The 115,026-nt window shown below is 65.4% G+C and carries 108 protein-coding genes and 1 pseudogene (1 of these 109 cut by a window edge); 57 read left to right on the top strand and 52 right to left on the bottom strand.

What is annotated here, in order from left to right:
- The 9 genes from ACTDXD_RS14575 to ACTDXD_RS14535 all read right to left on the bottom strand — a co-directional run.
- On the bottom strand, nt 1-219 hold the 5' portion of the coding sequence (locus ACTDXD_RS14575; protein ID WP_440123049.1) for an MCE family protein. 993 nt of this gene lie to the left of the window's left edge; 219 of the gene's 1,212 nt are visible here — the first part of the coding sequence; it begins with the start codon at nt 217-219; the stop codon falls past the left edge of the window.
- 2 nt (nt 220-221) lie between these two features.
- Nucleotides 222-1,550 (bottom strand): MCE family protein, encoded by a 1,329-nt coding sequence (locus ACTDXD_RS14570; RefSeq protein WP_440123048.1) that lies wholly within the window; start codon nt 1,548-1,550, stop codon nt 222-224.
- Nucleotides 1,547-2,605, bottom strand: coding sequence for an MCE family protein (locus ACTDXD_RS14565; RefSeq protein WP_440123047.1), 1,059 nt, complete (start codon nt 2,603-2,605; stop codon nt 1,547-1,549). The genes ACTDXD_RS14570 and ACTDXD_RS14565 overlap by 4 nt, the downstream gene beginning before the upstream one ends.
- Entirely contained in the window at nt 2,602-3,621 is a 1,020-nt protein-coding gene (locus ACTDXD_RS14560; protein ID WP_440123046.1) for an MCE family protein, read from the bottom strand. Before ACTDXD_RS14560 ends, ACTDXD_RS14565 begins: the two co-directional genes overlap by 4 nt.
- Before the next feature lie 2 nt (nt 3,622-3,623).
- The gene (locus ACTDXD_RS14555; RefSeq protein ID WP_440123045.1) at nt 3,624-4,802 is read right to left on the bottom strand and encodes an MCE family protein; all 1,179 of its coding nucleotides are present in this window, start codon (nt 4,800-4,802) and stop codon (nt 3,624-3,626) included.
- A gap of 7 nt (nt 4,803-4,809) precedes the next feature.
- A complete protein-coding gene (locus ACTDXD_RS14550) occupies nt 4,810-5,658 on the bottom strand; it encodes an MlaE family ABC transporter permease (RefSeq protein WP_440123044.1) in 849 nt (282 codons plus the stop codon).
- Nucleotides 5,659-5,670: 12 nt separating this feature from the next.
- Entirely contained in the window at nt 5,671-6,435 is a 765-nt protein-coding gene (locus tag ACTDXD_RS14545; RefSeq protein ID WP_440123043.1) for an MlaE family ABC transporter permease, read from the bottom strand.
- A gap of 464 nt (nt 6,436-6,899) precedes the next feature.
- Complete coding sequence (locus ACTDXD_RS14540; RefSeq protein ID WP_440123042.1) at nt 6,900-7,817, bottom strand: 3-oxoacyl-ACP reductase; 918 nt, start codon at nt 7,815-7,817, stop codon at nt 6,900-6,902.
- Between the two features lie 133 nt (nt 7,818-7,950).
- The gene (locus ACTDXD_RS14535; RefSeq protein WP_054714149.1) at nt 7,951-8,139 is read right to left on the bottom strand and encodes a ferredoxin; all 189 of its coding nucleotides are present in this window, start codon (nt 8,137-8,139) and stop codon (nt 7,951-7,953) included.
- A gap of 107 nt (nt 8,140-8,246) precedes the next feature.
- Here ACTDXD_RS14535 and ACTDXD_RS14530 point away from each other — a divergent pair, with 107 nt between their 5' ends.
- The 8 genes from ACTDXD_RS14530 to ACTDXD_RS14495 all read left to right on the top strand — a co-directional run bounded on the left by ACTDXD_RS14530 (nt 8,247) and on the right by ACTDXD_RS14495 (nt 17,511).
- Nucleotides 8,247-9,425, top strand: coding sequence for an acyl-CoA dehydrogenase family protein (locus ACTDXD_RS14530; protein WP_440123041.1), 1,179 nt, complete (start codon nt 8,247-8,249; stop codon nt 9,423-9,425).
- A gap of 14 nt (nt 9,426-9,439) precedes the next feature.
- Nucleotides 9,440-10,579 carry an acyl-CoA dehydrogenase family protein gene (locus ACTDXD_RS14525; RefSeq protein WP_440123040.1) on the top strand — a complete coding sequence of 380 codons (1,140 nt, stop codon included), beginning with the start codon at nt 9,440-9,442 and terminating at the stop codon, nt 10,577-10,579.
- A gap of 18 nt (nt 10,580-10,597) precedes the next feature.
- The gene (locus tag ACTDXD_RS14520) at nt 10,598-12,223 is read left to right on the top strand and encodes a long-chain-fatty-acid--CoA ligase (RefSeq protein WP_440123039.1); all 1,626 of its coding nucleotides are present in this window, start codon (nt 10,598-10,600) and stop codon (nt 12,221-12,223) included.
- Between the two features lie 237 nt (nt 12,224-12,460).
- Nucleotides 12,461-12,967, top strand: a complete 507-nt coding sequence (locus ACTDXD_RS14515) for an MCE family protein (protein ID WP_440123038.1) — start codon at nt 12,461-12,463, stop codon at nt 12,965-12,967.
- Nucleotides 12,964-13,983 (top strand): MCE family protein, encoded by a 1,020-nt coding sequence (locus tag ACTDXD_RS14510; protein WP_440123037.1) that lies wholly within the window; start codon nt 12,964-12,966, stop codon nt 13,981-13,983. Before ACTDXD_RS14515 ends, ACTDXD_RS14510 begins: the two co-directional genes overlap by 4 nt.
- A complete protein-coding gene (locus tag ACTDXD_RS14505; RefSeq protein ID WP_440123036.1) occupies nt 13,980-15,212 on the top strand; it encodes an MCE family protein in 1,233 nt (410 codons plus the stop codon). The genes ACTDXD_RS14510 and ACTDXD_RS14505 overlap by 4 nt, the downstream gene beginning before the upstream one ends.
- Entirely contained in the window at nt 15,209-16,303 is a 1,095-nt protein-coding gene (locus ACTDXD_RS14500; protein WP_440123035.1) for an MCE family protein, read from the top strand. Before ACTDXD_RS14505 ends, ACTDXD_RS14500 begins: the two co-directional genes overlap by 4 nt.
- The gene (locus tag ACTDXD_RS14495; protein WP_440123034.1) at nt 16,300-17,511 is read left to right on the top strand and encodes an MCE family protein; all 1,212 of its coding nucleotides are present in this window, start codon (nt 16,300-16,302) and stop codon (nt 17,509-17,511) included. Before ACTDXD_RS14500 ends, ACTDXD_RS14495 begins: the two co-directional genes overlap by 4 nt.
- 56 nt (nt 17,512-17,567) lie before the next feature.
- On the opposite strand, the gene ACTDXD_RS14490 is transcribed toward ACTDXD_RS14495, so the two are convergent.
- Nucleotides 17,568-18,701, bottom strand: a complete 1,134-nt coding sequence (locus ACTDXD_RS14490; RefSeq protein WP_440123033.1) for a nitronate monooxygenase — start codon at nt 18,699-18,701, stop codon at nt 17,568-17,570.
- 159 nt (nt 18,702-18,860) lie between these two features.
- On the opposite strand from ACTDXD_RS14490, the gene ACTDXD_RS14485 reads away from it, so the two are divergent.
- Both ACTDXD_RS14485 and ACTDXD_RS14480 read left to right on the top strand, forming a co-directional pair.
- Entirely contained in the window at nt 18,861-20,093 is a 1,233-nt protein-coding gene (locus tag ACTDXD_RS14485; protein ID WP_440123032.1) for a DUF222 domain-containing protein, read from the top strand.
- 183 nt (nt 20,094-20,276) lie between these two features.
- Entirely contained in the window at nt 20,277-21,761 is a 1,485-nt protein-coding gene (locus ACTDXD_RS14480) for an aldehyde dehydrogenase family protein (protein ID WP_440123031.1), read from the top strand.
- Nucleotides 21,762-21,778: 17 nt separating this feature from the next.
- Here ACTDXD_RS14480 and ACTDXD_RS14475 read toward each other — a convergent pair whose 3' ends face one another.
- Genes ACTDXD_RS14475 through ACTDXD_RS14445 form a run of 7 tightly spaced genes read right to left on the bottom strand, consistent with a single transcriptional unit; the run spans nt 21,779 to nt 31,153 of the window.
- Nucleotides 21,779-23,026 (bottom strand): CaiB/BaiF CoA transferase family protein, encoded by a 1,248-nt coding sequence (locus ACTDXD_RS14475; protein WP_440123030.1) that lies wholly within the window; start codon nt 23,024-23,026, stop codon nt 21,779-21,781.
- 21 nt (nt 23,027-23,047) lie between these two features.
- The gene (locus ACTDXD_RS14470) at nt 23,048-24,532 is read right to left on the bottom strand and encodes an aldehyde dehydrogenase family protein (RefSeq protein WP_440123029.1); all 1,485 of its coding nucleotides are present in this window, start codon (nt 24,530-24,532) and stop codon (nt 23,048-23,050) included.
- A gap of 10 nt (nt 24,533-24,542) precedes the next feature.
- Nucleotides 24,543-25,844 carry a homogentisate 1,2-dioxygenase gene (hmgA, locus tag ACTDXD_RS14465; protein WP_440123028.1) on the bottom strand — a complete coding sequence of 434 codons (1,302 nt, stop codon included), beginning with the start codon at nt 25,842-25,844 and terminating at the stop codon, nt 24,543-24,545.
- Nucleotides 25,841-26,896 carry a lipocalin-like domain-containing protein gene (locus ACTDXD_RS14460; RefSeq protein ID WP_440123027.1) on the bottom strand — a complete coding sequence of 352 codons (1,056 nt, stop codon included), beginning with the start codon at nt 26,894-26,896 and terminating at the stop codon, nt 25,841-25,843. Before ACTDXD_RS14460 ends, hmgA begins: the two co-directional genes overlap by 4 nt.
- Before the next feature lie 23 nt (nt 26,897-26,919).
- Complete coding sequence (locus tag ACTDXD_RS14455) at nt 26,920-28,197, bottom strand: oxygenase MpaB family protein (RefSeq protein ID WP_440123026.1); 1,278 nt, start codon at nt 28,195-28,197, stop codon at nt 26,920-26,922.
- Nucleotides 28,194-29,354, bottom strand: coding sequence for an alpha/beta hydrolase (locus ACTDXD_RS14450; protein WP_440123025.1), 1,161 nt, complete (start codon nt 29,352-29,354; stop codon nt 28,194-28,196). Before ACTDXD_RS14450 ends, ACTDXD_RS14455 begins: the two co-directional genes overlap by 4 nt.
- On the bottom strand, nt 29,351-31,153 hold the full coding sequence (locus tag ACTDXD_RS14445; protein ID WP_440123024.1) for a multicopper oxidase family protein: 1,803 nt from the start codon (nt 31,151-31,153) through the stop codon (nt 29,351-29,353). The genes ACTDXD_RS14450 and ACTDXD_RS14445 overlap by 4 nt, the downstream gene beginning before the upstream one ends.
- A gap of 342 nt (nt 31,154-31,495) precedes the next feature.
- Here ACTDXD_RS14445 and ACTDXD_RS14440 point away from each other — a divergent pair, with 342 nt between their 5' ends.
- Nucleotides 31,496-32,083 carry a TetR/AcrR family transcriptional regulator gene (locus ACTDXD_RS14440; RefSeq protein WP_440123023.1) on the top strand — a complete coding sequence of 196 codons (588 nt, stop codon included), beginning with the start codon at nt 31,496-31,498 and terminating at the stop codon, nt 32,081-32,083.
- Here ACTDXD_RS14440 and ACTDXD_RS14435 read toward each other — a convergent pair.
- Entirely contained in the window at nt 32,070-32,699 is a 630-nt protein-coding gene (locus ACTDXD_RS14435; protein WP_440123022.1) for a hemerythrin domain-containing protein, read from the bottom strand. The two genes, ACTDXD_RS14440 and ACTDXD_RS14435, sit on opposite strands and share 14 nt — an antisense overlap.
- Nucleotides 32,700-32,776: 77 nt before the next feature.
- Here ACTDXD_RS14435 and ACTDXD_RS14430 point away from each other — a divergent pair, with 77 nt between their 5' ends.
- Together ACTDXD_RS14430 and ACTDXD_RS14425 are read left to right on the top strand one after the other, a co-directional pair.
- Complete coding sequence (locus ACTDXD_RS14430; RefSeq protein ID WP_440123021.1) at nt 32,777-33,505, top strand: helix-turn-helix transcriptional regulator; 729 nt, start codon at nt 32,777-32,779, stop codon at nt 33,503-33,505.
- Nucleotides 33,506-33,617: 112 nt separating this feature from the next.
- Nucleotides 33,618-36,185 (top strand): multicopper oxidase domain-containing protein, encoded by a 2,568-nt coding sequence (locus ACTDXD_RS14425; protein ID WP_440123020.1) that lies wholly within the window; start codon nt 33,618-33,620, stop codon nt 36,183-36,185.
- Between the two features lie 7 nt (nt 36,186-36,192).
- Here ACTDXD_RS14425 and ACTDXD_RS14420 read toward each other — a convergent pair whose 3' ends face one another.
- On the bottom strand, nt 36,193-37,305 hold the full coding sequence (locus ACTDXD_RS14420) for an NAD(P)H-dependent flavin oxidoreductase (protein ID WP_440123019.1): 1,113 nt from the start codon (nt 37,303-37,305) through the stop codon (nt 36,193-36,195).
- A 10-nt stretch (nt 37,306-37,315) separates the two neighbouring features.
- Nucleotides 37,316-38,974 carry an acyl-CoA synthetase gene (locus ACTDXD_RS14415; protein ID WP_440123018.1) on the bottom strand — a complete coding sequence of 553 codons (1,659 nt, stop codon included), beginning with the start codon at nt 38,972-38,974 and terminating at the stop codon, nt 37,316-37,318.
- A 77-nt stretch (nt 38,975-39,051) separates the two neighbouring features.
- Here ACTDXD_RS14415 and ACTDXD_RS14410 point away from each other — a divergent pair, with 77 nt between their 5' ends.
- Nucleotides 39,052-39,918 carry a crotonase/enoyl-CoA hydratase family protein gene (locus ACTDXD_RS14410; protein WP_440123017.1) on the top strand — a complete coding sequence of 289 codons (867 nt, stop codon included), beginning with the start codon at nt 39,052-39,054 and terminating at the stop codon, nt 39,916-39,918.
- 7 nt (nt 39,919-39,925) lie between these two features.
- On the opposite strand, the gene ACTDXD_RS14405 is transcribed toward ACTDXD_RS14410, so the two are convergent.
- Complete coding sequence (locus tag ACTDXD_RS14405) at nt 39,926-40,795, bottom strand: class II glutamine amidotransferase (RefSeq protein ID WP_440123016.1); 870 nt, start codon at nt 40,793-40,795, stop codon at nt 39,926-39,928.
- Between the two features lie 84 nt (nt 40,796-40,879).
- On the bottom strand, nt 40,880-41,917 hold the full coding sequence (locus ACTDXD_RS14400; RefSeq protein ID WP_440123015.1) for an LLM class F420-dependent oxidoreductase: 1,038 nt from the start codon (nt 41,915-41,917) through the stop codon (nt 40,880-40,882).
- A 90-nt stretch (nt 41,918-42,007) separates the two neighbouring features.
- On the opposite strand from ACTDXD_RS14400, the gene ACTDXD_RS14395 reads away from it, so the two are divergent.
- The 8 genes from ACTDXD_RS14395 to ACTDXD_RS14360 all read left to right on the top strand — a co-directional run bounded on the left by ACTDXD_RS14395 (nt 42,008) and on the right by ACTDXD_RS14360 (nt 48,535).
- Complete coding sequence (locus ACTDXD_RS14395; RefSeq protein WP_440123014.1) at nt 42,008-42,982, top strand: Zn-ribbon domain-containing OB-fold protein; 975 nt, start codon at nt 42,008-42,010, stop codon at nt 42,980-42,982.
- Between the two features lie 13 nt (nt 42,983-42,995).
- On the top strand, nt 42,996-44,057 hold the full coding sequence (locus ACTDXD_RS14390) for a thiolase domain-containing protein (RefSeq protein ID WP_440123013.1): 1,062 nt from the start codon (nt 42,996-42,998) through the stop codon (nt 44,055-44,057).
- Nucleotides 44,057-45,232: a thiolase domain-containing protein gene (locus ACTDXD_RS14385; RefSeq protein WP_440123012.1), complete on the top strand. Its 1,176-nt coding sequence runs from the start codon at nt 44,057-44,059 to the stop codon at nt 45,230-45,232. The genes ACTDXD_RS14390 and ACTDXD_RS14385 overlap by 1 nt, the downstream gene beginning before the upstream one ends.
- A 12-nt stretch (nt 45,233-45,244) precedes the next feature.
- A complete protein-coding gene (locus ACTDXD_RS14380) occupies nt 45,245-46,141 on the top strand; it encodes a TIGR03619 family F420-dependent LLM class oxidoreductase (RefSeq protein ID WP_440127651.1) in 897 nt (298 codons plus the stop codon).
- A complete protein-coding gene (locus ACTDXD_RS14375; protein ID WP_440123011.1) occupies nt 46,138-46,551 on the top strand; it encodes a nuclear transport factor 2 family protein in 414 nt (137 codons plus the stop codon). Before ACTDXD_RS14380 ends, ACTDXD_RS14375 begins: the two co-directional genes overlap by 4 nt.
- 9 nt (nt 46,552-46,560) lie before the next feature.
- The gene (locus tag ACTDXD_RS14370) at nt 46,561-47,133 is read left to right on the top strand and encodes a nucleotidyltransferase family protein (protein WP_440123010.1); all 573 of its coding nucleotides are present in this window, start codon (nt 46,561-46,563) and stop codon (nt 47,131-47,133) included.
- A 78-nt stretch (nt 47,134-47,211) separates the two neighbouring features.
- Nucleotides 47,212-47,823 carry a TetR/AcrR family transcriptional regulator gene (locus ACTDXD_RS14365; RefSeq protein ID WP_440123009.1) on the top strand — a complete coding sequence of 204 codons (612 nt, stop codon included), beginning with the start codon at nt 47,212-47,214 and terminating at the stop codon, nt 47,821-47,823.
- Nucleotides 47,807-48,535: a YqeB family protein gene (locus ACTDXD_RS14360; protein WP_440123008.1), complete on the top strand. Its 729-nt coding sequence runs from the start codon at nt 47,807-47,809 to the stop codon at nt 48,533-48,535. The genes ACTDXD_RS14365 and ACTDXD_RS14360 overlap by 17 nt, the downstream gene beginning before the upstream one ends.
- A gap of 228 nt (nt 48,536-48,763) precedes the next feature.
- Here the strand turns inward: ACTDXD_RS14360 and ACTDXD_RS14355 are convergent, their stop codons facing one another.
- Nucleotides 48,764-49,234: an NUDIX domain-containing protein gene (locus ACTDXD_RS14355; RefSeq protein WP_440123007.1), complete on the bottom strand. Its 471-nt coding sequence runs from the start codon at nt 49,232-49,234 to the stop codon at nt 48,764-48,766.
- 195 nt (nt 49,235-49,429) lie between these two features.
- On the opposite strand from ACTDXD_RS14355, the gene ACTDXD_RS14350 reads away from it, so the two are divergent.
- On the top strand, nt 49,430-49,726 hold the full coding sequence (locus ACTDXD_RS14350; protein WP_440123006.1) for a DUF6191 domain-containing protein: 297 nt from the start codon (nt 49,430-49,432) through the stop codon (nt 49,724-49,726).
- A 361-nt stretch (nt 49,727-50,087) separates the two neighbouring features.
- A complete protein-coding gene (locus ACTDXD_RS14345) occupies nt 50,088-50,945 on the top strand; it encodes an LLM class flavin-dependent oxidoreductase (RefSeq protein ID WP_440123005.1) in 858 nt (285 codons plus the stop codon).
- On the opposite strand, the pseudogene ACTDXD_RS14340 reads toward ACTDXD_RS14345, so the two are convergent.
- Nucleotides 50,895-51,154, bottom strand: a pseudogene (locus ACTDXD_RS14340) (hypothetical protein); the annotation flags it as partial. The gene ACTDXD_RS14345 and the pseudogene ACTDXD_RS14340 sit on opposite strands and share 51 nt — an antisense overlap.
- A 744-nt stretch (nt 51,155-51,898) precedes the next feature.
- Here ACTDXD_RS14340 and ACTDXD_RS14335 point away from each other — a divergent pair.
- From ACTDXD_RS14335 to ACTDXD_RS14320, 4 genes are all read left to right on the top strand, one after another.
- Nucleotides 51,899-52,132 (top strand): FitA-like ribbon-helix-helix domain-containing protein, encoded by a 234-nt coding sequence (locus ACTDXD_RS14335; RefSeq protein WP_440123004.1) that lies wholly within the window; start codon nt 51,899-51,901, stop codon nt 52,130-52,132.
- Complete coding sequence (locus ACTDXD_RS14330; protein WP_440123003.1) at nt 52,129-52,548, top strand: type II toxin-antitoxin system VapC family toxin; 420 nt, start codon at nt 52,129-52,131, stop codon at nt 52,546-52,548. The genes ACTDXD_RS14335 and ACTDXD_RS14330 overlap by 4 nt, the downstream gene beginning before the upstream one ends.
- Before the next feature lie 159 nt (nt 52,549-52,707).
- Nucleotides 52,708-52,890, top strand: a complete 183-nt coding sequence (locus ACTDXD_RS14325; protein WP_440123002.1) for a hypothetical protein — start codon at nt 52,708-52,710, stop codon at nt 52,888-52,890.
- Entirely contained in the window at nt 52,875-53,594 is a 720-nt protein-coding gene (locus ACTDXD_RS14320; protein WP_440123001.1) for a hypothetical protein, read from the top strand. The genes ACTDXD_RS14325 and ACTDXD_RS14320 overlap by 16 nt, the downstream gene beginning before the upstream one ends.
- A 143-nt stretch (nt 53,595-53,737) precedes the next feature.
- On the opposite strand, the gene ACTDXD_RS14315 is transcribed toward ACTDXD_RS14320, so the two are convergent.
- Nucleotides 53,738-54,991 carry a cytochrome P450 gene (locus ACTDXD_RS14315; RefSeq protein ID WP_440123000.1) on the bottom strand — a complete coding sequence of 418 codons (1,254 nt, stop codon included), beginning with the start codon at nt 54,989-54,991 and terminating at the stop codon, nt 53,738-53,740.
- Nucleotides 54,992-55,192: 201 nt separating this feature from the next.
- On the opposite strand from ACTDXD_RS14315, the gene ACTDXD_RS14310 reads away from it, so the two are divergent.
- The 4 genes from ACTDXD_RS14310 (at nt 55,193) to ACTDXD_RS14295 (ending at nt 58,831) form a co-directional block, all read left to right on the top strand.
- Nucleotides 55,193-56,356: a steroid 3-ketoacyl-CoA thiolase gene (locus ACTDXD_RS14310; protein ID WP_440122999.1), complete on the top strand. Its 1,164-nt coding sequence runs from the start codon at nt 55,193-55,195 to the stop codon at nt 56,354-56,356.
- Between the two features lie 2 nt (nt 56,357-56,358).
- Nucleotides 56,359-56,832, top strand: a complete 474-nt coding sequence (locus ACTDXD_RS14305; protein ID WP_440122998.1) for a nitroreductase family deazaflavin-dependent oxidoreductase — start codon at nt 56,359-56,361, stop codon at nt 56,830-56,832.
- A gap of 78 nt (nt 56,833-56,910) precedes the next feature.
- Nucleotides 56,911-57,570 carry a GNAT family N-acetyltransferase gene (locus ACTDXD_RS14300; RefSeq protein ID WP_440122997.1) on the top strand — a complete coding sequence of 220 codons (660 nt, stop codon included), beginning with the start codon at nt 56,911-56,913 and terminating at the stop codon, nt 57,568-57,570.
- 67 nt (nt 57,571-57,637) lie between these two features.
- On the top strand, nt 57,638-58,831 hold the full coding sequence (locus ACTDXD_RS14295; RefSeq protein ID WP_440122996.1) for a low temperature requirement protein A: 1,194 nt from the start codon (nt 57,638-57,640) through the stop codon (nt 58,829-58,831).
- A gap of 50 nt (nt 58,832-58,881) precedes the next feature.
- Here ACTDXD_RS14295 and ACTDXD_RS14290 read toward each other — a convergent pair whose 3' ends face one another.
- Both ACTDXD_RS14290 and ACTDXD_RS14285 read right to left on the bottom strand, forming a co-directional pair.
- The gene (locus ACTDXD_RS14290) at nt 58,882-59,796 is read right to left on the bottom strand and encodes an SDR family oxidoreductase (RefSeq protein WP_440122995.1); all 915 of its coding nucleotides are present in this window, start codon (nt 59,794-59,796) and stop codon (nt 58,882-58,884) included.
- Entirely contained in the window at nt 59,793-60,569 is a 777-nt protein-coding gene (locus ACTDXD_RS14285) for an SDR family oxidoreductase (RefSeq protein ID WP_440122994.1), read from the bottom strand. The genes ACTDXD_RS14290 and ACTDXD_RS14285 overlap by 4 nt, the downstream gene beginning before the upstream one ends.
- Before the next feature lie 190 nt (nt 60,570-60,759).
- Between ACTDXD_RS14285 and ACTDXD_RS14280 the strand changes: the two genes are divergently transcribed.
- On the top strand, nt 60,760-62,367 hold the full coding sequence (locus tag ACTDXD_RS14280; protein ID WP_440122993.1) for an FAD-binding protein: 1,608 nt from the start codon (nt 60,760-60,762) through the stop codon (nt 62,365-62,367).
- Between the two features lie 9 nt (nt 62,368-62,376).
- Here ACTDXD_RS14280 and ACTDXD_RS14275 read toward each other — a convergent pair whose 3' ends face one another.
- Nucleotides 62,377-62,988 (bottom strand): TetR family transcriptional regulator, encoded by a 612-nt coding sequence (locus tag ACTDXD_RS14275; protein WP_440122991.1) that lies wholly within the window; start codon nt 62,986-62,988, stop codon nt 62,377-62,379.
- A gap of 238 nt (nt 62,989-63,226) precedes the next feature.
- Here ACTDXD_RS14275 and ACTDXD_RS14270 point away from each other — a divergent pair, with 238 nt between their 5' ends.
- Nucleotides 63,227-63,742 carry a flavin reductase family protein gene (locus ACTDXD_RS14270; RefSeq protein ID WP_440122990.1) on the top strand — a complete coding sequence of 172 codons (516 nt, stop codon included), beginning with the start codon at nt 63,227-63,229 and terminating at the stop codon, nt 63,740-63,742.
- A gap of 47 nt (nt 63,743-63,789) precedes the next feature.
- Here the strand turns inward: ACTDXD_RS14270 and ACTDXD_RS14265 are convergent, their stop codons facing one another.
- The 6 genes from ACTDXD_RS14265 to ACTDXD_RS14240 form a co-directional block, all read right to left on the bottom strand.
- Entirely contained in the window at nt 63,790-65,256 is a 1,467-nt protein-coding gene (locus ACTDXD_RS14265; protein WP_440122989.1) for an FAD-dependent oxidoreductase, read from the bottom strand.
- 38 nt (nt 65,257-65,294) lie between these two features.
- A complete protein-coding gene (gene hsaA, locus ACTDXD_RS14260; RefSeq protein WP_440122988.1) occupies nt 65,295-66,461 on the bottom strand; it encodes a 3-hydroxy-9,10-secoandrosta-1,3,5(10)-triene-9,17-dione monooxygenase oxygenase subunit in 1,167 nt (388 codons plus the stop codon).
- 85 nt (nt 66,462-66,546) lie between these two features.
- Entirely contained in the window at nt 66,547-67,473 is a 927-nt protein-coding gene (bphC, locus tag ACTDXD_RS14255; RefSeq protein ID WP_440122987.1) for a biphenyl-2,3-diol 1,2-dioxygenase, read from the bottom strand.
- Between the two features lie 38 nt (nt 67,474-67,511).
- Nucleotides 67,512-68,690, bottom strand: a complete 1,179-nt coding sequence (locus ACTDXD_RS14250; protein ID WP_440122986.1) for an acyl-CoA dehydrogenase family protein — start codon at nt 68,688-68,690, stop codon at nt 67,512-67,514.
- 167 nt (nt 68,691-68,857) lie between these two features.
- Entirely contained in the window at nt 68,858-69,724 is an 867-nt protein-coding gene (locus ACTDXD_RS14245; protein WP_440122985.1) for an alpha/beta fold hydrolase, read from the bottom strand.
- A gap of 90 nt (nt 69,725-69,814) precedes the next feature.
- Nucleotides 69,815-70,714 (bottom strand): IclR family transcriptional regulator, encoded by a 900-nt coding sequence (locus ACTDXD_RS14240; RefSeq protein ID WP_440127650.1) that lies wholly within the window; start codon nt 70,712-70,714, stop codon nt 69,815-69,817.
- 310 nt (nt 70,715-71,024) lie between these two features.
- On the opposite strand from ACTDXD_RS14240, the gene ACTDXD_RS14235 reads away from it, so the two are divergent.
- The 3 genes from ACTDXD_RS14235 to ACTDXD_RS14225 all read left to right on the top strand — a co-directional run bounded on the left by ACTDXD_RS14235 (nt 71,025) and on the right by ACTDXD_RS14225 (nt 74,262).
- Entirely contained in the window at nt 71,025-71,936 is a 912-nt protein-coding gene (locus ACTDXD_RS14235) for an LLM class F420-dependent oxidoreductase (RefSeq protein WP_440122984.1), read from the top strand.
- Complete coding sequence (locus ACTDXD_RS14230; RefSeq protein ID WP_440122983.1) at nt 71,933-73,078, top strand: NADH:flavin oxidoreductase; 1,146 nt, start codon at nt 71,933-71,935, stop codon at nt 73,076-73,078. Before ACTDXD_RS14235 ends, ACTDXD_RS14230 begins: the two co-directional genes overlap by 4 nt.
- A 134-nt stretch (nt 73,079-73,212) precedes the next feature.
- Nucleotides 73,213-74,262 (top strand): 2Fe-2S iron-sulfur cluster-binding protein, encoded by a 1,050-nt coding sequence (locus tag ACTDXD_RS14225; RefSeq protein WP_440122982.1) that lies wholly within the window; start codon nt 73,213-73,215, stop codon nt 74,260-74,262.
- A 73-nt stretch (nt 74,263-74,335) separates the two neighbouring features.
- On the opposite strand, the gene ACTDXD_RS14220 is transcribed toward ACTDXD_RS14225, so the two are convergent.
- The 5 genes from ACTDXD_RS14220 to ACTDXD_RS14200 all read right to left on the bottom strand — a co-directional run bounded on the left by ACTDXD_RS14220 (nt 74,336) and on the right by ACTDXD_RS14200 (nt 79,330).
- Entirely contained in the window at nt 74,336-75,139 is an 804-nt protein-coding gene (locus tag ACTDXD_RS14220) for an SDR family NAD(P)-dependent oxidoreductase (RefSeq protein WP_440122981.1), read from the bottom strand.
- A gap of 48 nt (nt 75,140-75,187) precedes the next feature.
- A complete protein-coding gene (locus tag ACTDXD_RS14215) occupies nt 75,188-75,418 on the bottom strand; it encodes a hypothetical protein (protein WP_440122980.1) in 231 nt (76 codons plus the stop codon).
- A gap of 7 nt (nt 75,419-75,425) precedes the next feature.
- Nucleotides 75,426-76,622, bottom strand: a complete 1,197-nt coding sequence (locus tag ACTDXD_RS14210) for a Rieske 2Fe-2S domain-containing protein (RefSeq protein WP_440122979.1) — start codon at nt 76,620-76,622, stop codon at nt 75,426-75,428.
- 182 nt (nt 76,623-76,804) lie between these two features.
- Entirely contained in the window at nt 76,805-78,478 is a 1,674-nt protein-coding gene (locus ACTDXD_RS14205) for an AMP-binding protein (RefSeq protein WP_440122978.1), read from the bottom strand.
- Nucleotides 78,479-78,517: 39 nt separating this feature from the next.
- The gene (locus ACTDXD_RS14200; RefSeq protein ID WP_440122977.1) at nt 78,518-79,330 is read right to left on the bottom strand and encodes a MaoC/PaaZ C-terminal domain-containing protein; all 813 of its coding nucleotides are present in this window, start codon (nt 79,328-79,330) and stop codon (nt 78,518-78,520) included.
- A 154-nt stretch (nt 79,331-79,484) separates the two neighbouring features.
- Here ACTDXD_RS14200 and ACTDXD_RS14195 point away from each other — a divergent pair, with 154 nt between their 5' ends.
- From ACTDXD_RS14195 to ACTDXD_RS14175, 5 genes are all read left to right on the top strand, one after another.
- Nucleotides 79,485-81,167 (top strand): class I adenylate-forming enzyme family protein, encoded by a 1,683-nt coding sequence (locus tag ACTDXD_RS14195; RefSeq protein ID WP_440122976.1) that lies wholly within the window; start codon nt 79,485-79,487, stop codon nt 81,165-81,167.
- A 90-nt stretch (nt 81,168-81,257) separates the two neighbouring features.
- Nucleotides 81,258-82,019 carry a (7aS)-7a-methyl-1,5-dioxo-2,3,5,6,7,7a-hexahydro-1H-indene-carboxyl-CoA hydrolase gene (echA20, locus tag ACTDXD_RS14190; RefSeq protein ID WP_440122975.1) on the top strand — a complete coding sequence of 254 codons (762 nt, stop codon included), beginning with the start codon at nt 81,258-81,260 and terminating at the stop codon, nt 82,017-82,019.
- 77 nt (nt 82,020-82,096) lie between these two features.
- On the top strand, nt 82,097-82,978 hold the full coding sequence (ipdA, locus tag ACTDXD_RS14185) for a cholesterol ring-cleaving hydrolase subunit IpdA (protein ID WP_440122974.1): 882 nt from the start codon (nt 82,097-82,099) through the stop codon (nt 82,976-82,978).
- Nucleotides 82,975-83,736 (top strand): CoA-transferase subunit beta, encoded by a 762-nt coding sequence (locus ACTDXD_RS14180; protein WP_440122973.1) that lies wholly within the window; start codon nt 82,975-82,977, stop codon nt 83,734-83,736. Before ipdA ends, ACTDXD_RS14180 begins: the two co-directional genes overlap by 4 nt.
- 20 nt (nt 83,737-83,756) lie before the next feature.
- Nucleotides 83,757-84,824, top strand: coding sequence for an NAD(P)H-dependent flavin oxidoreductase (locus tag ACTDXD_RS14175; protein ID WP_440127649.1), 1,068 nt, complete (start codon nt 83,757-83,759; stop codon nt 84,822-84,824).
- A gap of 78 nt (nt 84,825-84,902) precedes the next feature.
- Here ACTDXD_RS14175 and ACTDXD_RS14170 read toward each other — a convergent pair whose 3' ends face one another.
- Nucleotides 84,903-85,490: a TetR/AcrR family transcriptional regulator gene (locus ACTDXD_RS14170; protein WP_440122972.1), complete on the bottom strand. Its 588-nt coding sequence runs from the start codon at nt 85,488-85,490 to the stop codon at nt 84,903-84,905.
- 113 nt (nt 85,491-85,603) lie between these two features.
- Between ACTDXD_RS14170 and ACTDXD_RS14165 the strand changes: the two genes are divergently transcribed.
- Nucleotides 85,604-87,166: an ABC transporter substrate-binding protein gene (locus ACTDXD_RS14165; RefSeq protein ID WP_440122971.1), complete on the top strand. Its 1,563-nt coding sequence runs from the start codon at nt 85,604-85,606 to the stop codon at nt 87,164-87,166.
- A gap of 41 nt (nt 87,167-87,207) precedes the next feature.
- Complete coding sequence (locus ACTDXD_RS14160) at nt 87,208-88,788, top strand: ABC transporter substrate-binding protein (RefSeq protein WP_440122970.1); 1,581 nt, start codon at nt 87,208-87,210, stop codon at nt 88,786-88,788.
- 93 nt (nt 88,789-88,881) lie between these two features.
- Here the strand turns inward: ACTDXD_RS14160 and ACTDXD_RS14155 are convergent, their stop codons facing one another.
- The gene (locus tag ACTDXD_RS14155) at nt 88,882-89,628 is read right to left on the bottom strand and encodes a class I SAM-dependent methyltransferase (RefSeq protein ID WP_440122969.1); all 747 of its coding nucleotides are present in this window, start codon (nt 89,626-89,628) and stop codon (nt 88,882-88,884) included.
- Nucleotides 89,629-89,762: 134 nt separating this feature from the next.
- On the opposite strand from ACTDXD_RS14155, the gene ACTDXD_RS14150 reads away from it, so the two are divergent.
- A complete protein-coding gene (locus tag ACTDXD_RS14150) occupies nt 89,763-91,739 on the top strand; it encodes a CocE/NonD family hydrolase (RefSeq protein WP_440127648.1) in 1,977 nt (658 codons plus the stop codon).
- A gap of 22 nt (nt 91,740-91,761) precedes the next feature.
- Here ACTDXD_RS14150 and ACTDXD_RS14145 read toward each other — a convergent pair whose 3' ends face one another.
- From ACTDXD_RS14145 to ACTDXD_RS14130, 4 genes are all read right to left on the bottom strand, one after another.
- Entirely contained in the window at nt 91,762-92,532 is a 771-nt protein-coding gene (locus ACTDXD_RS14145; protein ID WP_440122968.1) for a GNAT family N-acetyltransferase, read from the bottom strand.
- A gap of 45 nt (nt 92,533-92,577) precedes the next feature.
- A complete protein-coding gene (locus tag ACTDXD_RS14140) occupies nt 92,578-92,760 on the bottom strand; it encodes a YbdD/YjiX family protein (protein WP_440122967.1) in 183 nt (60 codons plus the stop codon).
- Nucleotides 92,757-95,075, bottom strand: a complete 2,319-nt coding sequence (locus tag ACTDXD_RS14135) for a carbon starvation CstA family protein (RefSeq protein ID WP_440122966.1) — start codon at nt 95,073-95,075, stop codon at nt 92,757-92,759. Before ACTDXD_RS14135 ends, ACTDXD_RS14140 begins: the two co-directional genes overlap by 4 nt.
- Nucleotides 95,076-95,203: 128 nt before the next feature.
- Nucleotides 95,204-95,473, bottom strand: coding sequence for a DUF2277 domain-containing protein (locus ACTDXD_RS14130; protein WP_440127647.1), 270 nt, complete (start codon nt 95,471-95,473; stop codon nt 95,204-95,206).
- Nucleotides 95,474-95,596: 123 nt separating this feature from the next.
- Here ACTDXD_RS14130 and ACTDXD_RS14125 point away from each other — a divergent pair, with 123 nt between their 5' ends.
- Complete coding sequence (locus ACTDXD_RS14125) at nt 95,597-96,001, top strand: hypothetical protein (RefSeq protein WP_440122965.1); 405 nt, start codon at nt 95,597-95,599, stop codon at nt 95,999-96,001.
- 65 nt (nt 96,002-96,066) lie between these two features.
- Here the strand turns inward: ACTDXD_RS14125 and ACTDXD_RS14120 are convergent, their stop codons facing one another.
- The 4 genes from ACTDXD_RS14120 to ACTDXD_RS14105 are packed head-to-tail and all read right to left on the bottom strand — an operon-like array spanning nt 96,067 to nt 99,883.
- Nucleotides 96,067-97,221, bottom strand: coding sequence for an acetyl-CoA C-acetyltransferase (locus ACTDXD_RS14120; RefSeq protein ID WP_440122964.1), 1,155 nt, complete (start codon nt 97,219-97,221; stop codon nt 96,067-96,069).
- Nucleotides 97,222-97,230: 9 nt separating this feature from the next.
- Complete coding sequence (locus ACTDXD_RS14115; RefSeq protein ID WP_440122963.1) at nt 97,231-97,839, bottom strand: TetR/AcrR family transcriptional regulator; 609 nt, start codon at nt 97,837-97,839, stop codon at nt 97,231-97,233.
- 38 nt (nt 97,840-97,877) lie between these two features.
- On the bottom strand, nt 97,878-98,678 hold the full coding sequence (locus tag ACTDXD_RS14110; RefSeq protein ID WP_440122962.1) for an SDR family oxidoreductase: 801 nt from the start codon (nt 98,676-98,678) through the stop codon (nt 97,878-97,880).
- Entirely contained in the window at nt 98,675-99,883 is a 1,209-nt protein-coding gene (locus tag ACTDXD_RS14105; protein ID WP_440122961.1) for an acyl-CoA dehydrogenase family protein, read from the bottom strand. The genes ACTDXD_RS14110 and ACTDXD_RS14105 overlap by 4 nt, the downstream gene beginning before the upstream one ends.
- 44 nt (nt 99,884-99,927) lie before the next feature.
- Between ACTDXD_RS14105 and ACTDXD_RS14100 the strand changes: the two genes are divergently transcribed.
- The 11 genes from ACTDXD_RS14100 to ACTDXD_RS14050 all read left to right on the top strand — a co-directional run bounded on the left by ACTDXD_RS14100 (nt 99,928) and on the right by ACTDXD_RS14050 (nt 112,810).
- On the top strand, nt 99,928-101,475 hold the full coding sequence (locus tag ACTDXD_RS14100) for a FadD3 family acyl-CoA ligase (RefSeq protein ID WP_440122960.1): 1,548 nt from the start codon (nt 99,928-99,930) through the stop codon (nt 101,473-101,475).
- Nucleotides 101,472-102,341 (top strand): enoyl-CoA hydratase, encoded by an 870-nt coding sequence (locus tag ACTDXD_RS14095; RefSeq protein ID WP_440122959.1) that lies wholly within the window; start codon nt 101,472-101,474, stop codon nt 102,339-102,341. The genes ACTDXD_RS14100 and ACTDXD_RS14095 overlap by 4 nt, the downstream gene beginning before the upstream one ends.
- Nucleotides 102,341-103,501 (top strand): acyl-CoA dehydrogenase family protein, encoded by a 1,161-nt coding sequence (locus tag ACTDXD_RS14090; RefSeq protein WP_440122958.1) that lies wholly within the window; start codon nt 102,341-102,343, stop codon nt 103,499-103,501. Before ACTDXD_RS14095 ends, ACTDXD_RS14090 begins: the two co-directional genes overlap by 1 nt.
- Entirely contained in the window at nt 103,498-104,472 is a 975-nt protein-coding gene (locus ACTDXD_RS14085; RefSeq protein WP_440122957.1) for an acyl-CoA dehydrogenase family protein, read from the top strand. The genes ACTDXD_RS14090 and ACTDXD_RS14085 overlap by 4 nt, the downstream gene beginning before the upstream one ends.
- Entirely contained in the window at nt 104,469-105,518 is a 1,050-nt protein-coding gene (locus ACTDXD_RS14080; protein WP_440122956.1) for an acyl-CoA dehydrogenase family protein, read from the top strand. Before ACTDXD_RS14085 ends, ACTDXD_RS14080 begins: the two co-directional genes overlap by 4 nt.
- A 19-nt stretch (nt 105,519-105,537) precedes the next feature.
- A complete protein-coding gene (locus ACTDXD_RS14075; RefSeq protein ID WP_440122955.1) occupies nt 105,538-106,098 on the top strand; it encodes an AAA family ATPase in 561 nt (186 codons plus the stop codon).
- Nucleotides 106,099-106,189: 91 nt separating this feature from the next.
- Nucleotides 106,190-107,227, top strand: a complete 1,038-nt coding sequence (locus ACTDXD_RS14070) for an endonuclease domain-containing protein (RefSeq protein WP_440122954.1) — start codon at nt 106,190-106,192, stop codon at nt 107,225-107,227.
- Nucleotides 107,224-107,865 carry a hypothetical protein gene (locus ACTDXD_RS14065; protein WP_440122953.1) on the top strand — a complete coding sequence of 214 codons (642 nt, stop codon included), beginning with the start codon at nt 107,224-107,226 and terminating at the stop codon, nt 107,863-107,865. The genes ACTDXD_RS14070 and ACTDXD_RS14065 overlap by 4 nt, the downstream gene beginning before the upstream one ends.
- Nucleotides 107,862-111,050, top strand: coding sequence for a helicase HerA domain-containing protein (locus ACTDXD_RS14060; RefSeq protein ID WP_440122952.1), 3,189 nt, complete (start codon nt 107,862-107,864; stop codon nt 111,048-111,050). The genes ACTDXD_RS14065 and ACTDXD_RS14060 overlap by 4 nt, the downstream gene beginning before the upstream one ends.
- Before the next feature lie 100 nt (nt 111,051-111,150).
- The gene (locus ACTDXD_RS14055) at nt 111,151-112,026 is read left to right on the top strand and encodes an aldo/keto reductase (protein ID WP_440122951.1); all 876 of its coding nucleotides are present in this window, start codon (nt 111,151-111,153) and stop codon (nt 112,024-112,026) included.
- A gap of 55 nt (nt 112,027-112,081) precedes the next feature.
- Nucleotides 112,082-112,810: an acetoacetate decarboxylase family protein gene (locus ACTDXD_RS14050; protein WP_440127646.1), complete on the top strand. Its 729-nt coding sequence runs from the start codon at nt 112,082-112,084 to the stop codon at nt 112,808-112,810.
- On the opposite strand, the gene ACTDXD_RS14045 is transcribed toward ACTDXD_RS14050, so the two are convergent.
- The 3 genes from ACTDXD_RS14045 to ACTDXD_RS14035 are packed head-to-tail and all read right to left on the bottom strand — an operon-like array spanning nt 112,794 to nt 114,957.
- Entirely contained in the window at nt 112,794-113,477 is a 684-nt protein-coding gene (locus ACTDXD_RS14045; protein WP_440122950.1) for a GntR family transcriptional regulator, read from the bottom strand. The genes ACTDXD_RS14050 and ACTDXD_RS14045 overlap by 17 nt on opposite strands.
- Nucleotides 113,464-114,201: a maleate cis-trans isomerase family protein gene (locus ACTDXD_RS14040; protein ID WP_440122949.1), complete on the bottom strand. Its 738-nt coding sequence runs from the start codon at nt 114,199-114,201 to the stop codon at nt 113,464-113,466. The genes ACTDXD_RS14045 and ACTDXD_RS14040 overlap by 14 nt, the downstream gene beginning before the upstream one ends.
- 15 nt (nt 114,202-114,216) lie before the next feature.
- Complete coding sequence (locus ACTDXD_RS14035) at nt 114,217-114,957, bottom strand: maleate cis-trans isomerase family protein (RefSeq protein WP_440122948.1); 741 nt, start codon at nt 114,955-114,957, stop codon at nt 114,217-114,219.
- Nucleotides 114,958-115,026: the final 69 nt, after the last annotated feature.

Genomic DNA, 115,026 nt, shown 5'->3' with positions numbered 1-115,026 from the left:
GATGGAACCGACGGTGACGTCGTCGATCCGAACCGGCGAATTCTGCGTCAGTGTCGTGACGTTCGGCATTCGTATCTGGACCTGGTACGCGTCGTCGCCACGTCCCGCAGCCCCGGGCATCGGGACGGAATTGAGCCCGTTCCACTCGCACCCGGACAGCGTGACAGCCGCGACCACCGTCGTTGCCGCCGCGACGAACCGCGCAGCTCTGCTCCGCATTCTCACCGTCCGCCTCCCGGCTGTAGCAGCGACCCCAGGTCGCCCGGAACGCTGACGCCGGGCATCCCCTGAATCAGCCCGTCGAGCGGCGACGCCGGCATCGCGGGCTGCTCCGGAGCGGTTCCTCGCCCGGCAGACGCCTCTTCGAGCCCCGGTTCGGAGTACTCGATCTGGTCGGGGAACGCTTGGACACCGGCCAGTGGATTGGCCAGCACCGGGAGGTAATTGGCCTGGATCGACGACAGGACAGGACCGAGTTGCTGTCGGCACAGTTCCTCACTGCGCTCGGACGTCGCATTCGCAGCGGCACCAACGGATCCACACATCCACTCGATCGGGTTGGCAGCGTTGTTGATCGCGAGAGCACCGGTGAGCGAACCCTGCGCCGGCTTGTAGATGTTGTAGAAGTTCGACAGGGCGGTCGGGCCGGAATGCAGCACACGTTCGATTTCGGGACGCTTGCGGGCGAGCACTTCTGTGGCGTCAGCAAGTCGCTGCACCGATTCGGTCAGGCCCGCGCGGTTGTCCTGCACGAATCGCTGCACATCTCCGACCGCCACATTCAGATCGGTGAGCGAGACGCCCAGCTGGTCGGAGCTTTCGGCCAGCACATTCGACACGGATGCCAATCGACCGCCGAACTGCACGATCTGCTCGTTGCTCTGAGAGAGCACCGACACGAAGGTCTGCAGGTTGCGGACGGTGCCGAACAGATCTGTTCGGCCTTCCGACAGGGTGTGCATGGTATCGGACAGTTCCCGAAGTGTGCTGTTGATGGTCGCGCCGTTTCCGTCGAGATTCTCCGCGGCGGTGTCGATGAACCGGCCGAGAGAGCCCTGCGGATCGAGTTCTTCCGGGCCGAGCGCTTCCGACAGTCGCATCAACTCTGCTTTGATCTCGTCCCATTCCACGGGAGATGCGGTGCGCTCCACCGGAATGGTTGCATCGTCGGCGATCTCGTCTCCACCGGTGTAGACCGGTGTGAGCTGGACGAAGCGCGCCGACACGAGACTCTGGGCGATGATCACGGCCTTGGCGTCGGCGGGAACATCGACCGAGTCGTCGACCTGCATACTCACGCGCACCACCTCGTCGCCGGGTTCGATGTCGGTGATCTTCCCGACCGACACACCCAGCACCCTCACGTCGTCGCCCTCGTACAGCCCACTTGTGGAAAGGAATTCGGCATGGATCGTACGTTTACCCAGACCGAGGAACACTGTGAGACCAACCGCCACGAGCGCGACGATCACGATGCCTGCAATCGCAGGCAGCAGCCATGCCGGGCGGCTTCGGCCCGCGTTCTCGGTGGGTGTGGTGTGCGCGTTCATTCGCCATCCCTCTTGATCGACGGCGGTTCCTTGGGGATCACGTCCTGCAGATCCTGCGGCAGCAGGTCGGGTGCCAGTTGACTGTCCACGATGGCCTTCCACCACGGCGCCGGGAGAATGTTCGACACATAGGCATTGAAGAACGGCCCGCTCGCGACGGATTCGCCGAGAGCACTGATGTAAGGGCCGAGCCCGTCGAGCGCACCGGCGATGTTGTCCTTGTTGGCCTGCAAATTCTCGGTGACCCTGTTGAGCACCTCTAGCGTCGGGCCCATCTGCGCCTGGTTGTCCTGGACGAGACCGGTCAATTCCCGCGACACTGCCGAGATATTCGCGATGAGTTCGGTGATGGCATCGCGTCGCAGGCTCAGTTCGCCGAACAGTGAGTTGGCGTCGACGATCAGTTCGTTGACCTGATCGCTGCGCTCGGCCAGGATGCCGGTGACGTCCTCGGCACGTTCGAGCAGTTGCGACAGGGATTCGTCGCGCGCGTTGATCGACTGCGACAGCCGGGTCATTCCTTCGAGGGCACCGCGGATCTCGGGTGGTGTGTCCTGCAACGTATCCGACAACGCTTCGAGCGATTCGTTGATCTGTTCGGTGTCGAGCTCCGACGTGGTCGTCGTGAGGTCACCGAGTGCGTCGGTCAGCGAGTACGGCGAGTTGGTGCGGTCGAGGGCGATCACCGTCCCCGGACGCATCACGCCTTGCCCACCCGGGCGGACGGCGAGGGATTTGGCGCCCAGCACCGTGTTGGTCTTGATATCGGCCCCGGTACCGTCGCCGAGAGCGATGCCGTCGCGGACGGAGAAAGTCACGAGCACGGCATCCCCGTCGAGGGCGACGTCGGTCACGGACCCGACGTCTACTCCGGAAAGGGTGACGTCGTCACCGGGAATGAGGCCACCTGCATCTGCGAACCGCGCCGAGTAGGTCAGTCCACCGGAAAGAAACTGCAGTTGGTCGTACTGCAGTCCCGCAACCACGATCGCGACGGACACTGCAAGACCGACAGCGCCGATCCGGAGTGTGTCGGGTTCTCGGATTCCACTCATTCGAGTTTTGCACACCTTCCGGTCGTCTGTGCAGCGGTCGTGTATCGGATGGTCGTTCCGTCCGGCCCCGACAGCTTGAAGGTGTTGGCACACAGGAAGAATTGGAAGAAGTTTCCGTACGCACCGACGCGGATGAGCTTCTTGTAGTCCGACGGCAGCCGTTCGAGGGTGGCGTTGATGTCGTCCTCTCCGAGGTCCAGTTGCGTCATGGTGCGGTTCGTTTGCGCGATCACCGACTGCAGGTCGGGACGCGTGTTCTGCAGCAGCGATGCGAGATCTGCGGTGCCTGCGGCGATCTGCGGGATGGCGGCGCCGATCGGATCCTTGTCTTCTGCGAGTCCACCGACCAAGGCATGCAACTGATCGATCGTCTCGGTGAACTCACGATCGTGGTCGTCGATCGTCCCGAGGACGCCATTGAGATTGTCGATCACGTCCCCTATCAATTGATCGCGGTCCGCAATCGAGTTGGTGAACGAATTCGTGGAGCCGAGCAACGAGACCAATGCGTCGCCCTGCCCCTGGAAGACCTGCAGCAACGCACCCGACAGATCGTTCACCTGTTTCGAGTCGAGCCCTTTGAGCAGGGGTTTGAATCCCCCGAGCAGAAGGTCGAGATCGAGGGCAGGCTCGGTCTGCTCGACAGGAATACTGCCGCCTGCCCCGAGAATGTCGATGCTGCCCGGCCCCTCGAGAAGTTCGAGGTAGCGGTCGCCGACCAGATTCTCGTAGCGCACGGTCGCACGGGTACTGGCGAAAAGTGTCTGGTGGGAATCGACATCGAAGTCCACTTCGGCGTGGTTGCCGTCTCCGATGTCGACTCCCGTGACCGACCCGACCTGGACCCCCGCGATTCGCACCTTGTCGCCGGTTTCGAGTCCCGATACGTCGGTGAACGTGGCGTGGTAGTCCTCCGTTCCGGTGAAACGCGCCTGACTGAACACCACCGCGAGCCCCGCGAACACGAGCACCATGACCAGCGCGAAAATCGAGAACTTGACCGTGGATTCCCTCATGGTCACTGCCCTGCCGGAAGGTAGTCGCCGAACAGGAACCCGAAGATCGTCGGGTACCGGATCCACGCTTCGGTGGCAGGCTTGTACGGGACGGTCCCTGTATCGGTCACCAGGAACGATGCATTGCCGTCGCGGACCGGATCGAAATTCGGCAGACCGTGGCAGTTGGGACCGCCCGACGCACCGACCACAGGCAGATCCTCCTCCTGGTTGTAAGGGGTGGCACCACCCATGAAGCTGGTGCTGAGCATCAGGGCCGGGTACTTCCCGGTGCCCGCCATCGGCTCGAATGCGACACGGGCGTCGTTGAGTCCGACGATGAAACAGGTGAGTTCGGGCGAGTACTCACCGAGCAGTGTGGTCGTATCCGTCAGGACATCGAGCGCGGTGGTGAGCTGGGACTCGTTCTCCCCCAGAACGTCCCGCCCGGTATTTGCGAGCCCGGTGAGATTCATCAGCAGCAGATCGAGCTGCTCCTGCTCGTCGACGACGGTGTTGCCCACATCGGTCGCATTGCCGATGGTGGTCATCAGATCCGGAGCCACATCAGCATACAGTTGTGCGACATCCGCGCCGACCTCGAGATCGTATTCCAATTGCGGCAAAGAAGGATTCATCTCGACGAGGTATTCGTCTGCGGCGACGAGGGTCGCGCCGAGGTCGTCGCCGCGCCCGGACAGCGCTTCGGACAATGCGCCGAGGGTCGCGTTGAGCTTCTCGGGCTGGATCTGCGCCAGGACATCGGACAGGTGCTCGAAAACGGTGTTGAACTCGACGGTCACGCTGTCGGCCGCGATCACCGCGCCCTCCTCCAACGGAGTGGACGACGGATCGTCCGGCACGATGATGTTGACGAACTTGGCACCGAACACAGTGGTCGATTCGATCGCGACCTTTGCGTTCGACGGAATGAGATCCATCTGGCCCGGCTGCATCGCGAGTTCGAGGACGGCCCCGTTCGGGCTGTGCTCGATCGAGGCGACCCTGCCCACCTCGACGCCGCGCAGTTTCACCTTGGCATCGGTTTCCATCACCAGACCGGAGCGCGCCGAGGTGACGGTGATGGGTGTGGTGGAGGTGAATCCACCGACGAACAATGTCAATGCCACGACGATGACCACTGCCAGTCCGCCGACCATTCCGGCGGCGGCAAGTTTCTTCTTCCACGAAGCGGTTTCCATGCGCGCCCTATCCCGACAGATTGAAGTTGCCGGAGGTGCCGTACACCGCAAGGGAGATCAGGAGGGTCACCGTCACGACCGCGATCAACGAGGCCCGCACCGCGTTTCCGACGGCCACGCCGACACCGACCGGCCCTCCACTCGCGTTGAAACCGTAGTAGGTGTGGATGAGCATCACCGCGACCGCCATCACTATGGCCTGCACGAACGACCACAGGATGTCGGTCGGGATGAGAAAGGTCGAGAAATAGTGGTCGTACACGCCCGCCGACTGCCCGTAGAGCACGACGGTTGCAAACCGGCTGGCGATGAACGACGCGATGACCGCGAGCGAGTACAGCGGGATGATCGAGATCATCCCCGCCATCACGCGGGTCGAGACGAGGTAGGGGATCGACGGGATCGCCATGGTCTCCAGCGCGTCGATCTCTTCGGAGACACGCATCGCGCCGAGCTGCGCCGTGGAGCCGGCTCCGATCGTCGCCGCGAGACCGATGCCGGCAATTGTCGGGGCAGCGATTCGCACGTTGATGAACGCTGCGAAGAAGCCCGTGAGCGCCTCGACGCCGATATTGCCGAGCGAGCTGAATCCCTGCACGGCGATGATGCCGCCGGTGAACAAGGTCAGGAAGCCGACGATCACCACGGTTCCGCCGATCACCGCGAGGGCGCCTGTGCCCATGCTGATCTCCGCGATCAACCGCACGGTCTCCTTCGGATAGTGCATCACCGCGCGCGGCATGGTGCCGAGAGCGCGAGCGAAGAAGAGCGCTTGTTCGCCGACCTTGTCGATCGACTTCGACGTGTTACCGAGTCGTCGCGCAGCTCTGGGGAACCGACCTGTCATCAATGCCATCGTGTATCCCCCTCATCCGCCCGTGAGCTTGATGCCGACCGCGGTGACGAGGAGGTTGACGACGAAGAGCGCCATGAAGGCGAATACGACCGTCTGGTTGACAGCGTCGCCGACGCTCTTGGCGCCGCCTCGCACATTCAGACCGAGGTATGAGGCGACGAGTCCGGCGATCATGCCGAACAGCCCGGCCTTGACCTGGGAGATCATGAGTTCCCCGAATCCGGTGAGCAGTGTGATGCCGTTGACGAAGGCGCCCGGGTTCACGCCTTGGAAGAAGACCGAGAATCCGAAACCACCGAGGATGCCGATGGTGCAGACAAGCCCGTTGAGCAGTAGCGCGACCACCGTGGACGCGAGAACGCGCGGTACGACGAGACGCTGGATCGGATTGATACCGAGCACCTTCATCGCGTCGATCTCCTCGCGAATGGTGCGCGCGGCCAGATCGGCGCAGATCGCGGTGGCTCCTGCGCCGGCGACGATGAGCACGGTGACCATGGGGCCGACCTGGGTGACGGCACCCAGTGCGGCTCCCGCACCGCTGAGGTCGGCCGCACCGATCTCCCTCAGCAGGATGTTCAGCGTGAAGCTGACGAGCACGGTGAACGGAACCGCGACGAGGATGGTCGGCATCAGGGAGACCCTGGCGACAAACCATGCCTGGTCGATGAATTCGCGTCGCTGAAACGGACGGACGAACGCGGCACGCGCGGTCTCGCCCGTCATGGCGAACAGACCACCGACGGCGCGAAGAGGAACTTCGAAGAGGTCTACCACCGCACTCCCCCTTCGTTCGCTGATTCGCTCGCACCACACCACAGCAGCAGTACTGCTGTGACCCGCGTCATATTAACTAGAACGTGTTCACGTGTCAAAGATGCATCGCTTCCGCGGCTCGGAGGGGCTGTGTCACAGTCGGAAAGTACGGTCGAGCCGAGAGGATTCGGCCGACATAACGCGGTTTACGCTGGGATTTCATCGGGTATTCGAGCGCGAGAGGAACCTCTTTTATTTGCAGATCCGTTCGGTCACGACAGCGAATTCGTCGGCGTCCGCCAGCAAAAATTAGAACAGATTCTCATTCTGTTTTCGGCATCCGCAAGGACACGCTTTCGGACGCCGGTATCCAGACGTCGCCACGCAACAACATCCGGATCGCACAGTAACCGACACCGCCAGTTGCAGGAAACCCGATCCGGACGAACGTCCGAGTCGGTCCTCCTGCAAAGCTTAGAGGTGAATCACAGATCGAGAGCCGCAGACGCGGAGAACGTTCTGGCCGGATCACGGTCGGAGAAGTACCCACCGAGTTCGGACGCGAGCGCAGCGGGAGTCCACTGCCCGACCGCGTCGAAGCGTTGCTCGACGGTCGGCGGCGCCATCAGCGCAACCATCGGGCCGTAGACGATGAAAACCTGGCCGTTGATCTCCTCCGCCGCGGGCGAGGCGAGATAAGACACGAGAGATGCGACATGGTCGGGAGAAAGAGGATCGATCTCCCCGTCGGGTGCGCCGCCGAATACCGCTTCGGTCATCGCGGTGCGAGCGCGGGGGCAGATCGCGTTGGCGCGGACACCGTACCGCGACAGCCCCCGTGCCGCCGACACGGTGAGCGAAGTGATCCCCGCCTTCGCCGCACCGTAGTTGGCCTGACCTTCGGGGCCGAGAAGCCCAGCTTCGGACGAGGTGTTCACGATCCGTGCGTACACCGGGCCGCCGACCTCTTTCGACTTGCCGCGCCAGTAGGCGGCGGCATTGCGGCACAAGAGGAAATGACCGCGCAGGTGCACCGAGACGACCGTGTCCCATTCCTCGTCCGACATGTTCGGAAGCATCCGGTCTCGGACGACACCGGCATTGTTGACGACGATGTCGAGGCCGCCGAATCGATCCACAGCGGTGGCGACCATCGCATCGGCAGTCTCCCGTTCGGCGACGCTGCCGGGCACGAACTCCGCGTCGACTCCCAGCGCCCGGATCTGCGCGAGCGTGTCGTCCACCGCGTCACCGGGAGCAAGATCGTTGATGACCACCCTCGCGCCGGCGCGGGCGAGACCGAGCGCCTCTGCGCGTCCGAGCCCTGCGCCGGCTCCGGTGACGACCGCAACTTTGCCCTCGAGCGACACATTCTCGTCGCGACCGTTGCCGACAGCACTCATTCACGTACTCCCTTGCGAAATCGGGCCGACATGCGAAATGCCCTCGCCCGTGGTCCACCCCGGTGATCCGAAGCCGCCCCGAAATCTAGAACTTGTTCCTGTCTGTGGCAAGACCCGGTGAGGTGTTCCAGCGCTACCGGACCTCGGACAGCGCCGCGCGCGGGCACTGCGCGATTGCGTCACGAACGAGATCCTCACTCCCCGCGGGAGTGGGGTGCACAACGATCAGTTCGTCGTCGTCGTTCAGATCGAAGACCTCGGGTGCGATACCCACGCACACTCCATTGGCCTCACAGCGGTCGAAGTCGACCTCGACATCCATTTTCCGGACCTCATTTCCTCGCCGTACGAGTCATTCGAACTCACACTAGAACGCGTTACAATTCTGTGCAATGATTCGTCGGATCCGATGACGACGAAGGAGCGTTCGTGGACATCAACTACACCCCCGAGCAGCAACGGCTGCGCGCGGAACTGCGCGGATACTTCGCCGACCTGATGACGGAGGAACGACGCGAGGCGCTTGCCGCCACCACCGGCGAGTACGGCTCGGGCAACGTATACCGCGAGGTCGTCCAGCAGATGGGAAAGGACGGATGGCTCACGCTCGGCTGGCCGGAGGAATTCGGTGGCCAGAACCGTCCCGCGATGGATCAGCTGATCTTCAGCGACGAAGCTGCCATCGCAGGAGCGCCCGTTCCATTCCTGACCATCGACTCGGTCGCGCCGACGATCATGCACTACGGCACCGACGAACAGAAGGCGTACTTCCTCCCGCGTATCTCCGCCGGTGAACTCCACTTCTCCATCGGATACTCCGAGCCGGAAGCGGGCACCGATCTTGCGTCGCTGCGCACCAGTGCCGTGCGCGACGGCGACGAGTGGGTGATCAACGGCCAGAAGATGTGGACGAGTCTGATCGCCTACGCCGACTACGTCTGGCTCGCGGTCCGCACCGATCCTGATGCAAAGAAGCACAAGGGAATAAGCATCCTCATCGTCCCCACCGACGCCGAGGGATTCTCGTACACACCGGTGCACACCATGGCGGGGCCCGACACGAGCGCCACCTACTATCAGGATGTCCGGGTCCCGGCCTCCGCACTCGTCGGAGAGGAGAACGGTGGCTGGGCACTGATCACCAACCAGCTCAATCACGAGCGGGTCGCCCTGACCTCCGCCGGGCCCATCCTCAGTGCGCTGCGCGAAGTCCGGGCCTGGGCCCAGCAGACGCAGCTTCCGGACGGACGGCGGGTGATCGACCAGGAATGGGTTCAGGTCAACCTGGCACGGGTGCACGCCAAGGCCGAGTACCTCCAGCTCATGAACTGGGACATCGCTTCCGGCACCGGTCCGCTCGGACCCGCGCCTGCCTCGGCCAACAAGGTCTTCGGAACGGAGTTCGCCACCGAGGCGTATCGCCTGCTCATGGAGATTCTCGGCCCCGCGGCGACAGTGCGGCAGAACTCTCCCGGCGCACTGCTGCGCGGACGTATCGAGCGGATGCATCGCAGTTCGCTGATCCTCACCTTCGGCGGCGGCACCAACGAAGTGCAGCGCGACATCATCGCGATGACCGCACTCGGCATGCCGCCTTCCAAGCGCTAGAAAGGACGTCCACCGTGGATTTCACTCTCACCGAAGCGCAGCAGGACCTCTCGGAACTCACGCGCACCATCGTCACCGGCATCGTCACAGACGAACACCAGCGCAACCTCGATGCCGCAGACGACCGCACCGATCACGTCCTGTGGGATGCACTTGCGTCGTCGGGCGTGCTCGGCGCCGCACTGCCGAATTCGGTCGGCGGCGACGGATTCGGCCCTCTCGAACAGGCCGCTGTTCTCATCGAACTCGGACGCGGCGCTGCGGCGGTCCCCTATCTCACGTCGGTCGTCGTCTCCGCCTCCGCGATAGCGGAATTCGGGTCGGAGTCACAGCGACAGGAGTGGGGTGAGCCCGCGGGGACCGGCGAGAAAGTTCTGACGGCCGCACTGGTCGAAGAGGTCAACGACGATCCGCTCCACCCCACTACCTCGGCCACCGCATCAGGTTCCGGTCACATACTGAACGGCACCAAGATCGTGGTCGACACCGCACCTGTCGCCGACGGCTTCCTCGTGCCCGCCACCACGGACGACGGGGTCGCGGTGTTCCTGGTGCGCGCCGACGATCCCGGCGTGAGCGTCACTCCACAGCAGACCACGAGTTTCGGATCCACGGGCATCGTGACGCTGGACGGGGTCGCACTCGGACCGGATCGCATTCTCGGCTCGGACGGTGCCACCGTCGCGGCCCGGTTGCGCGACCGGTTCCTCCTCGGGTCGGCTGCCTACCAGTGTGGAGCGTTGGACCGGGCGCTCGAACTCACCGCCGACTACGCCCGCGAGCGTGTCCAGTTCGACCGTCCCATCGGAAGTTTCCAGGCCGTCGCTCAACGCCTGGCCGACGCGTACATCGACGTCAGAGGCGTTCGGCTGACGTTGTGGCAGGCCGCCTACCGGATTGCTCAGAGCGACCTCCATGACGCCGAGCAGCACGCGCCCTACACCACCGCCCTACGCACCGCGGCATTCTGGGCCGCCGACGCGGGGCACCGGGTCGCACACACCGTCGTACACGTCCACGGTGGGGTCGGGCTCGACGAGGATCATCCCGTTCACCGGTACTTCCTCGTTGCGAAACAGCACGAATTCCTGCTGGGATCCGCCACGACACAGTTGCGTGCACTCGGCCGGGAACTCGCCGACGCGCCTGCCTGACGCCCGGAGGTAAGCACCATGCCCGACACCGTTACCGCCCTCCTCGGCCGACTGGCCGAGGTCGACGACCGCGGAATGTGGTTCGAGGATGCCTTCGTCTCGTGGAGGGCGCACGTCGCACTTTCCCACGATCGAGCAGCGATGCTGCGCGAGACGCTCGATCCGTCGCGTCCGCGCCATTTCGGCGTGCTGCTCGACAACGTGCCGGAGTTCTCGCTGCTGCTCGGGGCAGCGGCGTTCTCGGGGTCCGTGGTTGCCGGCCTGAACACCACTCGGCGGGGTGAGGCGCTCGCCCGCGACATCCTGCTTGCGGATTGTCAGGTGGTGTTCACCGAGACCGCACACATCGGACTTCTCACCGGACTCGATCTTCCCGGTGTGCGGGTGATCGACATCGATTCCGACGAGTGGCACGCCGCGATCGCCCCGTACGAGGGCTCCGATCAGGTCGTCGACGACATCGCGCCCGACGATCTCTTCATGTTGATCTTCACTTCCGGCACCAGCGGAGACCCGAAGGCCGTGCGATGCACGCACGCGAAGATCACCGATCCCGGGACGATGCTGGCCGGGAGGTTCGGCCTGGGGCCGGCCGACACGGTCTATCTCTCGATGCCGATGTTCCATTCGAACGCCATGATGGCAGGCTGGGGCGTGGCGTTGGGCGCTCGGAGCGGAATCGCGTTGCGTCGACGGTTCTCCGCGTCCGGGTTCCTGCCCGACCTGCGGAAATTCGGAGTCACATACGCGAACTACGTGGGAAAGCCGCTGTCCTACGTCGTCGCCACACCCGAACGACCCGATGACGCCGACAATCCACTACGCATCATGTACGGCAACGAGGGCAGTGCGCCCGCGGTCGCGGAATTCGGCCGTCGATTCGACGCGACCGTCGTGGACGGATTCGGTTCCACCGAGGGCGGAATCGCGATCCGCGCAACCGTCGGCAGGCCCGCCGGGTCGCTGGGACTGCTTCCCGATGGCATCGAGATCCTCGATACCGAAACCGGGCTGCCGTGTCCGCCGGCAGTGTTCGACGACGACGGGCGAATCGTCAATGCCGACGAGGCTACCGGGGAGCTGGTCAACTCGGATGGCGCAGGTGCGTTCGCGGGGTACTACAAGAACCCCGAGGCCGATGCCGAGCGGCTGAGGAACGGCCGCTACCACAGTGGCGATCTCGCATACCGTGACGCCGAGGGGTTCGTGTACTTTGCGGGTCGCAGTTCGGGATGGCTACGCGTGGACGGTGAGAACCTCGGTGCTGCACCCATCGAACGGGTACTGTCACGGTACCCAGGGTTCGCGCAGGTGTCGGTGTACGCCGTGCCCGACCGCTTCGTGGGCGACCGGGTGATGATCGCGGTGGTCCCCGCTGTCGATGACGAGTTCGATCCGGCTGCCTTTGCCGAATTCCTCGATACTCGAGCGGATCTCGGGCCGAAACAGCTCCCGACGTTCGTCAGGGTCGCCCGCAGCCTTCCCCACACGGCAACGTTCAAGATTCTCACGCGCACACTCTCCGCCGAACGATGGCACTGCACGGACCCCGTCTGGGTGCGGGAGAAGGCCGAAAGTGAATTCCGCCTGTTGACAGCAGAACTCGCACAGCTCCTCGACCAGGATCCCTCCGTGTCCGCATAGGTTTCCTTATGGGCAGCGGCATCGCCGCTGACGCTTGTCGCCTCACATACCCTGAGGTATGGTTTCTCGGAACCCTGGTTCGAGAGCCTGATCCGTGGGGGGAGGCGAAAACACCGATGGTTTCGATTACCCGAAACACGGTGCCGCGAAATATTGCGCGCGCACTCGGCGGCTTCTACGCGCTGTCGCTCGATGCGTTCACCGGCCTGTTCCGTGCTACAGGGCCAGGGCGGATCTGTGGAATCGATTCTCGTACACGCGGCGTCGGTCACTTCGAGCATCGCCGACCGCGATGCTCTCGTCGGCCAGGTGATCGCGAACCTCGACTCGGTGCTGGCAAACCTTGCCGCCCACCGCGACACGTTCGACACCGCCCTCGAGCGCGCACACCAAATCGCGTCCGGTCTCGCTCGGGACAGCACACTGCTCGCCGACTCCGTCGTCCATATCGACGCCGCCGGCGCTGAGGTGGCCGCGCTCCTCGCCGAGGCTCGTGCCCCACTGGCGGGGACGATCAGCGAAACAGGAAACTTGGCAACACTACTCGACTCGCGTAGCGATACCATCGAGCAACTGACCACCGAACTTCCCGAGGCGTATGCCTCACTCACCCGCCTCGGCGCGTACGGCGGATTCTTCAACTACTACCTGTGCGGCATGCTCATCAAGGTCAGCGATCCCTCCGGGAACACCATCAGCTCTCCCCTGTTCGGGCAGACCACGGGCAGGTGTGCTCCGCAATGACTCAATTCCGTGAGATGAATCAGGTTCGCGTCGGCGTCGTCGGCTCCGTTGCAGTCATCGCTCTGATGTTGTGCGCCTTGAGTATCCAGTCGCTTCCGTTCCTCGACCACGGCACCACCTACCGTGCCAGGTTCGTCGACGCCGGCGGACTGAACACCGGCGACGCTGTGCAGGTGTCCGGCAAGGACGCCGGGCGGGTCACCGACATCGAGATCGACCACGACGCCGTCGCCGTCACCTTCACTGTCACCGACGACGTCGTCCTCGGCACCGACACCACCGTCGAGATCGCAACGGCCACTGCACTCGGCGCGCGGCACCTGCGTGTGCGTCCCGCCGGACCCGGAACCCTCGACCCCGACACCACCCTCGACGTCGACCACACCACTGCTCCGTATCAGCTCACCGATGCCCTCGGCGATCTCACCGAGACCGCAGCAGAACTCGACGCCGAACAACTGCGCGCCTCCATGGACGTCCTGTCGGACACCCTGCGCGACACCCCCGACGACGTCGCCGCCGCCCTCGACGGGGTCATGCGGCTCTCCGACACGGTGGCCTCCCGCGACGAATCCCTGCGCGAATTACTCCGGCACGCCGAAGAAGTCACCACCGTGCTCGCCGAGCGCAGTACCGCAATCGATTCGCTGATAGTCGACGCGGATCGCATTCTCGCCGAACTCGACCGCCGTCGCAGTTCTCTCGACACCCTGTTCGCCAACGTGCAGGCGTTGTCGGTCGAGATCGGAAACCTCATCGTCGACAACGAAGCCCAACTGGCTCCGACACTGCAGAAGGTCAACTCGGTGCTCGACATCCTCACGCGCAACCGCGACGACATCGCCCTGGCGATCCAACGGCTCGGCCCGTACGCAACCGAACTCGGTGAAGCGGTGGCATCGGGCCCGTTCTTCAACTCGTACATCCAGAATCTACTGCCCGCGCAGATCATCGAACCCGCGCTCACCGCCGCACTCGAGGGTGCGGGTATCGCCCCGGTCGGAGGTGGACGATGACCCGTCTACGTCCCCTTCTCACCTGGCTCGTTCCCCTGGTTGTGCTGGCAATCGTCGCGGTGCTGTCGTTCACGGTGGCGCCGTGGCGTTCGTCGGTCGAATACGCCGCCGAATTCGATACGAGTCGCGGCCTGTACGTCGGCGACGACGTGCGGGTGATGGGCGTCGAGGTCGGGCGGGTCACCGATATCGAACCGCGCGGCAACCACGTTCTCGTCACCTTCACCTCCGATCGGCCCATACCCTCAGACGCGCAGGCCGCGTTCATCGCCCCGACGCTGGTCTCGGCGCGCTTCGTGCAGCTCACACCCGCGTACACGGGCGGGCCAGAACTCACCCCCGGAGCCGTAGTCCCGCTCGAGCGCACGGCTGTGCCCGTCGAATGGGATGAGATCACCGAACAACTGACCCGGTTGACCACCGAACTCGGGCCGACCGTCGACGACCCGCAGGGCCCTCTCGGAGAGGTCCTCGACACCGCTGCCGCCAACGTCGAGGGGCAGGGTCCGGCGATGCGCGCGTCCCTCGAGCAGTTGTCCGCTGCGCTGCGCACCATCTCGGACGGACGTGAAGACATGTTCGGCACCATCGGGAATCTCCAGGTGTTCGTGGAGGCACTGTCGCTCAGCAGCGACCAGATCGTCTCTCTTCACACCCATCTCGCATCCGTGACGCAGACTCTCGACGACAACCGCGACGACATGGGTGCCGCGCTCGCCACCCTCGACACGGTGCTCGTCGACGTCGAACGCTTCGTGCGTGACAACCGCGGGAACATCGACACGACGTTCGATCGCACCGCCGCGCTCACCGAGACACTCGCAGCGCAGCGCGACGGCATTGCACAGGTCTTGCATGTCGCGCCGACCGCATTGTCGAACCTGCAGAGCATCTACCAGCCCGCCCACAACACCGTGGTGTCCGCACTGGCACTGTCGAACTTCGCCAATCCGGCCCAGTTCGTGTGCTCGGCCCTTGCCGCCGCGGAGCAGGTCGACGCCCACACCGGTTCCGAACTGTGCGTGCAGTACCTCGGCCCAATCCTGCCACTGCTCACGATGGACTACCCGCCCGTGCGCATCAATCCCACTCGCGGGGTCGGGGCACTGCCCGATCAGCTGGTGTACACCGAACCCGATCTTGCGCCGCAAGCAGGTGTCGCTCCACCGCCTGCGCCGGTGGTCGCTCCACTCGACCTCGCCGACCTCCTGCTCCCGGGGGCACCGTGACCGCACGACTGTCGAAGATCGCGCTTGCTCTGATGTGCACCGTGCTGGTCGCGGGGTGCGAGTGGCGCGGATTGAACTCCCTGGAGTTACCGGGGACCCACGGCCGAGGGGACGGCGCGTACGCGGTTGTGATCGAAATGCCGGACGTTACTACCCTCGAGCGTAATTCGCGTGTACGGGTCGGCGACGTCACCGTCGGGCGGGTCGCCGATCTGCAGCTCGCCGACGGGCATGCAGTAGTAACGGTGATGATCGACGGAGGCACCGAGCTTCCCGCCAATGCGATTGCGAAGATCGGGCAGACCAGCCTGCTCGGATCCGCGCACGTCGAGCTCGGTGCGCCGACAGCCGAAGCCCCACAGGGCCGGCTCGGGGACGGAGACATCATTCCGCTCAACCGGGCAGGATTATTCCCCACGACCGAGCAGACCCTGTCGTCACTGTCGCTGGTCCTCAGCGGCGGCGGTCTCGCGCAGGCGCAGGAGATCAGCCGCGAACTGAACACCGCACTCGACGGACGCCAGGAGTCGGCGCGGGCACTGATCACCCGACTCGACACCGTGCTCGCTGGGCTCGACGGTCAGAAGGAACAGATCATCGGGACGATCGAATCCGTCGACACCCTCGCCGCGGAAGTCGCCGAGCACAACCAGCGGCTGGCGGCCGCTACCGATCAGCTGGCCCCCACTCTCGAGGTGTTGAGCGAGCAGCGTGAAGATCTGACACGTGCCGTCGACTCGCTGGGGCAGTTCGGCCGTGTCGCCACGGAAGTCGTCGAAGCCGGCGGCGACAACGCCATCGCGAATCTCCGCGACCTCGAGCCGGTACTCGCGGCGCTCGCGGGCACGGGCGATTCGCTGACCGAGTCGCTGCGCTACCTGCTGACATTCCCCTTCCCGATCGACACCTACAAGAACGCGGTCCGCGGCGACTATGCAAACGGCACGGTCATTCTCGACCTCACGCTCCCGACGCTCGAGAACGCACTGCTGCTCGGGACGCCGTTCGAGGGGGCCTTGACCGGGACGGACCGTCCGATCCCCGACCTCGTATCGCTGCTGGTTCCGCCCACCGAGGAGGAGACCCGATGAGTCCCACCGCAGCCCTACGTGCCCGGCTGATCGTGTTCTTCACGATCGGCATCGCCGCGGTGCTGGCGGTGGCGTTGTGGGTCGTGAATCTGCCGCAGCTTGTCGGGGTCGGCAGGTACGAGGTTCGCGTCGAACTTGTCGATGCCGCAGGCCTGTATCCGTCGGCGAATGTCACCTATCGGGGATTCGAAATAGGGCGGGTGACCGAGGTCGCGATGACCACGCCCGGGGCCGAAGCCGTCCTCTCGCTCGATTCCGGGGTTGCCGTGCCGATGGATGCACCGGCACAGGTCCGCAGCATGTCGGCGGTGGGTGAGCAGTACCTCGAGTTCCTGCCCGGGAACGAGGAGGGTCCGTACCTGAGCGACGGCGCCGTCGTCGCCGCAGCGCAGGTGTCACTTCCCGAGCCGATCGCCGGGGCCCTCGACCAACTCGACGAGACACTGCAGTCCGTCGGGAACGACCGGCTTGCGACTCTCCTCGACGAAACCTACACGGCTGTAGGCGAATCGGATGAAGACCTGCGAACCCTGATCGACGCGGCAGCGGCGGTCAGTGCTGATGGGGCCGACAGCGCCGACGCCATCGCGGCGCTGCTCGATCAGGCGGGTCCCCTGCTCGAAACGAACGTCGCGGCATCGGAGTCGATCACGCAATGGGCGAGCGCCCTCGCGGGAACCACCGCGCAACTGCGCGACTCCGATGCGGACATTCGCGCGCTGCTCGATGTCGCAGCGCCCGCCGCTGGGCAGGTGCAGGCGATGTTCGAGGAGATGGAGCCGACGATGCCGCTGCTGCTCGCGAACCTGATCACCGTCGAACAGGTTGCGGCCGTGTACCGGCCGTCGCTCGAGCAGATGCTGGTGCTGTTCCCCTCGATCATGGCGTCGACGCAATCGGCAGCGCTCCCGAACGCCGACAATCCGGCGCAGAACACGTTCTTCGTCAACTCCTACAACGACCCGCCGCCGTGTATCGAGGGCTTCCTTCCGCCCGAGCAGAGGCGTTCACCGACGGAACTCGATGTGCCCGAGACGCCGTCGGATCTGTATTGCAAGCTGCCGGCGGATTCGCCGATTGCGGTGCGGGGAGCCAGGAACATGCCGTGCATCGAGTACCCGGGCCGACGAGCCGCGACCGTGCAGTTGTGCCGCGACGGCGGAGGTTCGGCGACGAACCTCGGGGAGCTTATGACACCACCGGCATAACCGCCGGTGCGTGGTTCCGGTAGCCCCCGCTACCAGAACCACGCACGGGTGGAGTTCTATGCGTTCGCGGCGTCGTTCAACCTTTCGAGTGTGCCGGTCGCGTCGAGGTACTCCTGCACCCACCGTTCGATGACCGCGGAGGTCTTCTCGACCTTCGTGAACTGCCCGACGACCTGACCCACCGGGTTGAAAGCGACATCGACGGACTCGTCCGGGTACTTGTGCGTAGCGGCAACGGCCATGCCGGAGACCATGTACTGCAAGGGCATACCGAGAGGCTTGGGGTTCTCCTCCTGCTCCCACGCCTCGGTCCAGTCGTTGCGCAGCATGCGGCAGGGCTTGCCGGTGAACGAGCGGCTACGCACGGTGTCGCGGCTGCCTGCCTTGATGTAGGCATCCTGCTGGACCGCCGTATTCTCGGCTTCCTCGACCATGAGCCACTGCGAACCCGACCAGACGCCCTGCGTGCCCAACGCCAGCGCAGCGGCGATCTGTTCGCCACTGCCGATGCCACCGGCAGCCAGTACCGGAACAGGCGCAACCTCCTTGACGACCTGCGGCCACAGAACAATCGAGCCGACCTCGCCGCAGTGTCCGCCGCCCTCGCCACCCTGGGCGATGATGATGTCGACTCCGGCATCCGCGTGCTTGCGGGCCTGGTACGGGGAACCGCACAGCGCCGCAACCTTGCGACCCGAGTCGTGGATGTGCGCGATCATGTCGGCAGGCGGAGTGCCGAGCGCGTTGGCGATGAGCGTGACCTTCGGATGCTGCAGTGCCACCTCGACCTGCGGCGTGGCGGTGGCCTCGGTCCAGCCGAGCAATTGCAACGCGTTATCGTCGTCGCCCTTGGGTACGGGGACACCGTGGTCGGTGAGGATTCCGCGGGCGAACTCGAGGGTTTCCTGCGGCACCATCGACTGCAGCATTTTCGTCAGCTCGTCGGCGGACAGGTCGGAATCCATACCCTCGTACTTGCCCGGGATTACGATGTCGACGCCGTACGGCCGGTCACCGATGTGCTCATCGATCCAGTTCAGTTCGATTTCGAGTTCTTCGGGCGTGAAGCCGACAGCGCCGAGAACGCCGAAGCCACCGGCCTTGGCCACGGCGACGACGACGTCGCGGCAGTGGGTGAATGCGAAGATCGGGAACTCGATGCCGAGCTGGTCGCATAGGGGTGTGTGCATTCAGCACTCCTCGAGAAGAGACGGTGAACAACTGAAACAAGTTCCACCATAGGTCCAGCGTGCCCGAATGAACATGCCCCGCAACACCGAAGTGACCAGCATCGAACATGATTTCGAAAAGTACTTGTAAGTCGAATATATGTTCTATACAATTCGATCATGGGTGGGGATACCTGGAAATTCGATGACAAGCAGCTGATGTCCGAGACGCTCGCCGTCAGCGCCCAAATCCATGCGTCGCAGGTGCACCGCGTGGATCTGATGATCGCGCTGTTCGAACGCGACGCCGTCAAAGAACACGGGTACCGCAGCCCCGCGCACTGGTTGTGTGCCGCGACCAACCTCGAACTCGGTGAATGTCATCGCATCGAATCACTCGCGAAGCTGCTCCGGCTCGAACCGGAAGTCCGCGACGCCTACTCATCCGGGCTGCTCGATGCGGAGAAAGCGCGGCAGATCGCCTACTTCTGCCAGCACTACCCACGGAATATGAACCCGTGCGAGTTCGAGAAGGCCCGCGACATCCTCATCGACCACGCCAGCAAGACGGTCGCCACGAAAGCGACCGTGCGCGCCGTGATCCGCCGCCTCGAACACCTCTACGGCACGGGCGATGGTCCACCACCCGGTGAGGATTCCACCCGCAACGAGCTGTTCGTCTCCACCACTCTGCACGGGCGTGTGGTGATCAAAGGCGAGTTCGATGCCGTCACCGGCGCCCGCCTCCGGCACCTGCTCTCCCCGTTGGCCGCACCGAGGCCCGAAACGAACGGCATCAAAGACGACCGACCGGCATCCAAGCGCAACGCGGATGCGTTCGAGCAACTCCTGCAGTTCGTCGAAGCCGCCGGGCTCGTCCCGGTCGAAGGCGGCGTGAAACCGCACGTCACGGTCACCGCGTCGATCACGGATCTGACGAAGAACACCGCCGTCAAAGAACTCTTCGCGAACTCCCCAGAACAGGGATACGCAACCGAACCGTGGGCCGGACCGTTGTCGCTCGACGCCGCCCGGATGCTCGCCTGCGACTGCCAGGTCACACGGATCCTGCTCGACGAACACGGCGTGCCGCTCGCACACGGGCAGACGCGCCGCACCGCGTCCACCGCGCAACGCAGAGCCCTCGCGGTGCGGGATGGCGGGTGCGCCTTCCCCCACTGTTCGACACCACCGGCCTGGGCCGATGCCCATCATCTGACCCATTGGGTGGACGGCGGTGGCACCGACATCGACAATCTCGTGCTGCTATGCGGTCATCATCATCGGTTTATGCACCACACCGAGTGGGAAGTGGAGATGACCGAGGAGCGTCGGCCGCAGTTCATTCCTCCTGCGAGTGTGGACTTGTTCCGTAAGCCGATTCCGGGGAACAGACCGGATCTGGTCGCCTAGTTCTACAAAAGCAGCCACCGTCACCAGGGCACAGGTGTGCCCTGGCTGCGGTCGTGACCGTGTCCCGACGATTTCGCTGAATCACCTCGCCATCGATGACGTCGATATAGTCTCGCGACCGATTCCCGTCTTGATGTCGCGACATTGGCAAGCACCCGAACGCGTACAACCGAACGGAGCGATATGACGTCAGTACAGGACGACACCGGAATACTGGCCGGCGACGATCGCATGCTGATCGACGGCGAACTACAACACACCAGCAGCGGCGCCACATTCGACGTGATCCACCCCGGCAATGAAGAAGTCGTCGGCCACGCCACCGACGGCACCGTATCCGATATGGAACGCGCCATCGGCGCCGCACGCCGCGCCTTCGACACGACCGACTGGTCACGCGACGTCGAATTCCGCTACCACTGCCTGAACCAACTGCATGAAGCGCTGACGAAGAACATGGAGCGCCTGCGCCGGATAGTGGTGACCGAAGTCGGTTGCCCGATCGGGGTGACATCGAGCCAGATCGAAGATCCGATCGAGGAAGTCAAGCACTGGGCCGAATACGGCCGCAGCTTCGACTATCTGCAGGACACGGGAATGCATCCCACCGTCATGGGCCCGGCGCGACGGCTCCTGCACTTCGACCCCGTCGGGGTCGTCGGCGCCATCACCCCGTGGAACGTGCCGTTCTATCTCAACGTCGCCGAGACGATGCCTGCACTGATGGCAGGCAACGCCGTCGTCCTCAAGCCTGCACAGCTCACCCCGTGGTCCGGCAGCGAACTGGGACGCATCGTCGCCGAGGAGACCGATATTCCGCCGGGCGTGTTCAACGTCGTGCTGTCGAACGCCAACGAGGTGGGCGCCGCGTTGTCGTCGGATCCACGGGTCGACATGATCACCTTCACCGGTTCGACGGCGACCGGGCGAGCCATCCTGGCTGCCGCCGCGCCCACGGTCAAGAAAACGATGCTCGAACTCGGTGGCAAATCCGCTCACATCGTGCTCGACGACGCCGACCTGGGCGCGTCGCTTCCCATGGCAGCGGTGATGGCATGTGTGATGTCGGGGCAGAGCTGCATCCTGCCCAGCCGGATCCTGTTACCGCGCAGCCGCTACGACGAAGGCATCGCGGTGCTGAAGGCCACGATGGAATCGTTCCCGGTGGGCGATCCGTGGGTTCCCGGCACCATGCAGGGACCGCAGATCAGCGAAACCCAGCGTCAGAAGGTGCTCGGCTTGATCACCGACGGTGTCGAATCCGGCGCGACCCTCATCACCGGCGGCGGCATTCCGGAGGATCTGCCGACGGGCTATTTCACCCAGCCGACGCTGCTGGGCGACGTCGATCCCAATTCACGCGTCGCGCAGGAAGAGATCTTCGGCCCGGTACTGACCGTCACCGCCTACGACACCGATGACGAGGCCATTGCGATCGCCAACAATTCGATCTACGGCTTGTCCGGTGAGGTGAGCAGCGCCGACAACGATCGGGCGCTGGCCGTCGCGCAGCGCATGCGTACCGGCAGTGTCACCGTCAACGGAAAGTCCTTCTTCGGGATCACGAGCCCGTTCGGTGGCACCAAACAGAGCGGACTCGGTAGACGCAACGGCACGCAGGGTTTCGAAGAGTATCTCGAAATCAAGACAATCGGACTGCCCGGCTGAACGAGAACCGACTGCGCTCAGATCACGCCGCGCTCGCGCAGATCGGCGCGCTCGCCTTCGGTCACGCCCAGCAGGTCGCCGTAGACGGCGGCGTTGTCGTAGCCGGCGATCGGCGGACCTGCACGACGTACCGAACCCGGGGTGTCGGCCAAGCGCGGCACCACCCCCGGTCCGAGAACATCGAGGCCGGTGCGTTCGTCATGATGGGAGACCAGCATGTCGCGCGCCTGGAACTGGTCGTCGGCGACCACTTCGGCCACCGTATTGACGGGCCCTGCAACGACACCGGAGGCCGACAGGTGTTCGAGCAGCTCGGTGAGGGGCCATGTGGCGGCCCACGCGCCGATGAGATCGTCGAGGTCGTCCTGATTCACACCACGCGCAAGGTGGTCGGCGAACTTCGCATCGTCGGCCAGTTCCGGGCGATCCATAGCCGCGCACAGGCGCCGGAAGACGGTGTCCTGGTTGGCCGCGATGACGATCCACATGTCGTCGGCGGTGCGGTACAGATTCGACGGCGCGATGCCCTCGAGCCTGGTGCCGGACGGTCCTCGCACCACCCCGGCAGCGTCGTAGTCGGGAATGACCGATTCCTGAACGGCCAAGCACGCTTCGGTCAGCGCCACGTCGACGATCTGCCCGCGCCCCGTCCGCTCGCGGCTCAGCAGCGCGGCAAGCACACCTTGGACGGCGAACATGCCGCCGAGCGTGTCGCCGAGTGACAGCGCGAGCCGCGGCGGCGCCTGACCGGGATAGCCGTTCAGGTGCCGCAGACCGCTTTCCGCCTCTGCGACCGAGGCATATCCGGCGTGTCCGGCTCTGGGGCCGGTCTGCCCGTATCCGGACACACGCGCAAGGACGATCCCAGGGTTGACCTCGGAGAGCACGTCGAAGCCGAGGCCCCATTTCTCGAGTGTGCCGGGCCGGAAGTTCTCGACGACGACGTCGGATTCGGCGACCAGTCGGCGGAAGAGGTCCTGACCGTCGACCGACCTGAGATCGAGAGTGATGCACCGCTTGTTGCGTGCGTGCACGGTCCAGAAAAAGCGGTGACCATCACGCTCCCCCTGCCCCCAGGTGCGCAACGGGTCGGGACGCTTCGGATCCTCGATCTTGATGACGTCGGCGCCCATGTCGCCGAGCAACCGTCCCGCGAACGGACCGGCGATCAGAGTGCCCAGTTCGAGTACCCTGATCTCTCCGAGCGCACCGGATGCGGTCTGCTCTGTCGACTCGGTCGGTGTGCCTGCGGTATCCGTCGTCACTGAGTGTCCATTTCTTTCCGGTCAGTAGCCGAGGTGAACCGTCTTCTCCTCGGTGAACGCCTCGAGGCCGCTGCGCCCGAGCTCACGCCCGATGCCGCTCGCGTCGCGACCACCCCAGGGTAGTGCCGGATCGGGTACACCCCAGCCATTGACCCACACGGTGCCGACCCTCAGCTGCGGAATCACGCTGTGCACCGTCGAGAGGCTCTGGCTGAAGATGAAGGCATTGAGGCCGTACTGCGTCGCGTTCGCGAGACGGATGGCCTCTTCCGTGGTCTTGAAGGTGATGACGGTCGCGACGGGCCCGAAGATCTCCTCTCGCGCGATCGTCAGATCGTTGGTGCCGCGGAACACCGTGGGCTGCACGAAAAAGCCCTTGTCGCCTACGCGGGCGCCGCCGGTGAGCAGATCGGCACCTTCACTCTTGCCCTTCTCGATGTACCCGAGAATGCGGTCGAGTTGCTTGCGGTTGACGATCGTGCCCTGGGTGGTTCCCGCGTCGAACGGATCACCGATCACTGCGGCACGTGCGAATTCGACGAGGCCCTCGATGACCTGGTCGGCGACAGACTCGTGCACGATCACGCGGGTGCCCGCCGCACATACCTGCCCCTGGTGATAGAAGTTGCCCATCGCGATCCACGGCAGCGACGCTTCGAGGTCGGCGTCCGGGAAGATCAGCTGCGGGGCCTTGCCACCCAGCTCCAAAGTGACCTTCCGGAACTTCTCGCCCGCAAGCGAGGTGATGGTCTTGCCGACGACGGGGCTGCCGGTGAAGGTGATCTTGTCGATGCCCTGGTGCGCAGCAAGCGCAGCTCCTGCCTCCGGCCCCAGGCCGGGGACGACGTTGAACGCCCCGTCCGGCACGCCGGCTTCGGCAAGCAGGTCGGCGAGTTTCAGCACTGCAAGGGAAGCAACCTCGGCGGGCTTGACGACGACCGAGCAACCCGCTGCCAGCGCAGGTGCGATCTTCCACGCTGCAACCACGGTCGGGTTGTTCCACGGCGTGATCGCACCGACCACCCCGAGTGGCTGGCGGAGGGTGAAGCCGAAGCGGTGCTGCGGTCCGACGTCCGGGAGGATCATCGCTTCGCCGGCGATCTTGTCGGCCCAGCCCGCGTAGTGCCGGAACGATGCTGCCGCCGCGGGAATGTCGCCCGCGACGGTATCGGCGTACAGCTTGCCCATCTCCGCCGTCTCGAGCGCTGACAACTCTGCGGCATGTTGCTCGATGAGATCTGCCGCGCGCGAGAGGACTCTGCCGCGTTCGGCACCGGCCATACGAGACCACGCACCCGAGTCGAACGTGTCGCGGGCGGCGTCGACGGCGGCGTCGATGTCCTCGGCGCCGCCGCGTGCGATCTCGGCGACGATCTCTTCGTCGGCCGGGTTGATGGACGAGAACGTCTCGCCGGACCGGGCCGGAACCGCCCGGCCGCCGATGCGCAGAAGTGTGTCCGGCACGACGACCGGGGCGGGAATGACGGGAGCTGCAGTGTCGGTCATTGAGGGGCTCCTAGTTCGAGGGCGGGATGAAGCGACGTTCCAGTCCGGACCACGACGAGTCGTAGTCGCCTTGGCGATGGGATGCGCCCAGAGCCGACTCGGTGACGGCGAGCGCGAGGCGGGTTTCGAACATGAACGAGGTCGTGTTCTCGAGTTTGACCGGCGAAAGTTCGGTGGATGACGCCAGATCGAAGGTCTCCCGGTCGGGCCCGTGCGCACCCCACTGGTTGTGCAGCGATGCTCCTCCTGGCACGAACCCTTCGGCTTTCGAATCGTGTCGCCCACGGATCAGACCCATGAACTCGGTCATCACGTTGCGGTGGAAATGCGGTGGCCGGAAAGTGTGTTCACCGACGACCCAACGGTCGGGAAAGACGCAGAAGTCGACGTTCGCCTGGCCCGTGATCGAGGACGGCGAGGTGAGGACTGTGAATATCGACGGGTCGGGATGATCCCAGCCTGCGGTGGTCATGGCGTTGAATCGCGCCAGATCGTATTTGTAGGCACCGTGCGTCCCGTGCCACGCGACGACGTCGAGCGGTGAATGGTCGAGTTCGGTTGCCCACAGGTGACCGCCGAATTTCTGCACCAGTTCCACTTTTCCGGAACGATCCTCGTACCACGCTGTGGGATAGAGGAAGTCGCGTGCGTGGGCGAGTCCGTTGGCGCCGATCGGCCCGAGTTCCGGGAGTCGGTAGGCTGCTCCGTAGTTCTCACACACATACCCGGTCGCTGTGTCACCCAGGAGTTCGACCCGGAAGCGCACGCCCCGCCCGACCACCGCGATCTCCCCCGGCGCGATCGCGATCCTGCCGAACTCGGTGCGAAGCAGCAGCGCACCGCTCTGCGGGACGAACAACAGTTCTCCGTCGGCGTCGACGAAATACCGATCGGTCATCGACACCGATATCGCATACAGATGTATGGCAATCCCGGTACGTCCGTGGACGTCTCCGTTGACAGCGTAGGTCGTCATGCCGTCGACGAAGTCCACACCGGCCGCAGGCGCGGGCTGCGGGTCCCAACGCAGCCGGTTCGGTGTCACCACTGCCTCGGACGAGGGCGCGGACACCCAGCCACGGTCGCCTGTTCGCTGGAACGGCCGATGAGCGGATGAGGGCATGATCCGGTAGGTCCAGCTGCGTGTGTTGATCTCACGCGGCTCGGTGAACGCGGTGGCCGAATGCTGCTCGGCATACAACCCGTACGGTGCTCGCTGCGGTGAGTTCTGACCCCACGGCAGCGCACCCTCGACCGCCTCGCTGTGGTGCTCGTTACCGAACCCGTTCAGGTACTCGAGGTCCACCGTCACGTCAGGGCGACCATCTCGTGCAGCGTCGTACCCGAACGATCGTATTGTTCACCGTCGATAGTCACGGTCATCGTGAAATCGGACCGGAACCGGAAGTAACCCGGCCGGCCGACCAGCCAGTTCACGATCGGCTTGACGAGCTTGCTCGACGCGATCGGGATGTCTTCGAGAAGATTGTGAGCGTGGACGATTTCGCGCACCGTCAACGTCAGATCGAGGGAATCGGCAACCTGTATCCGTAACCATGACGGGTAGGTGCGATCGGCGACGGCGTCGTAGACCGCCGGGCCCTCCGTCATCTCGACCTCGCCGTTGCTGAGCACCACCTCACGTCCCATAGCGATCATCACCGGCTGAGACCAGTGCTCGCCGTATTTCTTCTGCGTCTGCACCATCGCGTAGACCAGCGAGAAATCGTCGGTGTAGAGGCGACCCCAATACCACTTCGAGATGATGCGCTTCATGTCGCCGACGCCCCAGTTGTGGTCGTGGTAACCACGCCCGGTGACCTCGGTGGTGACCCCGTCGACGGTCACCGTTCCCGCGACACGTGCGCGAGGTGCGCCGACCACCCACGCGAAGAACTCGCGATCGTTGTAACTGGTCTGCCCCCGTCCCGGCATCCACGGCGGCACCTCGGCGGTGAACGTGAGATCGAATGCGAGGTCGTCCTCTGCCACCGACACGTGGTAGACCGGTAGCCCGTTCTCCTCGCCGGTCAGCTTGGCGAAGCTGCGGCCTACCTGGACGTCGCACCGCTCCGCCGACACGGTGAGGTCTGCGTCGGAATACTGTGTGATGGCTTCGCGACGCTCGCCGTCGGCGCTGTAGACGTGGATCTCGACGCCGGGCTTCCGGTGCACCAGCTCCCGCGTCTGCAGCATGGCGACGACGATGCGACCGTCGTCGAGATGTGCATCGAAGTACCAGTGTTCGAATGCGTGCTTGTCGGCCGAAGGGTGAGCGCCGTTGTCGCTCGGGACGACTTGCGTGATGTCGCCGTCGCGCCGACCGGGACCATTCCATGCCTCGACGATCTGCAGTGCCGCCATAGTTCCTCCGGTGATGTCGGGATTCAGCGCCGCAGGGCGCCGCTTGCGTCGAATTGCGCTTCTCGCCCGTTCATTTGGGCTCGGTACCAGTTCTCACGATGAGCGACCATGATCTTTTCGTGCACTCCGGAGATCCCGGGAACACGCCGGGCGAGTTCCATCGCGGTGATGAACGGGAATCGGATGATCGGGATGATCATCCACGGAATGACGGTCGGCATCGAATACTTGCGACGGGTGCCCGGTCCCATGAACATTGCCGAGTAGACCGCGTTGATCCGGAAGTTGTACGCCGCCCGTAGCCGCTCGAATCCTCGCTGGCCGTCACGGGGCGCGAATGCCAACGGGTACGACTCGATCAATTCCTTGCCGTGCTCACCCGAGTCGTAGGATCGCGACACCACGGTGGTGAGCAACGTGCGGATGCTGTCGCCGATCGTCTCCGGGTACCAGTCGATGCGAACCCCGAGCAGGTATCCCATGTACTTCTGAAAGTGGATGAGAGCGCGGATCTCCCGCGGCGTGGTCTGATAGCCGAGTGTCCACAGGGCAAGGCCGGGGGTGAGGCTGCCTGCGATCAGGGTGAGCAGCATGTAGGTCTGGCTGATCGGCAGCCCCCACTTCTGTTCGTCCCATTCGGGGTGCTTCGCAACCCGATCGCGTACCGATACATGCATCACGCGGACCTTGAGGGCAGTGGCGCGTCCGGCCGATCCCGGGGTGAGCAGTGCACCGGGCTCGGAGACATCGCACCAGAAGCGGCAGGTTTCGAGGTAACGACGCAGCGCGTTGTCACCGGCATACCCACCGGCCAGCGACAGTGGTGTCGCCACAGCGGATTCCGTGTAGATTTCGAGGGTTTCGGCGCCCGCGAAGCTGAACAGCATAGTGCCCCAGCGTCGCCAGATCTTGGCGCCTTCTTCGACGAGTTCGGGTTGCACCCAGTCTGGGACGATCTCGAACTCCTCGAACAGCGCCTTCATCGCCTCCGGCGCGTCCGGGACGGTATCGATGCCGCCGGTGAGCGCACTATCGAGCATCTCCCGCGTCTTCTTCGGGCCGAGATCGCCGTGATAGACCTCGCCGACGAACCGTTCCGCGGTGGGGTCGCCGCTGAAGAGATCGTTGCACAGGGCACGGGCAGTCTCGTCGTCGTGCAGGATGTCGAAACCTGTGACTTTGCGGATGATGTTCCGGACCCGCGCGACGCCCGGGCGCTCGACGGCCTGCCAATAGGGAAATCGACTCGGACAGCGGTCCTGTGCCGGCGGGGACGTCTTCGCATCGAGTGTCCCGGTCATGGCGTTGCCTCCTCGAGGACGGTGCGACGGATCCAGCCGGTGATACGGCCGACCACGTCGTCGAGACCGCCCGGCTGATAGACCAGATAGTGGTTGAGTCCGCGCATCTCGATCAGATCGCTGTCGCCGCCCAGCGCCTGGTGCATCAGGCGCGAATCCTCCGCGAAGGCGGCCTGGTCGCCGAGCAGGCTCATCACCATGGCGGGCGCATCGACGTGTGACAGGTCTTCGAGAGCGTCGGCATTGGTGTTCTCGAAGCTCCAGGTGCTGAGCCAGCTACGCACCGTGACGAATCGCGCGAGTCCACCGGCTGCGGTGTTCGCGGCGGCCGGATCGCCGTACATGCTGCCGAGTTCGCGGTCGCTGGGGTCGAGGGTGAGGTCGACGAAACGAGGGTCCGCGACGGTGCGGTGCACGACGAATCCGCGGTCGGATGCACCGGTGCGGTTCAATTCGTCGAGCTGTTCGAATGCCCAGGCATCGATGCGCCGCATACGCGCAAGTTGAGCCTCGCGGTACCGGGCGACCCAGTCGTGGTCGAGCGGTACCATCCTGCCCTGCGCGTAGAGATCGAGTGCGGGATCGATGCTGTACGGGTTTGTTTCGTCGAGGACAGCGCCGTCGATCCAATGCCGCAGGACACGCGCACGCCCGGGGTGCGCCCCCACGAGCATCACCGCGTCGGCCGGACGTAGCTTCGCGTCGGAGAATGACGCCGGGTCGCCGGCGGGTGTCTCGGTGATGGTGGGGTTCTCGGCCTGCGATTGATAGAACGACGCCAGGGAGCCACCGCCGCTGAAGCCCAGCAGCACGACCTTTTCGAATCCCAGTTCCTCGGCCATCCACCGCACTCCGGCGCCAAGATCGAACGCGGCGCGCTCCATGATCAGCGCCGGCTCGTTCGACGCGTACCGGGTGTTCAGGCCCATGGCCGGAATGCCTGCCCCGGAGATCGCGCGCAGCAAGAAGTGGCTCAGGAAGTTCGAGGCGGGATGACACATGATCACCCCGACCTTCCGCGAGTATCCCGGCGCGGCAACAAGATTTCCGTGGAGTGTCGGATAGTGGCGGCTCAGGCCCGAGTGCATCTCGATGCGGCCGTCGGATGCGGGCTCGTAGGGAATGCGCTGAAAGTAGTCGTTCGTTTTGAAAGTCATGTCACCGTCCGGTATTCGAGCATCATGTCGTGGTCTTCGTGATCGAGGATGTGGCAGTGCCACACGTAGCCTTGGAGTTCACCGTCCTGCGGTTCGCCGTGACCGTGGTGCGGAACTGCATGTGCGTGGTCGTCGAACGTGTGCACCTCGGTGGAGAAGGTCGCGTCAGGGTCGAATCCGAGTTCGTCGGTCGTCGGGAAGCGCACCACGATGCGCGTGACGGAGTTCGGGTCGCAGATCACTGTGTCCTTGAAACCGGTCTCCCAGGACTCGGGTCCGCGAAGCGGTTCGACGACGAACGGGTCGGCGTCGGGAGTCCACTTGATACCCAGTGGCCCCTGTGGTTGACGCGCGCACATCGCGAGGGTGTCGATCGCCTGCCTCCCGAGTACACGGAAGTGCACCAGGTGCAGGTGAATCGGATGGGGATCGGGAGTGGCGTTGACGATGTTCCACTGCTCCACGGTGCCCTGCCGAGGCTTTTCGATGTCGTCGGTGTCGAAGGTGAGATTGTTGAGCGACATGATCGACGGCGGCAGCCGGACATCCGACGGCTGGCTCAGCGACACGTTGCGTACCGTCTGCGGCACCGGAATCGGGCCCACCACCGGGGGTTGTCCTGCACCGCCGCGCAGGGTCTCCGGGACGGGGTCGGTGAAGCCGAGTTCTGTTCCGACGCGGAAACGCATGAACGTCGGCATCAGCACAGCGCCGATCTGCGCGGCCTGTGGCGCAGCGGGTTCGGTGTTGCGCAGTTCGACGGTGGAATCGGGTTCGAGCGCACTGAAGTCTACGAGAATGTCGACGCGCTCCCCCGGCGACAGACGCACTCGCGTCACAGGTGCCGGGGCATCGAGCACACCGCCTTCCATCCCGATCACCCAGAACGGCATGTCATTCGAGAAGTGCAGGTCCCAGATGCTGAACGAGGCCGCGTTGAGCATCCGCATCCGGTACAGGCCGCGGTCGACGCGGGCTTGCGGCCAGATCTTGCCGTTCACGACGCCGACGTCGCCGACGGCTCCGCCTTCCCAGCGCCCCTGCGGAACGACGGGGGTCGAGCGAATACTCTGTGTGCCGTCGCTGTTCACGATCTTTTCCTGGAGGACGAGGTCGAGTTCGTGGACGCCCGCGGGAAGGCCGAGTGGATTGCCGGGTTCGCCGGTGTCGTATTCGTCGCGCAGCAGATACAGCCCCGCAAGACCGGCGTAGACATTGAGCCGGGTCACGGCCATCGCGTGGTCGTGGTACCACATCGTCGTCGCTTCCTGCCGGTTCGGGAACCGGTAGGTGTAGCCCTGTCCCGGGCGTGAGATCTGCCTCGGGTGGCCGTCGAATTCCGGTGGTGTGACACCCCCGTGCAGGTGCATCGAGGTGGGCACCGCGATGCGGTCGTGCTCGCCGAGTCCGTGCAGTGACGTGTCGAAATCGGCTGCGAACGGATGGGACGTGATCCGATTGCGGTACTCGACCGTGGTTTCGCGCCCCTGCCGCGCAACGATGACCGGGCCGAGATAGGTGCGGTCGCCGTAGGCGAGGGCGGGGCCGGGAGCGAGGTCGCGATGGAAGCTGTGCGTCGTGCTCACCGCATCGATCGTCACCGTCGTGTTGTCGATGCGCGGCAGAATGGGGAGTTCGTCGACGAACGGTTCGAGCGAAGGCGAGTGGAAGAGCAACGGGTTCGAGATATCCGGACCATCGGCGAGCGCGCGGCCACCACCGAACAGCAATGGTGCACCCGCCCCGGCCCCCAAGGCCATTCCTGCGAGAAGTGTTCTGCGACTGATCTTGTGCATCATGCGCTTTCGTGTCGACCCCACACCGACCGGTACGACCACGACGAATCGTGACGGGGTTCACAGTACCATACGGTATGGTTTGGTCAAGGCTACGAAAGGCATCCGATGACACTGCAATTCCGGTCACGCTCAACATTCCTCGCAGTCGGTGCCGCTCTCGCATTCTCGACCGCGGCAGGGACACCCGGAGCGATCGACGTCGTCGCCGGATAGACCCGGTATGCGTGGGCTGCCGCGAGGCGATCCGCGGCCGACCTACTCCGCGATCTGCACGAAGCAACTCGTCACGGCGGCCACCGCAGACCACGGCGTGTAGTGTCGCACTCGCACCGGACAAGGAGAATGGTCGTGACTCGGCACTCGGCGAAGAAGACACGCGACTCCCCCCGTCGCCCACGGCTCTCACTCGACGATTGGACCGAAGCCGGATTGCAGTTACTCGTCACCGAGGGCCGCTCGGCGGTGAAGATCTCGCGTTTGTGCGACCAACTCGGTGTCACGAAAGGCAGCTTCTACTGGCATTTCGCCGATATCGACGAACTGATGCACGCCATCGCCACACGCTACTGCTCCCACGACAACGACGCCGCTCGCGGACTCACGACCGTCGAGGAAATGCCGGTGCGGGAGCGGCTCGCTCACATGGCGACGATGCTCGTCGACGACCGCTCGTGGGCCGCCGAGACCGCGGTTCGAGACTGGGCCCGCAGCGACCCTCAGGTCGCCGAGTCCGTGCGCGCGCTGGACCAGCGCATCATGGCGGTGGTCGAGAATGCCTTCCTCGAACTGGGTTTCGACGATGCCGGAGCGCGTATGCGCGCGGGCACCCTCGTGTACGCGGGGATCGGATTCGTCTACGGCCGGGACAATCTGCGCACCCCGACCGTCGACGAGATCCAGGACCTGCTCGCGGTCCTCACCCGCATGTGAGACCTCGGGTGCGATTCAGTTTCACGCCCCACGTGTCGGGACCTCGATGCTCGTCGTCCTTCTCACCGCATCCGCAGAAGTGGCCACCGGAGTGGGCACCGGCCTCGGTAAGCTCCTCGGACTCTTCGTGCCCACCGAGTAATTCGTGCATTCCATCGAGGATCGCGGTGAGGGACTCCCCGGGGTCGGCCGCGATCAGCGGAAGGATCCTGTCGTTCTCGTCGACGAGATGCGCATCGAACACGACCCGAAGCGCGTACGCGGCCGCGGCGAGGCGGACGGGCGACGGTTCCGTCGCGATCCGATCGACGAGCCCGGCGAGCACGCGGTGCACGGCGATCATCGATTCGACGAGTAGCCGCGCATCGTCGCGGCGACCCGCAGCGGGGTACAACTTGCGCTCTTCAGCGACGGCGTGCGGCATCAATGTTCCGTTGAGGTAGTCGACGGCCGCGCGCCGGGCGGTCTCGACGTCCCCTCCTGCCGCGGCGGCGTCGATCAAGGTGTCGGTGAGGATTGCGATGCGGCCCGCGATCTCGGCGTGATGGTTCCGGACGGCGTCGACGGCCTGCGCATCGGCGGCACTACTGGCGACGGGGACGACCTCGGTGCTCATGATGACTCCCTCGGTGTGGTGGCGCCTGTGGTCGTTGCCACTGGCCTTCCACCCGTCAATTTACTACAGTTATTTCCGTGGAAAACAGTGATCTGCTACACGGCCCCCGACCGGCACTTCCGCCGACGTCGCACCCGGCGCTGTCCACCCAGCGAATCGCGGTGCTCGACGACATCCGCGCACACGCCCCCACCCGCGTCGGCGACGTCTCCACACGGCTCGGACTCCACCAGAACACCGTGCGAGAGCACCTCGATGCCCTCGTCGAACTCGACCTCGTCGAACGCACCCGTGAAAAGGCACACGGACGCGGACGCCCCGCCCAGCTGTACCGCCCCACCCCCACCGCAGATCCCACCGGCGCGCACCGGGACTACGCGGGCCTGGCCACCGCCCTCGCCGGACACATCGCCCGCACCAGCACCGACCCCGAAGCAGATGCACGAGCCGCCGGAATCGCCTGGGGACGCGAGATCGCGCGCGAGGTCATCGACCTGATGGCCACCGAAACCAACGATCCGCACGCATTCGCGCTCGACGTCCTCATCCGGCTCGGATTCGACCCCGTCGACCGCGGGCCCGCACTCGGGGTCGCACTACGTCGCTGCCCACTGCTGGAAGCAGCGCGCCGCTACCCGACCGTCGTGTGCCAGGTCCACCTCGGCATCATCGAAGGTGCCCTCCTCGAAATCGACGCTCCCACCGGCCCGGGTCTCGATCTGCTCGCCTTCGCCGAACCCGCTGCGTGCAGGCTCTTCCTGCCCGATCCGTCCTTCCCCGCCCACGATTCATCGGCCCCGCCGTGAAGCCCGTCGCTCTCCGGGCACGCCGCACTGTCCGCGCGAGCGGGCATGCGCGCTTCATGACCGCCATCACGACGTGGCCTGCACTGCACCGTGCTCCCGAGGAGGTTGCGGGATGACCGAGCGTGGCAGCTGGCATCTGAAGACCGGCGCAGTGGTCGGGCTGTGGTTCACGGCGCTCGTCGTCGTCACCGTCGCACACCGCTGGATTCCGCAGTCCGGATGGCTGCTCATCCATCTGCTCGGGCTGGGAGCCGCGAGCAACGCGATCCTCGTGTGGAGCAGACACTTCACCGATGCGCTGTTGCGCCGCCCGGCGCCCGTCACCCACCGCGGCGAAACCGTGCGGCTCGTTGCGTTCAATGCCGGAGCCCTCGCCGTTGTCACCGGGATGGTGACCGGCCGCTGGCCCGCCGTGCTCCTCGGCGGCACCGTCGTGGCCGTCGCCGCCGCGTGGCACGGAGCGATCCTTCTCCAGCGCCTCAGGCGCGCACTCCCGTCCCGATTCGCGCACACCATTCGGTACTACGTCGCAGCCGCATCCATGCTGCCTATCGGTGCGGGATTCGGTGTAGCCATGGCGAACTCGGGACTCTCAGGCGACCTGCACGACCGGCTGGTGCTCGCTCACGCCGGGATCAACCTGCTCGGCTGGGTCGGATTGACAGTGCTCGGCACCCTCGTCACCCTGTGGCCCACGATGTTGCGTACCCGCATGGCACAGCGCGTGGAAACCGCGGCGCGACGCGGACTACCTGCGTTGCTCGCAGCACTCGCCGTCGGAGTGGTCGGCGCCGTCGCCGGAATACCGCTCGTGACGGCACTCGGCGTGTTCGGATACCTCGCCGCAGCCGTGTACGTCCTCGAACCGCACCTCGACGAGATCCGCCGCAAGCATCCGACCGACTTCGCGACGCTCTCCGTACTCGCCGGCGTCGTGTGGCTGCTCGGCTCCCTCACCTATCTCGGGTTCGGTATCGCACTCGCAACGACGCCGCTCGATGCAACGGAGGTCACCGGACGGGCGACCGCTGCTCTCCTCGCAGGATTCCTCACCCAGGTCCTGCTCGGTGCGCTGAGCTACCTGATGCCCGTCGTCATCGGTGGTCGCGCATCCGTCCAGGCGGCCACCGCGGAGCTCGAACGTGGTGCGCCCTGGCGCTTGTCGGTCGCGAACGGCGCATTGCTGCTGTGCGTTCTTCCCGTTCCGAGTCTCGTGCTCGTTGCGGCTTCGGTCCTCGTACTCGTCGCGTTGGCGTCCTTCCTGCCGCTCATGGTCCGCGCGATGTGGGCAGCGCGGCGCATGCGAGGGCAAACCTCGACACCGGGGCGCCCCGAGCCGGTACCCGCGCGACGCAGACTGTCGGTCGCGGCGGCCGGCCTGGGGGTCGTGGTGTTCGCGGCCGCAGTCGGTGTCGCCGCCGACCCGTCCGCGGTCGGCATCGCGACCGTCGGCACCTCTCACGTCGCCGAGACCGGGCGTACCGCGGAGGTCGAAGTTCACGTCGAGGGTATGCGGTTCGTCCCCGACGTCATCGAGGTCGCCGCCGGCGACCGGCTCGTGGTCACCCTGGTCAATACGGGTACGGACCGGCACGATTTGGTGCTGGCCAACGGCACTCGCACCGACCGCATCGACCCGGGTGCGACCACAACACTCGACGCGGGTGTGATCGGCAGCGACGTCGACGGGTGGTGCTCGGTTGCCGGGCATCGCCAGATGGGGATGACGCTGACGGTGCGCACCTCCGGTTCCGCACCGCCGCACCACGGCGAGGCCGGTTCGGAGCACGAGGCGACATCGCTTGCCGCCAGCGCTGTGTCGCACAGTCTCGGGGCCGCACCGGACTCCGGGTTCATCGCCCACGATCCGGTTGCGCCTGCACCTGATGCCGATCACCATCTGACGCTGGCTGTCACCGATGAACAACGCGAGGTCGCCCCCGGAATCACACAGCGACTGTGGACGTTCGGGGGCACCGCACCCGGCCCCACGCTGCGCGGCCACGCCGGCGACGTCTTCGAGATCACACTCGTCAACGACGGCAGTATCGGCCACTCGATCGATTTCCACGCCGGTGCGCTTGCGCCCGACGAGCCCATGCGCACGATCCAGCCGGGTGAATCACTTGTCTACCGGTTCACCGCGACCCGTGCCGGGATCTGGATGTACCACTGCTCGACCATGCCGATGTCCCTGCATATCGCCAACGGGATGTTCGGTGCGGTCATCATCGACTCGCCAGACCTCCCGCCCGCCGACCGTGAATACGTCCTGGTGCAGTCGGAGCTGTACCTGGGAGCCGAAGGAGGCGAGGCCGACTCCGACAAGATCCCTGCGGAGGACCCCGATCTGGTGGTGTTCAACGGCTATGCGAACCAGTACGACCACAGGCCGTTGCAGGCGCGGGTAGGTGAGCGGGTCCGGATCTGGGTGCTCGCAGCGGGACCGAACCGCGGCACATCGTTCCATGTCGTGGGCGGGCAGTTCGACACCGTGTGGTCGGAGGGTGAGTATCGGTTGCGGCCGGGCACCGGTGGTAGCCAGACGCTCGGTTTGTCCCCCGCGCAAGGCGGATTCGTCGAACTCGAATTCCCCGAACCCGGACAATATCCGTTCGTGTCGCACTCGATGGTCGATGCCGAGCGCGGCGCGCACGGAATCGTCGAAGTCCGCGAATGACTCTCGGCTACCGCGCCTGATTCAGCCGCTCGACCGCCCGGTCGTAACCGTCGACGAGTTCGGTCATGATTTCCGCGACAGGCCGGATCTCGTTCATCCGTCCGACGATCTGCCCGACCGGCATCGCCACGACCTCGGGATCGTTCCCCGCGGAGATACGTTGGTGCGCTTCGCTGACCAGGATGTTCTGCAAAGGCATGGGAAGAGGCGACGGCGCATCGGGCTTCGACCACGCCTCGGTCCACTTGGTCTTGAGGAGCCTGGCCGGTTTTCCGGAGTAGATACGCGACCGCACGGTATCGGACGAACTCGCGCCGAGCAGGGCACGCTGGATCGACGACGGTCCCTGCGCGGCCGAACCGAGCTTGTATTCGGAGGTGGTCAGCCAGTACGAACCCATCCACACACCGGACGCGCCGAGCGCGAGCGCTGCAGCGACCTGACGGCCCGACCCGACACCACCGGCGGCGAGAACCGCAGCGGAATCGCCGATGGCATCGACGATCTCCGGCCACAGCACCATCGACGCGACCTCACCGGTGTGGCCGCCTGCCTCGTAGCCTTGGGCGATGACGATGTCGACGCCGTTCTCGACATGCCGTTTCGCGTGTTCGACGGCACCGGCCAGTGCAGCGACAGGCACGCCTTTCTCGTGTGCAAGATCGATGACGTCCTTCGGCGGCGAACCGAGAGCGTTGGCGATGAGTGCGGGTCGGTGCCCGAGCGCCACATCGACATGGGAACGCGCGACCGAATGCAGCCAGCCCAGCACTCCGGTGGCGTGTTCGGCATCGTCGCCGAGCGGTGGAACACCCAGCTCCGTGAGTGTGCGGTCGACGAATGCGCGGTGCTCTGCCGGGATGAGGCTGTCGAGATCGACGGCGGTACCTTCCGTAGGCACCTTGGCCGGCATCACGATGTCGACACCGTACGGCTTGCCGTCGGTGTTCTCGTCCATCCAGGTGAGGACCGCGTCGAGTTCTTCGGGGTCGTTGAACCGGACGCAACCCAGCACGCCGAGGCCCCCGGCCCTGCTGATCGCCGCTGCGACGTGTTCGGACGGCGTGAAACCGAAGATCGGATACTCGATGCCGAACTTCTTACTGAGATCGGTCTGCATGTGTGTCCTTCTAGTTCGCCGCGACGAGGCCGCCGCTGCTGTACATGTCGTCTGCAGGACGGGCTTCTGCCTGCTCTTTCGCCCAGCGATAGTCGGGCTTTCCGGCAGGCGACCGCTTGATCTCGTCGGTGAACCAGACACTGCGTGGCACCTTGTAGCCGGCAATCGACGCGCGCGCCGATTCCACGAGATCGGCCAGTGCGGGACGACTTCCGCCCCGTGTCGCGACGACTGCCGCAACACGCTGCCCGAACCGCTCGTCGGGGACACCGATCACGAGCACGTCGAAGACGTCCGGGTGGGCCTTGAGCGCGGCCTCGACCTCTTCCGGATAGATCTTCTCGCCGCCGCTGTTGATCGATGAGGAGCCTCGGCCGAGCATCGTGACCGTGCCGTCGGGTTCGATCTGCGCGTAATCACCCGGGATCGAGTACCGCACACCGTTGTATTCGCGGAACGTCGCTTCGGTCTTCGCCTGATCGTTGTAGTACCCGAGCGGGATGTGTCCCTTGCGGGCGAGCAGACCGACCTTGCCGTCGCCGGGCTGCAGCGGGTTGCCGTCCTCGTCCAGTACCGAGGTCGCTGCGTCGATCTTCACGGTGGGGGCGCCGGTATGGGCCTGCCCCTTCGCGACGACGCCGATGCCTGAGAACCCCGTCTCGGAGGAGCCGATGGAGTCGGAGATCATGCAGTTCGGGAGCAGTTCGAGGAATCGTTCCTTGAGCGCAGGGGAGAACAGCGCCGCACTGGACCCCATGAAGTACATGGACGAGAGGTCATATGGCTTACCGGTTTTCGGGTTCCCCTCTTCGAGTGCATCGATCATGGGGCGGCCCATTGCGTCGCCGGTGATGAAGATGACGTTGACCTTGTGTTCCTCGATGACGCGCAGCGTGTCGTGGCCGTCGAACTCGGGGTGCATGATCAGCTTGCCGCCACCGAACAACGCCTGTAGCAGCGCCCACTGCGCACCGCCGTGGATCATCGGCGGGATCGGGAAGCGCACCATCACGGGGTTCGCGGCGCCGGTCTTCGCCAGTTCCCACTCGTCACCTACGTACTCACCGGTGAGGAAGTTGATACCGCCGCCGAGGACGCGCCACACGTCTTCCTGCCGCCACATCACGCCTTTCGGCTTGCCGGTGGTGCCGCCGGTGTAGAGCATGTACAGGTCGTCGGGGCTGCGTTCCCCGAAGTCACGCTCCGGGGAAGTCTGCGCGAGCGCCTGCTCGTAGTCGACTCCCCCGTAGCCGGAGTAGTCGAGCCCGGTTTCGTCGTCGACGACGAGCGACGTCTTCACCAGCGGTGTAGTCGGCAGCACGTTCGCGACCTTGTCGGCATACCGGCGCTCGTGGATGAGCGCCACCATGTCCGAATCCTCGAAGATGTGCTGCAACTCGTTCTCGACGTACCGGAAGTTGATGTTGACCACTACCGCCCGGATCTTGAACACCGCGATCATCGCCTCGACGGCCTCGATGGTGTTGCGCGAGTAGATGCCCACCTTGTCGCCGGGCGCGACACCCTCTTCCTGCAGGTAGTGCCCGAGGCGGTTGGTCCGCTCCTCCAGCTGCGCATAGGTGAGTTCGCGACCGTCCGACGCAAGTGCGACACGGTCGGGGACGAGATCGATGGCGTGCTCTACGAGGTCTGCGATATTAAGGGCCACGCCATCAAAATAGAACGTGTTATCGTTTCTGACAAGACCCGAACTGAGAGCCAGCTCACAACACTTCAGGAGTTCCAGTGCCCCCTACCGCCCCTACCGGCGCTGCCGAGAATTCGGACGTTTCGGAGCGTGCTCCGCACTGCCTCGTCGAGCAACGCGGACATACCCTGATCGTCACCATGAATCGGCCCGAAGCACGAAATGCACTGTCGGGCGAGATGATGGCGATCATGACCGAGGCGTGGGACCGCGTCGACAACGACCCCGAGATCCGTGTCGCGATCCTCACCGGCGCAGGCGGCGCATTCTGCGCTGGCGCCGATCTCAAAGACATGAACAAGTCCGCACCCGGCGACAAGTTCGAACGGGGCGAGCGCAGCGACGGGACAGGCAACGGCGGCGGCTGGGACCTGTCTCGCCTGCCCGCTCTGCTCAAGGGACGGAGACTGACAAAGCCCCTCATCGCGGCGGTCGAGGGCCCCGCCATCGCAGGCGGCACCGAGATCCTTCAGGCTACCGACATACGCGTCGCCGGAGAGAGCGCGAAGTTCGGCGTATCCGAAGCAAAGTGGGGCCTGTTCCCGCTCGGCGGTTCGGCGGTGCGCCTCGTCCGTCAGATCCCGTACACGATCGCCGCCGACATCCTGCTCACCGGGCGGCACCTGTTGGCACCCGAAGCCAAGGAGATCGGACTCATCGGGCACGTGGTCGAGGACGGCCAGGCTCTCGGTAGGGCGCTCGAGATCGCCGACACGATCTCCGCCAACGGGCCCGTCGCGGTTCAGGCAATCCTCGAAACCATCCGCCGCTCCGAGGGACTCCACGAAGAAGAAGCCTTCCGTATCGACGCCGAACTCGGTGCTGCCGTATTCAAGAGCGCCGACGCGAAGGAAGGGCCTCGCGCCTTCGTCGAGAAGCGAGCGCCGAAATTCACCGGTGCCTGACGGGAATTCACCTGCCGCGCTGTGAGGCCGCTGCGCGCTGGTCCAGTTCCGCCAACGTGATCGGATGCGCCGGAGGGGCATCGAGCACAACGCTGCGGACAGTGCTCAGGTGATCGTCGACGTGCAGTAGCTCGCCGGGGTTCAGCGCCGACCAGTGCGGGTCTTCGTCCATTCTCTCGCTGGCAACCACCACGGCCGGATACTGCGCGAGGTGCCCTGCCTGCACACGCACGGTGCCTGCAGTACCGCCGTGGTCGAGGCGACGATCACCCTGGGCGCCTCCGCCCGGACGTTCGAGTACCCACAGTTCGTGTGTATCCGGGTATCGCAACGCCCAGAGCTCGGTGGCGGTCGTCAGGATGACGTTGAGAGCGAAGATCGGGAGGTTCTCGGCAGCCCACTGTGCTGCGGCGGTGAGGCCGGCCGTCACGTCCCCGTCGTGCTCGTCGATGCGTCGGGTGACGAGCGCGAAGAACCGCTCCGAATCCGTGTCGCCCTGCACGAGACCCCTGTATGACCCGAGCTCCGCGTCCAGCCGGTCGAGATCGCCGAGAACGCCGTTGTGCGCGAACAACCGTCTGTTCTGCTCGAACGGATGTGTGTTGCGCGGGGCGAGTCCGCCCGTGGACGCGTACCGGATATGAGCGAGAAACGTCCGCGAAGACCGCTCTCTGGCTTCCGTGGCGAATGCTCGATCCTCGTACGCGGCCATCGGTTGCTTCTCCACGAGGGGTTCGTCGCTGTCGGTGAACGTGCCGAGACCCGTGCCGTCCGGCTCGCGACGGCTCTGGCGAGCCAGAGAATCGGAAGCGTCGAGCAGCCAGAAGGTCGCGTGTACGCGGTGCGGTGCAGCACTGAGCGCGAACAGTCGGCACATGCGGACCCCCTCGCCACGGAACTCCGGATGGCTCGAGGATAGGTCAGACCCGCGTACCGCGAGACGGAAACGGATGCAGAGCAGTCAGCCCAGTACGACGTCGGCCAGCGACTGCACGTGCTCGGCGTCGCGGCACGACACCAGGAGCATCGTCACTCCCGCGTCTTCCCACCGCTTGACCCCCGCACGCACCTCGTCGCGATTGCCCACGATCATCGTCTCGGTGACCATCTCGTCGGGAATCGCCGCAGCCGCCTCGTCCTTACGTCCGGAGCGGAACAGTTCGGTGACCTCGTCGACCACTTCGCCGTATCCCATCCGGCGGTAGACCTGCGCGTGGAAGTTCAACTCGGGAGCACCCATTCCGCCGACGTAGAGCGCGGTGACCGGTTTCATTCCGGCGATCGTCGCGGCCCGGTCGTCGGTCACCACCACCTGGCAGGTCGCCGCGATCTCGAAGTCCTCACGAGTGCGACGCGCTCCCGGACGGGCGAATCCTTCGTCGAGCCATTCGTTGTACATCGGCGCGAGGCGCGGGGAGTAGTAGATCGCGAGCCAGCCGTCGGCGATCTCGGCGGTGAGCGCGACGTTTTTCGGTCCTTCGGCTCCGAGCCAGATCGGGATGTCGGGACGGAGCGGATGCGTGATGGGCTTGAGTGGTTTACCGAGCCCCGTCGCCCCTTCCTGCGAGTACGGCAGCGGATAGTGCGGACCCGCGCTGGTGACGGGTTCCTTCCGCGCGAGAACATCGCGGATGATCGACACGTACTCGCGGGTCCGGGCCAGCGGTTTCGTGAACGGTTGCCCGTACCAGCCTTCGACGACCTGCGGTCCGGATACCCCCAGACCGAGGATGTGCCGACCACCGGAAAGATGATCGAGGGTGAGCGCGTGCATCGCGCAACTCGTCGGGGTTCGGGCCGAGATCTGCACAACCGACGTCCCGAGGCGCACTCGCTCGGTCGCCGATCCCCACCATGCGAGCGGAGTGAACGCATCGGATCCCCACGATTCGGCCGCGAAGACCGCGTCGAACCCCGCAGCCTCCGCGGCAGTAACGAGTTCCGGTCCGTTGGCCGGAGGTTGCGCGCCCCAATATCCCAACTGAAGTCCCAGTTCCATTGCACGCCTTTCAGGTCGGATGACTGGCCATGCCGCGCTGTTCACACGCTACTCTTGCCAGCGACATTAGAACCTGTTCTACTCGAAGATGTGAGTCTGGGAAAGAGCGCGGTCGTCGAACCGCCACTGAGAGCCCCGTTGAATCTTCAGTTCGACTACACCCGGTCCACCGGGCCTGCCGTCGGTGCATTCGTCACCGGTTTGCGCGACGGGCGGATCGTCGGCGCACGTGGTTCGGACGGGCGAGTGCTCGTCCCTCCCCCGGAATACGACGCGATCACCCACGAGCCGCTCGTCGATTTCGTCGAGTCGGGGCAGACCGGCACCGTGGTGAGCTGGACGTGGAATCCCGAGCCTCTGCCCGGGCAGCCGTTCGACCGCCCGTTCGCGTGGGCTCTGATCCGGCTCGACGGTGCGGACTCGTCGCTACTGCACGCCGTCGACGTCCCTTCTCCCGACGACATGAGCACCGGCATGCGGGTGCGCGTCCGATGGGCGGACGAGCGGGTGGGCGACATCCACGACATCGTCGCGTTCGAGCCGGGCGAGGCCGAGGCAGCACCCGCTGCCGACGCCGACACCGAGCCGGTAGGCATGATCGTCACGCCCCTCGACCTGCACTACACGCACACGGCGTCTCCCGAGGAATCGTGGTACCTGCGCGGATTGAAGGAAGGGAAGCTCGTCGGCGGGCGAACCGGGCCCGGGGGCAAGGTGTACGTTCCGCCGCGAGGTGCAAGCCCCACCGACGGCGTTCCGACGAAGGAACACGTCGAGCTGTCCGACAAGGGCATCGTCACCACGTTCTGCATCGTGAATGTTCCGTTCATGGGCCAGCAGATCAAACCCCCGTACGTCGCCGCATATGTGTTGCTCGACGGCGCCGACATTCCCTTCCTGCACCTGATCCTCGAGTGCGATGCCGCAGAGGTCCGTATGGGCATGCGCGTCGAAGCGAAATGGCGACCGCAGGAGGAATGGGACTACACCCTCAGGAACATCGAATACTTCCGTCCCACCGGCGAACCCGACGCCGACTTCGACACTTTCAAACACCACCTCTAGGAGCCGCGGAATCATGACAGACATTGCAGTCGTCGGCTTCGCGCACGCTCCACACGTCCGCGAAACGCACGGCACCACCAACGGTGTCGAAATGCTCGTGCCCTGCTTCCAGGAGCTCTACGGCGAGCTCGGAATCACCAAGTCCGACATCGGTTTCTGGTGCTCCGGTTCGTCCGACTACCTCGCAGGTCGCTCGTTCTCGTTCATCTCGGCCATCGACGCGATCGGTGCAGTTCCCCCGATCAACGAGTCGCACGTCGAGATGGACGCAGCGTGGGCCCTCTACGAGGCCTGGGTAAAGCTCATCACCGGTGAGGTCGACACCGCGCTCGTATACGGGTTCGGCAAGTCGTCGGCCGGCACGTTGCGGCGCGTCCTCTCGCTCCAGCTCGATCCTTATCTCGTCGCACCGCTCGGCCTCGACGCCGTGTCGCTCGCCGGATTGCAGGCACGGATCGGACTCGACTCCGGCAAGTGGACCGCGGAGCAGATGGCCGAGGTCGCCGTCCAGGCACGCGCGGCAGCGAAAAGCAGGCCCGACGCCCAGATCAGCGGCGATGTCACCGTCGAGGAATTGCTCGCGACACCGTACGTCGCCGACCCGTTGCGCCGTCACGACTGCGCCCCCGTCACCGACGGCGCTGCCGCGATCATCCTGGCGTCCGGCGACCGCGCGCGGGAACTGTGTGAGAACCCCGCGTGGATCACAGGGATCGAGCATCGCATCGACTCCCCGAATTTCGGAGCCGCCGATCTGACGTCCGCGCCGTCCGCACGCGCTGCCGCTGCGGCTGCCACCGGCGGTGACATCTCCTTCGACCTCGCCGAGCTGCACGCACCGTTCACCCACCAGGAGTTGATCCTGCGTGAGGAGATCGGATTGAACGGCAACACTGCGATCAATCCGTCGGGTGGTCCGCTGACCGGCAACCCGATGTTCTCCGGTGGGCTCGAGCGTATCGGTTTCGCCGCCAAGGCAATCATGGATGGGAAGGCGGGCAGGGCACTCGCCCACGCCACGGGTGGCGCTGTACTGCAACAGAATCTGGTAGCCGTTCTGGAGGGACGAAACTGATGGCGAAGCAACCTGCAGCTGTCCTCGGAACCGGACAGACCCACTACGTCGCGAAGCGGCACGATGTCTCGATGGCAGGACTCGTCCGCGAAGCAATCGACCGAGCCATGGCCGACGCCCATGTGGGCTGGGACGACATCGACGCGGTCGTGATCGGGAAAGCTCCCGATCTGTTCGAAGGCGCGATGATGCCCGAACTGGCGATGGCCGACGCGATCGGCGCAACCGGCAGGCCTTTGCTGCGCGTTCACACCGCCGGCTCCGTGGGCGGTTCCACCGCCAATGTCGCTACGAGTCTCGTCCAGGCGGGTATCCACCGGCGCGTACTTGCGGTCGCGTGGGAGAAACAGTCCGAATCCAATGCGATGTGGGCGCTGTCCACGCCCGTCCCGTTCACCATGCCGGTCGGTGCAGGCGCAGGTGGCTACTTCGCGCCCCACGTCCGCTCGTACATCCGTCGCTCCGGGGCACCCGAACACGTCGGCTCGATGGTCGCTGTGAAAGATCGTCTCAACGGCGCGAAGAACCCGTACGCCCACCTCAAGCAGCCCGACATCACCCTCGAGAAGGTGCAGGCGTCGCAGATGCTGTGGGATCCCATCCGCTACGACGAAACGTGCCCGTCCTCTGACGGTGCATGCGCCGTGGTGCTCGGCGACGCCGACAGCGCTGCCGCAGCCGAGGCGGACGGGCGCACCGTCGCGTGGATCCACGCGACCGCGATGCGCACCGAACCGACCACCTACGCCGGCCGCGACCAGGTGAACCCCGAAGCAGGCCGGATCGCTGCCGCAGCACTGTGGAAGCAGGCCGGGATCACCGACCCGCTCACCGAAATCGACTGCGCCGAGATCTACGTCCCGTTCTCGTGGTTCGAACCGATGTGGCTCGAGAACCTCGGGTTCGCCCCGGAAGGTGGCGGGTGGAAACTCACCGAGGCAGGAGAAACTGCAATCGGGGGGCAACTTCCGGTCAATATGTCCGGCGGCGTCCTGTCGTCGAACCCGATCGGCGCGTCGGGCATGATCCGCTTCGCAGAGGCGGCGATCCAGGTCATGGGTAAGGCCGGAGAACATCAGGTCGACGGCGCACGCAAAGCACTCGGACACGCGTACGGTGGTGGCTCGCAGTACTTCTCGATGTGGGTCGTCGGGTCCGAGAAGCCGGCGAACTAGGAGTATGTCATGGTGAAGTTCACCGTCGGCGTCGCGATGACACCACTGGATCAGCTCGCGGGGATCGCGAAGACCGCCGAGGAATGCGGCTTTTCGTCGATCGCATTGCCGGATTCGTTGTTCTACATGGAGAAGCAGACCGTCGACTATCCTTACACGCCGGACGGGTCGCGGATGTGGACGGCGGACACACCCTGGGTGGACCCGCTCATCGCCGCAGCTGCGATGGGGGCAGCTACGTCGACGATCGAGTTCTACACACAGGTCCTCAAACTCGGCTCCCGCAATCCGGTACTGCTCGCCCGTCAGGTCGGTTCGGTCGCGAACCTCACGAACAACCGGTTCGGGCTCGGCGTCGGGATCGGCTGGGCACCAGAAGAATTCGAATGGTGCGGCGTTCCCTACGCGCGACGCGGAAAACGTGTCGACGAAATGATCGATGTACTGAAGCTGATCCTCGGTGGTGGCATGGTCGAGCACCACGGTGAGTTCTACGATTTCGATCGCCTGCAGATGAGCCCGGCCCCGAGCAAACCGGTGCCGTTGTACGTCGGTGGCCACACCGACGTGGCGTTGCGCCGGGCCGCGCGGGTCGGCGACGGCTGGACCTCGGCAATGATCAAGTTCGACGATCTCGTCCCCGTGATCGACCGTTTGGGCACCCTGCGCAGCGAATACGGCCGGTCCGACACCCCCTTCGAGATCCAGACGGTGTGCATCGACAAGTTCGGCTCGTCCGGTTACACCGAACTCGCAGACGCGGGGGTCACCGACATCATCGTCGTGCCATGGATATTCGACGGTCACGGATTCGACTCCCCGCTCGAGGCAAAGCAGGAATCGTTGCAAAGGTTCGCCGAGAAGTTCATCCACGCGAAGGGCTTCATCCACGAGAGAGGCACAGCATGAGCGAGGAACATCCCGCACGCGTCGCGGCACGCTCGTCCCAGGCGGCCGCGAGCGGCAAGCGCAAGGACGAATGGCTGGCGCTGTTCGCTGACGACGGATATGTCGAAGATCCTGTCGGACCGTCGGGGTTCGACCCGGAAGGCAAGGGCCATCACGGGACGGAGGCGATCGCGAAGTTCTACGACATGACGATCGCGAACACCGACTCGCTCGAGTTCCTCGTCGACGACGTCCTGGTGTGCGGCGACGAGTGCGTCAACATCGGCACCATTCGCACGACGATGGCCGGCAACATCATCGACGCCGAGGGCGTGTTCGTCTACCGGGTGAACGCCGAAGGCAAGATCGCGTCGCTGCGCGCCTTCTGGGAAGTCGATCGAGCGATGAAGACGCTGCGTCCGGCCCAGTAGAGTCGGACCGTGGTCACTGCCGGAATCGTTCTCGCTGCGGGGGACGGCTCACGGTTGGGTGGTCGGGCGAAAGCCCTGCTACCCCACCGGGGCCGTCCCCTGCTGCATTCCGTCGTCGATGCTCTCGAGCAAGGCGGGTGCGACCGGACGATCGTCGTGACCGGCGCGTACGCCGACGAGGTGGCTGCAGCGTGCCCACCCGGAACAACCCCGGTGTACAACTCCCGATGGGAGATCGGAATGTCGACCTCGCTTCGGTGCGGGGTCGACGCGGCGGCCGGTGCCGACGTGATCGCGCTGACGGTGGTGGATTTCCCCGGCATCAACGCCGAACTCGTACATGCAATCCTGTCGGCGCACGAACCCGGAACCGTGACCTTGCCGGTGTTCGGCGAGCGCCCCGGTCATCCCGTCGTCTTCGACCTGGTCGACGCGGTAGCGGCGGCGCAGCAAGCACGTGGCGACGAGGGCGCGCGATCGTTCCTCTCCCGTAATCGCGACCGGGTGCGGCAGTTGGATTGCGCAGGTCTCGCGGATCCCGGCGACATCGACACCGTCGGCGACTTGCATCGACTGGACTGACATTGTTCTCCTGTCGCTCGGATCGCGCACATGGACGATTAATTGACTTACTAGTCAATTAATTATTATCCTCGGTTCATGGCCCGTACCGTCGACCCCGAACTCCAAGCGCAACGCCGCAATGCCATCACCGATGCGGCCGCCGTGCTCTTTGCCGAACACGGTTACGAAGCAACCCCTGTCACCGCGATCGCGAAAGCCGCGGGCGTCAGTTCGGGCACGGTCTTCCATTACTTCGGCGACAAACGCGGCGTCTTCCGGGCAATCTTCGAGCGCGACCTGCCCGAATCCCGGGCGATGGTCGAACGCTATCGCGACGCCGAGGATCCACTGGAGGCGATTCTCGACCTGGTCGCCGAACTCGTCGAACCCGCCTCCGACCCACTCGCCGCGGGCCTCGTGATCGAGGTGATGCGGCAGGTCGCCCACGACCCGCAACTCGCCGTGGTCCTCGACGAGACGGACGCCGTAGTGAGCCGAGGACTCAGCGATCTCCTCCGTCGCGCGCACCACCGGATCGACCCCGCGCTCGACCCGGACGCGACCGCCACCTGGATCCGTGCGATCACGGATTCTGCTTTTCTCTACGCGGACAACCCGTCTGCGGTAGCTCCCGTGGAGACCATGCGGACGGTCATCCACCGCTATCTCACCGGACATCGAAAGGGACCTCATGACGACGATGCGTGACGATGCAACGAAGATCTCCGTCTCCTGGATGATCCCCGCCGTCGTGGCGGCGGCATGCATCCTGGTCGGCATCGGGCTCGGCTTCGCCGCTCCCCCGGTCTGCCGCTGGGCCGTCGACACTCTGCCGACAGTCCCCGGGCCGGTGGAACTTCTCTCCGAGCTGACCACCGCGTGGTCGCTACCGATCCTGACCATCCTCGGGATCGTCGGGGGCGTGGTCCTCGCCATGAGCACCCTCGGCGAATCACTCACCGTCACCGTGGATTCCGACGGTGTACTCCTCGAGCAGGACGACGACGCGCTCTATGTTCCGCGAAACAAGATCGTCGGCGCCCACCTCGATGAGAAAGACCTGGTCCTGACTGACGTCACGCGCCGTGAACTCGCCCGTCGCAAATTCGGCGACCTCGACAAGATCGCCGTCGCCCACGCATTCACCGAGCACGGATACCCCTGGACCGACACGTCACACAACGATGACGAATTCACCCGGTGGATCGACGGTGACCCCAGCCTCGACAGCGAAATCCACGCACTGCTCCGCGAACGACGTACCGCGCTCTCCCGCAAAGATTCCCATGTAGCCGGTCAGCTCCACGGAACGCTCCAGGAGCGCGGCATAGTCGTCCGCGATCGCAAGGAACGCCAGGAATACCGTCGGGTCCCGCTACGCGGAGGCGGTCCTGCCGGATTGCCGGATGGTCATCGGTAACGACGCCGGAAACGCGGTCCATCGGCAGTTCCGAGTGCATTGGTCGGGCAAATCCTGTTCTGAGCCGAGGAAAACGTCGAACAGCAGGAATGGGAACGGACACCGATCCGTTGACGGTGAGGCGCGACGAAGCCGCTCGTCCATGACCGATCCTCGCGCCTTCTCGGCACGAGACCTGGCGACACCACGGAACCAGACCTCAGTCCGTTCACGCCGGACGTGAGTAGTTCAGAATCCGATGCAGTGAAGCGGTGCCAGCCGACCGGCGTGCAGAGCGGCAATCACGAACTCTTCATGCGGGACCATCGGGGTCGGTAATTCTCGCACGTCGAACCATTGCAGCGCCGCTGCCTTCTCACGCTCTATCAGCCGTGGCTCACGTAACCAGCTGCGACATTCGACGAAGAAGTCCACTCGATGATCCTTGTACGAGTGGCCGGGCAACTCCTGGCGATGCAACGAGGTCAGCGCCACGAGATCGTCAGGATCGACCACGACACCGAGCTCCTCGGCACACTCACGAACAGCGGCATCGAAAACCGACTCGCCCCGCTCGACGTGTCCCGCCGCAGCGTGAGCCCAATGTCCGTCCAGGTAGCCAGTGCCCTCCCTCAGTTGGAGCAGGACCTCCTCGCGCCCGACAACGTTGCGACGGAACAGCACATAGACCGCAGGCACGACCTGAAAGCGTTTATTCACGCGCACACGGTAACGGGCGAGGGTGACACCACACCGCGACCGGGCGGGCGGCAGACCCACGATGGCGTTCTCCCGTGCGTCCGAGCACCTCTGGAATCGAGTCCCCTCTGGCATCATCGGTACGGGATTGAACCGGAGTAGACCACACGAACATTGTGCTGGCCAAGGAATCCGCGACATTGAAGGGGATGTTCGATGGAAGCTTTGCTTATCGGTGTGACCGCAATCGTGGTGCTCGTCGGAATCGACCAGGCAGCACTGTGGGCAGAGAGAAGAGGATGGATCTTCTGGCGCAAGAGCAAGCCACGCACGGCCGACGCGGGGAGCGGCACGTTGGGGATGATGGACGAACTGTTTTCCCCCGCGAAGAGGCATGTCACTGAAGAAGTTGTGGGTAAGAGGCACGCTCGAATCGACGTCGCTGTAGGAGACGGCGGATGGATCGATCTCGATAGTGGCCGGGTACGGCTGTCGACGTCCGATCAACCGTAGCCGTGTGTGCAACGGTCTCCGGGGCAGGAACGGTACTCCATGGCCGAAGGCTGTCCTGACGGTTGACCGCCGATGCACGCGAGGTCGGATCGACTATCCGGGTGCCGTGTTCATCTGCACGGTCATCGCTGTTCGTCGGTGTGCGGATGCACGCCACGAGTACCCAGCGGGGCATACACGTCCTCGGTGCGTAATCCTGGGTGTGGGTGACTCATCCAGTTGCAGAACTGATCGTGACGATGATCTTTCTCGTCTCTGCCGACGCCTCGACCGTCACCGTGGGTGCGCTCGTTCGAGTTCCGATGTATGACTGTGCGATAGTCGCGCCACTGGGATAGCTAAGACGAGAATCGAGGAACACATGGCCACCGAAAACTCAGGTGCTGCAACGTCCGAGACGAACACGGTCGCGATCGGATTCGTCTTTCCTCCCAGCCAACCACCCGAACGCCTTCGCGACGCCGCACTCGCCGTGGAGGCCGCCGGCATCGACGAGTTCTGGCTCTGGGAAGACTGCTTCGCGGAGTCCGGCCTGGCTCCCGCCGCCGCGGTGCTCGCCTGGACGGAGCGCATCCGCGTCGGCATCAGCCTCATCCCCGTACCGCTGCGCAATGTGGCCCTGACCGCCATGGAAATCGCCACCCTCGCCCGACTCTTCCCGGACCGGCTGTTGCCCGGCATCGGTCACGGCATCCTCGAGTGGATGGGACAGGCCGGCGTCCGAGCGAAGTCACCGATCACGCTGCTACGCGAATACAGCACTGCGTTGCGGGCGCTGCTCGACGGAGAGACCGTCACGACCCAGGGCCGGTACGTCCAACTCGACGACGTCCGACTCGCGTACCCGCCCGCACTCGTACCGCCGCTACTGATCGGCGCCACCAAACCCAGAACGCTCGCAATCGCGGGTGAACTCGGTGACGGTGTGCTGCTCGGCGGCGGAAACGAGACACCGGACGGGGTGCGGGAAAGTCTGCGCCTGGCCCTGCAGGCTCGCGACGCTCGTGGCCTCGACCGGCCGTTCGAGGTGGTCATGCCGGCGATGGTGCCGGTTGATGCGTCTGCCGACGAGATCGAGGCGACGGTGCGGCCGTATGCGGCGGCCGGTGTCACGCGCGTGACTGTCTGCGGCATCGATGCGGATGGGGCGCCCGACGGCAGTGATCGACTACTGCATCTGGTGGATGTGGTCGCGGAGGTGCGCTCCCGGTTCGCGTAGTGCGCGTGCGGTCGGCCACTCCCGGCTGTACGCCATCCGCACACTGTCCCAATACTCGGCGATCCCGCTGATGAGTCCGTACCCCTGCTCGGCCACCGCGACGACGGACGTCTCGAGGTCACCGACTTCGAAGCACACGTTGCGCACCTCAGGTCGTTGGCCGTCGCCGTGGGCGACCCCGGCTTGTGGTCGGGACTGACGAAGGTCGCGGCTCCAACCGGACCCCTGCGACGTGATGCCGATGTGGTCGAACATTGTACGTGTGCCATGGAATCCCTCCTCCGGTCGTTGTCGTGCCGATTCGATGCTGAGATCTGATCGTTGGAGCCGCCACCGGCGTCGTGGCGGCTACCGGTCGACCTGGAGCTCCCGAACCTGCAGGATGATCGAGCGGAGGCTCCAGAGGATTACCTGCGCGATGCGTCTTCGTGGGACCGGACCGCGAATCGGTCGTCCCTACCGCTTCCAACGCTGCACTCGATCCGACAAGTCAATCGGTAGGAACGTTTCGAATTGCGCTTCTGCACAACACTTTACGATATCAACGTGCACCGACCAGATATCATGTCACGTAGGCGCGAGATTGCCTCTCTCACAATCCAATTCGTCCACGCGTTGGCTCCGGCCATCGGCGAACACGCAGAGATCAGCATGCGACGTCCCATCGAGCACACCGAGCCTCCAGCGGCATCCCGCACAGAGCCGCCGGAGGTCTCGCCGCTGCGTGGGCACGCAGCCGGTTGTCCGTACTGGCACACAGTGGTCGCAATGCGAGTGAACGTCCCAGGTTACCCAGGCCCAAGCGGCGTCCACGTCGACCCACATCCCTGTCCTGGAGGGCCGCTGGAGATGGGATTCGAATTAGGACATACGCATAGTATCCACCACCACGGGCGGTCGAGGATCATCCCAGGTGCTATCGTTCTTGATAGCACTCTGAGGAGGTAGTTCCGATGTCATCCATCGTCGTCCGAGGGCTCGACGAGTCCGTCAAAAAGCGGCTCGCCGCCCAGGCCAAGGAGCACGGCCGCTCCATGGAGGCCGAAGCCCGCGACATTCTCACCAAGGCCACGCGTCGGCCACACATCGGTCTCGCACTCATGCGTGCAGCGCAGGAAGCCGGGGGCGTCGAGGATCTCCCCCTACCCGAGCGCTCCGACGTCGCCCGCGCGGCGGACTTCACGTGATCGTCCTCGACACCAATGTGATCTCCGAGATCTTCCGACCGGAGCCGGAGAGCGTGGTCATCGCGTGGATGGAAGGCCTCACTGGCGAGGTTGCGATCACCGCCATCACTCTCGCCGAACTTCTGGCCGGCGTGCGCCGCCTCCCGAAAGGCCGGCGCAGGTCGACACTGGCCGCGAAGATCGACGCCGCGCTCGAGCCCTACCGAGACACCATGGCGATCCTGCCATTTGACGACGGTGCCGCCGAGCACTACGCCGCCGTCCTCATCAGGCGTGAACAGGCAGGGCTGCCGATCCACACCGCCGACGCCCAGATCGCCGCGATCTGTCTGGCACACGGAGCCACATACGCGACACGGAACACCAAGGATTTCACCGGTACCGGAGTCGAATTGGTCGACCCCTGGTGTGCCTGAATCAGCAACCCTGAGGAGTTCGGGCGCTGGTCACCAGCGCCACGAGGTGCAGCAGAAGGGAGTGGCCGCGTCGATTTCCGGGCGGTACTGCGACACCGAGCAGGTCGTGCATCGTGTCGACAAATGGATTGTGAACCGCGTGCTGGACAATCGCCCGTGATGCCAACAACACTGCGCTCGCCCACGGTCGGCTACGTCCTGGTGCTGATCCCGTTCGTGCTGAGCTTCTTCACCCGATTCGCACCAGGAAGCCTGGCCGGACCACTCGCCGACGAGCTCGATTTCTCCGGTGCCCAACCTGGAGAGGGGTTCTGGCGGCCACCGCGGTGGTGTCGTTGCTGAGTGCGGCGGCGGTACTGATGTTCGTGCGGCATCTTCCGTCTGCGGTGGTGGACCGCACGACGGGTCAGGAGACCAGCACTGGTGTCGGCGCCTTGCTGCGGGATCGCACGCTTATTGCGTTCACACTCGTTGCCGTGGGCACGAACTCGACGTTCTACACCTTCACCAGCCTGTGGGGTACGCCGTTTCTGACCACTACCGGTATGGCATCGGCAACCGCGGCGACCGTGATCTCCGCAGCATTGCTTGTGTATGGACTGACCTCGTTGGCCGTCGGTCGTTTCTCGGATGTACACGGCCGGAAGGCCGCAACGATGGTCGTGGTCAGCGCGGTCGGGGTCGGCGGCTGGATAGCAGTGTTCATCGCTGCGCAACTATCGGGCGCCACAGCGATGGCAACGGTCGGGATGCTGCTGGCCGCGGTCGCGGCCGGCGGCGTCGTCGTGGTGTTCTCGATGGTCAACGACCACACCGGCTCTCGCGGCGGTGCAACCGCACTGGCGGTGGTCAACGGTGCGGTGTTCCTGGTCGTGGCAGTACTCCAGCAGGTCATCGGGTGGCTGGTCGATGCCGGAGACGGTGGGCCGCAGGCCTACGGAATCGGGATCGGACTGGTCGCTGCGATCGCCACCGTCGGCCTCGGATTCGCGGTGCGCGCGGCCGTTGCTACAAGAGTGGTTGAGTCTGCAGATGCATCTCGATGAGCGATGGTCCCGTGTTCCATCGCGCCACAGATCCCTTCCCCTTTCCTACCGCTTCGGAGTGGCCCCGACCAGCGGGTGGCCGGCCGGGCCCCTCGACCGGCGCGACACCCTGCTGGTCGCGACCGGCCTGTCCTCCACCGAGGTCAGTGCTTGACCGGGCACCCACCCTGCGTCTTGTAGTCGACCTGGAATTCCTTGATCCCGTTGAGCCAGCCGGACCGCAGACGATGCGGATCGGAGATCTTGGTGATGTCCGGAATATGGTCCGCGATTGCGTTGAAGATCAGGTCGATCTCCATGCGAGCGAGGTTGGCGCCGAGGCAGTAGTGCGCACCGGTTCCACCGAATGCGAGGTGCGGGTTGGGATCCCGGAGAATGTCGAATTCCCGTGGGTTTTCGAAGACCTCTTCGTCGTTGTTGGCCGATGCGTACAGCATCACGACGCGGTCGCCCTTCTTGATCGCCTGACCACCGAGCTCGGTGTCCTCGAGTGCGGTGCGCTGGAACGAGATAACCGGTGTGGCCCAGCGGATGATCTCGTCGGCAGCCGTCTTCGGACGGTCGCGCTTGAAGATCTCCCACTGCTCCGGATTGTCGAGGAAGGCCGCCATGCCGTGGGAAATTGCATTGCGGGTGGTCTCGTTACCCGCGACGGCGAGAACGATGAAGAAGAATCCGAATTCCTCGGGCGCGAGTTCGTCGCCGTCGATGTCCGCTTCGATGAGGGTGGTGACGATATCGTCCGCCGGATTCGCCTTACGCTCGGCAGCCATCTGGTAGGCGTAGCCGAGGACCTCCATCGAGGCCGCTGCCGGATCGGCGGTGTTGTCCGGATCGTCGTACCCGGTCATCTGATTGGACCACTCGAAGATCTTCGCGCGATCATCCTGGGGCACACCGATGAGATCGGCGATGGCCTGCAGCGGCAGCTCGGCAGCGATCTGGGTGACGAAGTCGCCGCCGCCCTCCTGACATGCCTCGGCAACGATTTTCTTTGCCCGCGAGTTCAATTCGTCGCGCAGACCGTTGATCGCGCGGGGTGTGAATCCACGCGCGACCAGCTTACGCAGCTTGGTGTGCTCGGGCGCGTCCTTGTTGAGCAGGACGTGACGCTGAAGCTCGATGGCCTCTCGCGGCATGTCGTCGTTGAACCGCGGAATCGCAGTGTTCTCCCAGTTGGAGAACACATCGCTCCGGCGGGAGACTTCGCGGACCTCTTCGTGGCGGGACACGACCCAGAAGCCCTCGTCGTGGAAGCCGCTGACATCCGGCGACTTCTTGTTCCACCAGACCGGTGCCGTCCTGCGCAGTTCGGCGAATTCTTCGAACGGCATACGCTCCGCAAAAAGATCGGGATCTGTGAAGTCGATGCCTTCGGGGATGCTGGGCTGTGCCACCACTGAACCTCTCCTGCCCTTGCACGGATACCCGCGCTGTAATGTGGAACACGTTCTAGAATCATTGAAGCACAGCACACGCGGCTCGCCAAGGAAACCGTGCTTCCAAACAGCGAGACCACCTCTTGCACCACTCGATAACCTGTTCTATTTTCCGAGGTAGGAACGCTGCCCCGAGGGGCACACAGAAAGGAGCCCGCTGTGGGCACACCCGTCATCGTCGAGGCCGCACGCACCCCGATCGGCAAGCGAGGTGGCTGGCTCTCCGGCCTCCACGCCGCCGAAATCCTCGGTGCAGCACAGAGCGGGCTTATCGAACGGTCCGGGATCGACCCGGCACTCGTCGAACAGGTCATCGGCGGCTGCGTCACCCAGGCCGGCGCCCAGTCCAACAACATCACCCGCACGGCCTGGCTGAATGCCGGACTGCCGTGGCAGGTCGGCGCCACCACGATCGACTGCCAGTGCGGCTCCGCGCAGCAGGCGAACCACCTCATCGCAGGTCTCATCGCAACCGGTGCCATCGAAGCCGGAATCGCTTGCGGCATCGAAGCGATGACGCAGGTGCCGCTCGGCGCCAACGTCGGCGACCAGGCCGGACCCCGCCGGCCCGAGTCGTGGAACATCGACATGCCGAACCAGTTCGAGGCCGCCGAACGAATTGCTCGGCGCCGCGGCATCACCCGCGATGACGTGGACGCCCTCGGTGTGCGCTCCCAGCAACTCGCGAAGCAGGCATGGGACGAAGGCCGCTTCGAACGCGAGGTCCTGCAGATCGTCGCCCCTGTCGTCGACAAGGAAGGCAAGCACACCGGCGAAAAGCAGACCGTCACCCGCGATCAGGGGCTGCGCGACACGTCCGCCGAGTCGTTGGCCAAGTTGAAGCCCGTGCTCGACGGCGGTATCCACACCGCAGGCACCTCGTCGCAGATCTCCGACGGTGCGGCCGCGGTGCTTCTGATGGATGAGGACAAGGCGAAGGCTCTGGGCCTGAAGCCGCGCGCACGGATCGTCTCGCAGGCACTGGTCGGCTCCGAGCCCGAATTCCACCTCGACGGCCCTGTCCAGGCGACTGCGAAAGTGCTCGAGAAGTCCGGCATGAGCATCGGCGACCTCGACCTGTTCGAGGTCAACGAGGCTTTCGCTTCGGTGCTGCTGTCGTGGGCCCAGGTCCACGGGCCCGACATGGACAAGGTCAATGTCAATGGTGGAGCGATCGCATTGGGTCACCCGGTGGGGTCGACGGGGTCGCGGTTGATCACGACGGCGCTGCACGAACTCGAGCGGCGCGACGCATCGACGGCGCTGATCACCATGTGTGCGGGTGGCGCGCTCGCCACGGGCACCATCATCGAACGCATCTGATCATGGGCAGCGAGGCGGCCCCCAAGGGGCTCGATTCGAAGGCGACGACCTCGATCATCAAGTGGATGTCGCGTGTGAACGTGGTCCTGTACCGGGCCACCGGTGGCCGCCTCGGTGGAAAGTGGCGGGTGGGCAGCGCATTTCCGTGGGGAATCCCGGTGTGCCTGCTCACCACCACCGGCCGGAAGACGGGGCAGCCACGGACCGCTCCCCTGTTGTTCCTCGAGGCCGACGGCAAGGTGTTGCTCGTCGCGTCCCAGGGCGGGCTGCCGAAGCATCCGCTGTGGTTCCGCAACATCCAGGCGAATCCCGAGGTGACCGTCCAGATCCGGTCGGACATCCGTCAGATGAAGGCTCGTGTCGCCACGGATGCGGAGCGCGCACAGTACTGGCCGAAACTCACGGCGATGTATCCGGATTTCGACAACTACCAGTCGTGGACCGATCGTGTCATTCCCGTCGTCGTCTGCGAGTGAGGTCGGCTGACGCACCGCGCCTCGACCGGCAATACTGGTAGACGCATTGTTCATGCTCTCGAGAGGGGATGTCACCCGATGGCAACCACGAATCACGACCAGGTACTCGACCGCCGCGAGATCGCGGCCGCCCTGCTGCGTGCGCTCGAGCAGCGCCACGAGGTGCTCGACGCCATCGTCGAGAGCAATGACCGGGACAGCGCCATTGCCGCCATCGGGTCACTGCTCGGCACCACCGATTTCTGCGCAGAGGCCGTCCTCGCCCTTCCACTGGGACGCCTCACGAAGGCGGAACGCAAGAAGATCCGCACCGAGCTGGACGATCTCGACGCGGTCGTGAAGTGGACTACGGATTCGCGCCCTTACGCGACCGGTGAGCACTTCCGGCTGCGCCAGATCAGCGACGATCGGGCCGACATCGAGCTGCTCAAGGCACGCTGCGCCGAACAGCTCGGCGACGGCAGCGACGCAGCGGTGGAGACCGAGCGTCAGAAGGGTGCTGCGCTCATGGACGACGAGTCGGGTATGTGGCTCGTCGCGGAAGATCTCTCCGGTGACGAGCCGAAGAAGATCGGTTTCGCATTCGGTGAACTTACCGGCAACGAGGTGGAAGTGCGGATCTGGGTTCGCCCCGAGGCCCGGAAGCAGGGCTACGGCACCGCCACACTCAAGGCGGCCCGCACCGAGCTCGCTGCCTACTTCCCCGGTTCGACGTTGATCATCCGCACCCCGGCGTAAGCGAGGCTGCGCAGCCCGTGCGCGTTGCGCGGTGACGAGGACAGCGCGCGCGGCGGAAGGGGCTCGAATGCCCGAGGGATCGTTTCTGGGTTTGCGGCGGATGGTGCCGCGACGCCGCGACGAGGAACATCGCGTCGCAACGCCTCTCGAATTGTTCTTCGACCTCGTGTTCGTCGTCGCAGTGTCGTTCGCGTCGGCGCAACTGCACCAGAGCGAGACCTCCCAGCACATCGTCTCGGGGGTCGGCGCCTACCTGATGGTGTTCTTCGCGATCTGGTGGGCGTGGGTGAATTTCACGTGGTTCGCGAGCGCATTCGACACCGATGACTGGCTCTACCGGGTCCTCACGCTGCTTCAGATGGGCGGCGTGCTCGTGCTCGCGGCAGGCACCGTACCTGCGATGACCGACGGCGACTTCGCTCTCGTCACCCTCGGTTATGTGATGATGCGGCTGGCACTGGTGCCTCAGTGGCTGCGCGCCGCCCGTTCCGATCCCGCGCTCCGGCAGACCGCGATGCGGTACGCGATCGGCATAACGCTCGTGCAGATCCTGTGGGTGCTCCGGCTTGGCCTGCCGGAGGGGTGGGGTACGGTCTCGTTCCTCGTGCTCGTCGTGGCAGAACTTTCGGTTCCGGTCGTAGCGGAGCATGCACGGATCACCCCGTGGCATCCCGAGCACATCGCCGAGCGGTACAGCCTCTTCACCCTCATCGTCCTCGGCGAATCGATCCTTGCGTCGGCGAACGCGATCGTCGACGCCATCGACCACACCGAAAATGTCGGTTCGCTCGTCTTGATCGCCGTGTGCGGACTGGCGCTCGCCGGCGGCATGTGGTGGGTGTACTTCCACACCGAACACAGTCGAATGCTGACCGGCATGTCGTCGGCGCTCGTGTTCGGATACGGGCACTACGTGGTGTTCGCTGCGGCGGGCGCGTTCTCGGCGGGTATCGAGGTCGCAATCGACCACGACACCCACGCGACCGGGCTCGAAGCGACGGCAGCGGCCGCGACACTGACGGTGCCAGTGGCGATCTTCCTGCTCAGCGCTTGGTTTCTGACGATGCGTGGATGCCTGTCGCGGGGGGCCGACGTCGCTGTGGTCGGACTGTCGTTGCTCATCGGCGCGAGTGCACTGGCACCGGCGTCCCTGTTAGTGGCGGCGGTGCTCATGGTGGTGCTCGTCGCGGTGCTGGTGGTCACGTCTTCAGGTGCGCTACCCGCCGACGCGCACACGGGCACCCCCGCTTCCGAAGGGTGAACCCACTCCCGGCCCGGTGTTCTCCGGCACGGGCCGGGAGCGGGAGTCTCTCAGGCGCCGTAGACCGGGGTCGGAGGCTCCGACGAAGCGATGAGCTTCTCGACGACCGGTCCGAGCTCCTTCGGATCCCAGCGGTCGCCCTTGTCGACGGCCTCGCCGTGACGCCAACCGTCTGCCAGCGACACCTTTCCGCCTTCGGCCTCGAACACCCGGCCGGTGACGTCCTTCGACTCGCTGCTGCCCAGCCACACGACCAGAGGCGAGACGTTCTCGGGTGCCATCGCGTCGAATCCTTCCTCCGGAGCAGCCATCATCTCGGCCATCGCACCACCGGCACCGACGGTCATGCGGGTCCGCGCGGAAGGCGCGATCGCATTGACCGTGACGCCGTACCGGCCGAACTCGGCGGCGGCCTGGATGGTCAGGGTCGCGATACCCGCCTTGGCCGCGGCGTAGTTGCCCTGACCGATGCTGCCCATCAGGCCCGCACCGGAGCTCGTGTTGATGATGCGGGCATCGACCGGGTTACCGGCCTTCGACTCCGCGCGCCAGTACGTCATCGCGTGCCGCATCGGAGCGAAGTGGCCCTTGAGGTGCACGCGGGTCACCGCGTCCCACTCCTGCTCGCTCATGTTCGCCAGCATGCGGTCGCGCAGGAATCCCGCGTTGTTGACCAATACGTCGAGGCGTCCGAAGTTGTCGAGCGCGGTCTTGATGAGGTTCTCGGCACCGGCCCAGTCCGCGACGTCGTCGCCGTTGACGACGGCTTCACCGCCGGCCGCCCGGATCTCCTCGACAACCTGCTCGGCGGGGGTCTCCCCTGTCGCCGAGCCGTCGGCGCCCGCACCGATGTCATTGACGACGACCTTGGCGCCCTCTGCTGCGAAAGCCAACGCGTGGGCTCGTCCGAGGCCACGCCCGGCACCCGTCACGATGACGACGCGTCCGTCCAGCAGTCCACTCACTTTGTCTCCTTCGTTCGTGCCGCTGCCATGTAGGCAGGGCGTTCGCCGCCGCCGTGGACGGTCAATGTCGATCCGCTGACGTATGCCGACAGCGGTGAGGTGAGAAATGCCGCGCAGTTCCCGATGTCGTCGGGGGCAGCCAGTCGCCCGAGGGGCACGGTCGCGCCGACTGCGGCGATACCTGCGTCGTCGCCGTAGAACAGATGCGACTGCTCGGTGTTCACCATGCCGACCACCACGGAATTGACGCGCACCTTCGGTGCCCACTCGACCGCGAGAGATGTTCCGAGGCTGTCGATCCCGGCCTTCGCCGCACCATACGCGGCAGTGCCGGGCGAGGGCCGCGACCCGCTCACACTCGAGATGTTGACGATCGATCCGCCGGAGTCCTGTGTCTGCATCACCGCATTCGCGGCCTGTGCGACGAGCAGCGGCGCGAGCAGATTGAGTTCGACGATCTTCGCGTGGAACTTCGGGCTCGCATCGGCTGCGAGTGCGAACGGGGAACCGCCGGCATTGTTGACGAGCGCGTCGAGGCGCCCGTGCCGCTCGACGATGGACGCCACCATGGCGTGGACCTGATCAGCGTCCCGGACGTCACATGCGAGGAACTCCGCGGTGCGGCCGTCCACCTCGATCGGGCTGTCCGGTTCGTTACGCGCGCACGTCACGACTGTTGCGCCCGCGCGGAGGAACACCCTGGTGATTCCCGCGCCGACCCCTCGCACACCGCCGGTGACGAGTACGACTGCGCCCTCGAGTCCGAGATCCATCCTGCCTCCGCATCGATTCCCGCGGCTCCGGTCGTGAGCCCTACCCGAACTTACCAAGCAATCGCTTGGTTTGGGAACGCGGGCCGAAGAAAACCGCCCGCACACACGCCGGCCGCACGGCACATCGCCAGATGTTTTAGAACACGTTATAGTTCGCGGCGTTGACGTTTCGTCCGGAAAGGCGGTCACGATGGCGCAGACCTGGGACTCTTCGGCCGATGTGGTGGTCGTCGGATACGGCGGCGCAGGTGTCACGGCGGCCCTGGCCGCACGGGAATCCGGAGCCGAGGTGGTCGCGCTCGACCGATACCTCGGTGGCGGCGCCACAGCATTGTCCGGCGGCATCATCTACGCAGGTGGGGGCACCTGGGTGCAGCGCGCTGCCGGTGTCGACGACAACGTCGAGAACATGCTGGCGTATCTGCGAGCCGAGGTCGGCGACACAGTGAGCGAGCCGACGCTGCGTCGGTTCTGCGAGGAGTCCGCGGACATGATCGATTGGCTGACCCGGCACGGAGTTCCGTTCCAGCCCTCGCTGTGCCCCTTCAAGACGTCTTATCCCACCGATGATTACTACCTGTACTACTCGGGCAGCGAGAACTCAGGAATGTTCCGCGAAGCGGCGACGCCCCGTCAGCGCGGCCACCGCGCACACGGTCGCGGAGTGTCGGGCAAGAAGTTGTTCGGACCGCTCGCCGAGTCGGCCGCCGCGCACGGCGTCCACGTCCGAACCGGTACCAGGGTGACGCGACTCGTCACCGAGTACGGTCGGGTGACCGGCGTGGAGGCCACCACGATCGGCGGTGCACCCATAGCCGTACAGCGACGGTTCGCCGCACTGGCCCGACTCTCCGCGAAACCGGGCGTGTACCACCCAGGTCTGCGTAAGGCCATGCAAGCACTGCTGGCCCGCATCGAACGACGCTACAGCGTTCCAGTACGGATTCAGGCACGCTCGGGTGTCATCCTCACTACCGGTGGCTTCATCGCCAACGGCGAGATGGTGCAGCAGTACGCCCCGGACTATCCGTGGGCCGAGGGCCTACCGCTCGGCACCGCCGGTGACGACGGCAGCGGGATCGCCATGGCCCAGGCCCTGGGCGCGGCTACCGACCGCATGGATGTGCTCTCGACGTGGCGGTTCATTGCACCTCCCAGCGCCTACTTCGGTTCGATCGCCGTAGATGCCAGCGGGCAGCGCATGATCGACGAGTCCCGCTACGGCGCGGCACTGGGTCAGGCCATCGCGGCAGCGCCCGGTCATCGCGCCTGGCTGCTGGTCGACGCCGGACTGGCCGAAGAGGCCCGTCGCCAGATCGGCACACAGTCGGTGTGGTTCCAGCGCATGCAGACCGAGCGGTTGCTGCGCGTGGGCAGCGCGACCGGCGCAACGGTCGAGGACGCCGCAACCCGCGCCGGGATCGAACCGGCGGCGCTGCGCGCAACCGTCGACGCACACAATCGCGCCATCGAACGCAACATCCCCGACCCGATGGGCAAACCAGACGACCTGCGCCGCCCGCTGCGCACCGGCCCCTTCGCACTGTTGGACATCTCCTTCAGTGCCCGCCTGACCTATCCGATGCCGATGCTCACCCTCGGCGGCCTACTGGTGGACGAGGACACCGGCGCAGTCCGGAACGAATCCGGCACGACGATCACCGGCCTCTACGCCGCGGGCCGGGCAGCCGTCGGCATCTGCTCGAACTCGTATGTGAGCGGTCTGTCCCTGGCCGACTGTGTTTACTCGGGGCGCCGCGCGGGCGCGCACGCGGGCCATCGGGCCGCCACTCACTGACACCTCCCACTACGTCCGAGGGCTCAGTTCGACGAGCAGCAGATCGCAGCTACGCCGGATGTCCGCCTCGGTCTCAGCGATGGTCGATCTGCCGTTGAGGAACGCGGTGATCACCCCGAACCAGAGCATCGACAGCAACCGCAGCAGGTCCTTGTCGCCCTCGGTCGGATCGGCGATACCAGCGGTCGTCAACAGAATCCCCTGGAAGGTCGCTTCGATCTTCACCGTGTCGGGTACCGCAGCCGCCACGGCTGTGCTGTTGGACTGCAGCATCGCCAATGCAAGCGTCGGATACGCGACCATCTCACGGGTCATCCCGATCAACGCATCACAGATCGCGTCCTGCACCGGCACATCGGGGTCGCTGACCGGTGTGTAGCCGCTGAATCGCTCCAACCGATCGAGCATCACCCCCACGAACAGGTGTGTTTTCGACGGAAAGTAGCGATACAACGTGCCGATCGCGACACCCGCACGTTTGGCGACCTCGGTCATCTGCACCCGAGGCAGGTCGAACTCGGTCGCGAGGTGAGCCGCCGCGTCGAGAATCCGTTCGTGCCGGTCGCGCTGCTCGGCCGATGTGGGCTCGGCACCGTCTCGCGCCACCCCGATTCTGGGCATCGACAACCCTCCTTTCCGTGACATCGACGATTGTCCCATCGAGCGGTCCCCAGCTCACCCGCGCCCGCACTCCCGCCCACCGAGACGAGCCCGCAGATGAGCCCTCGACGCGACGACAACGGCACGGAAGTCCGCTCAGCGAGAATGCATCGTGGGTGGATTACGGGTCGTCCATACATTCATGGCACGCGAACGTCGCCGGAACGAGGCGACCCGAGATGAATCGGAGTTGAGGCGCATGTACACCCAGACCCTGACGCAGGTCCTCGGAGCAGAACCCGAGCTCCCCGGTCCGCTCGACATGCGCAATGCGATGGGCCGCTTCGCGACCGGAGTCACCGTCGTCACCGGCCTCGACGAGGACGGGCCGATCGGCTTCGCCTGCCAGTCGTTCGCGTCGGTGTCGCTCGAACCGCCGCTGATCCTGTTCTGCGCAGACCATCGTGGTCGCGCCTGGCCGCGGATCCGCCCGACGGGACGCTTCGCCATCAACGTGCTCGGAGAAGAGCAGTCCGACCTGTGCGGGCGTTTCGGGTCCTCGCGTGGCACGAAGTTCGACGGCCTCGACTGGGAGTTGTCGCGCTGGGGCACCCCCTCGCTTCCGGGCGTTCTCATGCGCGCACACTGCGAGGTCCACGACGTGCACACCGCTGGCGACCACGACGTCGTCATCGGCCGGGTACTGGAACTCGAATGCTTCGAGGACGAACGCCCCATGGTGTTCTATCGCGGCGCGTTCGGGCTCGGCGACTGACAACGGTGCGGGCCGCGCCGACGGCCCGCACCTGCTGCGACCAGGTTCTACGAGGCAGCGGCGTGGATACCGGCGCGACGCCCGAAGAAGCTGCCGTCGCCAAGCGAAATCCCGCTGCAGTAGCCGAATGCGGAGAGCCCCGACGTGCATCGTCCCGCCGCGTACAGGCCCGGGATGGGAGTGCCGTCGACGTGTTGGACCTCGGAATCGACCGACGTCCGCAGCCCGCCGAGCGTGAAGCCTCCCGTGTTTCCGCGGAGGTCGATCGCCGCCACCGGTGAACCGATCGGCGCGACCCACTCGGGCTTCTTGCCCAGCACCGGATCCGAGCCCTCGGCAGCGTGCCGGTTGTACATCTCCACGGTCGACGTGAGAGATCCTGCAGGAAGACCCATTTCGGATTCGAGCTCGTCGATCGTCTCACACACCCACGTCGGCTGGCGTTTGAGTTGAGGGCTGGAGCTGGGCGCCGCCATCCCGTCCTCGTACGACTCCTGATCGATGATGAGGAACGCCTGATTGTCGTTCTCGAACAACGTGAGCTGCCCGATCCGACCCGGATAGGTGTCCTCCTGCACGTACCGCTGGCCACGACCGTTGACCAGGATTCCGCGCGCCATCAACTGCGGGTCGCAGAAGAACGCGACCTCGCACGCATCCATGTGGGCGAGCCCTGCGCCGAGGGCCTGTGCGACGAGAATTCCGCGTCCGTCGTGCTCCTCGACCGTCGCAGCAGGGCGCTTGTAGAGGCGAGGGGCGTACGCCTGCATCATCTCGTCGTTGTAGGCGAACGATCCGGTCGCGAGGACGACGCCTTTGCGGGCGCGCGCAGTGACCTGCTTGCCGAACCGGGTCGTCACAAGTCCCACGACCCTGCCGTCGGCATCGGTGACGAGGCGCTGCATCCGCACATCGGTTTCGACGCGGACGCCGAGTTCGCCTGCCTTCGCGATGAGTGCGGTCATCAGGACATGGCCTGCGCCCTGCTCACCGTTGCGAGGCATGGGCACCTGCGCGAGATGACCGCGGGGCGCCGGAGCGACGCGAGCGGAGAACGGCGCGGCGTTCTCTCCACCGCTGTACATCAGCGAATCGTCGTTCGGAATCTCCCAGCCCGGTTGATTCCAGAACCCTTCCTTGTAGGGCACTCCACACGCTTCGAGCCATTCGAAATGCGCGACACTTCCGTCGCAGTACGCGTCGAGTTTCTGCTCGTCGACCCCCGGACCGAGAGCCGAGGCGAGGAACGCCTTCATGTTCGCGGGTGTGTCGTCGATGCCGCACGCCTTCTGCAGCCGGGTGCCGCCACCGAGATAGACGATCCCGCCGGACAGTGCTGCGGCACCTCCACCACCACCGGTGCGTTCGAGCACAAGCACGTCGGCTCCGCTCTCTGCCGCTCCGATCGCCGCGGCAACACCGGCGATACCGAATCCCGCAATGACCACGTCGGCAACATGGTCCCATGTTTCGATGCTGTCGGCCGGGACCGGCCGGACATCCGGGTTACTCAAGGGGACACTCTCTTTCGTTCGTCTGTAGTTCGGTGATGTCACAGCAGGTTGTCTTCGACCGGCAATCCGAACGCGGCCCGGCCATAGTGCGCCAGTGCACGTTCCGGTTCGTTCGCAACGTGCATGCTTCCGGCGTGTGCGTCACGCCAGGCCCGTTCGACCAGGTTTCCCAGGAACAGCGATGAGCCCCCGGCCGTCTTGAACAACAGATCGATCGCCTCGACGGCACGTTCGGTCGCCCGCACCTGATCGCGGCGGGCACGCGCGCGCAACATCATCGGGATCTCCCTGCCATCGACCGCGTGTTCCCACAGTTCAGATAGATTGCGGGTGGTCTGCAGGATCGCGGCGTCGATCTCGGAGGCGGCACGACCCACCGCGGTCTGTGCGAACGGGTCGTCGACGAATCGTCCGCCGCCCAAGCTCAATCGGACACGTTCGCGCATCGCGGCGAGATAGTGCTCGTAACAGCCGTCGACCACTCCGACGATGGGCATACTCACCGTCGTTCCGAACAATGCGCCGAACGGAAGCCGGTACAGGGGGCCGGTGTTGACCTTCTGACCCGGACCACGCAGGTTCGCGGTCTCGAAGTTGCTCTTGACCCGGTACTCGGGCACGAATACCCGGTCGACGGTGATCTCGTTACTGCAAGTGCCGCGCATCCCGACCACATTCCACACGTCGCGAATCCCGTAGTCGATGCGCGGCACGAGGGCGGTCATGAAGCTGACAGGCCGTCCCTCCGGCCCGGTGACGACAGCGCCGAGCAGTGCCCACGAGGCGTATTCGCAGCCGGAGGAGAACATCCACGTGCCGGAAAGCTCGTAGCCTCCGTCCACCGGGCTCAGCTGTCCGACCGGCGCGTATGCCGAACTTACGAGTGTCCCGGGGCCGTCACCCCACACGTCGTACTGGGCGCGGTCGTCGAACAACGCCAGGTGCCACGGATGAACGCCGAGCACCGAGGTGATCCATCCGCTGGAGCCGCACGCCGCAGATACTTCCCGCACCACTTCGTAGAACCGGACCGGGTCGGTCTCGGTGCCGCCGTAGCGGCGCGGCTGCAGCATCCGGAACACGCCGGTCGACGAGAGTGCGTCGACCACATCGTCCGGGACTCGCCTGGTTTCGTCGATCGTGGCGGCCCGCTCGGCGATGTCCGGAAGCAACGCGCGCACGGCCGTCAGTACGTCGCTGCCCATGTCGAACTCCTGTCGGTGAATGTGGACGATGCCACGCCGCGCAGCGGTCGTGGCATCGTCGGGTACAGCGTCGGCTCTTGCCGGATCAGTTCTTCTCGGGCGGCGCGAACGCCGCGAGCGGTTCCGATTCGGACCAGTCGTGGCCCCAGTAGCTGTCGGCGGTGATTTCCTCTGCGGTGTAGAAGGTTTCGTCGACGAGCATGCCCTCCGTGCCGAACTCGAGGTCCCAGCCTCCCGGAGCCCGCACGTAGAACGAGACCATCTTGTCGTTCGTGTGCCTACCCAGGGTCGACGAGATCGAGAAGCCGAGCTTCCGAACGCGGTCGAGGGCCTGCCCGACGGCATCGAGGGTGTCGACCTCGAGCATCATGTGCACGAGTCCCGGCACTTCACTCGGAGGTGCCGGGCACATCGCGAGGCTGTGGTGACGACGGTTGACACCGAGGAACCGCACCCGACGGTACGGCGGCTTCGCGGCCGGTCCGCCGACGCGGATGGCGCCGCGCGGCAGGAAGCCGAGCACCTCGGTGTAGAAGGAGTACTCCGCGTCGAAGTTCGCGACCGGCAGGACAACGTGTCCGAGGCCTTCTTCGCCGGTGTGGAAACGGCCGCCGTGCGGGGTCACGACCGGGCTGTGGTCGAGGACCGGCCCGAAGAAGACCTCGACGCGGGTTCCCCCCGGATCGTCGAACGCGATGACCTGTTCGGCGTCGCGGTAGAGCGCCTCGTCTTCCGAGAGCAGTTGCACCTCGATGCCGGCCTTCTCGACAGCCTCACGCACACGCTGCAGGGCGAACTGGTCGCGCACCTCCCAGCCCACGGCGAGTGCCTTGTCGGTGTCGCCGGGCAGCACGATCAGCCGCGACCGACGTTCGTCGATCCGCAGATAGAGACCGTCTTCCTCGGGTCCGTTGCCGACCGCCATACCGAGCCCGTCGACGACGAGCTCGCGCCACCGAGCGATGTCCGTGGTCTGGATCCTGAGATAGCCCAGGGCCCGGATATCCGTCATGTCCGAATATTCCTTCGCAGTAGGGGATTCAAGAGGTTCTAGATCATTCCGCGCATCGCGCCCTCGGGCTCGCCACCGAGCTGCGTGAGGGTTGCCGCGTGGAAAATGGATCCGGGTACGTGGATGGCGTGGCTGAGACCCGCGTGTGCATCGCGCCAGAAGCGCTGCAACGGGTTGCTCAGCTGGAGAGCGCCGCCACCTGCGCGGGAGAAGATCTCGTCGACGGCGCGCACCGCGCGCCACGCGGCGGCGGTCTGGGTCCGGCGACCGATCGCCCGCTGCTCGAACGTGACCTCGTGGCCCTTCTCGGTCATGTCCCAGAAACGGTCCACGGTCTCGAGCAACGCCGCGCGCGACGCCGCAATCTCGGCGGCCGCGTCACCGAGTGCAGAGAGCACGTAGGGGTCTTGCTTGATCGCGGTTCCGGACACGGTGACGCGCTCGCGCTGCGTCTCGATGTAGCAATCGAGCGCGCCCTGCGCGATGCCCACGAGCGACGACGTGATGCCGAGGGGGAAGATGCACGAGAACGGGAACTTGTAGAGCGTCTCGTCTCTGCCCGCATCCTTCCACGCGACGCCGCCCATGACACGCGCCGCGGACAGTGTGCGGTACTCGGGCAGGAACGCATCCTTGACGATCAGGTCCTTCGAGCCCGTGCCGCGCAGCCCGACCACGTTCCAGCTGTCCTGGTCGATCTCGTAATCCGACCGCGGAAGCAGCACGTGCAGGGCCTGCGGCGGATTGAGGCGGTTGCCGTCCTTGTCGCCGATGGCCGCACCGATCATCACCCACTGGCAGTGGTCGGTACCCGATGAGAACGACCAGCGGCCATTGAGGATGTACCCACCGTCGACCGGGGTGGCCACACCCATCGGGGCATACGGCGACGCGATCCAGGTGTCGGGATCCTCGCCCCAGACCTCCTGCTGAGCCTTGGGATCGAAGAACGCCATCTCCCACGGATGCACACCGACGATGCCGCTGACCCAACCGGTCGCCCCGTCCATCGCGCCGAGCGCCATGGCGGTCTCGGCGAACTCGCGCGGGTGCGCTTCGAGGCCGCCGAACTCCTTGGGCTGCAGCATGCGGATGACGCCTGCGTCCCTGAGCCGCTTGGCACTGCGGTCGGTCAGGCGCATGAGCTGGTCGCCTTCTGCACCGTCGGCACGGATCTCGTCGGCAAACGGCGAGATGGAGTCGAGAACCTGTCCCATTTTCTCTCCAGCTTTCTGATGTGACGCCCGGAGGCTGCCGGGCGGGATGTTGTCAGGCCGCTTACCGTCTCGACCTGGCGATGCTCTCTACCGTGGAGGATCCGCGACCGCCTTGCGTGAATTTTCCGCTCAGCGGGAGTTCAGTGAGCCGCGCGGCGTTCGGCGGATCAGGCGTCGTGCCTCTTCAGGAAGGCGAGGACAGTTGCCAGCCACGCCTCGCGGGCTTCGATCATGGTCCAGTGCCCGCAGTTCGGGAATACGTGCAGTTCACCGTGTGCGAGTTCGCGCATCGGCAGCATCGCCATGTCGACCGGGCTGACGCGGTCGTCGCGCCCCCAGGTGAGCAGGGTGGGGACCTTGATCTTGCCGAGCTGAGCCCAGTACGGCGTCTCGTTCGAGGAGGCAGCGGCGCGTGCGCCTGCCGTGAATGCCGCGGTGCCGTACATGCGACGGGCGATCTCGAGGGTCTTCGGCTCGGTGGCCAGTGACCACCGCTCCTCGATGAGTTCCTCGGTGAGGATCGCGGGGTCGAAGACCATCGAGCGCAGCCAGCGAACCAGCTTCTCGCGGGTCGGATCGTCGGTGAACTCCATGAGCAACCGGATGCCCTCGCCCGGCGAGGGTGCGAACACCGAGCGTCCGGCGCCGCCGATCGTGACGAGCTTGTTCACTCGCTCGGGTTCGGCGAGGGCGAACTGGGTTGCGACGATGCCACCCATCGAATTGCCGATGATCGCGACGTCGGACAGGCCGAGACCGTCGAGGAAGTCCTTGACGGCGAACTTGGCCATCGCCATCGGGTGGCCCTCGCACGGATCGCTGACGCCGAAGCCGGGGAATTCGAGGACGAGGCAACGGTAGTGCTCCGCGAAGTCGGCGAGGACACCGCGGTAGTTCCGCCATCCCGTCACGCCCGGGCCCGAACCGTGCAGCAGCAGGAGCGGCGGGCCGTCTCCGGCTTCGTGGTAGCGAAGCACTCCGCGATCGGTCGTGAGTTCGCGTGCGGTGCCTTCTTGCGTCAGTTCTGTCGTCATATCCTCGACATTTCCAGTGATTCCCTTCACATTGCGCCGGGGCTCCCAGTCAACGAGACGATTTCGCTTGCATCCGAGCCGTGGACGGGCCTACATCCACTGCCCGGCCTGGGTGGCGACCAAGCGTTCCATCGCCTGCGGCGACCACGACGGCGCGGGCTCGGCGGCGGTGCGACGGGCGCGGCGCGGGGTACCGAGTTCAGGATGGAGGATGCGGGAGATGTCGCGGGCAGCGTCGGCCACCAACGGCGCCACACGCTCGAGATGGCCGGGGCGCGCGGGTCCGCACAGGGAGATTCCCGCGACCGGGCCTGCCGGGCTCCGCACTGCTGCCCCCACGCATGCCATGCCGTTCTGGGCTTCGCCGGTTTCGAAGGCCAGTCCGTGACGCTGCCGGATACGGCCGAGTTCCTGATGGAGGGTGCCGAGGTCGGGGATCGTGCGTTCGGTGCGACGCACGAGATGGGTGCCGTAGAACGCGTCGACCTGCTCGGGCTCGAGGCCGGCGAGTATCGCCTTGCCGCACGCGGTGATGTAGGCGGGGACGCGGCCGCCGACACGGGAGGTGAGCGTGACGGCGAGCTGGCCGCCGACCTTGTCGAGATAGATGCAGTCGCCGCGGTCGAGGACGGCGAGGTGCGCGACCATGCCGGTCTGCAGGTGGAGTTCGTGGAGGAGCGGCGCCGCGGCCTCACGGATGCGGCTGTGTCCGTTGTCGCTTGCGCCGAGGGATTTCGCGCGGCGCCCGAGGCAGTAGCCGAACGAGGCGTGGTCGACCCATTCGAGGCGGACCATCTGGTCGAGGATGCGGTGGACGGTCGAGCGGGGCAGTCCGGTGCGGCACGCCACCTCTTCGAGGGTCAGGCGCGAACCGGCGCCGTCGAATGCGTCGAGGATCAGAGTCATGCGCTCGACCATCGATGCCGGGAGTTCACGCTTGGACTCCGACGTGTCCTGCACGGTCGTGCTCTGCACTGTAACGGCCTGCATCTCTGTGGACTGGACCATCGTCTCTCCCTCTCCGAACCTTGCTTCTACCTGGGCAAACAAGAAAAACTGAAATTCATTCTTGTGCCGACGTGACTAGTATCACCCAGCAGGTGCCGATAACACAAGTAAGAGTTCTGCGCACTTCGTCGTCCACTCACCGAATCCGCCTCACCGAAGGCAACTCCGATACATCCCACTGAGCAGGAGATCACGCGAACCACCCCGGTTCGACCGGTAGAAAAGTCGAACAGGACGAGCACCTGCCCACCCCGCGCTGCCGCGCCAAAATCGGTTCGAGGTGATCGATCGGATGCATATAGGGATCACATCACCCGTGGTGATAGGCCACCCGGCAACACTCGCCGAGTGGGAACGCGATGCCGGCATCGCCGAACTCGCACGTATCGCGGAAACAGCGGACAGCCTCGGATTCCATCACCTCACCTGCAGCGAACATGTTGCCGTACCGACCGACGTCGCAGCCGAACGCGGCGGCACCTACTGGGACCCTCTCGCAACCTTCGGCTACCTCGCCGCGCGCACCTCACGGATCCGGCTCAACACCAGGGTCCTCGTCCTCGGCTATCACCACCCGCTCGAGATCGCGAAGCGCTACGGAACCCTCGACACCGTCAGCGGCGGCAGGCTCATCCTCGGGCTGGGAGTCGGAAGCCTCGAGGCAGAATTCGACCTCCTCGGAGCGCCCTTCGCCGACCGCGGCGCACGCGCCGACGAAGCACTCGCCGCCCTGCGCTCCTGCATGTCGACGCCGACCCCCGAGTTCCACGGCACCTACTACGATTTCGCCGATATCCAGGTCCGGCCGCATGCGATCCAGCCGCACGTTCCGTTCTGGATCGGCGGGCGCACAGCCCGATCCCTACGACGTGCGACAACCCTCGGCGACGGCTGGCTACCGTTCGGACTCACCATGGAACAGACCGAGACGATGCTGGCGAAAGCGAACCTCCCGCCCGGGTTCGAGGTCGTACTCGCTACCGGCAGGCCCCTCGATCCGCTCGGTTCACGCGAGCAGACTCTGCGCGCACTCGACCGCCGTAGGCGAGCAGGAGCGACGATCGTGGGCGCGGCCATCTCCGCGACCGGCGTCGAGCACTACTGCGACCAGTTGTATGCGCTGCGCGATCTCGCACCCGAGATCGGCGCTGCGTTCGACACGCCATCTCTGCCCGATACCGACGAAAGAGCACCGCACCGATGACCCGAACGCTGTCTCCCCTGTTCCGCCCCCTGTCGATCCGGACCCTCGAACTGCCCAACCGCATCGTGATGTCACCGATGACACGCTCGTACTCGCCCGGCGGAGTACCCGGGGCCGACGTCGCCGAGTACTACCGGCGACGGGCAGCGGGCGGTACCGGGCTGATCATCACCGAGGGCACCGCCATCGGGCATCCCACGGCGGTGGACAACCCGCGCGTGCCCCGCATGCACGGCGACGACGCACTCGAGGGCTGGCAGCGCGTCGTCGATGCGGTACACGCAGAAGGCGGCCGGATCATCCCGCAGCTGTGGCATGTCGGACCGCTCTGGGGTGCGATGACCTCCGCAGTCGACCCCGCCCTCACCCCCATGCGACCGTCCGGCGTGTGGGGCGAGGTCGGTCTGACCTCCTACTCCGATGAATATGTCGCGCGGGCTGGTGAACCGTGCCGCGCCATGACCGAGGAGGACATCGCCGACGTCATCGCCGCCTACACTGAGGCCGCCCGTAACGCCCGGGAGGTCGGGTTCGACGGCATTGCCCTGCACGGCGGCCACGGCTATCTGCTCGACTCGTTCCTGTGGGACTCCACCAACCGGCGCGACGACCACTGGGGCGGCGACCTCGAACGGCGCACCCGATTCCCCGCCGCCGTGGTGGCGTCCGTCCGAGACGCGGTCGGCGACGACACACCGATCTTCTTCCGCTTCTCCCAGCACAAGCAGCAGGACTACCACGCACGGATCGCGCAGACGCCCGAGGAGCTCCAGATCATCCTCTCGGCGCTGGCCGAAGCAGGCGTCGACGTCTTCGACGCAAGCATCCGTCGCTTCGACGCGACCGTCTTCGAGGGTAGTGATCTGTCCCTTGCCGGGTGGGCCAAGAAGCTGACCGGCGCACTGTCGATGGCCGTGGGCAGTGTCGGTCTCGGGGCGAGTCTGCGCGAAAGCCGAACCTCGGGGACTGCTCCCACCGCCGACAACATCCCCGAGCTCGAACGTAGGCTCTCCGGCGAGGAATTCGACCTCATCGCCATCGGCCGCCTCCATCTCGCCGATCCCGCGCTGGCAACCAAGCTCCGCGACGGATCTGCACTACCGGAGTTCGACCGATCGGTGCACGAGGGCACCCTCACCTGAGCGCACCCGGATCACCTTCACTCGACTTCGGCTCTCCTGCTTGGTGTCCCAACCATCGGGAGGGCCGTTCGTCGTTGTCGGTGTTCCGATTACCGTGATCCATACACCTTTTCCCGCATTTTAAGGAAGCCACGATGACATCCGTTCAGACGCCGGTGAGCACGCGCGCGGTGGCGGTCACCGTGGCCGCTGTCGTACAGGAGACCGCCGACGCGGTTTCTCTGGTCTTCGACATCCCCGCAGATCAGAGCGACCGCTTCACCTACAAGCCCGGCCAGTTCCTGACTCTCCGCATCCCGAGCGATCGGACGGGCTCGGTGGCACGGTGCTACTCACTCGCGAGCTCACCGCACAGCGACGAACAGCTCAAGGTCACCGTCAAGCGCACCGTCGACGGTTACGGGTCGAACTGGCTGTGCGACAACGTTTCTTCGGGTGACGAGCTCGTGGTGCTGCCGCCGGCGGGTGTGTTCACCCCGAGCAGTCTCGACGACAAGCTGCTGCTGTGCGCAGCGGGCAGCGGAATCACGCCGGTGATGTCGATTCTCAAGTCGGCGCTCGCGGCAGGCAACCGCGACATCGTCGTGTTCTATGCCAACCGCGACGAGAACTCCGTCATCTTCGCGCAGGAACTGCGCGACCTGGCGATCCGCTACCCGGGTGCCTTCACCGTGCTGCACTGGCTCGAGACCGTGCAGGGCAGACCGGTCGCGGGTCAGCTCACCACTCTGTTTTCGCCGTACGCCGAGCATCACGCGTACATGTGCGGTCCGCAGCCCTTCATGGACGCGGTACGCGAAGGTCTCGAAGCTGCCGGGCTGCCGTCGGATCGGATCCACGCCGAGGTGTTCACATCCCTCACCGGGGATCCCTTCGCCGAGATCGCCCCGATCGACGTAGCGGACGACGAGGAGACTTCATCTGTGCAGGTGAGTCTCGACGGCGACGATCACGAACTGTCCTGGCCGCGGTCCGCAACCCTCGTCGACGTCATGCTCTCCAAGGGCCTCGACGTGCCCTACTCGTGCCGCGAGGGCGAATGCGGTTCGTGCGCATGCACGGTCGTGTCCGGCAAGGTCGACATGCCCGAATCCGCGATCCTCGACGACGAGGACGTCGCCAGCGGGTACGTACTCGCGTGCCAGGCCCGTCCGATCAGCGATCGCATCGAAATCGAGTTCTGATCGAACCAATCTCAGAACCAACGGGAAAGGCCGGCGAGGTGTTCACCTCGCCGGCCTTTCCGTTCGTCGTGTATCAGCGGTTCAGCAGTGCCCGCATCGCCTTCGCGGCACCGAGGACCATCTTGTCGCGCGGGAAACCGCTGCGCTTGACAGCCGCATCGTAGTTGCCGCCCGCAACCCACACCGGCCCGTCTGCCAGATGCTCGAGACCCTCGCGGGCCACGTCCTCCGGCTCCGCCACCAACATGCCCGGGATATCGAAGTTCAGGCCCGCGCGCTCCATGGCGGGCGTACGGGTGACGCCGAGGATGAGCTCGAGCACGTGCACGTTGTACGGTTCGAGTTCGAGCCACAGGCTTTCCGCGAAGACCCGGCTGAATGCCTTCGACGCCGCGTAGATGCTCTGGTGTTCCGAGCCCATGTAGCCGGCCAGGGAGCCGAGCAGCATGATTCCACCGCGGCCCATCTCCTTCATGCGCGCACCGAACAACTGCGACAGCTCGATCTGCCGATGCACGTTCAGCTCGATCACGCCGCGGAAGCCGTCGAGGTCGCCGGTGACGAACTCGTGGCCGTAGCTGTTGGCGCCGGCATTGAAGATGAACAGGCCCACCTCGAGGTCGGCAGTCGCCGACCGGATCGTGTCGACGGCGTCGGCCGCGAGCAGATCGAGGGACAGCGTGCGCACCTCCACGCCGTGCGCACGCACCTTCGCGGCGGTCTCTTCGAGTGGTTCCGGCTTGCGTGCAATGAGCAGCAGGTCGAACCCGGCACGGGCGAGTTCGTCGGCGAAAGCCGCGCCGACACCCTCGGAGCCACCGGCGATCACCGCCCACTGTCCGTACCGAGCGCGGTCGATCGATTGGGTTTCGGTCATCAGAATCCTTCGAGAAGTGTTGTGGTACCGGTCATCCGGCGGCAATGACTAGTGGAGAATCGGGGCCGGAACCGGCGCGTCGTCGACCACATCGATCAGCCCCTCCGCGGCAGCGCGGGTAATGGCGGCAAGCATCGACGGGCACGTCGGTCGTGGCGCGCCAGGGCGCCGGGACGTATCCGCCCCGGCCCCGGACTCGCGGCACTGCTCACGCGCCCGCTGGTCCCACTGGATCTCGGTGTGTTCCCAGCTGTTCTTCTTCACCAGCACCTGCGCCATGCAGTCGTTACACCGAAGGGGCTGCATCGGTCTTCTCTGCGCCTGCGGGTTCGGTCCGGCCGTCAGCACCCGCCGTCCTCGCTGCCATGTTGGCTTCGACTTCCTTCATCCAGGCTGCGACCGGGCGGGTGGTGTCCATCTCGAACTCGAAACGGTCGGTCATCTCCGGCTTCACCTCGGCGGCATCGACGTAGAACTGCTCGTACCAGCGTCGCAGCTGGTAAACCGGGCCGTCTTCCTCGCACAGCAGCGGATTCTCGATCCGGGTCTTGTTCTTCCAGATCTCGACATCCTGCTCGAACCCACGCGCGATGAAGGTGCCGAACTGCTGCGCCGTCTTCAGGGCGGCATCACCTTCGAGACGATCCGACTTCTTGACGATCATCCCGTACATGAGCACGAACTTGTCTGCGGAGACCGGGTAGTGGCAGTTGAGGAGCACCGATTCGATGTCGTAGCCCTCGTACTCGTACTTCAGATCGTCGATCATGAACGACGGACCGAAGTACGACGCCTCCGAGTGGCTGCCGAGCATCTTCGGCTGTCCCTCGGTGTTCGGACGCATGTCCGGCCGGGCCTGACCCCTCATGACCTGCGTCGCGACGTGGCCTTCGAAGATGTTCTTGAAGAACGTCGGGAACGAGTAGTGCACGTAGAAGAAATGCGCCATGTCGACGATGTTGTCGATGATCTCGCGGCAGTTGGTATCGACCTCGGTGGTGTACCAGATCCAGTCGGTCCACTCGTCGCTGGTCGCGCCTTCGATCCGGGGAATCGTGACGTCCGCAGGCGGCGGGTTGCCCTCGGGGTCGTGCCAGACGAAGAACAGACCGTCCTGTTCGAGTGTGGTCCACGCGCGGGTCTTGGCGATCGGAGGAACACGACGGGCATACGGAATGTCCTTGCAACGACCGTTTCCACCCCACCGCCAGTCGTGGAAGGGGCAGGCGATGTTGTCGCCCTTGACGGTGCCCTGCGACAGGTCGCCGCCCATGTGACGGCAGTATCCGTCGAGGACCTTCAGCTCTCCGTTGGAATCGGCCCAAGCAACGAGTTTCGTGCCGAACGCCTCGATGGAATGTGGCTTGCCGTCCTTGAAGGATTCCGCCAGTCCGAGGCAGTGCCACCCGCGGGCGAAGCGGGTGGGAGCGGAACCGACGACGATTTCGCGGATTTCGGTGTTACCGGAAGTATCCAGGCTCACGGTCGTCCGTCCTTTCGGAAGTAGTGATCGAGTGAGCGGAACAGAGTGTTCCGTTCGCGGCGCGGACTCGTCACAGGCTGTGAGACAAGTCCTGGTGGGGCTGTATGAACGTCACGGTAGGTGAGCGAGGTCACCGCCGAGCTGCAGGTCCCGCTCGGTGAGACCGTCTCTCCCTGCCACGGCTAGGCGGAGACGAACGGTGCCGGAAGCAGAGCCGCCCTGCCCTGCTCGGTGAAGTCGCGTTCGATCTGTGTGCGCCCCGCGTCGTCGAGCAGCACGTATTCGCGAGTGCGCCCCACCCGGACATACACCGGGTCGGCGGTGTTCCATGCGGCGGCCCGCAGCGGTGCCTTGTCGATCTTGTTACTGCCGGTGAGCGGGAGGTGATCTGTCACGCGCACGAAGCGCGGCCACCACTTGTCGCCCATGTCGGGCTGCTCGGCGAGCGTCTGCCCGAAAACCTGAGGATCGAACGCCGCGCCTGCGTCGAGCTCGACTGCACACATCACCTGGTCGCCCGTCGCCGGGTCCGGTACCGCGAACACCGGAGCCGACAGGATCCCGGGGATCCGGACCAGGATGCGCTCGACCGGTGCGGCCGAGAAGTTCTCGCTGTCCACGCGCAGCCAATCCGATGCGCGACCGGCGAAATAGAAGAACCCGTCGGCGTCGCGATATGCGAGGTCACCGGTCCAGAAGTCGTCACCCTTCACCCGCTCGGAGGTGGCACCCGGATTCTTGTAATAGCCCTCGAATGCGGCCGCGCCGCCGATCGCGACGATCTGTCCGACCGCTTCGGAGTTGAGCAGCCGGCCGGCCTCATCGAACTGCGCGGGGGGACATTCCTCGCCTGTCTCCTCGTTGATGACCCGTGCATCGGCTCCATTCGCCGCAGTACCGATCGACCCGGCCGGGGAGCCGGGGGTGCGGTTGATCCTGAGGACGCCCTCGCTAGAGCCGTAGCCCTCGATCACAGTGCACCCGAATCGCTCGGTGAACCGGGCAATGTCCACCTCGGACGCTTCGGTACCGAAGGCCACCTCGAGTGTCCCGTTGCGGTCACGCGGGTCTTCCGCTTTGTTCAGCACGTACGACAGCGCGCGTCCGACATAGTTGACGAAGGTCGCACCGTAACGGTGGATATCGTCGGAGAACTTGCTGGCAGAGAACTTCCGGATGAGACCGACGGTCGCTCCGACGCGCATCGCAGTGCCGAGGTTCAGCATCACCGCATTGCCGTGGAACAGCGGCATACACAGATACGCCACCGAATCCCGGCGCATCCGGGTGCGCTCGACCAGGGCGTCGAGGAGGCGCCCGAGCCTGCCCTGCGTGACGATGACAGCCTTCGGCCTGCCCGTCGACCCGGAGCTGAACAACAGGAGGGCGATGTCGTCGGGTGCGGGGACGGTGTCGGGCAGGTCGGCACCACGATGCGGTTCGAGAAAACGCAGGTAGTCGGGCGAGTCGATGTCGAGAATCCGGTCTGCGGACAGGCCGTGGTCGGTACCGTTCACCAGGTGCGCAAGGCGCGCTTCGGTGACGACGAAGTCCACGTCGGCCTGACGGATGTCGTCGGCGATCTCCGGTCCGCTACGGCTCGCGTTGAGACCCACGACCACGGCTCCGGCGAGCGCACCGGCGCCGATCCAGAACACGAAGTCCGGCACGTTCTCGAGCAACACGCCGACATGCCGACCACGACCCGCGGGTTCACCGACAGCGGCGGCGAGCGCGGCCGCACGCTCGGCGCTCTCCTGAATCACCTGATCCCAGGTCCATTGCCGGTCCTCGAACCGGAGACCGATCTTGTCGTCACCCTTGCGGGAACGCACTACTTCGGCGAACGTGTCCAACTTTTTCCTCCAGAAGATTCCGGCCGTGTGCGAATGCGGTCAGGCGAACGTCGCACGCCCACCCGATACCACGGCGTTGTCGCCTGCACGGACGTCGAATTGCAGGTCGGTGCTCTCGCCCCAGATGCGGAGCTCGTGATCGTCGCCGGGGAACGCGGGTGCAGCAAAGCGTCCGGACAACGACGTCAGGTCCGCCGGATGCGCGCCGACCGCGCGTGCCAACGGGATCGTCGATGCAGCGAGCGTGCACAGCCCGTGCATGATCGGGCGAGGCTGCCCGATGTGTGCAGCCGCCTCGGGATCGATATGGATGTGGTGCCGGTCGCCGGTCAATCGGTACAGCGCAGCCTGGTCCTCACGGGTGGCCAGAGTGGCCGTCCGGTCCGGTGCACCTTCGGGCGCCGGCGCTGCCGACGGTCCGCGTTCGCCACCGAAGCCGCCCGCGCCCGGCGCGAACAGCGACCACGTTGCGACGAAGAACTCCGATTCGACAAGTACCTCGAATACCGCCGCGCGGCCCTTGTCCCACACTTCGCCGACCTTGGCCGACAACGTGAGCTCACCCGAGCGTGGAAGCGGCGCGCGAACCTCGAGGTACTGCGCGCCGTGCACGGCGGTGCGGGTATCGAACCCGCCGCGAGCACCGAGTTCGTCGGGTGCCCACTGTGCGAGTGTGAGGGCGAACGTCGGGAGTACCCTGAGCCGATCCTCGAACACGAGGTCGAGATCCGTGGCGGGCGCGCCCACCGCGAGGGCATACAGGATCGCGTCGCTCTCGTCGTAGCGGACGGTGCGTGTACCCAGTTCTACGCCGCGCCAGCGAGCGGTCGACGATTCTTCGGTGACGGTCATATTGTGGTCGGTCCTTTCTCCACTGTGAGCAGGCTAAGTGGGTCCCCGACCGCTCCTGCCCGGGATCTCACTCACCGGTACATTCGAAGGTCGTGGTCGGGAGCATGAGAGCCTTTCGCGACACACAAGCGCCGTCGAGGAGGGGAGAGCTCTTGTGACCGTCCCGTCGGATCCGCGGCCGTTCCTGGACCAGCTCATTTCTCGTCTCACCGGTCGAGGTGGCGCCTTCGAAATCGTCATGGACGAGGTACTGGGCACCGAGATGCCGGTGATGAAGAACCGTGGCCGGGCCGTCGCCGACCTGCTGTCGCAGTCGCTCGTGTGGGGGGACCGAGAGTATCTCGTAACGTCGGAGCGCCGAATCACATTTGCCGAGCATGCGCGCGAGGCCTACGCGCTCGCCGCGGCGCTGCGCGAACGTTACGGAGTTTCGGTCGGCGACCGAGTCGCGATCCTGTCGGCGAATCGGCCCGAATGGGTCACTGCTTTCTGGGCGACGCAGGCGCTGGGGGCGATCACCGTGGGACTCAACGCGTGGTGGGTGCGGCCCGAGATCGAATTCGGGATCAGGTGCTCGCGCCCCCGGGTGGTGATCGTGGATGAGCAGCGAGCCGAAACCACGGCCGCCATGGGCGTGACCGACACGATCGTGCTCACGATCGAGGAGGATCTGCCGCGCTTGATCGCAGAGTTCGCCGGCGCGCAACCACCCCCGCCGAGAGTGGACGAGGACGACCCCGCTGTACTCCTGTACACCTCCGGCACGAGTGGCGAACCGAAGGGGGCGTTGCACTCGCAGCGGAATCTGCTGGCGGTGGCCGATTATCACCGTTATTCCGATGCCATTACCGCCGCCTGGACCGGTGGGCAGTATGCGCACGGTGTCCCCTCGGATACCCGCCACCTGCTCACCTCCTCCCTGTGCCACATCACCAGCCTGCACAACACCGTTGTGCCCCGCCTCGCGACCGGCAGCACCGTCGTCATGAACCAGGGCTGGCTCGGAATCCGACCCGTGCTGGAACTGATCGAAAGCGAAGAGGTCACCCACTGGAATGCCGTTCCGTCGATGGCGGCGCGGATGCTCGAAACAGAAGATCTCGACCAGTACGACCTCACCTCACTGATCGGGTTCACGTTGTCCTCGGAACCGACGACCCCCGAGTTCAAGCAACGGATCCGCGAGCGATTGCCCTTCGGCAGTCATGCCCTCGTCGACAGTTACACGATCACCGAATGCAGTACCTCGATCACGGCCGCAACCGCCGCATCACTCGACAAGTATCCGGGCACTGTCGGCGAGCCGGTGATCACGGTGAGCCTCGAGATCCGTGACCAGCACGGAGGATGGCTTCCCGACGGTCAACCCGGCGAGGTGTGCGTGCGCAGCCCGTTCGTGATGCTCGGGTACTGGGACGACGCCGAGGCCACCGCGCAGACGATCACCGCCGACCGCTGGCTGCGGACGGGTGACTACGGCGTCGTCGAGGGTGGTCGGCTACGGCTCCTGGGCCGGCGGGCCGACCTCATCGAACAGAACGGCGAATCGATCTACCCGTCGGAGGTCGAGCGAGTCCTCGGCGACCATCCTGCGGTCCGTGAATGCCTGGTCAGTGGCCTGTCCCATCCCGAGTGGGGTCAGGAAGTGTGCGCGGTTGTCGTTCTGAACCCTGGTTCGGACGCGACCAAGGAAGAACTGACGGCCTACATTGCCGATCATCTTGCCTACTTCAAAGTGCCGACCCGCTGGCGGCTCACCCGGAATCTGCTGCCTCGCAATACCACCGGCAAGATCGTTCGACGCCGCTTTCCCGGCGACGACCTGCCCGGGTACTGAGGCGCGACCCCGAGTCACTGTGCCCTGGAACAGGCATGTGCTAACTTACCAAGCAATCGCTTGGTTCGGTACCGACGTTAGGAAAATGCCATGGGCATCACCTCCACCTCCGACGGCGCAGGGATCACCACGGTCACCGTCGACTTCCCGCCCGTGAACGCTCTCCCCTCCGCCGCATGGTTCGAGCTGGCCGACGCCATCGTGGCCGCAGGCAAGGACATGAGCACGCACGTCGTCGTCCTGCGCGCCGAGGGCCGCGGCTTCAACGCCGGCGTCGACATCAAGGAAATGCAGGCCACCGAAGGCTTCGATGCTCTCATCGCCGCCAATCATGGCTGCGCCGCCGCATTCGCCGCGGTCTACGACTGCGAGGTCCCCGTCGTCGTCGCGGTCAACGGCTTCTGCGTCGGAGGGGGCATCGGGCTTGTAGGCAACGCCGATGTGATCGTCGCTTCCGACGACGCCGTATTCGGCCTTCCCGAGGTCGACCGCGGCGCGCTCGGAGCTGCAACCCACCTCGCACGCCTCGTCCCCCAGCACCTGATGCGCACCCTGTATTACACCGCGCAGAACGTCACTGCCCAGCAACTCGAGCATTTCGGGTCTGTCTACAAGGTGGTGCCGCGCGACGAACTCGACGCCGCCGCACGCGAAGTCGCCGGGATGATCGCCGCCAAGGACACGCGCGTCATTCGCCGCGCCAAGGAAGCCATCAACCGGATCGACCCGGTCGACGTGAAGACCGCCTACCGCATCGAACAGGGCTTCACCTTCGAACTGAACCTCGCCGGTGTCGCCGACGAGCACCGCGACGAGTTCGTCGCCACGGGCAAGCCCCGAAGCAACCACTGAGCCGTACAGAGAACTGAGCCGTACAGAGAACTGGGCGGTCCAGGAACTGAGCAGTACGAGAAGGAGCTTGAACACTCATGCGTGACAAGAGGATGTCGCTCGACGAGGCTGTCGGCGAACTGCGCAGCGGAATGACCATCGGCCTGGGCGGCTGGGGATCACGCCGCAAGCCCATGGCATTCGTCCGCGCAATTGCGCGTTCGGACCTCAAAGACCTGACCGTCGTGACCTACGGTGGTCCCGACCTGGGGCTGCTGTGCTCTGCGGGCAAGGTCAAGAAGGCGTACTACGGCTTCGTGTCGCTCGACTCGGCGCCGTTCTACGACCCGTGGTTCGCCAAGGCCCGCACCTCCGGTGATCTCGTCGCCCGCGAAATGGATGAGGGCATGGTCAAGTGCGGCCTCGAAGCGGCCGCCGCGCGCCTGCCGTTCCTACCGATCCGCGCAGGCCTCGGCTCCGACGTGCAGAGCTTCTGGGGCGACGAACTGCAGACCGTCACCTCCCCCTACGCCGACGAATCCGGGAAGCGCGAGACCCTGATCGCAATGCCCGCGCTGAACCTCGACGCTTCTTTCGTGCACCTCAACATCGGCGACAAGCACGGCAACGCCGGCTACCAGGGCGTCGACCCGTACTTCGACGATCTCTACTGCATGGCCGCCGAGAAACGATACGTCTCCGTGGAGAAGATCGTCGAAACCGAGCAACTGGTCAAGGAAGTTCCGCTGCAGCAGCTGTTGCTGAGCCGTCTGATGGTCGACGGTGTCGTCGAAGCACCGAACGGTGCCCACTTCACGCTCGCAGGCGACTCGTACGGTCGCGACGAGAAGTTCCAGCGTCACTACGCCGAGGCCGCCAAGACCCCCGAGTCGTGGCAGGCCTTCGTCGACCGGTTCCTCTCCGGATCCGAAGAGGACTACCAGGCCGCCGTCAAGAAGTTCGCAGAGGAGCAGGCATGACCACCACCGACACTGTGACCCGCGCCGAGTACTGCGCAATCGCATGCGCCGAGATCTTTTCCGGTGCAGGCGAAATCGTCGCCAGCCCGATGGCGACGCTCCCGCAGATCGGCGCGCGTCTGGCCAAGCTCACCACCGAACCCGACCTGGTGATCACCGACGGCGAGGCACTGATCCTTGCCGAGGTGCCCGCGCTCGGCGCGAAGGCCCCGGTCGAGGGGTGGATGCCGTTCCGCAAGGTGTTCGACGTCGTCGCATCCGGACGCAGGCACGTGGTGATGGGCGCCAACCAGATCGACCGGCACGGCAACCAGAACCTCTCCGCCTTCGGCGACGACCTGCAAAAACCGACGCGACAGATGTTCGGTGTGCGCGGCGCCCCGGGTAACACCATCAACCACGCCACCAGCTACTGGGTGGGCAAGCACTCGACCCGCGTCTTCACCCACAAGGTCGACATCGTGTGTGGCGTGGGCTACGACAAGATCGACCCCGAGAACCCCGCGTTCCGTTTCCTCGAGATCCCCCGCGTGGTCACCAACCTCGGTGTGTTCGACTTCGGTGGGCCGGACCACTCGTTCCGCGCCGTCACACTGCATCCGGGCGTCGACGCGGAGACCGTCGCCGCGAACACGTCGTTCGAGGTCGCCGGCCTCGCCGAGGCAGGCGTCACCCGCGAGCCGACCGCCGAAGAACTGCGACTGATCCGCGAGGTCATCGACCCGAAGAGCCTGCGCGATCGCGAGGTCTCGCTGTGACTTCCGGTGGCGGAAAAGCCCTGCTGCGTACTCCGCTGACCGAACTCGTCGGCATCGAGCACCCCATCGTCCAGACGGGCATGGGGTGGGTGTCGGGTCCGCGTCTGACCGCAGCGACGTCGAATGCGGGCGGTCTGGGAATCCTCGCCTCGGCGACGATGACCTACCCCGAACTCGAAGCGGCAGTGGCGAAGACGAAGTCGCTCACCGACAAGCCGTTCGGTGTGAACATGCGTGCCGATGCGTCGGACGCGGGAGAACGTATCGACCTGTTGATCCGCGAGAACGTCAAGGTTGCGTCGTTCGCGCTGGCTCCCAAGAAGGAACTCATCGCAAAGCTCAAGGATCACGGCATCGTCGTGGTCCCGTCGATCGGCGCAGCCAAGCATGCGGTGAAGGTCGCGTCGTGGGGTGCGGATGCGGTGATCGTGCAGGGCGGTGAGGGCGGTGGTCACACCGGGCCCGTCGCCACCACGTTGCTGCTGCCCAGCGTGCTCGACGCCGTCGACATCCCGGTCATCGCTGCGGGCGGTTTCTTCGACGGTCGCGGTCTCGCCGCAGCACTGACGTACGGTGCGGCCGGTGTCGCGATGGGCACGAGGTTCTTACTCACCAGCGACAGCGCCGTGCCGGATTCGGTCAAGCAGCAGTATCTCGCTCGCGGTCTGCAGGACACCACCGTGTCCCTCAAGGTCGACGGAATGCCACACCGCGTCCTCAACACCGAACTGGTGAACAGCCTCGAGAAGTCCAGCTACGCCAAGGGGCTCGTCGCAGCGGCACGGAACGCGACGAAGTTCAAGTCGATGACCGGCATGAAGTGGTCCACGCTGGTCAAGGACGGACTCGCCATGAAGAAGGCGAGCGACCGTACCTGGCAGCAGATCATCATGGCCGCCAATACCCCCATGCTGCTCAAAGCCGGTCTCGTCGAAGGCAATACCGAAGCCGGTGTGCTCGCCTCGGGTCAGGTCGTGGGCATGGTCGACGACCTGCCGAGCTGTGCAGAGTTGATCGACCGGATCATGACCGATGCGGTTGCTCGTATCGATGCGCTCGGAGCCCTGCGGGAATCCGGACGCGTCTGACGAACCTCGCAGCCCTGATGTAGTGCTCGCAGCCCCGGTGATCATCCACTGGGGCTGCGAGCTTTACATTCACCCTGCTTACTTCTCGTCGTTCACGGGTCGCAGCATTCGCACGATCATCTCCACCGTCCGCTCGACCGGGTCGGGTCGGGAGTCCGTGATCGGCACGACGATGCGCGTCCATACGGCTCCGAGGAGCATGTCGAACACATCGTTGGGGTCGAGCGTCGGATCGACGGTGCCCGGTGGTGCCGATTCCAGGATTGCGAAGAACTGTGGCCGCACCGACACCCGCTGGTAGGCGGCGCCGTGGCCGGCGTCGGACCGGCGATGCGCCAGCAGAGGCCCCGCCGCCGCACGGGTCGCCGGATCGCTGAACGTGTCTGTGTACGCGCGGATGAAGCGGCGCAGATCCTCTCGGAGGTCTCCGGTGGGGCTTACCTTCAACGGACTTTCCATGGGGAAGGCGGCGTCCTCGATCAGCTCGATCCGGGATGACCACCTTCGATAGATCGCCGACGCGTGCACACCCGACCGCACCGCCACGGCCTGGATTGTCGTCGCTTCGAATCCTTGCTCGGCGAGCAGTTCGCGCGCGGCGACGAGTGCCCGTTCGTCGATGCTGGTGTCGCGCGGTCTGCCCGGACGACGGGACGCGTCCGCCATGTGGGCGATCGTACCCAGTCTGCCTATTTCAGGAGATGGTCTTCTATATCTCGCTCGATCTTGCTAACTTCTCTCCTCAGGACTTGTGACACACCCCACAATGAGGGAGATCGATGATCCGGCGCACTCTGACCACCGTCGTTGCGGCATGTTCGGTGTTACTTCTCGTGGGGGCATGCGGCGCGCCCAACTCCGGCGGCGACTCGGACGAACCGGTCGGTGATCCCGTCTCCGGTGGTTCGGCCACCATGATCCAGGTTCGCGAACCGGTATCGCTCGACCCGGCTGCATTGAGCAACAACTGGGTCGGCCAGAGCCTCCTCGGAAACGCGCTCTACGGAACGCTGATGATCGACAATCCCGAAACCCTCGAGATCGAATACCGGATGGCGACCGGCTTCTCGACCACCGACGGCGGCAATACGTTCACGCTCGAGCTGCGACCCGGCCTGACTTTCACCGACGGAACACCCCTCGATGCTCAAGCAGTACACCTCAATTGGTCGCGTATCGCCGACCCCGACACGGGGTCGAGCTCTCTCCCCCAGGCCTCCCAGATCTCCGCGACGGAGGTAGTCGACGACACCACCCTGAAGGTCGTCATGGCCAATCCGAACCCGATGTTCGCCTACTCGATCACCAACAGCACGCTGAACTGGATCGCCTCCCCCACTGCCCTGGAGATGGGCAAGGACGCCTTCAACAACTCTCCGGTCGGAGCGGGGCCGTTCAGCCTCACGGACTGGCGTCGCCAGGATCGCATGGAGCTCACACGCAACCCCGGCTACTGGGACGCACCTCGGCCCTATCTCGACAACATCACCCTCCTGAGCGTCGCCGACGGCACCCAACGGGTCAACATGCTCGCATCAGGCGGGGCCGATCTCGCCTCGGAAACCAGCTGGACAGCATTGGCCAGAGCTGAGGATGCCGGGCTGGGCACCGAACTCGCACCCGTCGGCGGCGGGCAGTACTTCGCGATGAACACCCGCCGCGCCCCGTTCGACGACCCCCGCGCGCGTCGCGCCGTCTCGATGGCATTGAATCTCGACGACATCAACGCGGCCGCTTTCGAAGGCACCGGCGACATCCCGGAGACCCTGTTCCCCGAGTCTTCACCGTTCTACAAGGACATAGCGTTGGCCGAGTACAACTCCGAGGAGGCCCAGCGCCTGTTCGACGAGCTCGCCGCGGAAGGAAAGCCCGTCGAGTTCTCGTTCCTTGCAACAACGTTGCCGGAGACCAAGGCGACCGCGGAAGTCAGTCAGGCGCAACTTGCCGCGTACGACAATGTGAACATGGACGTCGAGATCGTCGATTTCGCCGCATTCATTCCGCGCAACATCGCCCGCGACTACGACATGATGATCTCGTCGGCGAATGTCCAAGAGCCGGACTCCACCTTGTGGAATGCCTTCCATTCACGGTCGATGGGCAACGTCACCGGTATCTCCGATCCCGAACTCGACGCTGCTCTCGATGCGGGCCGCGTGGGCACCACACCCGAGGAACGCGACGCAGCCTACGAGATCGTGCAGAAACGACTCCACGAGGTTGCTCCCGGCGTCTGGTACACACGCGCGGCGCCGGCCGTCATGACCACCGACAATATCCACGGCATCCGCATGTACTCACTCGGCTCCCCGCTTCCTGCGGAAATGTGGGTCACGGGATAACGACGCACCACATCACCGCTACCTGAAGGATAGGTACATTCATGCTCGAATGGGTTGTTCGGCATAGAAACCCGGTCACCGCGCTCGTCTCCATCTGCGCGGCAGCGCTGCTCCTGACGGCGTGCGGAGCAGACGGCGGCTCCAGCGCGTCTGCGGGGTCCGACGGTGAACCGGTTCCTGGCGGCGTCGCCCGTATCATCCAGGTGCGCGAACCAGTGTCGCTCGACCCGGCGACCCTCGCCAACAACTGGGTCGGCCAAGGCCTGCTGGGCAATGCGCTCTACGGGACGCTGATGATCGACGACCCGCACACGCTCGAACTCGAACATCGGATGGCCGAAGATTTCGTCACGTCCGACGGCGGCGCCACCTTCCTCCTCACCCTGCGGCCGGATCTCGCCTTCACCGACGGAACACCGCTCGACGCCGAAGCAGTGAAGTTCAACTGGGATCGCATTCTCGATCCGTCGCTCGGATCCGGTTCGCTGACACTGGCGTCACAGATCGCAGGGACCGAGGTCATCGACAATGCAACATTGAAGATCACTCTCGTTGCACCCAACCCGAAGTTCGGGAACTCGATCACATCGAGCGGGCTCAACTGGATAGCCTCCCCGTCCGCGCTGGCCGAGGGAACCGACGCCTTCAACGCAGATCCCGTCGGCGCGGGCCCATTCACACTGACGGAGTGGACACGCCAGGACCGCATGAAACTCGAACGCAACCCCGGCTACTGGGATGCGCCCCGTCCGTACCTCGACGCCATCGAACTCCGCGCCGTCAGTGACGCGAACCAGCGTGTCAACATGATGGTCAGCGGTGGCGCCGATCTGGCGTCCGAATCCAGCTGGGCAGCGCTGGCGAAGGCCGAGCAGGCAGGGTTGGCCACCGACGCCGTACCCGTCGGCGGCGGGCAGTACCTGGTCATGAACACTCGACGTGCCCCGTTCGACGACCCCCGAGCCCGGGAGGCGGTGAGCGCGGCAGTGAATCTCGACGACATCAACAGCGCGGTGTTCGAGGGGCACGGCCAGGTTCCCGATACGCTGTTCCCGGAGTCCTCACCGTTCCACGCGGATATTCCCCTCCGCCAGGAGGATCCGGAGCGGGCGCAGCAACTCTTCGACGAATTGGCCGCGGAGGGGAAACCTGTCGAATTCACTTTCACCGCAACTTCTCTCGTGGAGATCAGATCCGTGGCCGAGAGTCTGCAGGCGCAACTCGCCGCCTACGACAACGTCGAGGTCGAGGTGGAGGTGCTCGACATCGCGGGATACATGCCGCGCACTGCAGCCCGTGATTTCGACATGATCATCTGGGCCGCCGACAGCCCCGAACCCGACACCACCTTGTGGAACGCTTTCCATTCCACCTCGTCGGGGAATCACACCGGAATTTCGGACCCCGCGCTGGACGCCGCGCTCGACGCCGGACGTACGGGCACCACGGGCGAGGAACGTGTGGCCGCATACCGAACGGTGCAGGAACGACTCGCCGAGCTCGAACCCGGAATCTGGTACATCCGGTCGGCGCCGTCGGTGATCAGTAGCCAGGATCTGCACGGAGTGCAGATGTATGCACTCGGATCGGCACTACCGGACGAATTGTGGCTCACTCCATAGCTTCGGTCGGTGTCCGGCGTGCAGTTCTCGTCGCAATCTACGGATACGCAATCTACGGATAATAGCGACGAAAACTGCATGCTCACGGGTGCTTCAGATCGTTCCCACGCGCATGTTGACGGGCGACGTGAACTCCCGCGTTGTCGCGGGGTCACCCCACAGGTCTGCCAGATCTGCTGCGAAGGACTCGAGAACCTCGGATTTTCCCGCCTCCGCGGCCTTTCGGGTCGCCGACCATGTCGAGAGATAGCCCAGCATGCCGTTCAGGTCCCACTCCTTGTGGATCTGCATCGGTGGAGCAGGACGCTCGTCGAAAGGAAAGTCGATGTCGGCATAACCGTTGTCGACGTGCGTGCGTTCCTCGGGCCAATACGGGCCGATCTCGGTCCGATAGAAGTGCTGAAACCGCTCGTCGAGGTCTGCGTCGAGTTCTATGACCCCGTAGCTGACCAGCGCGAGCACAGCATCGTCGACGGCGATCCGCCGGACCTCGCTGTAGAACGCCGGGCGGTCGAACCAGTGCGCCGCCTGCGCGGCGGTGATCAGGGCAGCGCTCCGATCCGGCACGGGAAGCGTCTCGGCGGGTGCCTGAAGGTAGCGGACCCGATCATGGAGCCTGGCGTTCGCGATCTGATCTGCACTGGGATCGACTCCGATCACGACATCGAAACGGGTTGCGAGCTGCACCGTCAATTGGCCGTTTCCACATCCGACATCGACCGCCAGATCGGTCGCCGGAGCAAGAGAAGCGACGAACTCCGCGAGCTCCGCCGGGTACTCGGGACGAAACTGTGCGTAGGCCCGACCGCCGCGATCGAACCAGTTCTTTCCCGCCGCCATGATCCGAAAATACAGCACACCTGTGTGTGCACATCGTTGACCTGGGGATTACCGACGGCTAACGTGCCAGCAAGCTGTTACTGCCGGTACAGGGGGAACCAAAGGTGAAAAGACGTCTCATCAGTGCTGTCGTCATGGCGGCGACCGCCGCTATGACGATTGCTCTCGCACCCACGGCTGCGGCTGATCCTGCGGGCGGCGCCGATGCAATCGGATGGCAGGAGGCCGTGGATGCGCCCGATGCGTACCCCGGCACCGCAGTCGAGTGGGATGTGCCGATCACCCTCAGCGACGGAACTGTACTCCGCGCCAATGTGTTCCGCCCTGCGAATGCCGACGGGACACCGATCGACGAGCAGACGCCCGTGGTTCTCAACCTCACGCCGTACACCAAACTTCTGTCGACGCTCGCGTCCGTCGCGATGGAGGATCCGACTCTTCAGCCGCTCGTCGAAGATCTCGGGACGATCCTCGATCTCGGCGTTCCCTTCGACGGCATCACGGAGCTTGCCGCCCCCGCGGCGCAGCTGGGACGCGCCTTCGGGCTCAACCGCGACCTCGTGCAGAACGGCTATACGCAGGTCATCGTCGACGTCCGCGGCACCGGATTTTCCCATGGACAGTGGGACGTGCTCGGACCTCGCGAACAACAGGACACCGTCGAGGTCATCGACTGGGCGGCGTCGCAGCCGTGGTCCAACGGTCGCGTCGGCACCACGGGTGTGTCGTATTCGGCGATCAATCAGATCCAGGCTGCCGGACACCGACCGGCCGAACTCGACGCCGTGTTCGCCGTCGAACCCGGCAACGATCTGCTCCGCGACATCGTCGGCACCGGCGGTGCGATCGGCGTCGGCTTCATGCCGGCATGGCTCGGCCTCGTCAACGGCCTCAAGTGGGCCCCCGAAGTCGAAGCCCTGCTGCAGGGCAGATTCGATGCGCAATGGCTCCGCGATCGTATGGCCGATCCGTTCACGAAGATCCCCGAACTCGTCGAAGCACTCACCGCACCGACCATCGAGGGTGTCTCACCCGAGGCACTCGAAGTCGCGCAGGATGGCCCGTTCTATCAGGAACGACAAGCAGATCTCGACGCGATCGACGTACCCACCTTCGTGTTCGGCAATTGGCACGACATCTTCGCCAACAGCGAGCCCGACATCTACAACTCGATTCCGGTGTCGCCCGGCAACAAACAACTCGTGATGGGCGACGGGTACCACGCCGTCCTCGGCGAGGGCTTCGGCACTCCCGGACACCCGCCGACGATGGTCGCATTGCAGCGTGCCTGGTTCGACCACTGGCTCAAGGACATCGACAACGGCATCACCGAGTACGGTCCGGTTACGCTGCTGCAGCAGGGCGGTGGCTGGACCACCACCGACCAATTCCCGCGTGCGGGTGTCGAATACCAGCGGATGTACCTGTCGACGACACCGAGCGGCACTGCGGCGCACTCGGTCCACGATGGAAGCCTGCAGCCCACCCCGCAGGATTCTCCGGCGCGGCTCACCGTCGCACCCGGCCTGCGCGGGGTATGTTCGAGGGAAGCTGCGCAGGGCACTGCGGGGATCGCCGTCCTCCTCGGATCGAACTGCACGAAGGACGCACGCTTCAACGAGGCAGAGGGCCTGACGTTCACCTCGCGGCCGATGGCAGAGCCGACCGTCATCTCCGGGCCGATCAACCTGCATCTGAACACGGTGCTCGACACCCCGGACGGTTTCTGGTCGGTGTCGATCAATGATGTTGCACCCGATGGCCGCTCCACGGTGCTGTCGAGCGGATCCCTGGTTGCGTCACTGCGCGCGATCGATGATTCGAAGAGTACGTTCACCTCGTCGGGCGACTACACGCGCGCCCATCCGTACCTGACTCTCGACACACACCAACCGGTCGTGCCCGGCCGGCCCACGCAACTCGATATCAGCATGCTGCCCACCGACGCGATCCTGCAGCCGGGACACCGCATCCGGATCGACGTCTACGCATCCAGCATTCCCCGGTCATTGCCGCTCGGCCCGATGCTCCACGACAGTGGGCTCGCACCGCAGCATCTCGAACTCGATTCCGCCGTACCGAGTTTCGTCACGTTGCCCGTCGTGGGCTGATCACCGTCCGTGGCAGCAGATATCAGGGGACTTCGAAGCCGCGGAATCGCACGTCTTTCCGGGGCTGGAAACCCAGCCGGGAGTAGAGGTCCAACGCGCGTGTATTGCTGTGCAGCACATGAAGAAAGGCTCTCTCGCCGCGTGCCGCGATTCGTGCAGACAATGCCTGGACGAGGTGGCCTGCGTAGCCGTGACCGCGCGCATCCGGTGCCGTACACACTGCACTGATCTCGGTCCAGCCGGGTGGGTGCAACCGTTCACCCGCCATCGCGACGAGAGTACTGCCGTGGCGGATACCGAGGTAGGTGCCGATTTCGGGGGTTCGAGGATAGAACGGTCCCGGCCGTGTCCGGTCCACGAGATCGAGCATCGCCTGCCGGTCGCCGGGACCGAGTTCGTGCAGTTCGGCTCCCTCGGCGAGGTCCGGTGCGTCCGCGTGATCACCGGGGGCCGGTGCGAGCATCTGGAGTCCGTCGACGGAGAAGACGGGCTTCCACTCGTTCGGCGGAGCGTGCGGGCAATCGAAGAGGTCCGCGAGAGCACCGGACCCCAGCAGTCGAGCAAGATCGGACCAGTCCTGCTGCTCAGGATCGGGGGGCACTGCGCAGAAGGTGGCGACGTCGGCGCAGTACGTGGCCGCACGGCCCGCCCGGCGGGCGAGATGGGCGTGATCACCGGTCAGCGAGGTGTGTACAGGATTGTCGAGGACATTCGTGTCGACGACACGGCCTTCGGAACCCACTGTCTGCACTCTCCCCTTCGTCCGATTCGACGCGCCTGCGGCGCGATCCACACTCCGAATCGTAGAAGAGCCCGGCCGGTTGCGCCCACGCCCGCATCAACAGCAGCGTGCCCCGGGGTCTGCTTCGCTTGCGGCGTGCCTCTGACGCCAATACTCACGCTCGGTCATGACCGGGTCGCCGGAGTTCAGCCGCCGCTGCAATTCGACGTACCGCGCGTAGTCGTGATCGCCCATCAGCGCACCGACCCACCACCACACCCGACGCACCGCGGTGATCACGGCGTCCCGCTCTCGTGCTGATGCGCGTGATCGGCGTGTGTGTGGGCGGCGCCGGGTGCACGCACCTTGCCCGACGCGATGAGTTCATCCCATTGCTTCTGCAGTTCACGCTCGGCCGGTGTGGGTACGAATCCGGCAGGCGCGAAGATCTTCGACGGCACATCCGGCGACTCGGTCGTCGGCATGCCGCCGAGCCGCACCGACCGGATGCACACCACCACGCCGGCAATAGCCACGATGAGAACGAGTACCGCGAACACGATCGACAGCGTGCCCTGGATGAACGTGTTGCGGATGACGGCGTCGATCGCGGCAGGTGAGGCGGCCGAACCGAACCGGGTCTCGCCTGCATTCTTCGCATCGACGAACGCATTGTGCTGCGCCCAGTATCCGACCGCGCGGTCGCTGGAGAAGATCTTCTGCCACGACGCCGTCATCGTCACGATGAGATCCCACACCAACGGGACGCCGGGGATCCACGCCCACTTCAGCAGCCCCTTCTTGACCACGATGGTGAGGACGATCGTCAGTGCGATCGCGGCGAGCAGCTGGTTGGCGATACCGAACAGCGGGAACAGGGTGTTGATGCCGCCGAGCGGATCGGTGACGCCCATGAGCAGGATCGCACCCCACAGTGCGCAGACCACGAACGAGCAGAACCATGCACCGGGACGCCACGACGGGTCCTTGAAACGCTTTGCGGCACCGCCGAAGTTGCCGAGGGAGTCCGACAGCATGAACCGCGCGACACGTGTGCCTGCGTCGACGGTCGTGAGAATGAACAACGCCTCGAACATGATCGCGAAGTGGTACCAGAACGATTTGAGACTGTCGCCGCCGAACAGGTCGGACAGGACGTTCGACATACCGAAGGCCAGGGTGGGCGCACCACCTGTTCTGGAGATGATCGATTCCTCCCCGACCGCGGCCGCCGCGCCGGCGATCTGTTCTGGAGTGACGTCCGGCGAGGACAGTCCGAGACTGTTCACATAGGCCGCAGCTGTTTCGGGGGTGCCACCGGTAAGCGCTTCCGGCGCGTTGAGCGCGAAGTACAGGTGCTGATCGATGATGCACGCGGTGACCAGGGCCATGATCGCCACGAACGATTCCGTGAGCATCCCGCCGTACCCGATGAGGCGGGTCTGCTTCTCTTTCTCCAGCATCTTCGGAGTGGTGCCGGAGGAGATCAATGCGTGGAACCCCGACAGCGCGCCACACGCGATGGTGATGAACAGGAACGGGAACAGCGACCCGGCGAACGCGGGCCCGTCACCGTCGATCGCGAACGACGTGACGTCGGGCATCTGGATCTCGGGGCGGGCGATAAGGATGCCGATGGCGAGCAGCGCGATGGTACCGACCTTCATGAAGGTCGACAGGTAGTCGCGCGGGGCGAGCAGCAACCACACCGGCAGGACGGACGCGGCGAACCCGTAAGCGATCATCAACCACGCGATCGTCACCTTCGACAGGGTGAACCATTCGACACCCCAATCGGTTTCGGCGACCCACCCTCCTGCAACGATTGCCAGGACCAGCAGCACGACACCGATCGCAGACACTTCGGAGACCTTGCCGGGGCGCAGATAACGCAGATACACACCCATGAACAACGCGATCGGAATGGTCATCGCGATGGAGAACAACCCCCACGGGCTCTCCGCGAGTGCATTGACGACCACGAGTGCGAGCACCGCGATAATAATGATCATGATCACGAAAACGGCGATCAGGGCAGCAATTCCGCCGATCGGGCCGAGTTCGTCGCGTCCCATCTGTCCGAGACTGCGCCCGCGCCGCCGCGACGAAATCCACAGCACCAGGAAATCCTGGACTCCACCGGCCAGGACGACACCGACGATGATCCAGATCGTTCCCGGCAGGTAGCCCATCTGAGCGGCGAGGACCGGGCCGACGAGGGGGCCGGCCCCTGCGATCGCGGCGAAATGGTGTCCGAACAGGACCCGCCGGTCCGTCGGCATGTAGTCCTTGCCGTTCTCCAGGACCTCGGCGGGGGTCGCGCGATCGTCGCGCGGTTGCACGATCTTGCGTTCGATGAATTTGGCGTAGAACCGGTATGCGACAAGATATGTGCACACTGCCGCGATCACGAACCACACCGCATTGATGTTCTCGCCGCGCACCACCGCGATCATCGACCAGGCGAAGCCACCGACGAGCGCGAGGACTACGAAGACGATGCGCGCCGTGGCGGACATCGGTGTTCGATCGACGACGCCCACCGGGGGAAGAGCCGGGTCCGTGCGCAAGTATTCGACGTTCGCGTCGCTGGGCGGCGTCGGGTCGACGGCCATCTCGGCTCCTCACCGGAGCCGACGCTGAGCGGCAACCGAATGCGCCCGACGGCTCCTCGACAACGTGCACAGTTATGGCCTGCGTCACGCTACCCGCGGATGGGTGCCCAAGAACCGAATTGATGGATTCAGCCCCGCGAGGCGATCCTCGCCTGCACTTCGGGGCGCCGCAGCGGCGGCACCGTCGGTGGTGGTTGCCGCCGCTCGGGAAGGAGATCGAGCAATCTCGTGGTCGTCGCGGCGACCTCAGCGACGGCTTGCTCGAACGGCTCCCGGGTGGCATCGGACAGTTTGTGGATTCCGCTGACCTTACGGACATACTGCCGGGCGGCCGCCTCGATCTCCTCGGCGGTCGCTACCGGTTCGAGCCCGCGCAGCTCGGTGATGTTCCGGCACATGCCTTCGAGAGTAGTCCCGAACATCATGCGCGACATCCTGTCGAGGAGTACAGATGAGTGCGTTCGCTGCGTAAGGTCGACCCGTTGTCGACCGATCTGTTGTCACCTATGTGAGGGAGCCGGATGCGATTCCGATACGCAAGTGCCGCCGCGGCTGTGTTGTCCACCGCAGCGATCGTCCTGACCACCCCGGGTACAGCGGGAGCCGCCGCGACCGCCGAGGTCGTGCCCGGCAGAGCCCGGATCCTGGTGAACGTCCACGGCGTGCCGGTTCATCCGGAGAGTTGCCGCGTCGACCCCGACGCCGACGGTAACACTCAGAGTTTGCCGCTGGAACCGTCGAGCCGGATGGTCGCGCACCAGGTCGCCCCCGGAAAACGGCACGTCAAGGTGTGGTGCCCGGATGGTGGCATCATCTACGACGGGTTCGTCGACGTCCTGCCCGCCGATCCTGTCGCCGATTTCGTCGACACCGTGTTCCGCACAGCGGGCAGCAGCGACCGCGTCACCGATCCGACGCTGCGCTGACCCAGGGAACGGAATGCCCACGGTGACGGCACTGTGTCCGTCACCGTGGGCATTCCGTGCGGGGACTACTCCGAGATGCGCTCGATGATGGTGACATTAGCGGTGCCGCCACCCTCGCAGATGGTGAGCAGGCCGTACTTGCCGCCGACACGCTCGAGTTCGTTGAGCAGGGTCGCCATGAGCTTGGTGCCGGTAGCGCCGAGCGGGTGACCGAGCGCGATCGCGCCACCGTTGACGTTGACCTTGGCCGGGTCGGCGCCGATCTCCTTGATCCATGCGAGCACGACGGGAGCGAACGCCTCGTTGATCTCGATGACGTCGATATCGTCGATGGTCAGACCGGTCTTCTCGAGTGCGTGCTGCGTCGCCGGGATGGGGGCGGTGAGCATGAAGATCGGATCGTCACCGCGAGCGCTGAGATGGTGGATGCGTGCGCGCGGCTTCAGGCCGTGCTTCTTCACGGCCTCGTCGGACGCGAGCAGCAGCGCCGACGCGCCGTCGGAGATCTGCGACGCGACGGCCGCGGTGAGGCGGCCACCCTCGACGAGAGTCTGCAGGCCCGCCATCTTCTCGAGGCTGGTCTCGCGGGGTCCCTCGTCGACGGCGGCGTCTCCGAGGGGCACGATCTCGTTGTCGAAGCGGCCCGCGGCGATCGCGGCCTTGGCGCGCTCGTGACTCTGCAGCGCCCACTGTTCGAGCTCTTCGCGGCTGATGTCCCACTTCTCGGCGATCATCTCGGCGCCCTTGAACTGGGAGACCTCGTCGGAGCCGTACCGCTCGACCCAGCCCTTCGATCCCCCGAACGGGGTGTCGAAGCCGTATTGCTGGCCGGCGGTCATGGCCGACGAGATCGGGATCTGCGTCATGTTCTGCACGCCACCCGCGATGATGAGGTCGGCGGTGTTGCTCAGGATGGCCTGCGCACCGAAGTGGATGGCCTGTTGGCTCGATCCGCACTGGCGGTCGACGGTCACACCGGGCACATGCTGCGGGTAGCCGGCCGCGAGCCACGCGGTACGAGCGATATTGCCCGCCTGGCCGCCGATCGCGTCGACACAACCGAAGACCACGTCGTCGACGTCTGCCGGGTCGATGCCCGTGCGCTCGACGACTGCCTTGATGACGTGTGCGCCGAGGTCGGCCGGGTGCACATCCGCCAGGCCGCCCTTCTTCTTGCCGATCGGGGTACGGACCGCGTCGACGATGTAAGCCTCGGTCATTGTTGCTCCTTATGCGGGGTTCGGGTTCGACAGTCCGTCGAGAACGATGGAAAGGTACTGCTGCGCAACTTGTTCGACGCTGAGCGCTCCGCCAGGCCGATACCAGCGCACCGCGACCCACACCGTGTCGCGGAGAAAACGGAAGACGACGTCGACGTCGACGTCGGGCCGGAACACTCCCTCCGAGATCCCTCGTTCGAGCACCCCCGACCACAGTGTGCGGAACTCCGTGTTGAGTTCGGCGATGTAGGAGAACCTGTCGCCGTCGAGGTGCTTGGCCTCGTCCTGATAGATCGCGACCGCGGCGTGCGATCGGTCGATCGATTCGTAGGACGTCGTGACGAGGGCTTCGAGCGTCGCGCGTGGGTCGAGGCCTGCGGCCACGATCTTGCGGTACCGGTCGAACAGGTCGTCGAGGAAACCTCGCAGGATCTCGTCGACCATCGACTCCTTCGAGTCGAAGTGGTGGTAGAGGCTGCCGGAGAGGATCCCCGCGGCATCGGCGATGTCGCGGACCGTCGTGGCGCGGACACCGCGTGACGCGAAGAGGTCGGCCGCGATGTGGAGCAGTTCGGCGCGGCGGCCGGTCTTCGCTGAGTCGTCGCGAGGTGGGGTCATGGAGCAAAAGCCTTTCGAACTTCCGGCCTGTCGAACTACTAGGCCCGCTGCGAGGAGATCGAGACGATCTCGCCGGTCAGGTAGGTGGTGTAGTCGCTCGCCAGCATCGCGATCGTCGCAGCAATCTCCCACACCTCCGCCGCACGACCGTACGCCTCGTCGGACGCCAGCCGGTCGAGCAGTTCCTCGCTGGTCACCTTCGCGAGGAAGGCGTGGCGCGCGATGGACGGGGCGACGGCATTGATGCGGACACCGTATTCGGCAGCCTCGATCGCCGAGCAACGGGTGAGGGCCATGACGCCGGCCTTCGCCGCGGCATAGTGTGCCTGCGAGTGCTGGGCACGCCAGCCGAGCACCGACGCGTTGTTGACCAGGACACCGCCGTGGCCGGCCGACTTGAAGTAACGCAATGCCGCGCGCGTCGCCCGGAATGTGCTCGTGAGAGTGACGTCGAGGACGCGATCCCACTGTTCGTCGGTCATGTCGACGACCGGGGTCTCTCCGCCGAGCCCGGCATTGTTGATCAGCGTGTCGATGCGGCCGAGCTTGTCGGCGGCACCGGTGATGAGCGCGTCGACCTGCTCGGTGGACGACACGTCGCACACGATGGAATGCACGTGCTGTTCGGGGAACTCCGCGGCGAGCTTGTCGGCGGCCTCACCGAGGCGACGCTCGTGGAAGTCCGAGATCAGGACGTCGGCGCCCTCGAGCAGGGCGCGCCGCGCCGATGAGAAACCGATTCCTGTTCCGGCCGCCGCGGTGACGACGACCTTCTTGCCTGCGAGCAACCCGTGCCCGGGGGTTTCGACGGGCGGGGTGGACAGCGGGGAGGTGGTCACGGGCGAGCCTCTCGGGGAAGGCCGAGCACACGCTCGGCGATGACGTTGCGCTGGACCTCGTTGGATCCGCCGTAGATGGTGTCGGCGCGGGTGAACAGGAACAACCGCTGCCATTCGGCGAGCTCGAGATGTTCCGGGTCGGTGATGTTCGACGGGGTGCCCGCGTGATCGTGGTCGGGGCCGATGAGCGATGCAGCGCCCTGGACCTCCATGGCGAGGACGCCGAGGTCGCGGTGCCAGTTGGCCCAGAGCAGCTTGGCGACCGAGGCCTGGCCGGGATCGGCGTCCCCCAGGGTGCGGAGGGCGTGGGCGCGCATCACCCGCAGCCCGACGCGGGCACGGGCGATCTTCTCGCGGATATTGGGGTCGTCGATCGAGCCGTTGGCCCGCGCGAGGCCGACGACACCGTCGAGTTCCCGTTCGAAGCCGATCTGCTGGCCGAGAGTGGAGACGCCGCGTTCGAAGGTCAGCAGGCCCATCGCGACCTTCCAGCCGTCGCCGGGCTCACCGACGACGAGGTCGGCGTCCGTCACCGCATCGTCGAAGAAGACCTCGTTGAACTCGGAGGTGCCGGTGAGCTGCTGGATCGGCCGAACGGTGACCCCGGGCTGGTCGAGCGGCACGAGCAGGAAACTCAGGCCCTGGTGACGGGTCGAGCCCGGTTCGGTGCGCGCGATCACGAACGCCCACTGGGCGACGTGCGCAAGGGATGTCCATACTTTCTGGCCGTTGATGATCCACTTGCCGTCTTCGAGGCGCGCGGTGGTCGAGACGTTGGCGAGGTCGGATCCGGCACCCGGCTCGGAGTACCCCTGGGCCCACAGTTCGGTGACGTTGCGAATTCCGGGGAGGAATCGCTTCTTCTGCTCCTGGGTGCCGAACGCGATGAGGGTGGGTCCGAGCAGTTCCTCACCGAGGTGGTTCACCCGCGCGGGCGCGTCGGCCTTCGCGTATTCGGTGTGGAAGGTGACCCGCTCCTCCATGGTTGCACCGCGTCCGCCGTATTCGGTGGGCCAGCCGATGCAGGTCCATCCGGCCTCGGCGAGGTGGCGGTCCCACGCGAGTCGTTGTTCGAAGAACTCGTGCTCGCTGCCGGGCCCGCCCTTGCCCCTGAGGGCGGCGAATTCGCCGGTCAGGTTCTCGTCGAGCCACGTCCGCACGGTGGCCGCGTACTCGGTATTTTCCAGGCTCTCGCTCTCTTGCACGTCTGTACGATAACCTACCAAGCAATTGCTAGGTAGGGAGCTCAGTGAACACACATCCGAGAACCACGCCGGCCGCCCTCGTCCGCACTGCCGAGACCTGGCCCGACCGGCTCGCGATCGTCGACGGCGAGACCCGACTGACCTTCGCACAATTGCACGCACGCGTGCGGGACTTCGCTGCGGCCCTGGTCGCTCGCGGCGTCGAACCCGGTGCGCGCGTCGCGATCTGGTCGCCCAACACGTATCACTGGGAAATCGCTGCTCTCGGTGCGCATTGGGCCGGTGGCGTCGTCGTCCCCATCAACACCCGTTACACCGCGGGCGAAGCAGCCGAGATCATCGAACGCGTCGGCGCGTCCGCGCTCGTCATCGTGGGCGACTTCCTCGGCTCCGATCGCTACGCACAACTCCGCGAGGTCGCACCCGATCTCACCGTCCCCACAGTCGTGCGAGTCCCGGTCAGCGGGAACGACAATCCGGTCGACGGAGTCACCGACTGGGACGATTTCCTCGCCGCTGCCACCGACGCCTCGCGTACCGATGCCGACGCTCGCGCCGCAGCCGTCGAGCCCGACGATGTCTCCGACATCCTGTTCACCTCCGGCACCACCGGAAAGAGCAAGGGCGTGCTCAGTGCACACCGCCAGTGCATCGGCGTCGCGCAGGCATGGACCGAATGCGCCGAACTGACCGTCGACGACAACTACCTCATCATCAATCCTTTCTTCCACACCTTCGGATACAAAGCCGGGTTCGTGGCGGCGCTGCTCACAGGGGCAACGGTCATCCCGCTTGCCGTCTTCGACGTCGAGAAGGTCATGGCGATGGTCTCGGCCGAACGCATCAGCGTGCTCCCGGGCGCACCGACGATCTACCAGAGCATCCTCGACCACCCGTGCCGCGGCGACTACGACCTGAGCAACCTGCGCATCGCGGTCACCGGCGCCGCGCCGGTGCCGGTCTCGCTCGTCGAGCGCATGCAGACCGAACTGAACTTCGACGCGGTGATCACCGCGTACGGCCAGACCGAGGCCGTGGTCGCCACGATGTGCCGCACCGACGACGACCCCGTCACCGTGTCGACTTCGTCCGGACGCGCGACCGCCGACTTCGAGGTGCGGATCGGCGACAAGGGCGAGATCCTGCTGCGCGGCCCGAACGTGATGCTCGGCTACCTCGACGATCCCGAGGCGACCGCCAAGACCATCGACTCCGATGGCTGGTTGCATACCGGCGACGTCGGCACCCTCGACGAGCGCGGGTACCTCGACATCACCGACCGCCTCAAGGACATGTACATCAGCAACGGATTCAATGTGTACCCCGCCGAAATCGAGGCGTCGCTGCTGCGGATCCCCGGTGTCCACGAGGTCGCCGTCATCGGCGTACCCGACGAACGGGCCGGAGAGGTCGGTTGCGCCTTCGTCGCCACACTGGACGGAGCGGATCTGACCGAGGATCACGTTCTCGCCTACGCCAAAGAGAATCTGGCCAACTTCAAACGACCCCGGTCGGTGCGCTTCGTCGACCACCTTCCCCGGAATGCGTCCGGCAAGGTCCTGAAAAACGTTCTGCGTGAGGAGAAGTCATGACAGTCCCATTCGAGCCCGACGTCGTCACCTACGAAGTGCGTGACGGTATCGCGATCGTCACCCTCAACCGTCCGGACTACCGGAACGCGCAGAACTCGGTGATGACGTACGCCCTCGACGCCGCCTTCGAGAAGGCTGTCGAGGACGACGAGGTGAAGGTGATCGTGCTCGCGGGCAACGGCAAGCACTTCTCCGCCGGCCACGACCTCGGCACCCCCGGTCGCGACCACCACGTGCACTACGACAACAAAGCCGTCATGTGGTGGGATCACGTCGACAAGCCGGGTGGCGACCAGCGCTATGCCCGCGAGATGGAGGTCTACCTCGGGATGTGCCGCCGCTGGCGGGAGATCCCCAAGCCGACCATCGCGATGGTCCAGGGGGCATGTATCGCCGGTGGACTCATGCTCGCGTGGGTGTGCGACCTCATCGTCGCCTCCGACGACGCCTTCTTCTCCGATCCCGTCGTGCGCATGGGCATTCCGGGTGTCGAGTACTTCGCACACCCGTGGGTCCTCGGCACCCGGTTCGCCAAGGAGATCCTGTACACCGGCGACCGCTTCACCGCGCAGCGCGCATACGAAGTCGGCATGGTCAGCCGGGTCGTGACACGCGACGATCTCGAATCCGAGACCCTCGCCCTGGCCGGACGTATCGCGGAGATGCCGCGATTCGGCCTGGCACTGACCAAGCGTGCGGTGAACCAGTGCGAGGACCAGATGGGTATGCGTAACGGCATGGACTCGGTCTTCGGCCTGCATCACTTCGCACACTCGTACAACGCGGAGGTCGGCACCGACTCCCTCGGCGGCATGGACGCCAAGTCGATGGCTGCCAGCGCTCGTCCGGCCGAGGAGAGCAAGTGATGGATCTCGAACTCGACTCCGCCACTCTCGCTTTCCGCGACGAGGTACGGGCGTTTCTCGCCGAGAACGTCCCGAAGACCCCGCTGAAGTCGATGGACACCGCCGAGGGCTTCGAGGAGCACCGGCAGTGGGAAGCACTCCTCGCCGACGCGCGCCTGTCCGTCGTCTCGTGGCCCGAATCGCTCGGTGGCCGCGACGCGACGCTCGAGCAGTGGGTGGTGTTCGAGGAGGAGTACTACCGCTCGGGTGCACCCGGCCGGGTGAGCCAGAACGGCATCTTCCTGCTCGCCCCCACTCTGTTCGAGCACGCGAAGCCCGAACAACTCGAGCGCATCATGCCGCGAATGGCGCGTGCCGACGACATCTGGGCACAGGCCTGGTCGGAGCCCGAGTCAGGCAGCGACCTCGCGTCGCTGCGCTCGACGGCGACGAAGGTCGACGGCGGGTGGCTGCTCAACGGGCAGAAGACGTGGAGCTCGCGGGCCTCGTTCGCCGACATGGGCTTCGGTCTGTTCCGCTCCGATCCGGAAGCCCAGCGCCACAAGGGCATCACGTACTTCATGTTCGATCTGCGCGCTGAGGGCGTCACCGTCCGGCCGATCGATCAGCTCGACGGCGAACCCGGATTCGCGGAGATCTTCCTCGAGAACGTCTTCGTCCCCGACGATCCGTCGAAGCCCGGTGAATCCGGTGTGATCGGTGAGGTCAACGCGGGATGGCGTGTCGCGATGAGCACCGCGTCGAACGAGCGTGGCCTGTCGCTGCGTGCGCCCGGACGGTTCCTCGCCACCACCGACCGGTTGCTCGCGCAGTACTCGCAGTCGCCGCTGCACGGAGACACCGCGCTTCGGAACAAGGTCGCCGACGCGTGGATCGGTGCACGCGCCTACGAACTGTCGACGTGGGGCACGGTCACCAGGCTCACGAACGGTGGCCAGCTGGGCGCCGAATCGTCGATCAACAAGGTGTTCTGGTCGGAATGGGACATCGCCACCCACGAAACCGCCCTCGACCTGCAGGGCGCGCACGCCGAGGTGGTCGACAACTGGACCGACGGCTACCTGTTCTCACTGTCGGGCCCGATCTACGCAGGCACCAACGAAATCCAGAAGAACGTCATCGCCGAGCGACTGCTCGGCCTCCCGAAGGGCGACCGATGAGATTCGCACTCGATGAATCCCACGAGGATTTCGCGTCGAGCATCGACGCGCTCCTCACCAAGTCCGATATGCCCGCTGTCATCCGCGCATGGAACAGCGGAGACACCGCACCCGGCCTGACCGTGTGGCAGCGACTCGCCGAGACGGGAGTGAACGGCCTGCTCATCGCCGAGGAGCACGATGGTCTCGGTGCCGACGCGGTCGACCTCGTCGTGGCCGTCGAACAGCTGGGCCGCCACGCGGTTCCGGGCCCGGTCGTCGAAACCGTCGCTGTCGTACCCGCGCTGCTCGCAGCGGTCGCTCCGGGTCGTCTCGCGGCGCTGGCATCCGGGTCGCTCGCGACCGTCGCGGCAGCTCCGGACACGCCGTATGCGGTGGACGCCGATGTGGCCGAGCTGCTCCTGCACGTCGACGGCGAGTCGGTGTCGACGGCCACCGCAGGTGAACAGCACGCGTCGGTGGACCTCGCGCGTCACCTGTTCGAGGTCTCGTCCGCCGACGTGCTCGGCTCGACCCCGTTCGACGCCGCGTTCGACCTCGGTGCACTTGCAACCGCCGCGCAACTGCAGGGCCTCGGCCGCACCCTGCTCGACATGTCTGTCGAGTATGTGCAGCAGCGCAAGCAGTTCGGCCGGGTCATCGGTTCGTTCCAGGCCATCAAGCATCACCTCGCCGACGTTGCCGTCGCACTGGAGATGGCACGTCCGCTCCTGCACGGTGCGGCGCTCGCGGTCCGCGATGGCCTGCCCACCGCGTCGCGCGACGTGTCGGCGGCCAAGGTCGCGTGTGGCGATGCCGCCTACCTCGCGGCACGTACGGCACTGCAGGTGCACGGCGCCATCGGATACACGCAGGAATATGACCTGTCGCTGTGGATCACGAAGACCCGCGCACTTGTCACTGCATGGGGCACACCCGATTTCCATCGCGAACGCGTCGTCGCGGCACTCGAGGGCGAGGTCGCGTCGTGACCTTCGAAACCGAGGATCGCGCGGCACTGCGGGAGTCGGTACGGAGCCTGCTCGCGAAGCACTCGGATTCCGCTGCCGTCCGCAAGGCGATTGCGTCCTCCGACGGCTACGATGCGGATCTGTGGTCGCGGCTCGTCGAGCAGGTCGGGGTTGCCGCGCTCGCGATTCCCGAGGAGTACGACGGCGTCGGTGCGTCGTGGGCCGAAACCCACGTCGTTCTCGAAGAACTCGGTCGGGCGTTGACTCCGTCCCCGTTCCTCGGATCGGCGGTTCTCGCCGCACAGGCGGTGCTGCTCTCGGGCGACACCGACGCCGCATCCCGGCTGCTGCCCGGCATCGCCGCCGGCGAGGTCGTCGCGGTGTGCTGGGCATCGGAAGCGGGGTGGCACCGGCCGGGTGTCGCCGCCCACGGCGATGTACTCACCGGCACAGCGCACTACGTCCTCGGCGGCGACATCGCCACCACACTGCTCGTGATCGCCGCCGACGGTGACACGACAGCGCTGTTCGAGGTGGATCCGCAGACCGACGGCGTTGCGCGTCGCAGGGTTCCGACGATGGACCCGACTCGGCCGCTGGCCGAGGTGTCGTTCTCCGCTGTCGCAGCCCGCCGGTTGTCGTCGACCGACGACCTGGTGGAAAGGTTGCGAACTGCCGCGGTGATCGCGGTGTCGGCCGAACAGGTGGGCGCTGCCCAGGCGACTCTGGATCTGACGGTCGAGTACACGAAGAACCGCAAACAGTTCGGTCGTGTCATCGGTTCGTTCCAGGCGCTCAAGCACCGTATGGCCGATATGTATGCGCTCGTCGAAACTGCACGGTCCATGTCGTACGCGGCGGTGCTGTCGCAGGATCCGCAGGATGCCTACGCGGCGAAGATCTACTGTTCGGAAGCATTCCAGCAGGTCGCATCCGAGGCGGTGCAGCTGCACGGCGGTATCGCGATCACGTGGGAGCACGACGCGCAGCTGTTCTTCAAGCGCGCGCACGGCACCGCGCAGTTGTTCGGGCAGCCGCGCGAATATCTGGTCGCAGTCTCTGCCTGAGCTGCGATAACCTCCGGCGGTGCCTCTTCTCGACTCGGCGACACCGCCACCCGACCGTCCCTGCCGCATCGTTGTGGCGGGGACGTCGGGTTCCGGGAAGACCACACTCTCCGCCCGTCTCGGCGACGCACTCGGGATCGAGCACATCGAGATCGACGGGCTACATCATGGTCCGAACTGGACGCCGCGGCCGTCGTTCGTCGCCGACGTGGAGGACTTCACCTCCCAGCCGTATTGGGTGACCGAGTGGCAGTACACCGTGGTCCGTCCATTGCTTGCGGAGCGGGCCGATCTGATGATCTGGCTCGATCTACCTCGCCCCGTCGTGATGCGGCAGGTGATCCGCCGGACGCTGCGCCGCCGGGTCCGGCGTGAGGTGCTGTGGAACGGCAACGTGGAACCGCCGCTACACACCATCTTCACCGACCGCACGCACATCATCCGCTGGTCGTGGTCGACGTACGGGCTTTTCCCGGAGCGCATCCGCGAAGTTCTCCAGCGGCGTCCCGAATTGCCGATCGTGCGTCTGACGAGCCGACGTGACATCGACGGGTGGATGGCCCGCCTCGGGTGCGCGTAGCCGCAGCAACCTCACCCTGCCGATGTCGTGTCCGGTATGTATGGTTTCTCAGCATGTATCGACGTCAGCGCGTTGTGGGCTCCACGGAGTGATGATTCCGTCCGCATCTTCTTCATTCCCGGCGCTCGTCGATTTGCCCGTCGATCGGGTCGTGCACCTCGACGGTGCCGACGCCGCCACCGTCGCCGACGCACTCGATCCGCTGCCACCCGCAGCTTCGGTGGTATCCGGCTACCACGTCACGAACGCATCCACCGGGTCGGATGTCGCCGGAAGGATCCTCGACGAGTGCGAAACCGCAGCTCACACCCTGTTTCTCCAATGGATGCCCGGCGCCCGGGTGCTCGACGGGCACAGCGGCCTCGACATCACGGCCGTGCGCGCACTGACATCCGGACTGGTCACTCCGAAGTACGGGTCGTTCCTGGCCGACCTCGCCGAAGCCTCCGTGCTCGGTGGTCGCCTCGATCCTGCCCGGTACTCGGCCGAGGTGCGTGCCGCTGGGCTCGCACGGGTCCTCGCCTCGGCATACGGACGGGAACACGTGGTACTGGCCGTGACCGCGGACCCGCTGCCCGTCGAGGAGCAGCACGTTCTCGCTGCGGCGCTCGAGTGGCTCACGGGTCGCGACCGGTTCGGGATCTGGCTGATCGGCGATCCGATCCCGGCAGTCGACCGGTTCCCTGTCGTCCGGGTCGGTCCGGCCCGGCCACCCGCCGCGGCGACTCCGGTGACACGGCGTCTGCGGCTGCCCGCCCCACTCGGTCGGCCACACCCCGCGAGCGACGCCGAGCAACTGCTCGAGTCCGTCTTGAGCACGTGCGACTGGGCCGGAGACCGACAGTGGAACCGGACGTGGTCGGCCGGCCCACTCGACGCTCCGATCCGGGTGGACCTGATGTTTCCCGAAGCACGCTGCGTCGTCGAGATCGACGGTGACGACCATCGGCGGCCCGAGAAGTTCGCCGCCGACCGTCGACGCGACGTGCACCTTCAGCTGGCCGGTTTCGCAGTATTACGGTTCACCAACGACCATGTCCTCGGCGATGCCACCGCTGTCGCCGACCTGATCGCCCGATGTCTCGCCACCCGCACCCCCGTCCCGACTTCAGAAGGCAGACCGCAGTGAGCGCCGAATCCCTCACCCCCACCGAGACGCTGGTCCTGCTGACCCTGCTCGCCGAAGCACGGCCCGTCTCCAACACCGCACTGAAGACGCTCGGCCCGGATCTGCGCGCGGAAAGCCGCCGGAAACTCAACCGGCTCGGTCTCGTCGCCACCGATACCTCGGTCCGCCCGTTCACGCACGAGCTGACCGACGCCGGGTGGGCGCGCTGCCGAGCGCTTCTCATCGCCGACACCCCGCCACGTGTCACGGCGCCGGTCCGCGCCGTGTACACCCTCCTGCGCGCCCTCGGCCGGCACCTCGACCGAGCCGACCTGCAGCTGTACGAGGTGTTCGCCCCCGTCACGGAGGAGGTTGCAGCGGTGGACGACGCGTCGCCGACCGTCGAGGACCGCATCCGCGCCGCGTACTGGGAACTCGCGCGCGAGCCGGGCGCGTGGGTGGGTCTGGCCCGCCTGCGATCGGTCCTCGCCGATCTGTCCGTCGACGAAGTGGATCGGGAACTGCTGCATATGCTCCGCCTGCCGGACGTGCACCTGAACCCCGAAATGAACCAGAAGGCGCTCAGCGACGCCGACCGTGCCGCCGCCGTCGTCGTCGGCGACACCCCCAACCACCTGCTGTCGATCGAGGTCGCATGAGCACCGACGAACAACTCCGGGCGCTCGCGTCCGTCCGCCTGACCTGGGCGCCCACACCCGACGAGGTGTGGGAGGCGCAGCAACCACTCCACGTCCCCGGGATGCACGGCACCGCGATGGACATGATCCTGGACGCCTTCCGCGACGCGAAGAGCTCCACGTCGGCGAGCCCGCTCGGGGTGGTGGTGCGAGGCCAGGCCGGCGTCGGTAAGACGCACCTGCTCGGGTACGTCCGCGAGCAGATCCAGCAGGACGGCGGATACTTCTTCCTGGTGAAGATGCTCGACGCCGTGAGCTTCTGGAAGTCGACGCTGTTCGCGATGCTCGAGGATCTCGGGCGCCCCATGGCCGACCACGAGACCCAGCTGCGTCGCCTGCTGTGGGAACTCGCGAACGTCGCCCGGGTGTCGCGGGTGCAGCGGCGGGCCATCATCGGGGAGTCCGAACTCGACCGCGCGACCCTCGATGCGTTCATCACCGGCCTGTTCGCGGCCGATCCACAGCTCTCCCAGCAGTGCCGGCGCACCGCCCGCGCCCTCGTTCTCTATGCCGGAGCGCTGGACCTGCGGGACATCGGCGAGTCGTATCTCCTCGGGCAGGACGAATCGACCGCCGGCGAGCGTGCCGACTGGGGCGTCGGGTCGGCCACGCCGACCCACCAGGAGATCGCGCGCGACCTTTCCCGGCTCCTCGCGCTGACCGGTCCGACTGTGCTCGCGATCGACCAGTTCGATACCCTGCTCAACCCGCAGCATGTCGGGGCCGACGACACCGGGTCGGTCACGCGCCCGACAGACAACTCGTACGAGGACTTCGCACACGGCCTGATGGGCCTGCGCGAGACCTTCAGCCGCACGGTCCCGGTGCTGTCGTGCCTGCCGACGGCGTGGGTCGTGATCGACCGGTTCGCGACGGCCACGGTCCGCGACCGGTTCCGGGTGTGCCCGACGCTGTCGCTACTGCCGTCGCCCCAGGTGGCGCAGGATCTGATCCGGCTCCGGCTCGAACGCGCCTATTGCTCGGTCGGTTTCACCGCGCCGTACCCGACGTGGCCGGTCACCGGTTCCGTCTTCGACGAAGCACCTCGATACACGCCGCGCCGGTTGCTTCAGCTGGTAGACCGCCACATCCGGACCTGCCTCGAGAACGGGGCGGTCACGGAGATGACCGACCTGACGACCCCGGTGCCCGATAAGCGCGAGAAGCCCACGACCGCCGTCGATCACGCCGGTGACTTCGCAGTGCTCGACGCCCGCTTCGCGCAGCTGCAGGCGGCCGCATCGATCGACAGTGCGTTCGACCACACCGTCGAGGATCTCGTGATCCCGCCCCTGCTCAGCGCGGGTCTGGACGCGTGGATCCGGGAGAGCGGTGCGGACGACGACGTGTACGGGCGGGAGACTCCGTCCGGCACGAAACCCGCACTGCACGCCCGCCTGCTGCGCACCCTCGACGAAGAATCCGAACAGCACATGCACTGGGCGTTCCGCGCCATCGGCTCGACACACCACACCGCGGCAGTCAACAGACTCCAGAAGTCCTGCACCGCAGTCGGGTTGTCTTCAGGTATCCCGGGACGGAATCTGATCGTGCTGCGCAATCAGCCGTGGCCGAACGGGGAGAAGACCCGGGCGATCGTCGCCGAGTTCGAGCAGGCCGGGGGTCGCGTCTGCACCCTCTCCGTCGACGACGCACGCGTCTTCGCCGCTCTCCGGGAACTGCTGGAGCAGAACCCTGAACACCTCGACGCGTGGCTGCAGGCCCGTCGTCCCGCACACGGGACCGCACTGCTCACGACGGCTCTCGGCGACGAACCGGAAGTGATCACCGTTCGTCCGACCACCGCGGAGCCGATCACCGTCACTCCGGAGCCGGAACCCCTCGTCGAGGAGCGAGTCTCGCCTCCCTCGAACGTCGAACCGACCCAGAACAACGCGGCGTCCATTCCCCTCGGACGCACTATCGCCATGGACACGGAGGTACGCGTCGATCTCGAAGCACTGCGCAAGCACACCGCGATCTTCGCCGGATCCGGTTCCGGAAAGACCGTGCTCATCCGACGGATAGTCGAAGAATGTGCACTGCAAGGTGTTTCGTCGATCGTACTCGACCCGAACAACGACCTCGCGCGGCTGGGCAGCGAATGGCCTGCCGATTCCCGTCCGTGGTCGCCGGGCGATCGCGCCAAGGCCGACGAGTACCTCGAGAACACCGAGGTCGTCGTGTGGACACCGCGTCGCCAGAACGGGCGCCCGCTGTCCTTCCAGCCGCTGCCCGATTTCGCCAGTGTCCGGGACGATGCCGACGAGTTCGATGCCTCCGTCGAATCGGCGGTGGCCGCACTGGCCCCGCGCGCGAACGCCGCCGGAAAGTCCGCGAACGCCGACAAGGCCCGCGCGGTGCTCAAGCAGGCACTCGAATACTTCGGTGAAAGCCCCGGTGGCACCCTCGACACGTTCGTCGCGTTGCTCGAGGACCTTCCGGAAGACATCAGCACACTGCGCAACGCGACGAAGATCGCCGCGGATCTCGCCGAGAACCTGAAGGCATCGATCGCCAACGATCCACTCTTCGGCGGTCGCGGCACCGCCGCCGACCCAGGGACCCTGCTCGCGCCTTCCCCCGGTTACCGCGCCCGCGTGTCGGTGGTGAACCTGTCGGGATTGCCGTCGGACGACCAGCGCCAGGGGTTCGTCAACCAGCTGCAGATGGCGTTGTTCGCGTGGGTCAAGAAAAACCCGGCCGGCGACCGCCCACTCGGGGCACTGTTCGTCATGGACGAGGCCCAGAACTTCGCGCCCGCTGGAGGATTCACGGCCTGCACGCAGAGCACGCTCGCACTCGCGTCGCAGGCCCGCAAGTACGGGCTCGGTCTGGTGTTCGCGACGCAGGCCCCGAAGGGTCTGAACAACAAGATCCCCGGCAACGCAGCCACCCAGTTCTACGGGTTGCTCAACAGCCCGGCCCAGATCCAGGCCGCGCAGGAAATGGCGCGCGTCAAGGGAGGTACGGTCCCGGACATCGGCAAACTACCCGCCGGACAGTTCTACGCCGCGGTCGAAGGCGCGAGCTTCCGGAAGATCGCAGCGCCACTGTGCCTGACCCACCATCCGAAGAGTCCGCCCACCGAGGAAGAGGTGCTCGCACTCGCCTCCGTCGAGCTGCGAAGCCGGGAAGCGCACTGACGCACCCTGCCAGCTAGTGAACTGGTACACCCGTCCCCTTCGGTCGAGCGGGTGTACCGTTCGACCGGCGCGGGCGCGGGAAATAGTTAGGCTCGATCCCATGACGACTCCCGACATCACGCTGAATTCCGGAACCACCATCCCGCAGCTCGGCCTGGGGGTATGGCAGGCCACGAACGACGAGACCGAGCACGCCGTCCGATTCGCAATCGACGACGCCGGCTACCGACACATCGACACCGCCGCCGCGTACGGCAACGAGGAGGGAGTGGGTCGCGCGCTCGCGGGCACGTCGGTGCCGCGCGAGGACATCTTCGTCACCACCAAACTCTGGAACTCCGACCAGGGATACGAGCCGGCTCTGAAGGCGTTCGAGACGAGCCTGGCGAAGCTCGGCACCGACTACGTCGACCTGTATCTGATCCACTGGCCGCTACGCGACAACGATCGCCTGCTGCGCACGTGGGACGCACTCGAGAAGATTGTCGAATCCGGCCGGGCAAAAGCCGTGGGGGTGTGCAACTTCGAGCCGCACCACCTGCAGTTGCTCGTCGACCGCGGTGGTCTGTTGCCCGCCGTCGATCAGGTGGAACTGCACCCGAACCTGCCGCAACAGGCGATCCGCTCGACCGCTGCAGAGCACGGCATCGCGGTCGAGTCGTGGAGTCCGCTCGGCGGCACCAGCAACTCCGGCTGGGGCCCGAATTCGAAGCCCAACACCCTGCTCACCGACCCGGTCATCGACCGGATCGCCGACCGTCACAGCAAGAGCGCGGCACAGGTGCTGATTCGGTGGCATCTGCAGAACGGTCTGATCGTGATCCCGAAGTCGGTGCACGACGAGCGCATCGCCCAGAACATCGACGTGTTCGATTTCGAGCTGTCCGCCCTCGATCTCAGCGAGATCGACACCCTCGACAATGGCAATCGTGTGGGCGCACACCCGGACGAGATGAACGTCGGTGCGCCCAGCTGACCTGTTCCCATAATTTCTGTAACGTGTTCTCATTATTGCCATGAGCGACACGCACATGGTGTTGGGTACACCCGTCGAGATGCCCGTGCAGGTGCGCGCGGCCACGGCATTCATGGCGGTGTTCCCAGTTCCGACGACGCCTGCACAAGTGCTGATCGACCACACCGGTCTGGAGATCCTTCAGTACCGGCCGGGTCGCGGCTTGTGCACGCTCGTGTTCGTCGACTACGTGGACGGCGACCTCGGGCCCTACAACGAGTTCGGAGTCTGCTTTCTCGTGCGCGACCACACGCAGCGAGGCGGTGGCGTGCCGCAGGATCTGCGCGACCTCGCGACCGGCGGAGCCGGCGCTCTGATCCATCAGCTGCCGGTCGACGGAGAATTCACGCGCGCGGCGGGTCGCGGAATCTGGGGCTTCCCGAAGATCTTCGCGGATTTCGACGCCGACCACCGCAGCGCCACCAAGCGAGGAACTGTGAGCTGCGACGGCGCGCTGATCGCGGAGATGTCCGTGGCTCCCGGCCTGCCCGTTCCCGGCAAAGGCATCGCGGCATCGTTGGCCGCATACTCGCACCTCGACGGCGTCACGCGTCGGACCACGTGGAACATGAATCCCAGCGGCGTACGCACCCGGATCGGCGGTGCGACGCTGCGGCTGGGCACCCATCCGATCGCCGAGGAGTTACGCCGCCTGGGTCTGCCCCGACGTGCACTGGTCACGTCGTCGATCCCCGACCTGCAGATGACCTTCGGCAATGCCGAGGTCGTCACCCCTGGCCTCTGAGGCCCTGATCCCTGAGGCGATCGACGGTGTCGTGCAGGTGCTCGCCGAGAAGCTTGCGCACCACGTCGGGTTCGGCGGTGCGGATCGCCTCGCGCAGCGCGACGTGCTCGTCGACCTGCACGTGCAGATCCGGATAGGTCGTGTGCAGCGCCCCGAGGCACATACGGGTCTCGACGAGTAGCGTGCGCGCCGACCGGATCAGCCGCGGGCTCGACGCACCGGCGACGAGGATCTCATGGAACATCTGGTCGCCGTCGGAGACACCGCCGGCGTCACCCCTGTCCGCTGCCGCGCGCATCGCATCGATCGCCGTCCCGAGATCCTGCCACGTCTGCTCGCGGCGCCCGTCGAGCACGAGGTCGAGTGCACCGCCCTCGATGACGCGGCGATTGTTGTAGATGTCGACGACGTCGTCGAAGGTCAGTTCGGTGACGAAGATCCCGCGGTTACGGATGCTGTAGAGGAGCCCTTCGGAGACGAGGCGTTGCATGGCTTCGCGCAACGGTCCGCGCGACACGGCGAAACGTGTCGCGAGTTCGGCCTCACCGAGTTGGGCGCCCGGCTCGATAGCACCGCGGACGATGGCCGACCGCAGTTGATCAGCGATCAGTTCCGCCGTCGACGGTTGGGCAACGGGTTGCAGATCCCCGAGATCACCGAGCGCCATGATCGACACCTTCCTCGAACAGTGTGCCCAGTTCCGGGCGTCCTAGGTTATAACCCGTGAGCCGGAGGCCTTCCCACACCGTCACCTGGTTGGCGGTGAGGACCGGCTTGCCGACGTGTGCTTCGATATCGCGCAGGAAGCGCAGCGTGTGCATGGCGGTGTCGGGGACGAGAAGCGCCTGCGCATCGGAGTGATCGTTGGCTGCGGCGAGCTCGAGCACCTCACCGGAGGTGAGGGTGCCCACCTGGGCTGCGGTCTCGATGCCCGCACCGGTGAACGAGATGACGTCGATCTCCGCACCGTTCAGGAAGTCGACGAAAAGCTCACTCACGTCGCGCGGGTAGCTTGCGGCGACCGCGACGCGGCTTGCGCCGAGGGCTCGCACTGCTTCGACGAACGCGAAGCTCGTGCTCGACGCGGGGATGCCGCCGATGGCCGCCGAAAGCTGATCGACCTGGTTACGCGCACCGTCCCATCCGTACACGAAGCTCCCGGACGTGCAGGCCCAGACGACGGCATCGGGTTGCTCCGGCGTGAGCTTCGCTGCCCCGGCGGCGAGTTTCCCGGGGCTGCCGAGGTCGAGAAGCTCGGGCACCGCATGCAGGTCGGTCCCGTAGATGTGAACGACGGGAATCCGCACTCCGAGAAGATCTTCGGCGAACGCGTAGTCGTCCTCGGCCGCGTGATCGGGGTAGATGATTCCGATCGTCGGACTCTCACGCACTTGAAACACCTCGCATCAGAAGACACCTCTCAACCACTGTCCCGGTCCTGTCATCGGCAGCTTCATCCTTCCGAGACACGCCCAGATCGTGAGTTGATTGGCCGTGAGTATCGGTTTGCCCAATTCACGTTCGAGGGGTGCGATCAGGTCGTAGGTCGGCAGATTGGTACAACTGACGAAGACCGCCTCGGATTCGGACGTATCGGCACCGATGATGCGTTCGGCAATGGTGCGGTAGTTGACCCTCCAGATGCCGCCGCCGAGTCCGAGATATTCGGACCGCAGTACCTCGGTTCCGGCTTCGGCGAGGAAATCGCGCAGCAGCAAGGTGAGCTCCTCGTCGTACGGGGTGAGCACCGAGATCTTGGTCAGGTTCAATCGGTGAAGTGCCTCGAGCAGCGCTCCCGACGTCGTCACCGCCACGGGTGCGCCAGCCTCGCAGATCGCGTCGCACAGGGTCTTTTCGTACGCCACGCCTTTGACGAACGAGCCGGAGCTGCAGAGATAGGCGACCACCTCGGGCTCGACCTGCATGATGTCTCGGGTTGCGGCCATGAGGTGACGACGATCGGAGACGAGTTCGGCCATCTCCTTGCTCACCGCAATGGGTTCGAAAGGTGTGCGCGCAAGGTGCAGGCTCACTTCGAGCGGGGCCCAGCGCCACAGTTCACGTTCGAGTGCGAGATCGAACGGTGCGATGATACCGATGCCCCGCTGCACGAGAGGCCCCTCGAATTCGGGGATGTTCAATTCCATAGGGCCCTCTGCTTCTACCCGCTGACACCACCGTACGAGGATTGTTGACAATAATACGATAGGCTCATA

The organism is Rhodococcus sp. SJ-3, from assembly GCF_051918125.1.
Lineage (GTDB): Bacteria > Actinomycetota > Actinomycetes > Mycobacteriales > Mycobacteriaceae > Rhodococcus.
This window is presented reverse-complemented; position numbering and strand designations above follow the sequence as displayed.

Coding starts and splice junctions, on each gene's coding strand:
- ACTDXD_RS14570 (WP_440123048.1), bottom strand. CDS start 1,550: ATGAACGCGCACACCACACCCACCGAGAACGCGGGCCGAAGCCGCCCG.
- ACTDXD_RS14565 (WP_440123047.1), bottom strand. CDS start 2,605: ATGAGTGGAATCCGAGAACCCGACACACTCCGGATCGGCGCTGTCGGT.
- ACTDXD_RS14560 (WP_440123046.1), bottom strand. CDS start 3,621: ATGAGGGAATCCACGGTCAAGTTCTCGATTTTCGCGCTGGTCATGGTG.
- ACTDXD_RS14555 (WP_440123045.1), bottom strand. CDS start 4,802: ATGGAAACCGCTTCGTGGAAGAAGAAACTTGCCGCCGCCGGAATGGTC.
- ACTDXD_RS14550 (WP_440123044.1), bottom strand. CDS start 5,658: ATGGCATTGATGACAGGTCGGTTCCCCAGAGCTGCGCGACGACTCGGT.
- ACTDXD_RS14540 (WP_440123042.1), bottom strand. CDS start 7,817: ATGAGTGCTGTCGGCAACGGTCGCGACGAGAATGTGTCGCTCGAGGGC.
- ACTDXD_RS14535 (WP_054714149.1), bottom strand. CDS start 8,139: ATGGATGTCGAGGTCGACTTCGACCGCTGTGAGGCCAATGGAGTGTGC.
- ACTDXD_RS14520 (WP_440123039.1), top strand. CDS start 10,598: ATGCCCGACACCGTTACCGCCCTCCTCGGCCGACTGGCCGAGGTCGAC.
- ACTDXD_RS14510 (WP_440123037.1), top strand. CDS start 12,964: ATGACTCAATTCCGTGAGATGAATCAGGTTCGCGTCGGCGTCGTCGGC.
- ACTDXD_RS14505 (WP_440123036.1), top strand. CDS start 13,980: ATGACCCGTCTACGTCCCCTTCTCACCTGGCTCGTTCCCCTGGTTGTG.
- ACTDXD_RS14495 (WP_440123034.1), top strand. CDS start 16,300: ATGAGTCCCACCGCAGCCCTACGTGCCCGGCTGATCGTGTTCTTCACG.
- ACTDXD_RS14490 (WP_440123033.1), bottom strand. CDS start 18,701: ATGCACACACCCCTATGCGACCAGCTCGGCATCGAGTTCCCGATCTTC.
- ACTDXD_RS14485 (WP_440123032.1), top strand. CDS start 18,861: ATGGGTGGGGATACCTGGAAATTCGATGACAAGCAGCTGATGTCCGAG.
- ACTDXD_RS14480 (WP_440123031.1), top strand. CDS start 20,277: ATGACGTCAGTACAGGACGACACCGGAATACTGGCCGGCGACGATCGC.
- ACTDXD_RS14470 (WP_440123029.1), bottom strand. CDS start 24,532: ATGACCGACACTGCAGCTCCCGTCATTCCCGCCCCGGTCGTCGTGCCG.
- ACTDXD_RS14460 (WP_440123027.1), bottom strand. CDS start 26,896: ATGGCGGCACTGCAGATCGTCGAGGCATGGAATGGTCCCGGTCGGCGC.
- ACTDXD_RS14455 (WP_440123026.1), bottom strand. CDS start 28,197: ATGACCGGGACACTCGATGCGAAGACGTCCCCGCCGGCACAGGACCGC.
- ACTDXD_RS14450 (WP_440123025.1), bottom strand. CDS start 29,354: ATGACTTTCAAAACGAACGACTACTTTCAGCGCATTCCCTACGAGCCC.
- ACTDXD_RS14445 (WP_440123024.1), bottom strand. CDS start 31,153: ATGATGCACAAGATCAGTCGCAGAACACTTCTCGCAGGAATGGCCTTG.
- ACTDXD_RS14440 (WP_440123023.1), top strand. CDS start 31,496: ATGGTCGTGACTCGGCACTCGGCGAAGAAGACACGCGACTCCCCCCGT.
- ACTDXD_RS14435 (WP_440123022.1), bottom strand. CDS start 32,699: ATGAGCACCGAGGTCGTCCCCGTCGCCAGTAGTGCCGCCGATGCGCAG.
- ACTDXD_RS14425 (WP_440123020.1), top strand. CDS start 33,618: ATGACCGAGCGTGGCAGCTGGCATCTGAAGACCGGCGCAGTGGTCGGG.
- ACTDXD_RS14420 (WP_440123019.1), bottom strand. CDS start 37,305: ATGCAGACCGATCTCAGTAAGAAGTTCGGCATCGAGTATCCGATCTTC.
- ACTDXD_RS14405 (WP_440123016.1), bottom strand. CDS start 40,795: ATGTGCCGACTGTTCGCGCTCAGTGCTGCACCGCACCGCGTACACGCG.
- ACTDXD_RS14400 (WP_440123015.1), bottom strand. CDS start 41,917: ATGGAACTGGGACTTCAGTTGGGATATTGGGGCGCGCAACCTCCGGCC.
- ACTDXD_RS14390 (WP_440123013.1), top strand. CDS start 42,996: ATGACAGACATTGCAGTCGTCGGCTTCGCGCACGCTCCACACGTCCGC.
- ACTDXD_RS14385 (WP_440123012.1), top strand. CDS start 44,057: ATGGCGAAGCAACCTGCAGCTGTCCTCGGAACCGGACAGACCCACTAC.
- ACTDXD_RS14375 (WP_440123011.1), top strand. CDS start 46,138: ATGAGCGAGGAACATCCCGCACGCGTCGCGGCACGCTCGTCCCAGGCG.
- ACTDXD_RS14365 (WP_440123009.1), top strand. CDS start 47,212: ATGGCCCGTACCGTCGACCCCGAACTCCAAGCGCAACGCCGCAATGCC.
- ACTDXD_RS14360 (WP_440123008.1), top strand. CDS start 47,807: ATGACGACGATGCGTGACGATGCAACGAAGATCTCCGTCTCCTGGATG.
- ACTDXD_RS14350 (WP_440123006.1), top strand. CDS start 49,430: ATGGAAGCTTTGCTTATCGGTGTGACCGCAATCGTGGTGCTCGTCGGA.
- ACTDXD_RS14345 (WP_440123005.1), top strand. CDS start 50,088: ATGGCCACCGAAAACTCAGGTGCTGCAACGTCCGAGACGAACACGGTC.
- ACTDXD_RS14335 (WP_440123004.1), top strand. CDS start 51,899: ATGTCATCCATCGTCGTCCGAGGGCTCGACGAGTCCGTCAAAAAGCGG.
- ACTDXD_RS14325 (WP_440123002.1), top strand. CDS start 52,708: ATGCCAACAACACTGCGCTCGCCCACGGTCGGCTACGTCCTGGTGCTG.
- ACTDXD_RS14305 (WP_440122998.1), top strand. CDS start 56,359: ATGGGCAGCGAGGCGGCCCCCAAGGGGCTCGATTCGAAGGCGACGACC.
- ACTDXD_RS14300 (WP_440122997.1), top strand. CDS start 56,911: ATGGCAACCACGAATCACGACCAGGTACTCGACCGCCGCGAGATCGCG.
- ACTDXD_RS14295 (WP_440122996.1), top strand. CDS start 57,638: ATGCCCGAGGGATCGTTTCTGGGTTTGCGGCGGATGGTGCCGCGACGC.
- ACTDXD_RS14285 (WP_440122994.1), bottom strand. CDS start 60,569: ATGGATCTCGGACTCGAGGGCGCAGTCGTACTCGTCACCGGCGGTGTG.
- ACTDXD_RS14280 (WP_440122993.1), top strand. CDS start 60,760: ATGGCGCAGACCTGGGACTCTTCGGCCGATGTGGTGGTCGTCGGATAC.
- ACTDXD_RS14275 (WP_440122991.1), bottom strand. CDS start 62,988: ATGCCCAGAATCGGGGTGGCGCGAGACGGTGCCGAGCCCACATCGGCC.
- ACTDXD_RS14270 (WP_440122990.1), top strand. CDS start 63,227: ATGTACACCCAGACCCTGACGCAGGTCCTCGGAGCAGAACCCGAGCTC.
- hsaA (WP_440122988.1), bottom strand. CDS start 66,461: ATGGGCAGCGACGTACTGACGGCCGTGCGCGCGTTGCTTCCGGACATC.
- bphC (WP_440122987.1), bottom strand. CDS start 67,473: ATGACGGATATCCGGGCCCTGGGCTATCTCAGGATCCAGACCACGGAC.
- ACTDXD_RS14250 (WP_440122986.1), bottom strand. CDS start 68,690: ATGGGACAGGTTCTCGACTCCATCTCGCCGTTTGCCGACGAGATCCGT.
- ACTDXD_RS14245 (WP_440122985.1), bottom strand. CDS start 69,724: ATGACGACAGAACTGACGCAAGAAGGCACCGCACGCGAACTCACGACC.
- ACTDXD_RS14240 (WP_440127650.1), bottom strand. CDS start 70,714: ATGCAGGCCGTTACAGTGCAGAGCACGACCGTGCAGGACACGTCGGAG.
- ACTDXD_RS14235 (WP_440122984.1), top strand. CDS start 71,025: ATGCATATAGGGATCACATCACCCGTGGTGATAGGCCACCCGGCAACA.
- ACTDXD_RS14230 (WP_440122983.1), top strand. CDS start 71,933: ATGACCCGAACGCTGTCTCCCCTGTTCCGCCCCCTGTCGATCCGGACC.
- ACTDXD_RS14225 (WP_440122982.1), top strand. CDS start 73,213: ATGACATCCGTTCAGACGCCGGTGAGCACGCGCGCGGTGGCGGTCACC.
- ACTDXD_RS14220 (WP_440122981.1), bottom strand. CDS start 75,139: ATGACCGAAACCCAATCGATCGACCGCGCTCGGTACGGACAGTGGGCG.
- ACTDXD_RS14215 (WP_440122980.1), bottom strand. CDS start 75,418: ATGGCGCAGGTGCTGGTGAAGAAGAACAGCTGGGAACACACCGAGATC.
- ACTDXD_RS14200 (WP_440122977.1), bottom strand. CDS start 79,330: ATGACCGTCACCGAAGAATCGTCGACCGCTCGCTGGCGCGGCGTAGAA.
- echA20 (WP_440122975.1), top strand. CDS start 81,258: ATGGGCATCACCTCCACCTCCGACGGCGCAGGGATCACCACGGTCACC.
- ipdA (WP_440122974.1), top strand. CDS start 82,097: ATGCGTGACAAGAGGATGTCGCTCGACGAGGCTGTCGGCGAACTGCGC.
- ACTDXD_RS14180 (WP_440122973.1), top strand. CDS start 82,975: ATGACCACCACCGACACTGTGACCCGCGCCGAGTACTGCGCAATCGCA.
- ACTDXD_RS14170 (WP_440122972.1), bottom strand. CDS start 85,490: ATGGCGGACGCGTCCCGTCGTCCGGGCAGACCGCGCGACACCAGCATC.
- ACTDXD_RS14165 (WP_440122971.1), top strand. CDS start 85,604: ATGATCCGGCGCACTCTGACCACCGTCGTTGCGGCATGTTCGGTGTTA.
- ACTDXD_RS14160 (WP_440122970.1), top strand. CDS start 87,208: ATGCTCGAATGGGTTGTTCGGCATAGAAACCCGGTCACCGCGCTCGTC.
- ACTDXD_RS14155 (WP_440122969.1), bottom strand. CDS start 89,628: ATGGCGGCGGGAAAGAACTGGTTCGATCGCGGCGGTCGGGCCTACGCA.
- ACTDXD_RS14150 (WP_440127648.1), top strand. CDS start 89,763: ATGGCGGCGACCGCCGCTATGACGATTGCTCTCGCACCCACGGCTGCG.
- ACTDXD_RS14135 (WP_440122966.1), bottom strand. CDS start 95,075: ATGGCCGTCGACCCGACGCCGCCCAGCGACGCGAACGTCGAATACTTG.
- ACTDXD_RS14130 (WP_440127647.1), bottom strand. CDS start 95,473: ATGTGCCGGAACATCACCGAGCTGCGCGGGCTCGAACCGGTAGCGACC.
- ACTDXD_RS14125 (WP_440122965.1), top strand. CDS start 95,597: ATGCGATTCCGATACGCAAGTGCCGCCGCGGCTGTGTTGTCCACCGCA.
- ACTDXD_RS14120 (WP_440122964.1), bottom strand. CDS start 97,221: ATGACCGAGGCTTACATCGTCGACGCGGTCCGTACCCCGATCGGCAAG.
- ACTDXD_RS14115 (WP_440122963.1), bottom strand. CDS start 97,839: ATGACCCCACCTCGCGACGACTCAGCGAAGACCGGCCGCCGCGCCGAA.
- ACTDXD_RS14095 (WP_440122959.1), top strand. CDS start 101,472: ATGACAGTCCCATTCGAGCCCGACGTCGTCACCTACGAAGTGCGTGAC.
- ACTDXD_RS14090 (WP_440122958.1), top strand. CDS start 102,341: ATGGATCTCGAACTCGACTCCGCCACTCTCGCTTTCCGCGACGAGGTA.
- ACTDXD_RS14085 (WP_440122957.1), top strand. CDS start 103,498: ATGAGATTCGCACTCGATGAATCCCACGAGGATTTCGCGTCGAGCATC.
- ACTDXD_RS14070 (WP_440122954.1), top strand. CDS start 106,190: ATGATTCCGTCCGCATCTTCTTCATTCCCGGCGCTCGTCGATTTGCCC.
- ACTDXD_RS14060 (WP_440122952.1), top strand. CDS start 107,862: ATGAGCACCGACGAACAACTCCGGGCGCTCGCGTCCGTCCGCCTGACC.
- ACTDXD_RS14055 (WP_440122951.1), top strand. CDS start 111,151: ATGACGACTCCCGACATCACGCTGAATTCCGGAACCACCATCCCGCAG.
- ACTDXD_RS14050 (WP_440127646.1), top strand. CDS start 112,082: ATGGTGTTGGGTACACCCGTCGAGATGCCCGTGCAGGTGCGCGCGGCC.
- ACTDXD_RS14045 (WP_440122950.1), bottom strand. CDS start 113,477: ATGGCGCTCGGTGATCTCGGGGATCTGCAACCCGTTGCCCAACCGTCG.
- ACTDXD_RS14035 (WP_440122948.1), bottom strand. CDS start 114,957: ATGGAATTGAACATCCCCGAATTCGAGGGGCCTCTCGTGCAGCGGGGC.